This is a genomic window from Endozoicomonas sp. ALC020, assembly GCF_049275935.1.
Classification (GTDB): Bacteria; Pseudomonadota; Gammaproteobacteria; order Pseudomonadales; family Endozoicomonadaceae; genus Endozoicomonas_A.
This window is the reverse complement of the sequence record NZ_CP184830.1, coordinates 2,382,501-2,497,843: the sequence shown is the minus strand read 5'-3', so window position 1 is coordinate 2,497,843 and position 115,343 is coordinate 2,382,501. Positions and strand designations below refer to the sequence as shown.

The following is a 115,343-nucleotide window of genomic DNA, read 5'->3' as shown; positions in this document are numbered from 1 at the left end:
GAACTTAGAGACACTCCCTCCGATACCACCGTACTGGACTACCTCCGGGGTAATCACAGCCACAATCCGGATAGAAAATCCGGCACCAAGGAGGGCTGTTGTTCAGGCGACTGCGGTGCCTGCACTGTGGTGGTTGCGGAGCCGGAGAACGACCGTCTGAACTATCAGACCATCAACGCCTGTATTGCTTTGCTACCGGCACTTAACGGCAAGCAACTGATCACCGTTGAAGATCTTGCTGAAGGGGAAAAACTGCACCCTGTTCAACAGGCCATGGTGGATCACCACGGCTCTCAATGCGGTTTCTGTACGCCCGGCATTATCATGTCCCTGTTTGCCTTCCATCATGAAGCCCCCGAAAACAGACCTGACATTCCTGAAGCTCTGGGTGGCAACCTTTGCCGTTGTACCGGCTACCAATCTATCGTTGATGCTGCTGATGAAATCGCCAGCTTGACACCTTCTGACCGCTTCAAGCATCAGGAACAGGAGACCGTTGAGAAACTCAACGCACTGCAAGCCCGGCTCGATAACACCGCCAATGGTGTGTTCATGCCGGATTCCGAGCAGGCGCTGGCTGATTATCTGTTGCAACATCCACAAGCCAGATTACTGGCCGGTGGCACCGACCTTGGGCTGGAAGTGACTCAACAGATGAAGGATTTACCTTCGCTGGTCACTCTGACCTCAGTCAATGAGTTAAAAGAGATCAGCTGTAGCGACCGGGAAATGATCATTGGCTCTGCGGCCAGCTTCCGTCAGCTGGAACCTCTGCTGGCCAGACACTTTCCTGAGTTTGCAGAAATGCTTTCACGTCTGGGCTCACAACAGATTCGAAATGTGGGCACTCTGGGCGGCAATATCGGTAATGCCTCGCCCATAGGCGACACGCCTCCTGTGTTACTGGCACTGGATGCAGAGGTTGAACTGCGTAAAGGAAACACCATCAGATCCCTGCCTCTGGAAGATTTTTTCCTGGACTACAAAAAGACCCTGCTCGAAGAAAGTGAATTTATTGCCCGCATTCGCATTCCGCTCAAGCCGCATCAACTCAGAGTTTACAAGCTGAGCAAACGTTATGGTGATGATATATCTGCCGTTCTGGCCGCCATCAATCTGGAATTGAACGACAACGGAATCATTACTCGTGCCAGAGTCGCATTTGGAGGTATGGCAGCTATACCCAAACGGGCTTTGGCCTGCGAAAAAGCCCTGACAGGAAAAGAGGCCAGCGCCACTACTCTGCAAGAGGTGCAGAAAGCCATTCGTTCAGAATTCACACCACTGTCCGATGTCAGGGGCAGCAGCGACTATCGATTGCAGGCAGCATGCAACCTGCTGGAAAGATACTTTCTGGAAATGTCCGGACAAACTGCGAGGATCATTGCTCATGCGTAAGTTACCGGATATCAGCAAAACCCGGTCTTCCCCGAAGACAGCCAAACACGACAGTGCCCATCTGCATGTCAGCGGCAGAGCCACCTATATCGATGATCGACCCGAAATGGCCGGTCAGTTACACGCCGGATTTGGCCTGTCTACCCAGGCCCATGCTGAAATCATCAGCATGGATCTGGAGGCAGTCAAAAACAGTCCCGGTGTGGTCATGGTCGTCACCGCTGACGACATTCCCGGACACAAAGACATTGGCCCGGTTTACCCTGGTGATATGTTGCTGGCTGATGGCAAGGTCGACTATATCGGTCAGCCGGTCTTTGCGGTAGCGGCCACGTCTCACCTGGCCGCCAAAAAAGCGGCCAGAAAAGCAAACATTGAATACAAGGCGTTAGAGCCTGTGCTGGGCATCGATCAGGCCATGCAGGAAGAATCCTTTCTCAGACCTGAGCATGTGATGCGTAAAGGCGACGCCCATCGTGCCATTGCCGAAGCACCCAGACGACTCGAAGGTGCCATGAGCAACGGCGCCCAGGAACATTTTTATCTGGAAGGACAGATTGCCAGCGTCGTCCCTCTGGAAGACAACCAATACCATATTTACACCTCCAGCCAGCACCCTTCTGAAGTGCAGAAGCTGGTAGCAGAAGTTCTGGGCATTCCTTTGCACAAAGTCGTGGCGGATGTTCGACGCATGGGGGGAGGCTTTGGTGGCAAAGAAACACAGGCTGCTGGTCCGGCCTGTATTGCAGCACTTCTGGCCAGTAAAACAGGACAACCCGTAAAATTCCGGGTCGACCGCTCACAGGACATGATGTCCACCGGCAAGCGCCACCCTTTCAGACACCGTTATCGCGCAGGCTTTGACAGTAAAGGAGTTATCAAGGGGATAGATATAGAGGTCGCAGGTGATGGGGGTTATTCCCCTGACCTCACAGACGCTATTGTCGACAGGGCCATGTTTCATTCCGACAATGCTTACTACCTCGATAATGCCATAGTCACTGGTCACCGCTGCAAAACCAATATTGCTTCCAACACCGCATTCAGAGGCTTTGGCGGGCCTCAGGGCATGTTGGTAATAGAGCGGGCAATGGACGACATTGCTCGTGCTACCGGTCTTGACCCACTGGATGTTCGCCTTAATAACCTGTACGGCATTGGCGAACGAAATGTCACTCATTACCACCAGACCTTTGAACACAATGTTCTGCCGGAGCTGATGGCAAAACTGGAAGAGAGTTCTGAATACCGAAAGCGCAGGCAGGAGATTACAGCGTTCAACCGGAACAGCCCGGTATTAAAGAAAGGCTTGTCCATGACCCCGCTGAAGTTTGGTATCTCTTTCACGGCCAAACATCTCAATCAGGCTGGCGCTCTGGTCCATGTCTACACAGACGGCAGTATTCAGGTAAATCATGGCGGTACCGAGATGGGACAGGGGCTTTACGTTAAAGTGGCCCAGGTGGTTGCTCATGAATTTGGGGTTGGCCTGGATCAGGTACAAGTGACCTCCACCCGAACCGACAAGGTACCCAACACCTCTCCGACGGCGGCTTCCAGCGGCAGTGACCTGAACGGCAAGGCCGCACAGGATGCCTGTCAGAAAATTCGTGATCGCCTGATAACATTCGCTGCCGAACATTATCAGGAACAACCTGAGGCTATTCAGTTCGCTGATGGTCATGTCCACATGAAAGAGCGGACCATTCCTTTTGTTGAACTGATTCAGGCCGCTTACTTCAACCGGGTTTCACTCTCCAGCTCAGGCTTTTACAGCACTCCCGAGATTCACTATGACCGGGAAACAGCCAGTGGCCGCCCTTTTTATTATTTTGCCTGCGGTGCTTCAGTCTCTGAAGTGGTAGTGGATACCCTGACCGGTGAATACCGGGTGGAGCGGGTTGATATATTGCACGACGTTGGCAGATCACTGAACCCCGCCATTGACCGTGGCCAAATTGAAGGCGGGTTTATTCAGGGTATGGGCTGGATGACCACTGAAGAAGTGGTCTGGGATGAGCAGGGAAGATTGCTCAGTAACAACCCGGCGACTTACAAGATTCCTACGATTGAAGATCTACCGGCTATCTTTAACGTTGAGTTGTTCGAGCAGGATAATCCGGAGCATACGATTTATCATTCCAAGGCCACCGGCGAACCTCCCCTGATGCTCAGCATCTCGGTGTGGTCGGCAATACGTGATGCCGTTTCGAGCCTTTCAGACTACACCGTCAGCCCGGACATTGATGTTCCCGCGACTCCGGAAAGAGTGCTGAAAGCCATCTCGAAAATTAAAGAGCGGCCCCACACAGAACCTCTAAAAAAAGAGGAGGCCGCCTATGGAGTGGATTGACGCGCTGTCAAAGCTCAAGCGTTCTGGTCTGCCTGGCGTTCTGGTGACCATCTTGGGATCAGCCGGTTCTGCGCCCAGAAAATCAGGCAGTAAAATGCTGGTCACAGAAGAAAAAAGCTTTGACACTGTGGGTGGCGGGCATCTTGAGTTTCTGCTGATTGAGAGAGCCAGGGAGCTGATGGCTTCAGATCAGCAAGAGCCTGTTATGGAGCACTTCCCACTGGGTCCACGGTTAGGTCAGTGCTGCGGTGGCAGTGTCAGCGTGATGCTGGAGCCCATTGCAGGCTGTCACTTCCATATCGCTCTGTTTGGAGCCGGGCATATTGGCAAAGCGCTTATTCATGTTCTTACGCCTCTGAATTGCCGTATTACCTGGATTGATAATCGGGCAGAACTTTTCCCCCGGAATACCCCTGAAAATGTCACCTGTATTCTCAGTGAACAGCCTGATGAAGAAGTGGCAGATCTGCCCGAAAACGCCTTTATTCTGGTGGTCACCCACAATCACCAGCTGGATTATGCGATTGCTGAACAGGCATTAAAACGATCAGACACCGGCTGGTTGGGCGTCATAGGCTCCGAGACTAAAGCCAGCAGATTCCGTAAGCGTCTTGAGCATAAGGGCTTCAACCCGAAACGGATTGAGCAGATGAGATGTCCGGTCGGACTCAATGAAGTGGGAGGCAGAGAGCCCGCAGAGATCGCCATTGCCATTGCCGCAGAGATACTGGCTGTCAGAAATGGTTCTCGTGACAGCCTTGTCCGAAAAAGGGAGGGTATTCCCTGGCAGACACTCAAGGCATTAATAAACGACCACCACCAAGCCTGAAGGCTTGGAAGTGGGTTTATACCGGGCTTGAACCAGCCGCCCCAGAGGTCTGAGATTGGCTATCTGCACTAGCGGAAACACCTGCACGAGATGCCTCTCTATCTTCCTTTTTGGTCGTCATGCCCTCGCCCCGAGCCATAAAAATCCGTTGCTTGCTGACAAGAGCTTTAATAAATTCCATCTGTTTTTCTATCTGCCTTTCACCACCCCGATTGATATTTGCCTAAAATCTGTTGTCAAAGAAAAAAGGTCCGCCTCGATCAGACAAATCATGGCATCAGCATCCCGAGTGAGCTCTGTAGCGAGAAAACCATTGCCCTGACCTAGGCAGCTTCCAGGACATGCCTCATTGAACAACACCCCGCAGAACCCGTACTTGTACAGCTGCGAATGGTACTCAAAAACAATGGCCTCATCTTCAACAGTTGCCCCAAGCAAACACGATACCTATGACATCCTCACTTTCCTTTTTTAAGAGGCCAACAAGGTGTTCCAGAGTGAGCTTGCCCATCAACTCCATGTATGCGGGGCGTACCGTTTTATTAGGCCTGCGCAGGATGCCAGTCTCTAAACAGTCAGAAGATAAGATTGTCAGAGATATCAACACTGACTTATGAATCCGAGTCAGGAAAGCTATGTATTACCGTCTACAAGCCCTTGCTGACGGCAAAATGAGCATGGGCAAAGCAATTGAAAAAATGCTCGATGTCATGGATTCCTTGTCTTCGGGGGAAGAGGGTGATTCAGCTTCTTTCTGAGGGAATGCGCAAAAACCCCGAACTACCGGCAGCAGGGCGGTCAGATCAGAGTCCGCTTGTTCACCGACTCATCCTCAATCCTGATTTTGACACAACAATGCACTTGCATTACCATAATAAGTGATAGTTAACAATCTAAGGTTTCATCATGAAAAATGTGTCCGTAGATCGATCCACCCTGACGGATCGTTATCAGACGACTATTCCGGCCTCGGTCAGAAAGGCGTTGGAATTGAACAAGCAGGAAAAGCTTCAGTATGAGATTCGCTCCGATGGCAGCGTCCTACTTTCTAAGTGCCAGAGTGACAAAGAAGACCCTGTAATAGCAGGTTTCTTGGATTTTCTTGAGCGGGACATGAAAAATCATCCCCGAACACTGAAGCCGGTTTCCCCGGAGCTTGCCCAGAAGCTCACTGATCTGGTTGGGGAGATCGATATTGATCTCGATGAGCCTCTTGGTGGGGATTGATCGGCAATGCCTTCCAACCGTAATGATTTTCATGGCTGGACGATTCTGGCCCACCCAATGTTTGTCGCTCAACTCAAGAGCTTGGCTGTTGAAGTCAAAAAACTGAAACAACAACATCCTGATTCTTTTCAAAAGAAAAACGCCACAAAACGACTGGCGGCAATAAACCAGTTGGCGTTTGAACAGGTTCCGAGCAATCCCTCTGATCCAATATACCGTCAAGGTTTGACGCTTGGAAAAGCCAGAAAGCATTGGTTTCGAGCTAAGTTTTTTCAACAGTACCGGCTGTTTTTCCGCTACGACGAGGCAGCCAGAATCATCATATATGCTTGGGTAAATGACGAAAAAACCAAACGTGCCTACGGTAGCAAGACCGATGCATATTCGGTGTTTAGGAAACTGGTGAGTGCGGGAACGCCCCCTGACAGTTGGCAGGATCTAATGAATGAATCTCAAGGCATTGAGGATCTGGATGAATTTTTCAAAAACCTCTAGCAGGCACAATCCCACACAACCACTATGAGCCTGTTGCCCCGTACTGATACTCCCATGGCATTACCGGACAGCACAGTTTTCTCTGCCTGTTGGTAAAGGAAAATTGAGTCTGGTCAGTTTATACCGGGCTTGAACCAGCCGCCCCAGAGGTCTGAGATTGGCTATCTGCACTAGCGGAAACACCTGCACGAGATGCCTCTCTATCTTCCTTTTTGGTCGTCATGCCCTCGCCCCGAGCCATAAAAATCCGTTGCTTGCTGACAAGAGCTTTAATAAGTTCCACCTGTTTTTCTATAAAGTCATGCTGCAATTTACTGAAATTGCTCTCAGCTGCGAGGTATTTTTTTTGAGCTTCAAATGTCATCTGAAGCTTGGAATTCTCAGACAAACTATTTGCTAACTCATCCAACTGCCGGGCATGCCCAGCTAAATCCTGAACTACCGGGTTGGCCTTTGCGCTGTCCAGTAATGCCTGTACGCGTTTGAACGCTTCCTTTTCGGCGTCCAGATCAAGAGCTGTTCGCAGAAATTTCAGCTTAACATCCCTACCTTCGGTCATTTTCTCTTCTAAACTGTAAAGCTTTACTTCAAGAGCCTGAATGTCTGAGGCCTGTTTTTGCAGTACCTTCTCATAAAACTGGATATCCGTCGGCATCGTCAATTCAACACAATCATTCAATGTACGTTCGAAAAAATTACGCACATTTGCATCATTTATAAAAATCTTCAAAGGTGCCAGTCGACGACAATTATTCAACGCATTCAATCGCTCAAGCCGTGCTTCCAGCATTTGCTCCTTTAACTCGGAACACTCCTTCTCGAGGCGTTTTACTGTTTCTGTCAGATTATCTTCAGGTGTCTTCTGGTAGATTTCAGAAGCAGCCTTAAGCCTGCCGTAAAAGCCTCCGGCTGCGCCAATAGCAATATAGAGTGCCAAGGTTTTTTTCAGGCCCAGGTATTTGAAAGAAAGCAAAGGAAGAACAGGAAGACGCCGTGAGGTAAAGGGTATTGGGTTCAAAATCGCCTTACTCAGAGCGGATACACAACCATCCATGCTGCCAACAATGGAGGCCAGAGGGTGATGCATTGCATCTGCGGCGGTTACGCTGTGCTCTTCCAACGCTTTTTTAAACTGACTCAGGTTACCTTCTGTTAAGGGAATCTGCTTGGCAACTTCAGGTGTAGCGAGAGTTGCAATCTGTTTAGACAGATCATCCTGCTTTTGAGCAGGATCATTCGCTGAAGCCTCAATGTTAGCGAAATCAGTGAAACTCGGCGGCGGTGAAGGGATGGGCTTTATATTCATAAGAAACTCCTGTTCATTGATTGACTGACTTCCGTTGTCAGATGGTTGCCTTCTCTTAATTTGGACATTCAACTCAGGAAATGGTTCCCCTGACCCTTTAAAAGGTCAGCACAGAATGAGTAAGAAAATATGATTTTGTACGAACAGGTACTTATACTTTATGCCAATCTTGCTTTCTAACTCCAGTGATGGAGCGTGTCGCAAAACTTCAACAGCTCGTTCTCACGCTCTGAAGTCGTCATTCCCGCGAAGGCGGGAATCCAGCGCCAACGGTGGGTCTCTGCCTTCTCGGGGATGACAAGGCCAGGGGGACACCGGGCAGTATGGTTCTGGTGGAGAGTCAGTGTGGATTCCCGCCTTTGCGGGAATGACGAGAATGAAGTCGGCAATGACGGGAGTCAACGCGTTCCCACGCCGGAGAGAGTTTTGCGACAGCCTCAGAGCGTGGGAACGAGTTGTAAGTTCGATTGGTATTATCTGTTTCCCAATACGGTTATTAGAATGGAAAGAGTGGATCGTCTGCTGGTAGACAACGGCCTTGCTGCCTCCCGCACCCAGGCACAGAAGTTTATTGCTGAAGGAAAGGTGCAAGTGTTGCATTCCTGCAAATGGCAAACCGTAAAAAAGCCCAGCGAGAAACTGACCGGAGAGGCAGAACTGAAAGTCACTCTGGATGAGTCGGATAGATTTGTTTCCCGTGGCGGACTCAAGCTGGCAAGTGCTCTGGAGAAAGCCGGTCTGGATATTACGGGAATGACCGTGATTGATGTAGGTCAGTCAACGGGCGGTTTTACTGACTGTGCCCTGCAGTCAGGCGCGACGAAAGTGGTCGGTATTGAAGTAGGGCATGAGCAACTGGTAGAGAAACTGCGGCAAGATCAGCGGGTAGTTTGTCTGGAAGGCATTAATGCCCGTGAGCTTGGCCCGGAGCTGTTAGAGCATACTGAAAACGAAGCCGGGTTTGATCTGGCGGTAATGGATGTTTCTTTTATTTCCCAGACCAAAATTATACCTTCGCTGGCACCGCTGATTAAAAAGGGAGGTTTTCTGGTCAGCCTGGTCAAACCGCAATTTGAAGTGGGAAAAGCAGGTCTGGGCAAAGGAGGTATTGTTCGGGATGAGGGTCTCTATCCTGAAGTAGAATCATCCATTCGAAGCTGTCTCGAAGAGCAGGGTCTGAAAACCACCGATTATTTTGACAGTCCGATCAAAGGGGGTGATGGAAACCGGGAGTTTCTTGTTATTGCCAGAAAATATCAGGCGACAGACTCTAAGGAACTGTCTTGACATAACTTCCACACTTACGATGATGTTATCCAGTAAAAAAAACCCTTGCCACGGAGAAAAGAAAAATCTTTTCCTCTTGACCTGACAGGGACCTGCCAAGGTTAGTATTCCTGACCGAAACGCCAGCGTTTCTGCCTGTCATGTTTACAAAAAATACCCTACGATGTTTCATACTCAGACTTTATAGGATACCAACACTGAGTCAGCTTCCAGCAAAGTAAAAGGCAGGTATCGGCGAAAAAGCAAACTTCTGAGGGATTACCCGGTGATCTCTTGTGAGTAAGGCAACCATCTCATGTTTCGTCATCGGGGATGGTTGAAATTACCAGTTTATACGCTTTTTGCTGAACTATTTTGCTTTGGACACTCCAGAATCGTTGAATGATGTTTGGTTAGTCCTGTAATTGAATAATTAATAGATCAAAGGAGTGATAATGATGTTGTCTAATAATATTTCTTCCCGCCCAACGATGCAGGGTTTTTCAGATGCCGCCTCGGCATATTCTGTTGAAACGCAGGCCAAAGGCATAAAATTTGGCGATACATTCAGAAGAGTCTCCTCGGTGTTTTCTGAAAGTGTTTTAAAAGAGGCCAATCGGGTAATAGATGACGACAAAAGTTATTTCAATTCGGCTTTTGTCAAACATCTGCTGAATGAAAGAAGGGTAGGAAAAGTTATAGAATCAAGCACAATATTTGACGATCTGAAATTTGGGTTAAATCATGAAAATCCCGTTTTCTCGGCCGAATTATGCTACGAAGAGCGAATTCAGTTTGATAAAAATGGTCATTTGATTGAAGAGTCTTTCCGAAAGGACTGCTTTGCTACTTCATCGGATGAAATCCGGGCTCTATGCTCAGAGGCATTGGAAAAAATGGCCGATGAATTTCAATGGCGGGATCGTTCGGTAGAAGTTTCTAATCTTGTCCTGATTCGTTACCCATTAATTCCCTCAAGGGGAATTAAAGATTTGCCCTGGCATAAGGATCCCGGCAAAAAAAGCATGGTCGTCCAATTGAATGACAATACCAACGCAACTGGAACGGGTGTAAAGTATTCAGGAGGCGGGCTTGATATTGGCAAAAATTCATCGCGTATTAATTCAGCAGAAATATTCCTTGATAAAGGCACTGAGGAGTCATTTTCATATGATGGCCGAAATAACGGGCTTATATTTTCCAATGAACATTCCCTGATTCATCGGGCTGGGAATATCGTATACCTCAGCGAAAATGATGATGATCTGGAAGAAAAACGCATCATAGTGGTAGTAGTTGATGATTAATACCCATCGTGTTTTCTAACTCCCGTGATGAACATACAGAATGGAAAAAGCGGATCGTCTGCTGGTAGACAACGGCCTTGCTGCCTCCCGCACCCAGGCACAGAAGTTTATTGCTGAAGGAAAGGTGCAAGTGTTACATGCCCGCAACTGGCAGACTGTCTATCCTGTAGTAGAATCATCCATTCGAAGCTGTCTCGAAGAGCAGGGTCTGAAAACCACCGATTATTTTGACAGTCCGATCAAAGGGGGTGATGGAAACCGGGAGTTTCTCATTATTGCCAGAAAGGCGTCATCACCCTGAACGGCTAGCGCTTGCGAGCGATCATCAATCCGTCGCTTACCGGCATTAATACCATATCAACCCTGTCATCCTGTTGAATAAAGCGGTTGCATTCGTCAATGGCTCTGGTTTCTGCATCCTGAGGATTCACCACCGAGCCACCCCAGAGACTGTTGTCCACTAACACCAGTCCGCCAGACTTCAGTAGCTCAACACCGCGCCGGTAGTAATCCAGATAATTTTCTTTATCGGCATCGATAAACACCCAGTCGAACAAACCCTCCTGACCTTGCATTTGAGCCAGGCTGTCCAGAGCAGGCTGAATTTTCAGGGTTATTTTCTCCGACACCCCCGCTTTCTGCCAGTACTCTCTGGCAATGTTCGTCCATTCCTCAGAAACATCCAGGCAAGTCAGGTGTCCATCTTCTGGCATGGCCAATACGGTTGCCAAAGCACTGTAGCCAGTGAATGTGCCGATTTCTATTCCCTTTCTTGCACCACTCATCTTCACCAGCATTTGCATGAAAGCCCCCTGCTCCGGCGAGACCTGCATGTACCCTTCGGAAAAGTCTGCCATCCGCGCTCGCAGCTCACTCAGTACAGGATGATCGCGCATGCCTGCATAGGTGAGATAAGTGGCGATTGCAGGTGTTATGGTCAGAGTTGTTCTGGACATGACATTGCTCCTCAATTCAATCAGTTAGCAGGTATGGAAAGGGGTCGCATGTAATCATGGATGAAGAATAGAAAAATTTAAATGATAGAAATGAATTTTACCCACTATGAATGATCAGAAATCAACCAAAAAGTAGCACCCACAAATGCGTGGGCTGAATTTTAATCAAAAAATTTTGACTGTTGCCTGCTGAACCGGATTATTTATGGGTTTTCGGGCAGGCTCTATTTACCATACGGCTACTGTAAAGTTTTTATATTTGCAATCGCTAAACTCAAAGGAGTTTCATAATACTCCTGGTAATGACTTAATATATCTTCAACAGTATGAAAATAAATACCACTACCTCCCATTTTACCTACACAAACATTATCTCCAATATGAATGAATGTATGAACAAGTTTGTTATTGTTTAAAATTGCAAGAGCAATGAAATGATCCTCTATGTCTGAGTTTTCTAAAGCTGTAAGTTGAAGGTAAAGTTCGTCATGGTATGATTGTGAATTAACCTCCATTAAGTTAACAAACTGAAAGCAGGTTGTTGGCGTTTTTTCACCTTTATAAAAATCGCTAAAAGTTTTATTTCCTGGTAAACGATTTCCAAACTCTGGGGGGAAATCATCAAAAATATTTTGTAAGCCTTGACTTATACATTTTATGAATCGTTCCTGCCATGAATTTGAAGGCTTGTAGTTGCGATTGCCATCATCTGTTTTAATGTTAAAAGATATAACCTTTCCCAGCGTATTGTCACCAATTTTCTGTGCTAAATCATTATCCCTTTCATTCCCGTTGATGCAGTTAAAAAGGTCATATTCTATTTCAAATGGAAGGTACTTTAATACTGTTCTCTTCTCCAAACCGTCTTGAAGCAAACCAGTAAAAGTCTTGTCTCTTTTTTTAGATCTATCAATTTTTATACATACTAACGCCTCTTCAGTTTCGACGAACATCTGATGACACCTTGCCTCAGTTTTTTGTAAAGCTGAAGCGTTTTGTTCAAGACAGCCATCGGGTTGAGCAAAAATTTTAGAGGTAACCGCCAGAAGTAATAGAGCTGCAAGTTTAGTAATCATTTCAATATTCAGTTTTAAATGCTATGTGCTGGATCGATAGTATAGGCATGACGAATGCCTTCTGTTCGCTCCATAGCTTCGGCCCCATCCGGAGTGTTCTCGACGCAGTGTTGAAGCAGGTGTTGAGCCTGTAGAAAAAACTCAACGCACTGACAGAGCAGATAATTGACATCCTCCCCGCCCTAAAGAGGGTGTCGCAAAAGCCCAACAACTCGTTCCCACGCTGTGAGGGTGTCGCAAAACTTCAACAGCTCGTTCTCACGCTCTGAAGTCGTCATTCCCGCGAAGGCGGGAATCCAGCGCCAACGGTGGACCTCTGCCTTCTCGGGGATGACAAGGCCAGGGGGACACCGGGCAGTATGGTTCTGGTGGAGAGTCAGTGTGGATTCCCGCCTTCGCGGGAATGACGAGAATGAAGCTGGCAATGACGGGAGTCAACTCGTTCCCACGCTGGAGAGAGTTTTGCAACACGCTCTTAATGGCCTGGAAGAGGCAATGGGCCATCTTGCAGGATAACGAAGCACCTTACGAAATGAAAAGACATTGGCCCTCACAGCAGGAGGGTAATCTTTTTAGGTGATTATCTCCAAACAGTAACGCCTCACTGAATGTTTATTTATCGTAGAGCCTGTTTAATTCTTTCATGAGTTCGTCAGAACTTTGCTGCTTATCAGAGTGAACCATTCTCGCCATATTTCTATAGTCTTTAGCCCGATCTGTTGTCAGCTTGTAACCAATTTTTTCAGCAAAACTTTCAATTGTGTGCATTCCGTATTCTTTTTCAAAAACAAATGCACCATAAAGTGCTTTTATCTTTTGTGCCTGTTCAGTCTCTTCCCTGAGTATACATATTCTCAGTGCTGTGTTGACCAGGGCCGAGTTGATAATTTCATGGCGGAAAACAATATGTGTAAAGGCCATGATATCGCGGTATACGGGATCGGACATATTCTCAAACTCAGTCAGCGCGTTTTGCAGCAGCCCCGTCAGCATATCAAGGACAAAATTTTGAGCAGCTTCGTCAGGCATTACCAGACTCAATAGGATATCGATCCGGTTAGTCTCCCATTTCAAATCCATCTGCTGCAGAACTTTCTGGAAAGTAGTAACCCCTAGTTGTGCCCTGTGCTCAGTTTTGAATTTTAGTGCAGACTCAAGTTCACCTCTGAGAACACAGATCTCCAGGGCCATATTCGCCAGCTCAATATTACCCAAGTGATGACCAAGAATAAGATCGGTAAATTCCTTGATTCCGCTGTACTTGGTCCTGCTCATATTAACGGCCTGCGGCAGCGCGTTTTGCAGAAAATGCGTCAGGATATCCTGGGCAATGGTTTGAGTGGCTGCATCAGGCGTTACCAGATCCAATAGAATATCGGTTTTTCCTTTTTGTAGACAAATCCCCTCTTCCAATTCTTGGACTATTTGCCTCAGAACTGTCTGGAAATGGCTAGCCTCAAGTTGTGCCCGGTATTTTGCTTTGAATTCTTGTGCTGACACAAGATCATCTCTGAGAACACAGATATACAGGGCAATATTCGCCAGCTCATTGTTAACGATGTCATGGTTGAAAAAAAGCCGGGTAAATTCCACGGTATTGCGGTGCATGTAAAGACTTGTAGTAGCCTTGGCACTTGCTAGAGCTTTTTGCAGTACACCATCCAATACCGTTCGGGCAACCGCCTGAGTGGCCGGTTCGGACGATGAAAGTTCAAATAAGCTCCTGGCCTGTTGGACATTGAGGGTTTTTGCGGCACTTTCCAGGCCCACTTTCAGAATATCTGCGGTCAGAATAGCGCCATGGTCATTGACCAGACGTTGTGCAAGAGAGAAGTTCCCGTCGCGAATTGCTGCCTCCAGTTTCGCTTGGGTGGCAGAGGTAATTTTCCGAACTCCAATGCACTTATCACATTGACGCTGATCAGAATGAAATGCATGCCCGTAGCTATCTACAACGATTTTCTTATCGAATTCCACCTGACAGATGACGCATACGCTTTTATCGTCATTGCTTATGTCGGCCGTGTCAGACGATAAAGTCGTAGCCTTCCATGATGTACCGCTGATAGCCTGCATAATAATTCTCCTTAAATATTTACACTTTCCAGATCAGACAACAATGGGAGCGAAAAGTTTCAGAAACTGCCTGTTAAAGTGTCGTTACAGACTTTTTTGACGTGAAAGCGGTGTTGAGCCTGTAGAAAAAACTCAAAGCAATGACAGAGCAGATAAATAATATTCACTCCCTTGAATGGCGAAAGTGAGATTTTATACCAGACTGTTCGGTTTGCCTCTGAACAAATACTTTCAGGTTGTCAATTGATAATGTGCTGGATCCATAGTACTGGCATGACATCCTCCCCACCCTAAAGAGGGTGTCGCAAAACTCCATCGCAAAACTCCAACAGCTCATTCCCATGCTCTGAGGTCGTCATTCCCGCGAAGGAGGCTGTCGCAAAACTCTAACAACTCGTTCCCACGCTCTGAGGTTGTCGCGAAAGCCCAACAACTCGCTCCCATGCTCTGAGAGTGTCGCAAGACTCCAACAGCTCGTTCCCATGCTCTGAGGTCGTCATTCCCGCGAAGGCGGGAATCCAGCGCCAACGGTGGATCTCTGCCTTCTCGGGGATAACAAGGCCAGGGGGTCACCGGGCAGTACGGTTCTGGAGGTGAGTCAGTGTGGATTCCCGCCTTCGCGGGAATGACGAGAATGAAGTCGGGGATGACAAGGCCAGGGGGTCACCGGGCAGTATGGTTCTGGAGGTGAGTCAGTGTGGATTCCCGCCTTCGCGGGAATGACGAGAATGAAGTCGGGAATGACGAGAATGAAGTCGGGAATGACGAGAATGAAGTCGGGAATGACGAGAATGAAGCCGGGAATGACGAGAATGAAGCCGGGAATGACGAGAATGAAGTCGGGAATGACGAGAATGAAGTCGGGAATGACGGGAGTCAACTCGTTCTCACGCTGGAATCCAAAGAGCCTAAAAGCATGGGAACCAGAGTTTTGCGACACACTCGAATGGCGAACTGAGATTTTATACCAGACTGTTCGGCTTGCCTTTGAATAAAAACTTTCAGGTTGTCAATTGACAACCTGAATAGTCATCACTAAGTTTTTGAATTTTACCCATTATGAAATCCTATGAATTTACCCTTCGTTTCAGCATCAAAGAGTGCGCTCAGGACGTTGATGATATTATCGAAGCGCTGGGCGAGGCGGGTTGCAATGACATGTTGATTGGTATTGGTCAGGCAGGGCGAATGGCCATGATGTTCGACCGGGATGGCACCAGTGCTGCTGATGCCGTTGGCAGCGCAATACGGGACGTGAAAGCAGTGATTCCTGATATCAGGCTTCTTGAAGCTTCACCGGACCTCGTTGGGCTGACGGACACAGCGGAGCTACTGGGTTTCTCAAGACAGAATATGCGAAAACTGATGACCAGTAATCCAGAGAGTTTTCCCGCCCCGGTTCACGAGGGCAAACAGGCACTCTGGCCTCTTGAAACCTTGCTGACCTGGCCGAGATTGATGATTCGTTGCTGGAGTTGGCAAAGGCCAATCGGCATCTTAACCTGGCCTCAGCCACCAGAAGTTCAGACCCTGATCAGCTGAAAGCTTTTGGCCGCTGCTGGCAGGTGATTGACGAACTTCCCAAACGAGGGGCGCCGCCATAGATAGTTTAATGAATCTACGATTTCCCCAATGGCCACCATCTGCGCTGACCATTAATAGGGTTCAAACGGGCTCAGCGATATTAATCTATTGAGCACCGGTCTCGTTGCAGGGATGATGCTCATGCCAGTGGCGGGCAATCTGCTCACGGGTGCATAGCCATACTTTTTCCTTCGACTGCACATAATCCAGAAAACGCATCAGCGCAGCGGCACGGCCCGGCCTGCCTACCAGACGACAATGCAACCCTACTGACATCATCTTTGGATGATCGGCTCCCTCATCATAGAGCACATCAAACGCATCTTTCAGATAACTGAAAAACTGATCGCCAGAATTAAAACCCTGAGCGGTTGCAAAACGCATATCATTGCAGTCCAGTGTATAAGGCACGACTAACTGCGGCTGATCAAATCGGGTATCCCAATAAGGCAGATCGTCTGCATAACTGTCTGCGTGGTAGAGGAAGCTTCCCTCTTCTGCCACCAGCTGCTCTGTTTGGGGACTACAGCGACCTGTATACCAACCCGAAGGTTTCTGGCCGGTCATTTCTGTGTGAATTTGAATGGCCTTTTGCATATGCTCACGCTCTTCATCAGGATCATGAAACTGGTAATCAATCCAGCGATAGCCGTGGCTGGCTATCTCCCAGTCAGCCTTCAGCATGGCCTCAACCGCCTGAGGGTTCCGCTGCATGGCCATGGCTACGGCATACACCGTCACAGGAATGTTTCTCTGGGTGAAGATACGGTGCAGCCGCCAGAAACCAGCCCTGGCCCCATAATCGTAGATAGATTCCATACTGATATGGCGCATCCCCTCATACGACTGGGCACCAATAATTTCGGAAAGGAAAGCTTCTGAACCCCTGTCACCATGAAGTACAGAGTTTTCACCACCTTCCTCGTAATTTATGACAAACTGAACGGCAATCCGCGACTGCCCCGGCCATTGCGGATGAGGTGGGGTATTTCCATACCCTGTTAAGTCTCTGGGGTAGTGGTTATCACTGAGATTCATGGCAAACTCCGACTTATTTTTTTTGTTTAAATCAATATATTGATTGACCTGTAGTATCTATGGCATAAACTCCCAAAGTCTGACCATTTGGTCAACATTTTGCTTATAATTTACAACATCCATTTTGCCAGAACACAGAAAAATATGCCCTTTTAGCTGGGGACAATAATACTCCAATAAAAAACCAACAAAAATCAGGATATGCGATGAATACAATGACTGATGGCTCAACAACCACTGACGGCTCTGACGAAGCCCTGCTATGGCGACAGACAAAAGTCGATCTGGCCGCCCGTGCCCTGGGTGGAGACGTACTGTCTGCAAGCGATGACTTCTTTGCTGAAAAAGACAACCTTTTGCTGGACTCCGAGCCGGTTTTTCTTCCGGAAAAGTACACGGCTTACGGCAAATGGATGGACGGCTGGGAGTCCCGCCGACGCCGCAGCGGCGATCATGACTGGGTCATCGTCAGACTTGCGACCCCGGGAATGGTGGAAGGGGTAGAAGTCGATACCCGCCACTTCAAAGGTAATGCACCGGGCGCCGTTCAGCTGGAATACATCGCCAGCGAATCTGACCCCAGTGAACAAAGTCAATGGCAGCCTATGACTGCAAGAATGGCGGTTGATGCCGACCACCGAAATCTGATCTGTCTGGACCAACCTGTCGAAGCCACTCATATTCGTCTGACCATTTTCCCCGATGGCGGTGTTGCCCGCCTGAGAGTTTATGGAAAAATCCTCTTTAACACTCAACACCTTCTTCCCAACGAACCCGTTGATCTATCGGCTCTGATGAATGGAGCCCGCCCTGTCAGCTGTTCAGACGCTTTCTTCAGTCCGATGCAAAACCTGCTTCGTCCGGGTCGCGGTGCCGATATGCATGATGGCTGGGAAACCCGCAGAAGACGCAATGGCGGTCACGACTGGATGATCATCAGACTGGCAACACCCGGTAAGATTGGCCGGGTTGAGATTGATACTCTGCACTTCAAAGGAAACTATCCCGACAGAGGAAGCCTGGAAGGCTGTTATTTTGAGGGAGAAGTGCCTGATGACAAGGCACAATGGCGCCCGCTCCTGAGCGAACAGAAACTTCATGCTCACCGTAATCACTCTTTTGTAGAGATTCTGGAAAATACTCAGGAAATATACACCCATGTTCGCCTGAATATTTTCCCCGATGGTGGCGTATCAAGATTGAGAGTTGTCGGTCAGCCGGAGCCCACAAAATGACATTGAACGAACTGAATACCCTGAGCGAAGAGCAGGCATCAGAAACTTTTCGTCAGTGTTGTGCCAGCGGTCAGTGGGTTGAGTCCATGGTAGCAGCAAGACCCTTTGCTAATATTGAAAGCCTGCTGATTGCTGCTAATGCCGTTTGGTCTCACTGCCAGAAGCCCGACTACCTGGAAGCGTTTGATGCCCACCCGAAAATCGGTGACATCAACAGCCTGAAAGAAAAATACAGGAATACTCAAACCATGGCAGGCCATGAGCAGTCCGGCGTCGATGAGGCCAATGAAAAAACCCTCCAGGCACTGGCTGAAGGCAACGAACAGTACGAACGGCAGTTTGGCTATATCTTCATTGTCTGCGCTACCGGCAAAAGTGCCAGCGAGATGCTGACGCTGCTGGAGGAACGTTTGAGTAACGAGCCAGAGGAAGAACTCTCCATTGCAGCGGCTGAACAGCATAAAATAACCAGTATTCGCCTGTGCAAAATGCTCAAAAACACCTCTTTGGCCAAAGAAGGAGTAATTTAATGACCGGGATCAGTACTCATATCCTCGACACAGCTCGTGGCCATCCTGCCGACCAGGTTCCTGTCACTCTATACAAACAGGCTGAAGACAGCTGGGTAGAGGTTGGACGGGGCATAACGAACGCCGACGGAAGAGTAAACAGTCTGACTACGGACGAAGTAAACCTTCCGGAAGGCATTTATAAGCTGGACTTTGCGATTCAGGATTACTTTAACCGGCTGGAACAAAAATGCTTTTATCCGGAAGTCCCGGTCATTTTTGAAGTCAGCGACGATCGCCACCACCATGTGCCATTGCTGATATCTCCCTTTGGGTATTCGACTTACAGAGGTAGCTGATTTCCATTGTTCATAAGGTCTGTAAGTCAAACATGAACAGCGTTGCAAAGCGCTTAGCGAAAAGCCCTTAGCCCCAAAAAGCCCTGAGCTAACAGAAAATAAATATAAAGAGGCATTCCATGCCAACCACGTTAACCACCCGGGCTCTCCCTGTAGAGCCCTTGTCTGCCGAAGCTTTCAAACCCTTCGGCGATGTGATCGAAGCCTGTGGTGACGCCATGATCATCAATCAGGGCCGCTGTCGTAAGTTTAACGATCTCACCCGAATTCAAACCGATGCCGTGGGGGAAGTGGCTATTCATATTTACCACACGCAAGCCATCAAACAGCCCTACCAACTGGATTTGCTGGAACGCCACCCTCTGGGCAGCCAGACCTTTATGCCCCTGGAGCAGCAGCCGTTTTTGATTGTTGTTGCTCCTGATAACCACTCGGAGCCGGACTTTAATCATATTCGCTGTTTCATCACTGATGGTTCCCAGGGCATTAATTACCATCCGGGCACCTGGCATCATCCGCTACTCTCTGCCGGTGACGGAATCTCCTATCTGGTGATTGACCGGGCCGGGCCAGGACACAACTGTGACGAAGTTTTAATCCCTGCCCACCTTTCCCTGACCGTGGGAGCACCCTTATGACGAGCACTGCAACTACCCCTGTTTTCTGGCGTGCTTCTGTACTCCACTTTCTGGACGATCCCGATAAGGGAGAACAAAGCTGGGAATACTTTGACGACGGTGGACTATTGGTTGAGTCGGGTTGTATCAAAGCCTGCGGCCCTGCCAAGAACTTATTGCAAGAACTGCCGGAAGGCTGTGAAATCAGAGACCTTTCAGGCAGGCTGATCATACCGGGATTTATCGATACTCATGTGCACTATCCCCAGCTGGAAGTCATGGCAGGTTGCGGAGTGCAACTGCTGGACTGGCTGGAACAGTATACTTTTCCTGCTGAAGCCCGCTTTTCAGATCCTGAATATGCCCGGGACATTGCAGAGTTGTTTCTGGATCAGTGCCTGAACAGTGGAACGACTACCGCACTGGTTTTTGGCACAGTCTCTCCCCAATCAGTTGATGCTTTCTTTGAAGCTGCGCAAAAGCGCAAGATGCGTATGATTGCCGGCAAGGTCATGATGGATCGCAATGCGCCAGACTACCTGCTCGACACCCCGGAAAGCAGCTATGAAGAGTCAAAGCAACTGATTGATCGCTGGCACAACAAGGGTCGATTGTCTTATGCCGTCACTCCCCGCTTTGCTCCAACCTCTTCTTCCGAGCAGCTCACCCTGGCTGGAAGACTGCTCAGAGAACATAACGGTCTCTACCTGCATACCCACCTGTCTGAAAACCCCAAAGAAATAGAGTGGGTTCAGGAACTGTTTCCTGACAGTAAAAATTATCTGGATGTTTATGACCAGCATGGTCTGCTGGGTCCCCGCTCGATCTTTGCCCACTCCATCCATCTGTGCGACGAGAGTTGGGAGCGAATGGCTGAAAGTGATTCATCCATTGCCTGCTGTCCGGGTTCCAACCTGTTCCTGGGCAGCGGTTTATTCCGTTTTTCTAATGCTAAAAACAAAAATATTCGTGTCGGGCTGGGCACAGACGTGGGTGGTGGCACCAGTCTTTGTCTGTTGAACACGATGAAAGACGCTTATCAGGTATCTCAGTTGGGTGAGAATACGATATCTCCTCTTCAAGCTTTCTACCTGGCCACTCTGGGTGGGGCCAGAGCCCTGCATCTCGATGACCGCATTGGCAGTTTCCGGGTCGGCAACGAGGCAGACTTTCTGGTGCTTAATCCCGAAGCCACACCTTTGTTGAAATTCAGAACAGAGAAAACACAAACACTTGAAGAGTTGCTGGGTGTACTGATGGTAATGGGTGACGACCGGGTCATTGAAAAAGCCATTATCATGGGCCAGGAAACTCGAGGAAGAAGCTGAGTATGGAATCCTATATACAAGACTGGTTGAACCTGATTTTTCGATGGTTGCACGTCACAGCAGGTATTGCCTGGATTGGTGCCTCCTTTTACTTCAACTGGCTGGAAGGCCGGTTGGAAAAAGCGCCTCAGGCAAAACAGAAAAAAGGTATTAAAGGGGAATTATGGGCTGTGCACGGTGGTGGCTTCTATGAAGTAAACAAATACCATCTGGCACCGGAGAAAATGCCGGAAACCCTGCACTGGTTCAAATGGGAAGCTTATGTTACCTGGCTCAGTGGCTTTGGCCTGCTGGCCATCATCTACTACTGGGGAGCAGAAAGTTATCTGCTGTCGTCAGACTCTTCACTGTCCCCGGCCTCAGCTATTGCGGTCAGCCTATTCAGCCTGTTCGTGAGCTGGCTGGCTTATGACTTTCTTTGCCGAACGCCATTGTTTAAAAATGAAAGACTGTTCAGCGCGGTACTCTTTGGGCTGATTGTTTTTGCCGCCTGGGGATATGCGCAACTGTTCAGCGACAGAGCAGCTTATATCCACGTTGGTGCCCTGATCGGAACCCTGATGGTGGGTAATGTCTTCCGGATTATCATCCCGTCCCAGAGGAAGCTGGTTGACGCAGCACAAAGAGGTGATAACAGCTTTGATCCGGCCATTGCCCAACATGCACTGCTTCGCTCCAGGCACAACAACTACTTCACCCTGCCGCTGTTGTTTATCATGATCAGCGGCCATTACCCAATGACTTATGGTCATGACTGGAACTGGGCGATTCTTGCTGCCCTGTCGCTGGCTGCGATTCTGATCCGACACTTCTTTAACCGTCGTAACCAGGGTGCTGTATTAACCTGGCTCTGGCCTGCCGCTGCCGTTGTCATGTTGAGTCTGGCGTTTGTTATACGACCACAAATGGCTCCAATATCCGAGGTTGCAAAAGCACCCGCTTTTGACAAACAGGAAATTGTCGAGATTGTCACCAGCCGCTGTTCTACCTGTCATGGGGCCAAGCCAACTGACCCTCTCTTCCAGACAGCGCCAGGTGGCCTGATCTTTGACGATTATGAATCCATCGCCAGCAAAGCGGACAAAATCTACAGTCAGTCCGTTCAGACACAGATCATGCCACTGGCAAACCGTACAGAGATGACGGAAGAAGAACGCCAGCTTCTGGGGCAGTGGTATCAGCAGCTGAAATCTGAATAGGAGAACAAGGTCACAGTTTTCATCACCCCGGGCTCTGTCAAAAACAGAGCCCGGGGTGTTATTGTTATTCCAATGCTTTTTCCTTGCCCTTTTTTTCACCCCCGAGCAGCTTTCATTGTATAAGATTGAGACAGTCGTCACTGACTTTTAAATGGCCATTAATGGAGACAGACATGAAGAAATGGCAGTGTGTTGTTTGCGGTTTTATCTATGACGAAGAACAGGGCTGGCCTGATGAGGGGGTTGAGCCGGGTACTCGCTGGGAGGATGTTCCTGAAGACTGGCACTGTCCTGACTGTGGTGTCGGCAAAGAAGACTTTGAAATGGTCAAAATTGGCTAATTTGGTCGAAATAATCCGATTCCCGTGTTTTTCACGAGAAAGCCTATTGCTCTAACCTTTACAGTGTTTTAGTCTGTTCATGACTGCTTATCCATCGGAAGAAAGAAAAACAAGAAGGAGTGCATGACACCATGCGTAAACCAGAACTCGTTAACGCTATTGCCGATCAGGCAGATCTGACAAAAGAACAAGCCAATCAGGCACTCAACGCCATGATTGAAGTCATAACCTCCGCTCTGAAACAAGAAGACACTGTCAGCCTTGTAGGCTTTGGTACATTCCTGCAGCGCAGCAGAGCCGCACGCACAGGTAAAAACCCGCAAACAGGAGAGCCGATTCAGATTGCTGCCAGCAATACGGTCGCCTTCAAACCAGGTAAATCATTGAAAGACGCAGTTAACGGCTGATACCGGCTGAGCCCAATAATACCCGAGGTTGCTCTGCTTACAGAACAACCTCATTTATTGAAACCTTTCTTTTTCCAGACAGCCAGAGCCTCTCTGAGTATCTTCCCAGCAGCCAGAAACTGAGCGCCAGCAATGCAAAAAACAGTGCTGTATTTATCTCTTCCCAAGCGTACTCAAAGAACCGGGTATACAGATTCAGCAACAAAAAGGAGATTCCGCTGATTCTCAGAATAGAGTCATCTCTGCAAAAACCGATAAACATCGCCAAACCTGACGCTGCCGCCATGGCCAGTCGCCATAACCAAAGCTGCATTTCTGATGCCTCAAGGGCTTTAAGCCCGTAGTTGTAATTACTCGTCATGGATAAAATCCACAAGCACACGAAAAGCATCATTAAGGAAATAAACTGAGTCACATCAAAAAAGGCTCTGGTTCGTTTAAAAAAGGGCAGGCCATAGCCCAACAGAAGAACCACCAAACTGAAGAAAAGAAATCGCAAGGGATAGCTCATCCCGAAAAACGGCTGATAGTAACCACCAGCCCAGTAAGTCGTTTCAGCAAAAAACCAGAAAGCCAATGCTCCTAGACACAAAACCCAGAGCAACAGCGATTCCAGCAGTAACGCCAGCACCAGATAGATCACGGCACCAAGAAGTAATAGCAGCGAATAGTGGCCACTTCCTGTATAAACGGCCCGACCCAGGTAGTAAATGGAAGCCGCTGTGGATGCAGCGCCCAGAAAAAAAACAAGCTCCTGACTAAAGACACGGCCTGTCTGACGGGACTTGAACCAACCGCCAAACAGATAAAAACCAACTGACAACGCAGCAAAAAACAAACTTCGGGTGCCGTCCTGAAGAGTCAATAAACGCTCCAGCCATGCCATCAGAGCCTCATCCATAACCACCGCTAACAGGGATAGCACCATGGAAGACAATGCAGCCCAAAAAGCGTATTGAGCCAACATACGCCACTGAAAGGAGTGCACGTCCAGAGAGTCCAGCAGGGCTTCCTTTTTAACTTCATCCAGAAGACCATCCCGGTACCAGTTCTCCAGTGTTGCTTGCAGAAATCGGTGCTGTTTTTCATTCACTTTCATGATGTCCTCCTAAGATGTCTTCAGGAACCAGAGCCTGTCTTTTCACAAATCATAGTGAGTAGCCTCTATCAGTCCGGGTTTACATCAAAAGCCCGCCAGACCTTCATCGTCGTTCAAATGCTTATAGCGTACATTCCGAACCCCTATTTTTCGACCGGGGTGTTGACACTTTCGCTTTAAATCCCTAACATTCGCCGCACTTGTTGACCAGCCTACTGCTGATCACAGGGCCCAGGTGGCGGAATTGGTAGACGCGCTAGCTTCAGGTGCTAGTGTCCGAAAGGGCGTGGAAGTTCGAGTCTTCTCCTGGGCACCAATCATTAACAATGATTGGGCAGGACGCAAAGTCCGTACAATTTAAGTGACAGGCCCAGGTGGCGGAATTGGTAGACGCGCTAGCTTCAGGTGCTAGTGTCCGAAAGGGCGTGGAAGTTCGAGTCTTCTCCTGGGCACCAATCCTCAAGATCTTGTCGTGTGATTCATGGCAAGAAAACCGGTAAAATTCCCGGCTCTCTCATCTCTTTTCCTTTTTATTCTCTCGCATCACTTACTTGCTGGTTTTTCCGGATATGAGCCTTCTTCACTTCCAGTATTTTGTGGCCGGATACTAATCCTTCATGGTCAGGCAAGCATTTGGCTTTCAGATCGTGGAAGTACCATCTTTCTGTAAACAGTTCTGATGTATACCCGCACTACGCCAGTAAATCAGCGGCTGTCGTAGACAAGCCGCTGGATTTTGGTATTAGATGACGTGGTTATTTTTTGAGATGATTCACGATGATGGCGAGTGTTTCTTCAATCTTGTCAAAGCGCTTATCGTGCTCGTCGAAGCGTCCATCAATCCTGTCAAAGCGCTTATCGTGTTCGTCGAGTCGTTTATCAATCCTGTCAAAGCGCTTATCGTGTTCGTCAAAGCGCCTATCGTGTTCGTCGAGTCGTTTATCAATCTTGTCAAAACGCCTATCGTGTTCTTCAAAACGTTCATCGACTCTCTTGAAACCTGCAAGTGTCGCTTGTGTCAATGCCGAAAGATCAGATTTAACCCTGATAACCTCAGATTTGACCCCTGCAATATCCAACTTTAAGTCTGCAATGTCATGCTGGTTAGTCATTGTAATGCTCTGTGTGTCTGCGCAAACCTTCACCAGACTGTGCATGTTAGCGTCCATCTGTCTATGTTGCTCCTCAAGTCTTTCAACTCTTGCCTCAAGGCTCATACATTTACCTTTACAGTTTATTGTGTGAGCGATGAGCTTAGTAGACAATCGAGAATGTCACAAAGGCAGTTGGTAAAATTATTGACCGCCTGTTCACAGGCATCGGTTGATGTCCAGAGTAGGATGGCATTTATTGCTGTTAAAAAATTTTTGACCCGCCCAATGTGACTTGCATTACCATAAGCACCAATTCTTTCATGATTACTCAGAGAGACACAGGCCCGTCAGGATAAGCAGTTTAAACCAGCGACAAAGTATTTTTTTCAAAATAGTCAGTCTTATAGCTTAAAATATAAACTTCTTTGACATTCCTATCGGACAGCATAATACGACTTGAAATGGGTAACCACCTCTTGGTAATGCTTTGATCGCTATCAATACTTATAATCACCTGACCATTGCCCTATTTTTCAGCCCTTCCTGAGCCATCAACTGCTGTTCGCGACCAGACCTCATCGTTGCGGTCATCCAGAAGTTTGAGCACTTTCTCAGTCTCGGGAGCAAACAATATAGACCCTGTTGTCGTATAGCAGGTACAATCACTGATATTAAAAAATTTCTCTTTGAGTCAACGAAAAAGATGCTTCTCCTCAGTCATAAAAGACTGTGGTCAAATTTCATTAGCGGTAGTGTGCATTTTTTTGAAACAGTCTTGCCAACGGTGGCCCGACTTGTATTAATCCGACTCTTACAACTTAGTACCTGAATGATGAACTTCCGAACACTGCTGGATACTCTTTCCCGGTCTTCGGCCCAGGCCGTGAGTACATTAGGTAACTCAAGTGGCGATCCGGTCAAAGACTATCTGTATATTAAAACGGCGATAGAGAGCGCGTTTCAGTCTGCCATTGAGCGGGCAACTTCCCCTGAAAAAATCATCTTTCTCTGTGGTTCCAGTGGTGATGGTAAGTCAGAAATTCTAAACCGCAACCGTGAGCAATACTCCTCAACATTAAACTTCCATCCTGATGCCACCCACAGCTTCGAGCCAGGAATGACAGCTATTGAGACGCTAGATCAGGTTTTTGTTGATCATAAACATAGCAATAAACCATTGGTTGTGGGCATTAACATCGGTATGTTGGGGAACTATGCCGAGGAGGGCGCGGAAGAGCATGGGGCAATCATCCGTTCTATCAGGGCATTTCTTGATGATAAACATGATGAGATCCCATCAGAGCATGTCTTTCTGAACTTTGAAGATTTCCCGAAGTTTGAGCCGGAAAATGATCAGATTGTTGCACCGTTTATTCAGGATCTGCTGACTAAAATAACCCAGTCGACTCAGGATAATCCTTTCTATGCAGCCTGGCAGAGAGAATCGGCAACCATGTCAGGTACTTTGTACGCCAACTATCGTTTATTACAGTACCCGGAAATACAGCAGGTTATCATTCGCACGCTGCTGAAAGTGCGGCTGAAGTACGAACAGTTTTTAACCGCACGAACGTTGCTGGATTTTGTACACCAGCTACTGACCGAGCCAGGTCATCTGTTTGACAACCTGTTTACCAACAAAGCTACAGAACTGGCGAAGGCTCTGGCACACTTCGACCCTTGCACTATCCGGTCAAAGGATATCGACCTGTTTCTGGTTCAGAAGTCACTGAATATTGCCAATCCTGAGTTTAACGCTTTTCAGGCAGGGGTCTGTGATCTTGTTATTCGGGAAGAGATGAGCACCGGTTCCTGGGTTCGCTTTTTCTATCTGATTCAGGACCTGGATCTGTCGAATAACTACCATCATCGCTTCGTAGACGATTTCAGAAGCCAGCTGTATGAACAGTACATAAAAGTATGGTTGCTGCATCAACAATACACTGGCGCAAGTACTGAGAAGAAGTCCCTGCGAGAGTTTTATCGTAAGGGAATTCTGGAAGCGCTGTTCCGCTTTGCTAACCGTTTTGCACCTGAACTGACCAGCAGGAACCAATTGTTTCTGGCTGAATATAATGGCTATCAGCTATCAACCCGGGCAGATATAAAAGAGAGTTTGAAGCGTATTGGCGACTACAAGCCTAAACGCCTGGGATACTTTGAAGCGTTGTTAAAGCTGGATGATGAAGACCTGCCACCAGTTCCGGTCAGCTCAAACTTTCTGGATTTGATCCTGAAAATTAACAGTGGCTACCGGCCTAACAAGCACGACAAAAACAATATTGTCATCCTTGAAGAACTGATAGACGACATTACTCGCAGAGTAAGAGGCACCGATAAGCTGCATATTCATAAGAGTGATCAGCATTGGGTGTTAATAAATGATCAGGATGAAGAAGAGATTATCGTGGAGGGCCGAGAATGAGCTTAATCAGCAGGCTGATTGCACTTGGTCAAATTGAAAAAATCACTGACAATACTCTGAATAATTACCTTCCTATTCGAAGCAAGAATAACGCAATTGCATATAGCTCCGTTTCAGGCAATGTTCTGGGGATGTTGATTGGCAGGGAGCTTGACCCTAAACGCTATAGCTTTAACGAGTTTAAAGAGGAATGCCTTGATGAGCTGGGCGGTCTTTTAACCGATGAAGCTATGCTGGATCATATTGAACAGATGTATTTCAGGAATGATGCGCTTAACAGTGCGTCACCAGAGTTTCTGCTTTTAGGGTGTCTGGGTAGCGAAACTGCGGCCAGTAAAAACCTTAGCAGGATATTCCGGAGTTTTCTTGCCCAGGCAGGCCGACACAGTGAACTGAAAAGTAAGGCCAATTTTATTGAGCAAATTTTCATCAATGTGTTGCAGAACTACCTTACAAAACCGGGTGGTAAAGATGTCAGCAAAGAGAAAATAGAGCACCCCTATCTCCCTTTTATGACCGAAGCCTTTGTTAAGGACATACACTTCCTGAGCAGTAAAACGCAGTATCTGCTCAGCCACTTCGAAGACTTTCTGCAGCTGTACAATTTTTTATACTGCTCCCAGCTTGCCCTGAATATTCGTAACTGGGCTAATGGTGTACCAAAGAGTCAGCCTCTCTATTTTATTCTTGATACCGAAAAAGCGAACACAGAAAGAAGCCTGATACAAAACAATGGTTATAGTGCGCTATATCGTTCTTTTGGTGTTGTATTTCCAATACTTTCGATGCTGGATAATTTCAATAAACAGGGGGATGGTAATGTGTTCCCCCTCTGGTCTTATAGCGAAGCTCTTAATGCTGAGCAGTATGATGCTGATGAAGTATCAGCCATTCTTGAAGAGTATGCTGAAAAATTCCGGAGAAAAAGACTAATTAAGCAGCGGCTGGCAGAAGACGATAGTCCCATCAGTCAGATGCGCCTATTGATAGCATACTCGTTAGATCAATTTGAAAAATCCAGAAGCTTGGTCACATTGTCTAAACATAAAATTCGGGACGATTATCAAAAGCAGTTCGAGGAACATATTGCCAAACACTTTATGCAGGTTCGGGGCCGCTCTGGCCGGGTGTTGGTGATGAATCAGGATTACCTGCTGCTACTGACCAATATTGCCATTGGTTCAAAGCGACAGCTTCGTTTCCAGGAGCTACTGAAAGAGTTCCGCGCCCGTGGCGTTTACTTTGATAAACAGTCTGAACAAGTTCTGATTGCCTTTTTTGAACGGGTCGGTAACGTCGACCGTATGAGTGATAGTGGAGACGCCGTTTATGTCCGTAGCACGATTTGAGCACTTTCTGTTTCAGCGATTGAGCAGTTGGTTGCAAGACCGTATCCGTGCAGGCTCTCGCTATCAGTTTCAGTCACCGGATGCTGACAATACCAGCCGACTGTTTAATGAGCTGAAAGCTAATGTAACCAGCTCTATCACTTTCAGAGGTACCCCCTTACCCTACATTGAAATGGGTGGTGTCCGGGTAATTTGTGTGGCTCATGCAGAGAACAGGGTGCAACTGCAAGACGGTTTTAATGAGAACTATATTTCGACACTCCGTGACGAAGTGGCGGGTCAAAGTGGTGACTTTACCGGATGCGCATTGCTGATTATCCACAACAGTTTGCTGGATACCCTGATTAATAGCGCAGATAATCTGGCATCAGAAGGTATGCCATGGTCTACAGAGTGTATCAAGAATGATCTGGAAGCATTGATCAATGATCAGCCCAGGCCCAACAAAGTGCTTCTATGCCTACTGCGCTGGCAGACAGAAATTCTTGAAGAAGTCGGTGGTAGTATGTTTGGCTTCGAGCAATTGTTCGGCGCCATGACCACCGGCGATGAGCCCGATCTTACCACCATGGGTTTGCTGCCTGATGCTGGTATTGCTGACATGTCCAGCGAAAAACAGATTGAAAAGCGGCTAAAAGAAAACCGTAAACTACATGATGAAATCGACACAGTTGTTCATCATTTCCCGGAAGAACTGGACGAGCGACTGCCTGATTTTGGTGAAAAATTCATCAAAGAACAGTTTAAGGGCGATGTTGCTGAAAGCTGGAAGCAGACAGATGTACAAGTCTTTTGGGATGAAGCCGATGTTCAAAGGCAGCAGGGTTTGGATTTTGCAGCCTTGGCTTCGGAGGCCTGTGAGCTGATCGGACCCCGTAATAAAAAAGAGACAGCAGCAGGCAAGCGAGAGAAACATCTGATTCTGGTTGCCAGGCCGGAAGCCAACTATTTTGACCTCAAGCTGACCTTCCATGGCAAAGACTTGGAGAAAGGTCAGGTAGTCATCAGCAACAACAAACAACTGAAGGACATTCAGAGTGATATTCTGAAACTGACTGGCTCCAGCAAACGCCATGTCAGCATGTTGGCACCATTTACCGGCAAACCAAGCTATCTGACCCTGAAAACCAACCGCCCCAGAACCAAAGAGTGTTTTACCTTCCATATTCTGGTGGTGCGCAAAGGTGATTTTTATCTGCCCGCCTTTGAGAACACATTCCTGGTTAACCCGGGCAAAGAGTGCCTGACCCTTCAGACCGAGGATATGAGTTTATTGGTCAACGAAAGTCAGCCAGATACGTTATATCTGTCTGATAATGAGGAGGAAGCGGATCTCAGTATTTACGGTAGCGTTAATTATCAGAAGCTCTATGAAGAGTCCGATGAGGTTAACTTCAGCATCCGCAGCGGGCAGCACCGGCTTGCTTTTACCATCGAAGGGGCGGTCAATCAGGAATCGCTGAAGTTACCCTTACTGATGGATGAAGGGCGCTTTAACCTGCTCTTTAATGATGACTATTTTGGCCAGTTTATTGAGGCCAAATCGCTTGTTGTTATTGATAACAAGGAAGCCAAAATTATTGGCCGACGGCTGATACTGTTGCAGCGCGAAGTACTCTTCCTGCAGCTGGACTTGATTACCCAGGGAGGGCAGGGCAAAAAGGCTTCAGAACTGGAATACACGGCACCTGAAATTTACCGGGCCTGGCGTGATCTGACGCAGTATCTGAAAATCAGAAAAACGCTGTTATCACTGGCTTCCTGGGGGCCAACACTTACAGAACTAGTCAGAAACTATGTTAATACGATCCTGGATTATCTCAGGGCGATTCGATTGGGTCGTAATATCAGCGATACCGACCGGATGATTCTGAAGATTGGTGTAGCGGTGTTTGATGGCAAGGAGTACTTCACGCCTTTTCATCCTCTGGTGCTGTGCTACTACCTGAGTCTGGTTGATGCCATTCAGGCCGATAAAGCTCATCGTTCTTTTAAAAATCTGCCAGAGGTGACTCGTGACCGACTGAACCCTAAAGGTTTATTGCCGTATATCTTTTCACAATCCAGCAGTTTCAGTTACACCCAGGTGGTCAGTGAAAATTCCTTCTGGCTGGAAATTGTGCCCCAGCAGGAAACCAGTCACAGCTATGTGAGCAAACTGGTGAAAGAGAAAGCCGAAGAGTTTATTAAAACTTTCAGTGAGCTTTTCCGCCAGGTAGATGATGCGCCGTTAATCATTAACTCGGTCAACAATAGCGATAACCGGGAAATCTTCCTGGGCCTGCTCAGCTATTTCCAGACAGGGTTGCTGAACAGCCGACACATACACGTCAATCTTTATGATGATGCCTTGTGTGAAACGGAGTTTGATCGCTTTGCAGAAATGGGTGCCTACGATCAGATCAAGCAGGAATACCGGCTGGATAAAGGTAAGGTCCGGGAGAAGGCGGATACCATTATCGACCTGCTAAGAAGTCGACTGTCGTTTTCAAAATTCACCCATGATGAGAAAAAAAGCCAAAGCTACGCCCACCTCAGTTTTTTCAAAAACAACCAGAAAATCCAACGGGTCAGTAGCAATATTGATGAGCATATTTCTGGCGTGGCGGCTGATGGTTTGCTCAATGGTGAGTCGTCAATCAGTGAGCACGGCAGTTATCTGACGGCATTTGGCCTGAACAAAATCAATACGGAAGACAAACCACAACTTGAAATGGCGCGTCTTTATGGACGACTGTTGCAGCCATGCAAGGTGCTTAATGAACAGTACCATGAGCGTTCATCCATTGGCCTGGCGGTGAGTGATGAGTTCAAAACTCTGTTGGAGCGTTCTTACGACAGCTCTATCTGGACTACCATTGTTGACCCCAAGGTCACTCTGGAGTTTTTCCAGAATGAACAGAACCTGGTGTTGATCCATTACTCTGACCAATACACCAACTCTGCCGGTTACGATGCCATTACCGTAACCCGACAGACCGATCTCTATAAACAGATGCTCAGCCAGCAGGGCGATGAGCTGATTGGTGAGTTTAATGCCTTCAATGGTGAATGGTTACTGAAAATGGTCACCGGCCGGCCAACGGAGCAAAAAGCCAAGCTGGGTATTATTGCTGCCTGGAAGCTCATCAGCTCAATGATTTCCAGCTCTGATATCACCTGGGTGCCGATCTCGGTGGCCGAAATGGTGCGTGTCTCTGGCAATATCGGCCTGAAAATGGATAAAGGGGATTTTGCTCGTTATCACAAGAGTGGCAAATTCTCCGGCAATATGTCTGACGACATTTTGTTCGCGGGCTTTAAAGATGGTCAGCTTTATCTACTGCCCGTAGAAGTGAAGACCGGCGCCCACAGTAGTGCCTCCCTGGATAAAGCCCAGGAACAGTGTGAAGCTCTACAACGTTACCTGGTGGAAGGATTGTTCGGACCGGAAACGCTGGAAGGCAAAATCTACCGTAGCTTGTTTATCCGACAGGTGTTGATGCAGATTGAGAAGTATCAGCTCTATAACGTGTTTGAGAAAAACTACTTTGATGAGTTGCTGGCAGCTAGGGAGCAATGGCTCAGTGGTGACTATAAGCTGGCAAGCTTAAAGGGTTATCCGGAAGGGATGGTGGTGGCTCACCTCGAAGGTGAAGGCACCTATCAAACCAGTGCTGAGTTGCGAGATAACATCTTGCAGCTGATTGTGCCCATGGGCTATCTGGATATGCTGGTGGGCACGCCCCTAGCACAGCTGCAGCCAAAACTGGTTCAGGAAAATAAACTGGGGATTAATCAACAGTGGTTTCTGGGTGCTGGTCTGGCGGCGGTCACTTATGAGCCAGAAGCTGTAGAACCTGAGGTTGATGATGAGGATGAGGTCGTTACCTTCGAACAGCCGCCACAGCCTCCTGAGATTGCAGAAGAAGTTGCACCTGTAACGGAAGTTTTACCACCGCCGGAACCCGTGGCCGTTCAAAATGAAGCCTTGAAAGTGCAGTTTGGCAGCGACAGTATGTCCGGGCAACCAGTCTTTTGGGAGCCTACCAATACCGAGAAGGTCTTCAACCCGAATACTGCCATTATCGGTACCATGGGAACGGGGAAAACCCAGTTCACCAAAAGCCTGATTACCCAGCTGATTCGCAATCAGGACAATAATGTTGATAGTAAACCGCTGGGCATTTTGATCCTGGATTACAAGGCGGACTATATCAAAGAAGATTTTATTCAGGCCACCAATGCCAAAACCTATGATCTGGAAAACCTGCCGTTTAATCCCTTAGCCTTGTTTGGTACTAAACCTCGTTTGCCGGTTCATACCGCCAGTCTGTTCCGCTCAACCCTGACCACAGCGTTTGGCCTGGGTGCCAAACAGCAGACCAAGATTCGCAATGTGGTGATGGATGCCTATAAGCGTGCCGGTATCGACCCGAATAGCAAGGATACCTGGACAAAACCGGCACCGACCATTCAACAAGTGTGGGATGTGTTTGAAGAAGATGAAAAGGTTGAACAGGACAAGCTCTATGCCGTAATGGATGAGCTGATCAGCTTCCAGATCTTTGATCCGGACCCGACACACTCCCAGTCACTTTACGATATGGTGGATGGTGTAACGGTAATTAACCTTTCCGGCTATGACCCGAATATCCAGAACCTGGTGGCCGGTATTATTCTGGATATTTTCTATAACCAGATGCACCAGCAGGGCAGCTCGAAGATAGACGGCAAATATCGGCAGCTCACCAAGTTCGTGCTGGTGGATGAGGCCGACAACTTTATGCGTCAGGACTTCACCAGCCTACGTATGCTGATGAAAGAGGGTCGGGAGTTTGGCGTGGGGACGATCCTCTCTACTCAGGAGATGGATCACTTCAGGACCAGTGATAATGACTTCTCCAGTTATATCAACAGCTGGGTTATCCATAAGGTGGCCAAGCTGAAGAAGCAGGATATTCAGACCATATTCAATACACAGGGTAAGTCCGATGAAGAGCGGGTGATGAGACAGATTTTGCAGTTGGAGAAGCATTACTCGCTGTATATTGGTGGTTCGGATAAAGCTCGGAAGATTAAGGATTTGGCGTTTTGGGAGATTAAGGAGAAATAATGGAATTAAACTTTAACATATGGAAGCGTGGCAGTCAGCGAGCGGTTCATAAACCACTTTTACTGTTGTATGTGCTGTCACAATATCAGAAAGGGCATGAGCGGTTTTTTACTTATGCAGAAATTGAACAGCCGCTGAAGAAGCTTCTTATAGAGTTTAGTCCTCTTCAAGATGGTAGAAATACACCAGTGCCATTTTGGCGGCTTCAGAATGATGGTTTTTGGGAGCTGAAGAATCATGAACGAGTAGTGCCTAACAGTAGTGGTGATGCTAAGAAGTCTGAGCTTATTGAGTATAACGTTGCTGGAGGTTTTATAGAGAGTGTATACAATGCCCTAGTTCAGGATAAAGCTCAGATAGCTCATATTGTTTGCGATTTGCTTGATGAGTACTTTCTACCGAAGGTTCATGGGGTTATTGTTGACAGGTTGGATATCGTAAGCTGAGGTACAAGTTTACCGGGAATTTTGAGTGCTTGCTAATCATGGTGAATCCGTATAACGAGTTAAGGGTTAGAAATTAGTGTTATTAGCATTGTTTTATTTAGCTCTTTTCTAATTTTAGTTTTTTGACTTTTATATAAAGTAAGGTTCAGGACTTGTATAGGGTGGTAATAATGAGCAAGTATAGTGACTGGACAAAGCTCAGAGAAGAAATTTCAAAAAATATAAGTACTGGCTTCCATGCACCAGCACCGGTTTTGTATTTATTGTCAGTTGTAATTATTGCAGGCGGTGTAGGTGTTTGGTTACCTTTGTTTGATGGGATACAGGGGCTAAAATCCAATTTAATGACATATGTGTTTGCTTTGTTATCTGCAATTCTTGCTGATTTTCTCATGCAAAAAAATGTAGAAACTGAAGGGTATGTTGTTTTTGTGATAACTATCGTGGTACTAATCATTACAGGAACAATAGCTTCTCTTAATATTGAATCTTTAGTCTGGTCATTGCTCTGTATGGGTGTGGCAGTTTTACTTCTTTTTTTATTGTGGTGGTTGCTGATTATTCCAGGAAAGTTTGATATTACTGCTAGAGAAATAAAGCAGGCGACAGTTGGGTCTGATCATGCAAGTAAAACAGCCCAAGATAAATCATTGGATGCATTAATGAAGAATCGAGCAGAGGGTAGAAAATGAGTATTCCATTTCTTGAAACTCCTGCACTTAGTGTAACACAACCTTTAGGACAGTTTTATATCGCTAGCATCAGAGTTGAGCACTTACTTAAGGTAACATATTCTGCTCCGGCATCGATTCGTGATAATGGGTTGTCAATAGAGGGTACTCAACGCTTAGAGAGTGAAAAAAGGCTGAAGGAAATTGCTGACTATATTAGAACAAAAGAGGCTGCTTTCCCTAATGCAATTATTATAGGGGCTAACTACAAACCAAATGGAGAATATGTTGGTGATGATGATAATCTTTCATGGAAGATTGAGGATGGTAAGTTAATTATACCTACTGGAGAAAAGCTAGGTTCAATAATTGATGGTCAGCATAGGTTGCATGCTTTTGAATACTGTGAGAAAGAGTATTTAAATGTGGAATTGCTATGCGCAATTTATACTGATCTACCAGTGCCTTTTCATGCATATTTGTTTTCTACGATTAACTTTAATCAGAAAAAAGTTGATCGTAGCCTTGCTTATAATTTGTTTGGCTTTGATATAGAAAGCTCGGATGAGAATACTTGGGTACCAGAAACGTTGGCAGTCTCCATTGTTAGGCGATTAAATGTTGAAGATACACCGTTGAAATCAAAAATAACCCTTGGGATGCCATCAGGTAATTTGGATAAGCCTGTCTGGTCGGTATCCATGGCGACAATTGTAGATGGTGTTTTGAAATTGATTTCAAAAAACCCAAAAAAAGATAGGCATGATTTACTATCTTTACCAATATCGAAAAGATCAAGATCTGAATTGCTTAGTAATGATGGTACTCCTCTAAGATTTCTTTATATTGATGGCTATGATGAGGCTATTTATGAAATAGTTAGAAATTATTTTATGGCTTTAAATAGTGTGCTGTGGAATCAAAGTATTGAGAAAAGCTATATCGTAAAAACTGTTGGAATTCAGGCGTCTTTTGATTTTTTGAAAGAGCTGCTTTTTGATTTTCACAATACGTTGGATGGAAGTGAGACATATTTCTCTGAAATATTAAAAAAGGCTAGTGATGTAGATTTTACAAATATACAAGCTTCTGGAATAGGCAGAACGCAGATAAGGAATTTACTCTTGATTGCTTGTGGTGTTAAGAGTGCAGATGGTTTGGGAGTTGATTTAAGTGAAATTCCATACAATCAATTAAAAGTTACACTGTGACTTTGAAATAAAAAAGGTGGCCTATGCCACCTTCTCCTTACATTTTATGAAAAGATCATTTAGATTATTAACCCCGGTAAAAATACCAAGGCCGTTATCGATTAATTGAGTAACAGCCTTTGAAATATCTATGCCCTCGGATTGTTGCCTAATAAGCATGGCATACATCTCAGCATGCTCTCCGAATAAGGTTGAGGTATGTAAAACCTGATCTCCAGGTGTAGAAGTAATATCTTGACTTAATGAGTTCGATTCTAGTGCGTGTGCGATTGCCAAACGAGCTAGAATATTGGGTGTGATACCCGTACGGCCTTTCATCATAGCCAAAGTATCTGTTGCTTTTTTGGATATACGAAATTGATTAGGCAACATTCGGGGTAAACTCCCTTACAGACTCATCTTCCAGCTTTTGACCAAAGTAACGCTGGCGCTTCAGGAACTCAGATCGTCCTTCATCAGGGATATAGTCCACCTCGTACACATGGGAAATATGAGGTGACAGAGTGTTAAAGTACTCCTTATCAATCTCAGTGTCCGTAGACAAAATTACCACCTGATGGCTTGCCGTCGGGAAGTAACTTTCTACCAGCTTGCTGCGGTGCTTACTGTCGAGACGGCCTAATGGTGTGTCGATAATTACGGGCAGTTTACGGCCAGAGGTGCGAGCCAGGGCTTCCAACATGGCGATCGCAAAGATCTGTTTCTCACCGGCGGACAGTTGCTGCTTATTGATCTCATCACCATTTTTGTTCAACAAGCAAACGTCAAAGGTTTTTGGGTTGATCGTTGCTTTAATACTAATGTCATCTTTACGGGCCAGTTTTTTGAAGGAGCGTACAAACTCTGCTTCCAGCTGTTTGACCTTATTAATTGTTGCTTTTTCGGCAAACTCATTTAACAGTTCTCGGGAACGTTTTGCCAGCTCATAAGCCCGACCGCTGGAGAAATTAGCGCTAAACTCCGACTCCTTTTTCTGCATCTGGCGCATGATATCCATCGCCGTTCTCAGTGTTTTCTTTGCTTCTTTTTTGGCCAGCGTTGCTGCGCCAACCATCTCAGACCGCTTCTGGTTAAACGCCCTGATCTGTTCCAGCTCATCTTTCAGGAAAGCTTCGTCCGGTGCTCGCTCAAGGTTTTTGCTGGCATTGTCAAGCTCGGTCTGGATATCCGCCAGGCTTTGCCCTAGCTCCAGCATTTGCTTTCTGGCGTTGGGGAGTACTTCACGTATCAGGTGTGCAGTTCTTGCAAACTGTTTGTCAGAACAGTCATGAATCACTTCAACGGTATTCGCAGCTTCAAATACATCGGCAAACGCTTCTGACACAGCCTTCTCAACGAGCTGTTTGTTGTGCAGCGTTTTTTCCAGAGCCTTTTTCAGGGTAGTTATCTTTTGGTCCAGTGTGGCTTTTAGCAGTAGTTGCTTTTTGTAGTCCTGTTCGATTTCAAGCTGTTGCAGGAGCTCTTCCACCTTGTTCATGGCAATGACTAATGGGAATTCACCAGCCATGCAGTCACGTAACTGACCTTCGAGCATTTTCTTCTCAGCCAATAGCTGGTCAATGCGCCCCTGCTCTTCTGTGCGAGATCGAGCCCAGTCCCCCCCTTTACTGGAGATATAGGACTCAGATTTTTTTATCTCATCATCGACCAGCGCAATCTGTCGTATAGCTTCGCTTTGCTTATCCAGTGCTTCTTTATAACTGGCATAAGCAATACCGTATTTTTCTTTCAGCGCTGAAATGATGTGCTGATGCTCTTCTGGCATCGCCGCCGTGTTCTTCTCCCGCAGGTAAATAGCCAGGTCGTCCCGCATACGGTTGATAACATCCAGCCCTAGCAGCTTTCTGATGGCTGCTCCCAGTGCCTTGCCGGTATTGTCTTCAGCCAGTTCGGCAATTTTTTCCCCATCAAAGAAGAAAAGGTCAGACACACCGATAGGCACCAACTCATTGAGAAATCCCTGGCATTGTTCGTAGCTCAGTTCGTTGAGTGCTTCTCCATCTTTTTCAATTTTCAGGGTTTCTTTAACCTTGCCATTAACCGTCCATGCCCTTTTAACCGTGTACTGTGATACTTCACCACGGGTTGCATAACTGAAACTCAGGTGAATATAAGCGGCATTGGCCTGGACCAGAGAGTTTCTGCTTTTGTGCACAGACTCTTTCAGGTATTCCTCGTACTCCTTGTTGGAAACATTGTGGCCAAGGCTATGGCGGCCATAAAGTGCCAAACGGATTGCGGTCAGTGTGGTCGTTTTACCAGCGCCGTTCAAACCACCAAAGAGAATAATGGGGCGTTTACGTCCGTGTCGTATTTCTGGTGCTAATTTAACAGTCTCAACACCACTGATGACCCGGAAGTCACAAATTACCAGCTCTTCCAGGATCATGCAAGTTCCTCATATTTCTCACGCAACTCTTTCATCTCTTTTTCATAACTGTCGAGCTGTTCAACGCTTTTGATCCGGTATTCATGGCTGGAGTCGGCATCCCAGTCCTGTTCGAGCAGGGTTTCCATTTTCCGTAACAGACCACGGCGGACACTGAGTCCTTCCATGGAAAGTTCAAGCTCAATCAGCTTCATGATCAGCTCGGCTGGAACCTCATAATCTGTTTCAAGCTCTTTCAATAAATCTGCGTCCGGCTTGGTGAAAGCGCCCGCATCGTTTTCTACCCAGTCAAGGTCTTCGCCATACACTTCTTTGTAGATGGCTGGCAGACTATCAGTCCAGTCCGGATCCAGTGGGTCATGAAGCCATTCTTTTCGGATAGCGTGTAACTCTGGGCGAGTGATTAGTTCTATATCTTGCCCTTGGACCCGCAGATCCCTTTCGATGGTTAAGAGTTCTTTCAACCAGTCCTGACGAACACTCATTTTATAAGGGCCAAACGCTCTTTTGATATCCCGGGTGCCATCATCATTAACAGAGCGGCTGCGAACATAACTGATGCGGCCATCACGACGGCGGGTGTTACGGAGTTCGGCTTTATTTTCCGGTTTGGTGCTGTCCCAGAGCTTCTGACGGAATTTCAAGAGTGGCTCCATCCAGGTTGCCCCATTTTCAATTAACCCTTCAATGGCTTTATCTTTGGTGACGACGGTACAGGTCCAGCAGCCAAAACGTGAATTTCCGCAGGATGGCGTGCTTTTATCAATCACCAGAGGGCATTCACCGGCATTAGAACCTTTGTAAAGGTTAAATAATTCACGGTTTGTGCCACCCCAAGGCGCATAGGTGGCCAAGAGATACATCCAGACTTCATCATGGGTCCAGCTTTCGATAGGCATGTAAGTGAAAGCACCGGGCAGAGAAGTGTGGCGGGCAAGTATGCTGCCATCAATCTTGTGCTTGGCAATCACCTGAGCACGGGAAGAACTCTCCTGGCTTCTGGAACCAAGGATCACAATTACTTCGCCGAAGCGAGCCACCTTATCCATGATAAAGTCACTGACCGGATCGATTTTCATGCGCTCAGTGCACCAGCGGAAAGAGGTTGTTGGTGCTGGGTAGCCTTTACCTAATAGGTTTGCCCAAAAGGTTTCGTTGGTTTTTGGGAAAACTTGATGGGCGGTGATTGGCAAGTTGTGTTCCTGAGCACCTTTGTTCACCGCATCAATAACGTGCTTGATCTGATCGACCACAACCGGGGTTTCTACCAGCGTATCAGATGAAACCACATAGACATGTTTGTGCAGTTCTTCCGTTTTCAGGTTCAGTAGTGCGGTATAGACCAGAGACAAGATGGTAGTGGAGTCTTTACCGCCAGAGAAACCAATCACCCAGGGTTTGTCATCGTGCTGGTACAGCTGTTGAATTTCGAAAACTAGGTCTTTGAGAGGTCTACCTGCATAGGTGGTATCAATGTCTGCCAGCATCTCATCAATGCCAGGGTATAAAAGGGTTTCATCTGTCATTGCAAAAATGTCTCTTCAAGAGACTGGTCTTCCGGGTTAAGCCGAACACCTAGAGCCTTACGTATCACATTGGCAGTTAATGCGACATTGGTACGGGCTTTACTCAGCCGTCCATGCAGAAGGGCACGCCCTTCCCATAGTTCTGTATTTGATCGAGACCAATCAATGTTTTTCAAGTTGACCAACCGGCTTTTCCAATCATCTCTGTACTGGGTAAGCAGATCCGCACCAGCGCAACCCAAAGCGTGAAGAGTGACGCCGTGCGCATGTACAAAATGGTTCCTTAGCTCCGCTGAGGTAACCTTTCTCTCTTCCGTGTCTTTCCAGTCTGGCATCGCCTCTGTAACCGCTTGCCAGTACTCAGTGGCTAACTGCATCTCCTCTTGGGAAATTGCATCTTTTGGCCCTTTGCGTAGGAGACTGCGACTAGCTAGTTTAACACTGCTGAGGGCAAATAACTTGATGCTTCTGTTTGAGATGTTTGATTTCTCCATCTCGGTCAGCTTCTTAAAGCATGATACGCTGGCCACGATATATCTTGCCATAGCTGAACCAGGGTCCCGAAGGTCGTAGAGTGTACTGAGCGAATCATTGGGCCTTACTGCGTGTTTATTGAGATCTGCAAACATCTGCTGACTACGTTTAAGACCATCGTCGCTGAAAAACAGAACGGGAATATTATCATGTCCCAGTTCGCTATTCTGGTTGATTGCCTCTTCAATAGCAGCCCGACGATGTTGCCCATCATTGATAAGGATCTGAGCATCCATCGGTACCGAGAGTAGGCCAAGGTTTACCGCAACCCCTGTATCTGCCAGTGGTTCAAAATGAACCTGATTATTTATTGAAGCCGTGATTGCTGATAGTGTGTAATCTTCTCGGTTCTCAAGCAGATAAATAGCAATCTCCGGTATGCGCGAACGATTCAGTATGCGCTGGGCACGCAGCTCCGGAGGCACTTCTTCTTCATCAAAAATAAATATTTTTGGTATCAGACGCATCGGGCACATTGCTATGTAGCAAGGCCTGCCGGATTGTATACCTCGGACAGCTGGAAAAGTATGGCTGAATTCACTTAGGCGTTTGCCAATCATCTCTGTACCTGTTTGTAAAAAAGCACTGTAGAGGAAGAGAAAATAGTGCAAGAATTACGTACATGCGAATAGATCGGAAGTGATAAATTATGTACCAGGTAGATCATCAGTAATATATGAGATTACCCAACAACTCGACGCGACGGGACTTATGTGACCTGAACCGATTATGCTGTTATAAAGTATAATTCGTAAAATGACCGGTGGTGACGTGCTTGAAATGGAAGACACAGACCCATCCACTCAAAGAGATAACTCAAAACTCTGTACTTTTTAGAATCATGATTTGTTACAGAGCAAAGCTGAAGGTGGGCGATTTGTGCACCATCTGGGGAAGAGGGCGTCTGGTTAACTCTTGGGTATGGGTTTCCTTCGGTTGTCTTCGGTCAACACTGCTAAGAACATAGAAAAATATTCCATACAATAGACAAATACTGAATAGTTGACTTGAGTTAATGGTCTTGTGGGAAGGGATGTTATGTCGTGACTGCTATCTGAATCAGTCGTATTTTCCAGAGCTTTTATGCCTTGGGTGAATGAAGTGCAAAAGTAAAATTCATGGATCTTAAAACACAGCACCAGCAATCAATAAAACCTGAAAAAGAATATTCCGCTTTTTTTCTGACAACAACACAGCCTGGCTGGGGCTCCATTCTGGAAGCGCATCACAACCGACAAATGCCGTTCATTATGGATGGTGAAGGTTTTATGCTATTTGCCTCGGAGCTGGCCAAACAGACCTATGAGGGCTTGACTGATGGGATTAAGGTTGACATCCGTCGTCAACCGGATCTTTTGAAACTTCACTCACAGTCAGTTCAATCAGATGTGGATTCTGAAGCATCTTTGAATGGTGACAGTGCTTCTAAAGTTTTGCCCACGACTGTACGCCCACTATCCGATTTGAGCGATCAGGATCTGATTCGTGAGCATTTTAAAGACAATTTTGATGCCGAAGCTCTAAAGACCCTTTTGGAAGAACTCAGTTTCCGATCATCATCGGCTGCGCGAATATTTCAACTGCGAGTCCGTGAACGTTTAGAGACCTTGCCTTTAGGTGAAGCAGAGAAAGTCCCCCTCATTACAGGAGCAGGGCTGATAAGCCCTGAAGCTGTCGCAGAAGTGACTCAAGAAGAAGTGACAGCTGAAGGAAAAGTAGAGACAAAAGCATCTCGTCCATTTATTGGTAAAAGTGTTCAACAGTTGGAGACACTCTACTGGCAGGCTTACACCAACAGGCATTTGCTGGAGAAGCTTTACGAAGAATTACAACATCGGTCTGTGATCAAATGTAACCGACTACGTGATCGGGTTCGGGGCCGTTTGAGTGTGCTGGACAGAGAAGAGCCGCAGGGCATGGTCGAGGACTCTCTCAGTGAGGTTGTAAAGGATAGCGCCAAACCGGTGCTTAAGAACAGGAAATCAATAGCTCGACCTTATGTTGGCAAAACGATAGCACAGTTAAAAATACTGCATCTTAGCAGTGTTACCGATGCAACGGCTCAGCAGGCTATTTTAGCTGAGCTGAAATTCTTCTCGACAACGGAAGCGATAAAGCTGAGGGAGCTGGTTCAACATAAGCTGAATGAGCTTCGGAATAGTCCAGCCATTGAAACTACAGTTGAACAGGCTGACTTTGAAAAAAACGACGCTAACTCCGATGTTGCTTTTGCAGAGCCTATTGATGATAGCCAGAACACTATACCTATTGCTGCCGATCATGGCAGAACGGAGCAGCAAAAAAAGATCGATGCTGTCAGATTGGTTACTTATAAAAAGCGACTTCTGGAAGGTCGTGAACCAACCGCTGATCAGCTTGCAGTATTTGGCAGGTTTGATAAAGAGGCGCAAGCCGATTTCCTTACCAAAGTTGCATTGGAGAAGCAGCTCTTGGCTAACAGGGTGGCTTCTGAAGAGGTACCCTTCAATGAAGTAGTTGAGGAGGTAACAGCTTACTCAACATCAAGGCCAAAGATTGCTGAACTGCTCTCAAAACGGGCCAATGTATTTGAGCTGGCCAAGAAAGTTAAAGAGCGGGCCACAGCTCTGGAACCCTCTTTTTCTTCCTCAGCCCAAGTCGTTGAGAGAAAAACTTATGGGCGTGGTCAATCATTAGATAATGATTATGTAGCCGAGGGCTTTGCTGAGTACTGTCTGCGGCCAGTGTTGGAAGAACCTGCCAAACCCCTTGAGTCGCAAGCTGATTTCACCAAGCCTTATGCCAGGGTTCAGGCTATGATCCAGAAAGAACTGGATCGGCGAGATTTCCAGATTCTACTGAAGCTGAGTGTGCAAGACCGCAGACTCAATGATGTTGGCAATGAGCTGGGACTGAGTCGCCGGGACGTGAAGCGTCGTGTTAAAGAACTGGTAGAGCGAATTGGCGAACAATTTGCGGAGCCCTTAAAAGCCTTTGCGGAACCCATGGATGCACTGCTGGATGAAGAGGGTGGTGAAGTCCTGCTAAAGCAAGCCGCTGAGAAGTTAGGATTGACCCTGGCCCGCATGAAATTCCTGGTAATGGTTGCTGGTGCTCATTTCCGGCAGCCCTGTAAAATTCACCAGGACAGGGCCTATCGCCCGACGCGTTTGCTGGATTGAATGTTTCTAATAAGTGATTACCGCCGATAGACAAACTGCTACAACAATCGACTGGTCTTTTGAAACTGGCTCATAAAGATAAAGGTCATCATGGCCGCATTCTTTTTTACAAAGCTGATCGGTTCAATTCTCATCACTGACCTCCTGTTTGTGGACTAGATCTAGTCTATCTATGGACCTTTTGCAATCGGGGTGTAGCTATTTTCTCTTGCCCTGTTTTATGGTTTCGACCATCCGCATGAACTGTTCTTACTTTGCATTATTAGGGTGCGACGGCACCCTGTGCTTTGAAGAACCGGTAACCTTTAATCGTGAGTCCGTGCTTCCGAAGCAAGACAGACAGATTCTCTAGCGATGGGCCATACCCCTCAGCCAGCTCAGGTATGCTCAAGCTGGAAAGGCGTTTATCGAATGACCGTTGCTTATCATAATCGGGAAAGCTGGCGTCCATCAGTCGGGACTTCCAGTAAAGTGGTTGTGGATCATAGTCGCCATAGCCATAGTCAAAAAAATCAACAGTACGCTGGCGCAGGTTGATTTTGACCCGTTCACGAAGCATGGGAATCGGCTGGGTTTCAAAACCCACATAGGTCAACAGGGTCAGCTTGCCGGAACGGATATGAATTTTTATCAGATCCACTCCATCGGTTTCCGAAAAAAGCTGTGTGGCACAACCTGCGTAGATTCTTAGCGGGGGCGGCAGGTCTTTAATAAAACGACTATGGATAATCAATGAGTGGCCGCCGTTAAGGATACTGGCAGGTAATTGTTGGTGAGCCAGTTCGCACATCTGGTCGATAAGGTTGGGTTCTGCCAGGGAGAACAGCAGCTCACGAGACTCTGAAACCGCCGTTTTGTAGTCACCAAAGAAGGCTTTGATGTCTCTTTTTAGCTGGTCTGGCATGTGTTTGTAAATACGTTTTTTATAGAATTGCTGCAGTGCGAAATAGACCTGTAAATCTTCCGTTCTCTCTTTTGCTGCCTGATCCAGTGCCCGCATATCCGCCTCACCCTTTAGCAGATTAAAGGCCTGTTTGGGTGAGCCTATCTCTGCTGCTAAAAGCTTTGATTTTTCAAACTCGTCAGCGTTGGGCAATCGGCCCAGCTCAAGGCAGCGTTGCCAGAAATTTTCCAATAGTTGATGGTTTTCTTCTAATAGCCGTTTTTTGTTGGAGGTGGGCCTGCTCTTATGAACCAGCTGCTTCCATTGTGGCCTTCGGCGTTGCTTATTGGCCAGGTAGAGCTGTTCTTCGTCTTTATCTTTGAAAATATAAATGATCCCTGGCGCTACCGGGATGGGTTCTTCATCCAGAATCTGTTCGATAAAAATCTGGAGTTCAGTCTGGCTGAAGTATTTTTGAAACGTATTTCTGCTGGTGAGTACACCGTCTTTAAAGGGCTTGAATTTGCGGATGTGTTGTTCGCTGGCAATCATGGCGGATACCACCAGTAATTTGCCGGTCAGGCGCCAGGCTCCGAGTACTGCATCAACCCTTTCTTCCAGGTCTTCGATCACGTTAATGACATAGCCAAGGTTGACCAGGTCTCCTTCTGTTTTTTCACCCTCGGGTCGCCAGTTTGGATCCCAACCACTGGCGGTGATGCCATGGGCCTGTATTTCCGACAGGTCATCGCCATGGCCGCAGCCGTAGTCAAACACGGTGTATTGCCCCTTCAAGTAGCCATTATTGGCCAGTGTTTTCATGGGGCTTGAAAGGCTGTCTCGGCTCAGTGCAGTTTTGTGGCGGTCGACCTTGTGTTGTGTTTCTTCTGTGCTGATGGCGGCCCTCCGGAATAGACGTCCATCCAGTAGTTCGTAGCCTTTTTCTTTGATCAGGGTTTCCCAGCTGTTACGGAACCCAATGATGCGTGTGTTTTCATACAGCCCTGCCGCTTCGCCTTCCCGGGTAATCTCACAAAAGTCCGCGTGGTTAGGGTCTGAGGGGAGGATCATGTGCTCTTTGCGATGGAGGATTGGCGGGTTGGTGAAGCTGGTAAAGTCAGTGGCTTTTATTTTCTCGCTGGCGAAGTCTAAGCCATAACTGAAGTGCAGTGATGGATAGGCTTCGTCGTAGAAATCCGGATAGTAGAGCAGGGTGACTTTGAAAGAGTCTTTATGGAGGCGAAGGATATTCCAGTGTTGTTCCGGTATGCCTGAATTCGTTGCTTTCTGATAAATCCAAGAGAAAAAATCCGGTGCGGTTTCACTCAGTGCCGAACGGTGGAGATAGAGTGCTTTAGGCAGTTTTTTGCCGAGCTCCAGTTGTGCAACGGTTTCATACCATTCTTGTTCATTCATGGCCTTTATTTATAGCTGAAATTCTTCAAGAAAGCGCTCTGGGGAGAGATTCCGGGGAATATAACCCTGACCATTGGTTTTTGGTGTCATTATACATACGGCTGCATTTCGGGAGTCGCTGTTGTAACTAACGTGAATGGGCTTGTCATGCCCATAAAAGTAGAGCCTGTCAAAGGGGAGCTGTTTAACGATCCATGTGGTTATCTCCAATGATGAGGTGTCCGGCACATGAAAATCGCAGGCAGCTCCTCCCCGGGAGCAGATGATGTCTCCCTTCCTATTTTTTTCAAAGCAGCTGTGCTGATCCAGTGTGGGGTAGATAGAAGGCAGCACGCCCTGTTCTTTGGCCAGTTTTTTTCTTGCCGTCGCCAATGGGGGGGAGCAAAAGCCGTAGGTGATTTCCAGGGCACCAAACTGCTCATAAACCGGATCGAGTATATAGGTCGCCAAATCAGCAAGAGCCTGCCAGCTTTGGTCATTTAGCGGCAGGTTATCAATAGACGACGATTGCCAGGTTTCACCGCACTCAACCAGCTGCCGGTAGGTGAAGTGTTTGCTGCAAGGTTGGTTCAGCTGGGGCATGGTGAAACCTGCTATTGTTTCTTCTCTTGGGCACCATATCACAGACTTTAAAAAGCAGATCTTTGATTGGCTTTTTTAGTATTCAGATCTCGATTTTTTTCTCTTCTTTTAATTTGTGTTGCGCACACTCGATTCATCGATTAAAAAACAGTCTGATCTACAGTTAAAAGACTTGTTTTTCTGACCTGGAACCTCAATGGAACTTAATACCTGGCTGACTTTTCTGGCCGCAACCATCATTATCAGCTTAACGCCGGGAGCCGGTGCGGTTAATACCATGGCCAACGCCATTCGCTCAGGGCTGATCCGGACCCTGCCATCCATCATGGGACTCCAGGTCGCTCTGATTATATTTCTGATTGTCGTCGCTGCCGGTCTTGGGGCCATCCTTGCAGCCTCAGAGACACTGTTTACCCTGATCAAGTGGACAGGCGCTCTTTACCTGATTTTCCTGGGCATCATGAAATGGCGTGAAGCACCCAATGAGTTTTCGGTCGAAAGCCAAATCCGCACCAGCAAGAAAAAATCCTTTGCCAGTGCCATTCTGGTGAATCTGACTAACCCCAAGGCCATTGTTTTTCAGGCGGCTTTCCTGCCGCAGTTTATTGATCCTGCTCTGACACTCTGGCCCCAATACCTGATTATGGGAATCACTATGATCCTGGTTGATAGCCTGGTCATGCTGGGTTACGCCAGCTTCGCCCTAAAGCTGATGCCATTTCTGAAAAAATACGGGAAGCTGCAAAACCGACTGTTTGGCTCAATGTTTATAACCTGCGGCGGGCTTCTGGCTGCCAGTCAGCGATAACTGTTCCAACGCACTATGGTCAATGTCTCACAAAAGGAAGGGGAAACCTCCGGTTTCGGAAAATACCTAGCCATGGATAATAGGAATCGTCAGCAGGGAACAGGACGTTCGTAAAGTCAGGAAGACTTTAGCTGACAAGGATTACTTCAGGCAGGACGCCTCGGGATAGTCAGGAAGACTTGAATACCGCAGGAAGCGGACAAAGCAGGAAGCTTTGAAGTCAGCATTCAGATGGGAAGTAAATTGAGGCAGGACGCCTGAAGTGGTCAGGAAAGACCAGGATAGCAGGATGCTCGTTTCAGAGCAGGAAGAGGTTTCACAAGGATCGTACAAAAAGCAGACCGCAGGGTCTGTTTTTTGTACCCGGTGTTATTGACAAAGAACCTGCTCATACATATTATGCACCTCGTTCTTTGCCGGTATAGCTCAGTTGGTAGAGCAACTGACTTGTAATCAGTGGGTCCCGAGTTCGACTCTTGGTGCCGGCACCATATACAGCGAAGCCCGTAGTGTTAGTGAACACTGCGGGCTTTTTGCTATCTGTCGATTTGGTCCCCATATTGGTCCCCGTTTCTGTCGGACTGTAGCGGCATTACATGGGAATGAAACCGATATTTCTCAGCCTATCTTCGCTCTCTCCTGTCGGTATTCAGAAATATTAAAAACAGGCAGTCCACATCTGCAGTTACCCCAGACTGGTCCGGGTCCTTTCTGACCTAATTGCTGCGGATGTGAAAGACTGCTACCCGTTTCCGCTTCTGGATAGACAAGCAGGCTTGTAATTACGGGAATTTCCACATTTAACAAAGCGGAAACGGAACCGGCCTAAAGCAGAGCCACGCACACTGAAAACACCGCGACCTTTCGCACCCGCAGCAATCAGACCAGAAAGGACCCTGACGAATTCATAACCTAAGCGGGAATTCCCGCTCTGCATTACTCACAAATCACCAAATCGGATTTTTTAATTTTGTCCACATAAAAATCTACCTGGGGCGACGGTCACTATCCTATAAAGCTTTAGAGATTTTCTTACCCCCCCCTCTTCCCTGTCGTCAGCTTCGCCAGCTCTCAGGCCAGTGGAAGCAAGGGCTTGATAGAGCTGCTGCTGACGACCATAGAACACAGGAATTTTGCCAATTCCCGCGCATCCGTTCCCCCGTGGCTATGCCGATCTGGTCAGGGTCCCGTTGAAACTATGCGAATCTGCACAGTTTGGGGGTTGGTGGCCGTCTGGTTGTTCTATCAGTTCTTTTTTTATCTTCAGGCCCAATGGGTTATCAGTAACAACTAAACAACAACCACCCTCAGTAAATTCTCATAAGCTCCCAGGTGAGGCAGGATTGATAGCGGTACTTCCCGCTATCACCTGTGGTGGTTAGCGCCCTGTTTCTAACTCTGCAGATTTTTCTTGTTCGGCTGCTGACTATGTATCCGGGTCATTGGCTGGAAGGGCTCCCACTGCTGGCTATTCACCTTTCTGTATTGCCCTGTAATGAGCAACCCCAGTTCAGAGTTAAGTAGCCTGGTTATCTTCACGTGGGTTGTCGGCACACTCAGGTATTCAGCTACCCAATTTATTATCATCCACTGGTTAGCAACGAACCTGTTTTCAGCATTGATTAGCATGGTCGTTCTCCTGAAAAAAAACAGAAATCATGTAGGGTAGGGGTCAGTAAAAAGGGGTAAAAAGTCTTTTTACTGGTTTTTACTGATACCTACCCCTGCTATTTTTCGTTTTTTTCTTCTTCTACCAAGCAAGCCGGGTTTATATGAAAAGTGACTGAAGGACGGCCCCGGCCTTTTGACTCTTCCCGCACAATATAGCCATGTAGTTCTAACCACTTTACAGCCTGTTCTCGGTCCCGCTTCTCCTGCAGCCCTATCCACCTTCTACGCTCAAGGTCTGCCATTTTGAAGGGTTGCGGCAACTGCCCTATACGGTCCGCCAGTATCCGGGCCCCGGCTAATGGATCGTCGGCCAAGGCATAAACCCGTCTGGCGTGAGTCTCCAATACATCGCACCAGCGGATAGCCATTTCAACTGATGCCTTGCTGATCCGGCCTGTTGCCCCGTTGCTGATAACATGAAACACAAGGGCCAGTGCTGGCATTAAAGACGGATACTTACCGAGGTGGCTTTCCATCTGCAGGCTGACACCTTCGCCACTGATCCGGGTCATCAGATCAGAGTACCAGCGGTTAAACACTGCTTGTGCCTGATCATCAAATCGGATAGCGGGCCTGTCCTCTTCCTCTGGTTGGTATGGGATGTTATCCAGCCTTCGAAATACCTGATATGCCTGTTCCTTCAATGCCTTGTCCGGGCTCCTGTCGGTCAGCCTGAATGATCGTTTATCTGGATACACCAGCAGCTGAAAACGTTCTACAAGTCCATCGTCCCCGCTCCCGTCTCTCTGGGTCATCAACAGTGGCAGTAATCGCCCCGGTTGAATCCCTCCAAGCAATGACACTGTGTTAGAGGTTATGTAAACATCGTCACGGGTTACACGGTCATAGCTGTATGTTCCATCGCCGTTGAACGCTTCCAGCCAGAAAGCCCGGTCCTGTTGTTGGTCGTCCCGGTTGAGCCCTGCTATCCATCCGGCCAGCTCATCACGAAACAGTAGCAACCCCCATGGATTTTCAGACAGCAATATACCCAGTTTCTCTACAGTGGCGTCATTGACGATGTAACGGCGGCTGGCGGGCTTCTCCGGGTCGCTGCTGTCATCCATCAACAGGGCTTCAGCGGCCTGTAGATCCTTTTTCTTTACCAGTGCCTGTGCCTGTCGCTCTGCTTCCCTGGTTGCCATCTGGTTTATTTTCTCTTGCGCCTGGTAACGCTTCAGGTCTTCCTTGTGCTCTGCTCTGGCTTCAGCCTCCAGCCGGGTTAATGGCTTGGTAGTGTCTTTGATGACAGGTGTCTTTTTCTGGCTTGGCCTGCCAATACAGCAGCCCCACAGATTAGGAATGATTGCCCAGTCGTCATACTGCTTTGGTTTCACACTAACCTTTCGACCGATCAGACTCCCCAGGGCAGTTACAGCAGCAACAGCGGCATATTCAAAGGGGGCATTGTCCATTCGCTCTACCGTGTCCATCAGCCAGCCGGAAAGCTCCGGGGGGAGCATATCCGGTGTAATCTCCTGAACGGGTAGCAGTTCCGGCCAATCAATAGCGGGCCTGCTCCCACTGTCTAAACCACTCTGCCTGATTTCTTCCTGTATGGCTTCAGGCCGAACTACTTTAATGTTTGGGTGTGTCTGGTCACACAGCGCCATGCTGTAGTGAAGTGGTCTAATGACACCGGACACCTCGTTAAGCACAATAGTGCAACCAGTAACGAGGTTCATAATGGCAACGCGAAAACATTATTCTCAGGAATTCAAACTCAAAGCTGTAAAACTGGTTACTGAACATGCTCAGTCGCCTACAGCAGTCGCCAGAAGTCTAGGAATTTGTGCGACTAACCTCCGTCGTTGGGTTCGACTCAGTGAAGAGAAGAAAGAGCTGGCTTTCCCCGGCAAAGGCCATCAGGCCCTGACGACTGAACAGCAGAGAATCAAAGAGCTTGAAGCTGAAAACAAACAGCTGAAAATGGAACAGGAAATCTTAAAAAAAGCCATGGCCTTCTTTGCGAAAGACCAGCTGTAAGATACGCCTTCATACAGCGGGAGAGGAAGGCCTATCCTGTCGTAACGCTATGCAAAGCACTAAAAGTTAGTCGCAGTAGTTTCTACGAATGGAATAAACAACAGGCAAAAAATCAACAGATTGACCCGGAGATGTTTCGCCTGGAGGCAGATGCCCGAGAGATTTTTGCTCAATCAGGTGACTCTTATGGAAAAAGGTTACAGCATAGGGCGTTATCAGGCCAAAACCCTGATGCAACGGCTTGGCCTGCGGGTTCGGGTGGTCAAAAAATTCAAGGTGACAACCAACAGCAAACACAAACTGCCAGTGGCGGCAAACCTTTTGAATCGTGAGTTTTCAGTTTCAGCACCCGACAGAGTATACGTAGCTGATATCAGCTACCTCTGGACTCGTGAAGGCTGGGTTTATCTGGCGGCTGTCGTTGATCTGTTTTCGCGGAAAGTCGTCGGTTGGTCGATGAGTAACCGTATGACGACAGAGCTGCCCCTGGAAGCTTTGAGAATGGCTTACTGGGGCAGAAAGCCTGGAGATGGTGTGATGCACCATTCAGATCGTGGCAGCCAGTACGCGTCTCTGGAGTATCAGAATCAACTCAGGGAGTATGGGATGGTCTGTAGTATGAGTCGCAAGGGTAATTGCTGGGATAACTCTGTGATGGAGCGGTTCTTTGGCAGCCTGAAAAGGGAAAGAACGGATCATTATATTTATGATACTCGGGCAGAAGTAGAGGCACATGTTATTGATTACATTTTGTTCTACAACAATAACAGATTGCATTCCTATCTGGACTATATGATTCCAGTAGACTTCGAGAAGCAAAAATTGAAAAAAGCAGCTTAATCAGGTGTCCGTTTTTACTTGACCACTACACTGCCCCCAGCGATCCCCCACAGTTAAGTCAGCCAGTCAGGGCGGGTGGGTTATCCGCCTTTTCGGGAGCTACCCTAGACTGGCTATTCTGTTACAGGCTCGGGCCCGCGTCGTTCTTATCGGTAGACTTCTTTCCGGTGGCCTACCCTCACCACTTCAATGATTAGCTGAGCGTTATGTACTTGGTACACAATCCGATAATCACCAGACCTTACCCGGTAGGTGTGTTCTGTGCCTGACAGCTTGCGGCATCCGTCCGGGTGTGGATCATTCACCAGCGATTCAGCCAAGGCCACCAGCTTTATTACTGTTGCCTTGGGTAGCTTTCTGAGTTCCTTCTGTGCTGATTTCTTCCAGCTCAACACGAACCGGCTCATAGCTTGTCGGCTGCCTTCAGGGACTTGATAAGCTCCTCGTGTGATACGGTTTCCTCGTCTCGGCGCTCTGCCACTGTCGCAAGGTCTTCAAGGTCTTCTATCAGTTCCTGGTACTGATCCAAAGGCAGAACGACAGATACCCGGTTGCCCTGGTCATCGGTTATGTATTGTGGCTTTGGTTGTGCTGGCATGGTGTTATCTCCGGTAATTGATTAAATGGTACTTTTTGGATCTGTCCGTTTTACGTATTCCCTATTTTTTAACGCTGCTGGTGGACTGCCGGTACTGGTCAAGATCCACCAGCTTGCTAGCCTTTCCGTCGATGATCTTTGAGAGCCAAGCGTCATACTTGCGGATCGCTTCCCGCTTCTCTGGTAACTGGTCGTGTCGGTTGTAATGCCTGGTATCTATGCCTGTTTGGGCGTGATTCTGTAACAGATTTCTTTGCTCTCTGGTTAAACCGGCATCCACCATAAGATAGTGAGCCGTCCGTCGAATATCCTTGGCTGTGAATCGTTCAGGTGTTGGTGTGCCTGCTGCCTTGGCTTCAGCTTCCAGAGCATCACAGTAGCGGGTAAAGGCAGTAGACAGGCTATCAAGTCTTATGGGTGCGTTGTGGTTGGTAGCAAAAGGCCAAGGATAATCGGCGGTCAACTCTCGGACTTCTTCAATGATTGCCAATGCTCTATCTGTCAGTGGTATTAAATGCTCCCGATTACCTCCCCTGCCTTTAGTGTCATCAACTAACAGGGTTTTTCTGAAGGTGTCGTAACGATCCCAGCCAGAAGCCAGTAGCTGCTTTGGTCTCTGCCCTCCAGTAGCCAGCATGAAACGAATAAACAACCCGATAATTCTACCCAGCTTGTTGACGTTCATAACCTCATGCCACAGGGAATTAACTTCCTCAATGCTCAGAGTTCTATCTCTGGTCTTTTCAAAGTCTGCCTGTCTGGGAATCGCGGATACAGGGTTATGCTGCAGGTGGAAGCGGCTACCGTGTTCCAGCTGGTGCCGTGGATCATGGTCTGCCTTCAAGCCGAAAGCAAAGGCAGCATGTAAAAAGCTTCTGGTACGGTTAACGCTGGTGGTGAGTCCGTCCTTAATCATCTGTCGAAGAACTTCCGATATGTCCTCTATTACAACCTGGTGCACTTTCTTTTCTGCCAGTAGTGGGTAAGCCTTGGTAACGTACTTTTCAAGCATGTACCGGGCATCCTTAGCGGTAGGCTTACCCTGCCTATGAAGATTGGCTAGATAAGCTTCGATCAAATCAGACAGTGTGCCTTTTGCTGCGTCTAACTGATCCTGCCGGGCCTGCTCTGCTTTTGCTTGTTTGCGTCTGTTCGCCTGATCTTCAAGGTGGGCTTTAAGGTCACTGCCTTGCTCACGTCGAATGGTGGCGAACTCCTGTGCTCTGTCCCTACACTCTGCCAGTGTGTAACCGTGCCCGTCTCTGGTGAGTTTGTATTGACCTATCTTGATTAGTGATTCCTTCCCTTGATCCCTGTAACGGTAGTATGCCTCGATGGTGCCGCAATCTCTGCGCTTAAAGAAAAGAGTGCCATCACCACGACTGCCTATAGGCTCGCTTACTTTTCCCTAAAGCTTTTTCAATTGCAGGTCTGACAATCTAGCCATACTGACTTACTCCGTGTTTGGTCCCTGTAAAGCAAATGTGAATATTTGTATTTTTGGTCCCCACTTTGGTCCCCACTTTGGTCCCCGTTTCTGTCGGACTGTAGAGGAAAACTATAGTACAGTCTGAAATCGTACGGAAATAATAAACCCAGTAAACAAAGGGTTACAAGCAAGATAAGGAATTATGTGGAATGGTACGGAATTAGTACTAACGTACCTTGTAATCAGTGGGTCCCGAGTTCGACTCTTGGTGCCGGCACCATATATAGCAAAGCCCGTAGCGTTAGCGAACACTACGGGCTTTTTGCTTTCTGAGCTTTTGCGCCTGCTAATGCGCCCTCTTTCCGTCGGAATAGGTCAACACTAGATTAGGGGAAGGTTATCCAGTGCCTTCTATCACATATACCCAACCCACTCTATACGTCTTAAAATGCCTTAACTGCTCAAACACACCCTGATACACTTCATTAAAAACAACCGGAGGATAGCTATTTTTTTGAAGCAGCATGATCAGCTGAACCCCCAGAACTGATTTGAGATTATTCAGGTTGCTCCAGTCTGGAAAGCGAACCTGCATCCAGCCCGATCTCAACACTAGATGCCAGCACCAAACACCAAGAAGTCGACGTACATACAGTTCATTTTTTATCAAACTTTGCCACTCCCATTCTCTTTATTATCACTTGTACAATGATCCCACTATTCAAGCTTTTCGCTCATATTCAGGCTTATTTTCGTGGCGATTCATTGCAGTTTGGGAGGTCTTGACGTGACAGGATCTGAGAGATGAACAAAAAAGAACTATCCGAACGTGATATATGTACCAAATAAATCACCCCAGCCATCGAAAAGGCCGGATGGGATATCCAAACTCAAGTAAGAGAGGAAGTAACCTTTACCGCAGGCCGCATCATCGTTCGCGGTAAGCTCCATGCCCGAGGTAAAAAACGTCGGGCAGACTACATCCTCTATCATCAGAAAAACCAACCCATAGCGGTCATCGAGGCCAAAGATAACAAGCACAGCATGGGCTCCGGAATGCAGCAAGCCCTGAGCTATGCAGAAGCACTTGATATTCCCTTTGTGTTCTCCAGTAATGGAGATGGCTTCAAATTTTACGACCGCACGGGTAATGCAGATCAAACCCAAACAGAGTTGTCCCTTAATGAATTCCCTTCGCCTGGTGAGCTATGGAGTCGCTACTGCCAGGCAAAAGAATTAGACGAGCCAGCTCAAAAAACCGTCAATTACCCTTATTTCGATGATGGTTCCGGGCGCACTCCGCGCTACTACCAGGCAAACGCTATTAACCGCACTATTGAAGCCATTGCCAAAGGCCAGAATCGAGTTCTACTGGTCATGGCAACTGGAACCGGGAAGACCTATACCGCTTTCCAGATCATCTGGCGGCTCTGGAAATCTGAAAAGAAGAAGCGCATTCTGTTTCTTGCCGACCGCAATATTCTTGTGGACCAAACCAAGTCCAACGACTTCAAACCCTTTGGCCCAGCGATGACCAAAATTGAAAAGCGCCAGGTCAACAAAGCGTTTGAGATATATCTGTCGCTCTATCAGGCCGTTTCAGGCAATGAAGAAGAAAAAAACATCTATAAACAGTTTGATCCTGATTTCTTTGACCTGATTGTCATAGACGAATGCCATCGTGGTAGCGCCCGTGAAGACTCTGCATGGCGAGAAATTCTGGAATACTTTTCCTCTGCAACACACGTTGGTTTAACCGCCACCCCAAAAGAGACGAAGGAAGTCTCCAATATCCATTACTTTGGTGAACCTGTTTATACCTATTCTCTAAAACAAGGGATTGAAGATGGCTTCCTGGCACCATACAAAGTCATCCGATTTGATTTCGATATTGATCTTGAAGGCTGGCGACCACAAAAAGGACAGATCGATAAGTATGGCAACCTGATTGAAGACCGCATATTCAACCAGCGGGATATGGACAGAAACATTGTCTTTGACGAGCGAACCCAACTGGTAGCGCTGAAGGTTACTGAGTATTTGCAGAAAACCGATGAGTTTCAGAAGACCATCGTTTTCTGTGACGACATCGATCATGCTGAACGCATGCGGGAAGCACTGGTGAATTTGAACCCGGATCGGGTGAAAGAGAACCGCAAGTATGTGATGCGGATTACCGGTGATAACGAAGAAGGCAAGGATGAGCTGGATAACTTCATTGACCCCGAATCCACTTATCCGGTCATCACCACGACAAGCAAGTTGATGACGACCGGTGTGGATGCCAAAACATGCAAGCTGATTGTTCTCGATCAGAGCATCCAATCCATGACTGAATTCAAGCAAATCATTGGTCGTGGCACCCGTATTGATGAAGATCACGGCAAACACTGGTTCACTATCATGGACTTTAAAAAAGCCACTGAACGTTTTGCCGACAAAGACTTCGATGGCGAGCCGGTACAGATATTCAAGCCTAAGCCAGGTGAGCCCATTATCCCGCCAGAGGATGAACCTGAAAATCCCGAAGGAGAAGGTGGCGGAGGAGGAATAGAGGAAGATCCGCCGATCATCACTGATCCACCCAGCGAAATAACACCGGAACCTGAGCCAGAACCCATACCACCCGGAGGGAGCGATGAAGGCGACCCTGAACCACCGCCGGAGCCACCCCGCATCAAGTACCATGTCAAAGGGCAGGCCTTTAAAGTCACCAAATATCGAGTTCAGCATCTGGATGCCAGCGGCAAACTGGTCACCGAATCCATGCACGATTACACCAAACAGTGTGTCGTAAAGCAGTATGCCAGCATGGATGATTTCCTCCGCAAGTGGTCCGCTGCCGACAAGAAAAAAGCCATAATTGATGAACTGACAGAACTGGGTGTTTTCTGGCAGGAGTTACAAGATAATGTCGGCGAGAAACTGGGAACAGAATTGGACCCGTTTGACTTGATCTGTCACATTGCATTTGACCGGCCAGCCCTCACTCGACGGGAGCGTGCCAATAATGTGAAGAAGCGAAACTATTTCAGCCAATACGAAGGGGTAGCTCGTCAGGTGCTGGAAACATTACTCGACAAATACGCCGATGTCGGCATCGAGCCAGTGGAAGATATGACTATTCTGACGGATCAGGCATTTAGCCAGATAGGTGCGCCCATAGAATTAGTAAGAGCGTTTGGTGGCAAGTCTCAGTACCAGAAGGCGTTTAAAGAACTGGAAGAGCAACTGTATTATTTGGATAGGTAGTACCTTGACACAATGACAAATGTTAAACATCCATCGTTTAAAGCATTCCTTGATTCACTGCTTACCAGCGACGATATTGTCAGCAAACTACGATCCCAGCCTGCTGACAGCTTTACCGTGAGTCGAAGTGGCATACTATTGCCGACTTACTACAGCATTACCCTGACTTACTGGAAGCCCTTAATGGCTACGCTTTCAAGGGTTGGGATAGCTCTATCGCCTTCTCCGACAGTCAGCTCAAAGCCTGTTATTTGATTGATGAAGACTACATCAATGAAGGACGGGCGTTCGTTTTATTTAACCTGATTGCAACAAGCTGGTTTCACCTGTCCGAAGTTAGCCATCAGGCCGTTTACTGGGAAATTTCTGAAGACCAATGAGTATCACGAGTACGATCAAATCCATTCAGGATCTTATGCGCCAGGACGTAGGGGTAGACGGTGATGCCCAGCGTATTGGTCAGCTGGTCTGGTTGCTTTTTCTGAAAATCTTTGACGACCGGGAGCACGAGTGGGAGCTGTTCAAAGAACACTATGAATCACCTATTCCGGAAGAATTGCGCTGGCGGAACTGGGCCGCAGACCCTGCAGGCATTACCGGTGACAAGCTTAAAAAGTTTATCGACAATGAGCTGTTTCCGGAATTACAAACCCTTCAACCAAAGGGTGATGATCAACGAGCCTTCGTGATTCGCAGTGTATTTGAAGATGCCTACAACTACATGAAGTCAGGCCAGCTGATCCGACAGGTCATTAATAAAATTCAGGAAAGCATCGACTTTAACAAGGCACAGGAACGTCACGCCTTTGGGGATATCTATGAACAAATCCTCAAAGATCTGCAAAGTGCCGGTAACGCAGGGGAATTCTACACCCCCCGTGCCGTTACCGAGTTTATGGTGAGCCAGATCGATCCAAAACTGAATGAAAAAGTCATGGACCCCGCTTGTGGAACTGGCGGCTTTTTGACCTGCACGATTGAGCATAAGCGTAAGCATTACGTTAAAGTGCCCGCCGATGAACAGAAGCTACAGTGCAGCATATACGGTGTAGAGAAAAAGCCTCTTCCTCACCTGCTCGCTACCACCAATATGATACTGCACGGCATTGAAGTGCCCAGCCAGATACGTCACGACAACACCCTTTCCCGCCCATTAACTGACTGGAAAAAAGATGAACGGGTAGACGTGATTGTGGCCAATCCGCCTTTTGGGGGCACAGAAGAAGAAGGGATAGAAAAAAACTTCCCGGCCAATATCCGAACCAGAGAAACGGCTGATTTGTTCATGGCGTTATTTATTCGCCTGCTCAAAGAGAATGGTCGTGCTGCTGTGGTCTTGCCGGATGGCTTCCTGTTTGGCGAAGGCACCAAATCGAAGCTGAAAGAAAAGCTGCTGGAAGAGTGCAACCTGCACACCATTGTCCGTTTACCCAATGGTGTGTTTAATCCCTACACCGGCATTAAAACCAACCTGCTGTTTTTTACCAAGGGGCAACCAACAGAAACCATCTGGTTTTACCAACACCCTTATCCGGAAGGTTACAAGAACTACAGCAAAACCCGGCCCATGCGGGTGGAAGAGTTCAAAGCTGAGCAAGTATGGTGGGGCAACGAAGCGGATGGTTTTGCCCGCCGGGAACAGAGTGAGTTTGCCTGGAAAATAGACTTCAAAACCATCAAAGCTGAAGCCGAAAAAAAGGCACAGCCACACAGAGATAAAGAAGCCGACTACAAGCAACAGGCCAACCGGCCAACCGGCTGGAATCCAGCGTTAAGCAGCTAAAAGAAGATCTGAAAACCGTCTCTGTTGTCAGCAAAAAAGCAGCCCTGAACGAACAGATCAGGCAGCAAACCCAGGAAGCCAAAACACTCAAGGCAAAAGCCGACACGGAAAAGAAAGCAGCCGATGCCATCTACTGGCCAATCTACAACCTCGATATCGACAACCCTCATATCGGCGAACAAGTCAGTCATGACCCGGATGAGCTGTTGAGCCAGTACGCTGCTCAGCAGAAGGAAATGGCAGAAACCCGCCGTCAGCTGAAAGAAATTTTGGCACAAGCCCTAACTGGTAACACTGAGAAGGGAGTCAAATGATGTTAAACGCCGTTAGCGAAAACTTTGACCTCTGGGGCAGTGCTCACACAACCAAAAGTGCGTCCGGCCGAGGCAGTAGCAGCAAGCTGGATTTGCATGGCATTAAGAAATTGCGGGAGCTGATTCTGGAGCTGGCGGTTCGGGGGAAGCTGGTGCAACAGGATTCGGAGGATGAACCAGCTTCGGCTTTGCTGGAACGAGTTTCTGCCGAAAAGGCCCGATTGGTAAAAGAAGAAAAACTCAAGACGAATGCTGGCAGTGTTATCAACAGTGATGACAAATATATTGATGTTCCTGATTCTTGGGGTTATTGCCGACTTGGAAATCTTGCAAAGTTCATTGACTACAGAGGTAAAACACCCAAAAAAATATCATCTGGGGTAAAGCTGATAACTGCGAAAAATATCCGATTTGGATATATATCTTCTGAGCCAGAGGAGTTTATTTCTGAAGAAGAATATGATTCATGGATGACAAGGGGCTTTCCAAAAAAAGGGGATATACTATTCACGCCTGAAGCACCTTTGGGTAATGTTGCCATCATTGAGATGGATGAGAGATTTGCACTTGCTCAACGGGCTATCTGCTTTCAGCTTCATGAACCAAATGTTGCGCCCTTTCTGAAAATATTGATTATGTCTACTGCATTTCAGCTGCAGCTAAAGCTGAATTCTACAGGCATGACTGCTACAGGTATAAAAGCATCCAAACTCAAAGAAATACCGATACCTATTCCACCACAAGCAGAAATTGAGCGCATAGTCACCAAAGTCAACGAACTCATGGCGCTCTGTGACCAGCTAGAAAAGCAACAAACCAACAGCATCACCGCCCACCAAACCTTGATGGAAGAACTGCTAGCCACCTTAACCAACAGCACTTCCACCGATGAGGTAGCCGAAAACTGGGCCAGAATCGCCGAGCATTTCGATACCCTGTTCACTACCGAGCACAGCGTTGACCAACTTAAACAAACCATACTGCAACTGGCGGTAATGGGCAGGCTGGTGCCGCAGAGTCCGGAGGATGAACCGGCTTCAGTACTGTTGGAAAAAATTGCGGCTGAGAAAGCGCAGTTAGTGAAAGACAAGAAGATTAAGAAGCAGAAATCGTTGCCAGTGATTACTGAGGAAGAAAAGCCCTTTGCTCTGCCGCAGGGGTGGGTGTGGGTAAGGCTTGGCACAGTTTTAAAAAAAATTACTGATGGGACACATCATTCCCCTCCAAATGGTGAAAGTGGTGATTATTTGTACATATCCGCCAAAAATATAAAACCAACAGGCATTCAGCTCAGCAACGCAACCTATGTTAGCCAAGTTGTACATGATGAAATTTATAGCCGGTGTGATCCAGAGTTTGGAGATATCCTCTACATTAAAGATGGTGCAACGACAGGTATTGCAACAATAAACACGCTTGAAAAACCTTTTTCCATGCTCTCAAGTGTCGCTCTTTTGAAGTGCCCAGATGAGGTTATAAATTCATTTGTATTACTTTCACTCAGGTCTCCCTATTTCTACAAAGAAATGCGAGCTGGTATGACGGGAGTTGCTATTACCAGAGTTACATTAAAAAAACTGAATAATGCTTTTATTGCTTTACCTCCAAAGAATGAGCAACTTCGTATAGTCTCGCAAGTCAACGAGCTAATGACTTTATGCAACACCCTAAAATCCCAAATCCACCAAACCCAAACCACCCAGTTACAACTGGCCAATGCAATGGTCGAACAAGCAGTCGCCTGACAGTGAGGCAAGGAACTCAGTATGGCAATACAACAAGGCATCTGGAAAATGGGCAAAACCTGCCCACTGCTCCATTGGATAACGAAAACCAGCTTGAAGAGCAGGTATTTCAAGATATATCCATTCTGAACCCCGACTGCTTGCTGATCGTTCGTCAGGGTGCTCAAACGGGCTTGGGATATAAGGGATTAAAGTCACTTGATATTGATATTTTATGTTGGTGCAGGATCTAGCAGGTCACTATAGTATCCTGTTAGTGAATAACACGCTGGCAGGTTGCCAAATAAAAAATCAGGCATAAATACTGAGGTTCAATGGTTTACGAACGTCCCTGGAAAACTTTCCAGCAACAACTGGATTTGTTGGTCTCCCATAATCTGGTGGTTTCAGACAAAACTGCTGCACTTAATCATCTCCAGCGCATTGGTTATTACCGGCTGAGTGCCTACCTCTATCCATTCCGGGTCTTTCGCATTCAGCCAAATTTCCAAGTGGTTAAAGAAAACGAGTTTGTTGCAAACACACACTTTTCTGATGCCGTGAATCTCTATATTTTTGATAAGAACTTACGGCAATTGATGCTGGATGCACTTGAACGGATTGAAGTGGCTTTGAGGGTCGATATCGCTTATTTGCTCGGTGAGCGAGATACCTACGCTTACAAGAATATTGACCAGTTTCATCCGACGTTTGCAGGAAAAAATAAGCGACATGCTAACTGGCTGAAAAAATATGAAAATCTGCTGAAACGATCAAAGGAAGATTTCGTTAAGCATTATCGTCACAATCATGGTGCAGACTTACCCATTTGGGTTGCTATAGAGGTCTGGGACTTCGGGGCCATGTCGCAGCTGTTTTCGATGATGAAAGTGCCTGATCAAAGGAAAATTTCCTCAAAGTATGGGGTGACAGACTTCAAGGTATTTTCCAGTTGGTTACGCTCGTTGAACTACCTTCGTAATCTCTGCGCTCACCACAGCCGCCCTTGGAATCGCAATGTGATTGATCAGCCGAAATTACCCGCTCCGGGTGAGATTAGCTGGTGTGACCATTACCTTGGAAAGAATGAACTGATATCCAAACCCTTTCTGCTGATCAACATTGTTGCTCACCTGTTGAGTATTATTTGCCCTGCCACGAAATGGCACGACAGACTTATACAGCAGTTGGATGAATTCCCTGAAATCAAGTCCGACAGGAAGGTGTCAATAAACGATATCGGGCTACAGGACGGGTGGAAAGGACTTATAGGAAGGTAAAAATAAGAACCCCCGCGTAGGTTGCAAGCAACGAAGAGGCGGGGGCCGTGTTACCCGAAATACTAGCTCATCAGGTGGGTAAGTCAACTTAAAATCATTCAAAATGTTAAATTTCTTTCAATACTCATTCAAAGATACCAGATGTTGTACGTCAGCCCAATTACCATCAAAAGCAAGAGTTTTATTGGGTTGAAGGTGTGAAGCCCTGCCGGTATCTCTGGTGCTAATTGCCCCGTCACACCTCCGTTGGGACGTTGTAGCATTATAGCCTGCAACAGAGCGTGCAAATATTATAGACAAAGGATGGTTGAACCGGCTTGTGTCAAGTTAAGTGTACTTTCCGGACAGACCACAGCACGACGCTAAGTCACTGATCTATCGTGTCCAATTAACTTATTTCTGCTCAATTGGACTTAGTGTAAAACAAAGCCTAGCCTTTACTTTACTCAGAATAAGAAGTAGAGGAGTGAAGTGGTCTAATGATATCCTGATGACAGCCACGAGTATTTACACAATTTGAATTACAATGTCGCAGTAAATTCAATGGATTCAGACAAGGGCCCCAGTAAATAACCGAGCAGCGTGCGTTTGCCTGCCAGAATATTTAGTTCAACGGTCATGCCGGGAATCAACTGATTATTTTCACCAAACCCTGAGCTTTCCGTCTCAATCATCGCTTTATAGTAATGCTTGGCCGTTACACTATCTAAATAGGTGTCAGCACTCACCTCCAGAACCTTGCCCTTTAGAGAACCATAAGTCGTGTAATCGTAAGCAGAAACCCGAACATTTACCGACTGACCGGGCCAGACTCTGGCTCTGTCATGTGGGGCCACCATGGCTTCGACCATCAGGGGAACGCCATCCGGGACTATCTCCGCCAATATCGAACCCGGTGAGACGACCTCGCCGATAGTATTGACATGCAGGGTATGCAAGGTACCCGTAACCGGTGCTGCCACTTTTTTACGGATCTCCCGTTCACTGGAAGAACGAATCTGTGCCTGAATCTGGGTAATTTCTAATCGGACCTTGTTGTAATTGTGCTGTGCCTCTTCACGAAAATCCGTCATCAGCTTGGTTTTCTTTAAGCGCAGCTCAGACAGGTTGGCATTAATGACCGGAATCTGCTTCGTTGACTGGTTGATTCTGGTCTCGATTTTCAGCAACACCATCTTTTTTTCCAGTTGATTATGAATCGAACCAGCACCCTCTCTGAGAAGCGTCGTCAATATATCTAACTGCTTCTGAGCGACTGCCCGCTCGTTTTTCATATCCTTAATGACCTGGTCAAGCTCAGATAGCTGGGCTTCCTCTTTGCTAATCTGTTGCCGAACAATGGAGATTTGTTCGCTGAGCTTTCTGGCACGTTTTTTATACAACTCGTGTTCGTTAAGGTAGTGCTCGTTATTTCGAGCCGTTTTTTTACTGGCAGTGATCAGTTCTTTACCCGTCATTTCCGCATACAATCGTTGCGCTTTTGCGGTCAGCCCTATGAGTCTCTGGTTCAAAATGCTGATATTTTCGGTCAGAGAAGGATTCATCACCGAAAACAACACCATGTCTTTGTGAATCCGTTGCCCTTCTGTCACGTGCAATTCGGTGAGAATACCGCCTTCGAGATGCTCAACTACACGGTTATTGCTGAAAGTAGTCACCCGGCCATGACTTTTGACAACCACGTCTATTTCGACAATGGCTGACCAAACCAGAAAACACAGGACAATAAAAGTGATGGTGAAAATAACGCAATAGCGGGAAATCGAACGAAACCGCATACGGGTTAACAGCGGCTTCATCATTATTCGCTCTCCACCACCCTGATAACCACCTGGTTTCTTTGCTCTGTACCGGATTCGTCAAGTCTGATCTTGATAAATTCAGCGGACATACCTGCATCAAGAAGAATTTTTCGAACTTGAGAGATTCGATTGAAGGCAATTTCGTAAGAAACCGTTTTTGCCAGACTTCTGCTATTGAGCAAACTGATAACATGGACCGTTTTACTCTGAAAATCATCCATGTTTGCCTGAACCCAGTCTTGCAGCTCTTTGTTTGCGGCTTCAGAAAGCCGTGAATTGAAATCCTCGTACTTTATACGAATGAGTTTACTTTTTATCTCTGTGGATACCTGGCTCTCTAAATTAACACTCAGGGCTTCAGAAACGATTTCTTTCTCAATATCCGCTTCCACCGAAGCCTGCTGACCCGCTTCCTGCCCTTCGGTTGAACCGGCTGCCGCGTGTTCAGCTTCAATTGATGATTGCGCAATATCAAACCCCACCTGAACACTCAGCGCAGAAACGACCATAACCAACACAACAACCAGGAAAACAAAGACCAGCAGAGTGGTCGACAGAGCATCCACAAATCCGGGCCATGGGTTGCTTTCAACTTTTTTAGCCATGGTGCTCCAGTAGCAGGTGTGCGGGAAGGATATTGTCTGACTATCTATCGCCTGTCTGATCTGTTTCTTAATAACCGTCAACCCAAAGCTGAATGTAAAAAGGAACCATCCTTTGCAGTTTTCGTCTTGTGAGCCGAATAAGACTCTGAGACGTGTAGAGTCATTTTGAAAACGCGGGTAAGCAGCAAAAAAAAACAGGACAGGCAGGATCAAATTTTATGAAACTAAAAAGTCTGCTTGGAGTGAGTTCATTACTGTTTCTCTCCCCGGTGAGTGCTTTATCGTTACCTGAAGCGGTTAACAAAGCACTGGCGATTAACCCGACCCTGAAGTCTCTGGAGTCTACGGTTGAGGTTGGAAAGGCACAACTGGACAAGAGTTATGCCGACTACCACCCGAAGATTACCCTTCAGTTAGAAAGTGGCAAGAGCAACAATTCAGACAGTAACTGGCAGCAAAAACGCAAATCATCCGTAACACTTAATCAGGTTGTATACGACTTTGGCCGGATTTCCAACCAGATCAGCGCCAGAAAATACAAGCTGAATTCCTACCAACAGGATCTTGATAACGGGCGTGAGCAGCTCGTCCTGCTCACCTCAAACACCTTTCTGGAGATACTGAAACTCGAGGAGGTGATCGGCTATATCAAAGAGAATATTGCCTTTTACGACCGTTTTCTCGGCATCCTTGAAACTCGAAATCAGACAGGCGCGTCCAGCAAATCTGATGTTCAGCGTCTGACCAGTCTGAGCCAGAATGCCCAGCTTGAGTTGATCCAGTATCAGACGGACCTGACGTTTGCCCGTAAAACCTTTAAAAGCCTGACGAACATTGAGCCAGAAAACCTGACAATTCCTTCACTGGACGGACTGGTTATCAAGCAAACCCCGAAGGAACTGGTCGAATTTGCAACAACCCGGAGTTATCAGATCCAGTCTCTCAAAAAAAACATTGAGTTCGCCAAAGAAAATCGAGACAAAGCCCGTTCCGATCTTTATCCCAAATTTAACCTGAAAATTGAAACCAACAGGGAAAATTCTCTGGATACCAACGGGAAATGGTCAACCACACAGGCTGCCGGTATCACAATGAGTTATGACATCTGGGACGGCTTCAAGGCCCGAAGCAATGTTGATGAAAACAATGCCAAAGTGATGCGGGCTAATCATCAGTTACGAGAGGCTACACTGGCACTGGAAAAAGAGGCAGAGGAAGCTTACAGCGCGATGTTGAAGTTAAAAGATGAGAAGGCCGTCAATAAAGAAGCACTGGAAACCAACCGTGAAATTGTCGATCTCTATTACAAAGAATTTGAATTGGGTGAAAAGACCCTGCTGGACATCACCACAGCCCAGGGGGATTACCACAACAGCAGAGTCCAGAGTGCCGTGTTCCGGTTTGAGTATTACAAAAGCACGCTGAGAATCCGTTATTACCTGAACGATGTCATCAATACTGTGCGAAGTCTGGCAGACGAATCGGAATAATGCTTCAGAAGAAAAGCGAGAAAACGACGGGCAACACGGACAAAACAGGATAATAAGGACATGTCTGAGCTGCATATTGCCGACCCGAAAAGAATAGTGAGCTTCATAAGGCGAATGCAGTTTGTCGTCGTAGCCAGTCTGATTCTGGTGTATTTTTCCAGGGATTTTTTTATCACGGCACTTATGTCGAACCTGCCCCTGAACGGTACGATTTTATCGGTGTTCATAATCGGTTCGGTGCTCTGTTTCCTTTATGTGTTTCAACTCAAAGATGATGTTCTGGTGGTTGCCAAACTGGATGAGATCCTGTTTCAAAGCAAAGACGATCTGGACGATAAGAACGGCCAAAGAGATAACAACAAGCAAGAGCAGGATGAACCCGTACCCTTGAAGATGCATCTGATGGGGCCAACCGTCACCCTGCTCAAAAACAACGTGGCATCTCTGGGTGTTATCCGACTCTCGGCCCCTGCAACACGGGCCCTGATAGACTCCCTGCAAGACAGTATGAGTGAAAAGTCCGCCTTCATTCGCTACTTCACCGATCTACTGGTTTTTATCGGACTACTTGGAACTTTCCTCGGTCTGACCATCACCATTGGCTCCATCGGGGGCATCCTGTCTGATCTGGCGGGTGGGCTAGATGGCGGAGATATTATGGAAACCCTGATCAAGCTGATCAGGGGTCTGGAAGGACCTCTTGGCGGAATGAGCACCGCCTTCGGTTCTTCCCTTATGGGACTGAGCACTTCGTTGGTATTGGGTATTTTTCTGCTCAGTCTCGACAAGGCTGGCCATTACTTCACCTCTGCCATGGAAAACTGGCTGGCTGAGCACACAGTTGAGAGAAATTCTAATGGTGGAGCGGCTGCAACCACCGCCACTCCAGTCCTGGGAAACGGGCAACTGGAGCAGATTACCACCCAGCTCGGCACCATCGCCAATACTCTGAAGAAAATCAGCATTCAGTCTGCAAATGACAGACAGTGGCAAAGCCTGATCGCTTTACTCAAAAATAACCACCTTGAGCTGAAGACTGAGACCTCTCAGCTGTCTGAATCCTTACTGCGAGCAGAACAACATATTGAAACTTCTGCCGAGCTTCAATCGAATCAGTTAGCCCAGACGCAATTGCAACTACAGGAATCAGAAAAACTACGACAGTTGTTCACGACTCAGACCGATGCCAGCACAGAAGCACTGGGGGCCGTCCAGGAGAGCAAGCATCGGCTGGTTCAGATTGTCAACGCCCTGCTGGATGAGCAGAGAGCGCTGGGGCGTAGTCATGTGAAAACCACTGAGCAGGTCTCCGAGCTAAAAGCGTTCATCTCGCAGAAAACAGACGCCTCTGCTACCGAACTTAAAGGCGTCTCTCAGCAGTTACAGGCACTTTCCGATAAGGTTCAGGAAGATAATCAGGACAGCCAAATCAGACAATCACGAATGGAAAAGATGTTCATCTCCATGTCCAGAGCAATTAAGGATGTAAGAGCCAGAATTAAAGGCAAATGAGCAATGAGAGCTCATCGGCATATCATTGCTCTGGTCTGGAGTCTGGCCGCTTCGGCTGACGAGAGTCCGGATTTTATTTTCCCGGTGGCTTGTCGATATGGTGTTGATTGCTTTATCCAGAACTATGTTGATCATGACCCCACTGCTGGCTTCAGCGACTACCAGTGCCGTCAGCAAACCTATGACGGCCACTCTGGTACCGACATCAGGCTGGTCAACCTGCCTCAAATGGATAAGGGCGTTCCTGTGCTGGCAGCAGCCAATGGCAAGGTTGTCGCGACACGAGATGGCATTACAGATACTTATCTGGACCCGGCAAGACGTGAGGAAATAAAACAGATCGGTCTGGGTAATGCCGTTGTTATCCAGCATCGGGACGGCTGGCGCACAATTTATGGCCACCTGAAAAAAGACAGTCTGACCATCAAAAAAGGTGACCGGGTTATCCAGGGACAGCCACTGGGTGAAATCGGCCTGTCCGGATTAACCGAATTTCCCCATGTTCATTTTCAGGTGACACATCACAATAAGACGATCGACCCGTTCATAGGAAAACCGGACAGAGGCAAATGTGGGGATACCCTCAACAGTCAGTGGCTCGGGATCGCAGGCAACAAGGTAGCCTACTTCCCGGGTCGGCTGTTGGATCATGGTTTCAGTCATACCCCCCCGGACAACTACCAGGCGATTGAAACCGGAAATTTTAATGACGGTTCGGGTGACAAAAACCCGCGCCTGTTTTTTTGGGTTCGATTCATCGGGCTGTCAATGGGTGATCAGGTAACATTGAGTTTCGTTGCACCCAATGGCGAACTGATCAGGCAGCATACCTTCCCGAAGCTGAAATCAGGCAAGGCACAGCAATTTTATTACATCGGCATTAATAATCCGGCTATCCAACCGGGTCAAGCGGGTCGCTGGCAGGGAAAAGTCAGACTGAAACGCACCTCGCTCCCTCCCATTAAAAGGGCTTTTGATTATGCAGTCGGTGCTGATGATGTTGCTGACCGCTGATAATTCAGCTCTTTCAGCACTCGACTGCGACTGTCGTCACCGATAATACGACCTTCGGATATCACGATAATCCGGTCCACCAATTGCAGCAGGTTTTGCCGGTGCGTGATAAGAATCAGTGTCTGGTCGTCCTTCAGGATGCCCGGAAGACGCTGACAGAATAGTGTTTCGTTATAATTGTCATAGGCACTGGTTGGTTCATCAAGGATCAGTAAACGACTCTGACGCACTAGCGCACGAGCCAGGCAAAGCGCCTGTCGTTGACCACCGGAGAGATTCTCGCCCCGTTCCATGATTTCATGGGCGTAGCCCCGGGAGCACTTCTGAACAAATCCATCCAGACAAGCCCCATGACAGGCTTCGTCCAGCTTTTTAGTAGATGCTGCACGCTGTCCGAGCATCAGGTTACTTTTCAGTGTTCCGGCGAACACACTAGGCTTCTGCGGTGCCACAGCATAATGGCTGCGGTAATGATCCAGGTTAAGATGCTGCAGATTGCGACCGTCGATCATAACATTACCTTCAGTCGGCTCCACCAGTCCCTGAATCATGCGGATGAGCGTACTCTTCCCTGAGCCGGAAGCCCCCAGTATCGCGACTCGTTCCCCCGGCTCGATCTTCAGACTGATATTTTTCAAAATCTCTGGTTCTGTGGCTTTATATCGATAGGACACTTTATCGAATTCAATCAGTCCTTTCAGGGTTGGAACATTGAGTTTATCGTTGAGGTCATCCTCTCCTGCCAGACCTAACAGTTCGTTAATCTCTTTTAGCGCCTTGATGGAGAAGCTCAGGCGATTCACTGCCATGGCCAGACTCATCAATGGCGCAACAGCCCTGCTTCCAAGAATAATGCAGGCAAACAGGGAGCCAGAAGAAAGGTTACCGCTATGTATCTGGAATACACCCACAATAAGCATACCGATGACCACACTCTGGCTGGCACTTGCCACCAGCGTGTTTAGCAAAACATTAGACTGTTTACTGGCCTGCGATGCCCAGGCAGAAAGGGTTACCAGACTTCGCCAGCGCGCCTGAGTCTTGCGTGTTGCACCGAGTGTTTTAATCGCTTCCAGCTCTGAGCTGACTTCATAGAGAAAAGCACTTTTGGCATTATTGGCCCGGGTCAGCTGACTGGCACGATGTCGTGTACTTCGATAACTGTATATCGCAATCGGTATCAGACAGGCCGCAATGCCAAGAGGAATGAGTGCCATGACGCCACTGATCAATCCTATTACCAGTGTAAACAGAATAAAAAATGGCGCATCCAGTAGTGATAACACTATCGTTCCGGACAGAAATTCCTTAACCCGGGCAAAATTTTCCACGGCATGGGTAATGCGACCCGCAGAGTCCGGCAGTTCACTTTGTTTCAACTGAAGAAGACGCCCCATGATGAACTGTTCGCTGCGTTTTTCAATAATCCGGCAGGCGTCATCGACAAAATAAGTGCGAAGCCAGCGCAAGACAAAATCAAAGATAACCACTACCAGCATACCCATCCCCAGAACCAGGAGCGTATCTGTAGCAAAGGTTGGGATGAGTTTATCGAACACCATGTTGGTGAATAACGGTAGCGCCAGAGTCAGCAGATTGACCATCACGGTCGCCAGCAATACCTGGGCGTAGTGAGGTCGGAGTTCGTTCATCTGTGTGCGAAACCAGGAAGGCATCAATAGCTTGCTGGCAGTGGCTTTTTCCTTGTGTTCACTGAAACAGAAAATCGTGCCGGTATAAACCGATGACAATCGCGACAAAGACAGCCATAACCCCAGAGGGTACTTTCGTGACGCCACAAAATACTCACCGTTGCGAATTTCGGTGATAGTCATGAATTTTTTTTTCTTTAACTGAATGATGCAGGGTAAGTCATCTTCTGTAATATCAATGAGTTCGCTGTGTTTTTTCCTCATGTCCAGGCCACAGTAGGCGGCGGCCTGTTTAAGACGCCAATGATCAAACTCCTGACCTTCCCGTGTGAGCGCCTCTAAATCCTCACTGACAACATCGGCACCCATATAATGGCAAACGCTGAGGAAACAATCTTTGAGGTGAAATTTAAGCATACGAGGCGCTCTTTTATTTATCCTGGCGCCCTCTGAACCTACTGGCCTGAATCCATCAGAGGAAGTTGACTGTTATGGTATTGCTACTGTTGTCATGGTAAATGTGCTGACTGGCATCACTGGTATCACTGCTGGTCGAATCATTCACAGTAATACCATCACTGCTATCAACATCAATGGTCAGGCTGTTACTTCCGGAAAGTGCACCGACATCATCCATTGAGATAGTGATGGTATCGGCACTTCCTCCGTTGAAATCAATTTTTTCAAAATTATCGATAAGGCTGGTGTAATTACCCAGATCCCAACTGCCACCGTTATTAAGACTGAGCGTGTCGCTGTCAGCTCCACCATCTACCTGTGTGGCGCTGTTTTGCAGGGCTGCCAGATCAATATTGAGAGTGTCGTCACCAGCTCCGCCAATAAGCTGATCAGCAGCAAAGCCCGTTAGGGTGTCGTTACCCGCATTACCTTCCAGTACGTTAGCTATCGTGCTGGAGGCGGTGAGATTATCTCCACTGCTGGAGCCCAGCACCTTCTCGATACTGGTCAGGGTGTCGTTACTGCCGCCACCGTCGGTGGCCACGCCAGTGTCCAGGTTAACCGTGACGCCGCTGGATTCACTGCTGTAATCAACAGTATCCTCATCGTCCCCGCCGTTCAGTATGTCGGCCCCGGCACCACCCTCCAGAATATCGTTGCCGGAACCGGCAATGAGAGTATCGCTTCCGTTTCCACCCCGGAGTGTGTCATTACCGCTACCACTGTTCAGAATATTGTTGGCGCTGTCACCAATCAGGGTATCGTTGCCGTGGTCGGTAGTGACATTCTCAAAACCCTTGACCTTGTCATTACCGGTAGAGGCTCCGCCACCATAACTTTTGTTGACTGTGATGTAACCATCAGCATCTGCAGTGGCAGAGAGGTCGACAGTAATATCATCCGGTGTGTCACCAGGTCCGGTGACGTTACCCACCATATCCAGCGTATCGCCCGCCGCAGTATTAGCTCCGCCATCTAATTTATCGTTTCCGAAGCCACCGTGGATGATGTCATCGCCAGCGCCACCCGTAATGGTGTCATCGTCCTGATTACCGTTAATGTTGTCGTCGCCGTCTCCCCCGTTAATGGTGTCAGCACCCGCACCACCGAAAATAGTATCTCCTCCATCTCCCCCGTTGATGGTGTTGGCTGACGCATCACCATACAGCTGGTCGCCTAATGCATTGTCGGAGCCAGTAATGTTTTCGATATCTGTCAACGTATCGATGCCACCGCTACCATCTGTGGCATTTCCTCCTGTTAAATTAACAAAAACTGCACCTGAATCCTGACTGTAATCAACAGTATCAATGTCATCACCGCCATCAAGCATATCAGCACCGGCACCACCGCGAAGCGTGTCATCACCGGCACCACCATCAAGGTCGTTGCTGGCAGTGTTACCGATGAGCAAATCGTCCCCGCTACCGCCAATAATATTTTCGATCTCACGAAGGGTGTCCGTGCCCGCAGAAGTGGTGGCTGTACCGTCGTTGCCGGTTTCGGCCAGAGTGACAATGACACCGCCAGTATCCGCCGAGTAATCCACGGTGTCAGTATCTGTCCCGCCATCCAGAATATCGTTGCCACCGCTGCCATAGAATATATCGTTGCCACCAGCACCACTGAGACTATTGCTGTTGCTGTCACCGGTCATGGTATCGATAAAAGCAGTACCAACGACATTTTCCACATTACGGACAGTATCGGTATTACCACCCTTGGCTACTGAGCCATCAGATGCGCCAGCCAGAGTGACGGTCACACCACTGCTGTTAGTACTGTAGTTGATAGTATCCGTGCCGCTGCCACCATCCAGAATGTCGGTACCATTACTTGAGTGGATCGTGTCATTCTGATCACCGGCGTTAATGGTATTGTCCTCATCATCACCCGTGATGGTATCGGCGCCATCTGTGGCAATAATATTTTCGATGTTGCGAAGAGTGTCTGTATCAGTGCCATCATTGACGGTACCGTTAGCGCTGCCATTGAGCACAACCGTGATACCGGAATTAGCATGACGACTGTAATCCGCAGTATCAGAACCTGTGCCACCATCGAGAGTGTCTGTCCCGGTGCCTGCTTCCAGAATATCGTCGCCAGCCATACCATTGAGGGTATTATTGCCACTGTCTCCGATCAGGGTATCGGCGTTACCGGAGCCAGTGGCATTTTCAATATTTTTGAGCGTGTCAGTATCACTACCATGAACAGAAGTGCCGTTGGCAGAACCGTTAAGAGTGATGGTTAAACCACTACCAGAGTTGTTGAAGTGGGATGTGTTGTAATCCACCGTGTCACTGTCGCCACCACCATCAAGAGTATCGTTACCATCACTGCCATAAATGGTGTCTGCGCCGGTACCCGCATTGATCGAATTGCTGACACTGCTGCCGGTCAGTGCGTCGTTTTGACTACTGCCAATAATATTTTCAATATTCTTCAAGGTATCGGTGCCCTGATCAACGCTACTGCCTGTCTCACTGGTCAGATTAGCGGTCACGCCACTGGTAGCGCCACTGTAATCAACCGTATCACCCAGACTGCTGTGAGTTCCTCCCTCCAGCACATCATTACCGGCACCACCGATCAGTATGTCGTCTCCCGAGCTGCCATCGAGGGTATTATCGCCACTGTCACCTGTCAGCGTATCGTCGGAGAAACTGCCGGTAATATTTTCGATCTCGTAAAGGTTATCGGTGCCATTGCCGGTGGCTATGCCAGTGCTCAGATTGACATTAACCGCACCACCGTCAGCGTAGCTGACCGTATCATTACCGGTACCCCCATATATGTCATCGTCACCGGCGTTGCCTTGCAGCGTGTCTGCACCACTGTCACCATAGAGAGTATCGTTGCCAAAACCACCTTTCAGAAGATCAGCATCCCCCCCTCCACGCAGAATATTGGCCAAAGCATTGCCGGTAATATCATCGGCCTGACCACCTCCGGTAACGTCTTCAATCCCGGTGATACTGCTATCGGATGAGCCATAACCATCCTGAGTGGCGCTTCCATTACCTAGGTTAAGGTTAATGGTGTGGGTTGCCATGCTCAGGTCAAGCAGGTCATTATTACCACTGCCACCGTCAATAGTGTCATCGCCCAGACCACCATTGATGGTGTCATTATCAGCACCACCTTGCAGCGTATCATCACCGGCACCACCCTCAATCGTGTCCTGACCCATATTGCCTTGCAATACATTGGTGTCGCCGTTACCGGTGAGAATGTCGTCACCACTGCCTCCGACCACACTTTCAATACCGGACAGGGTGTCTGTCACCGCGCTGACGGTTGCCGTCTGTAAAACACTGGACAGATCTACGGTGACTGCCGAGCTTTCACTGGCATAGTCAACGGTATCATTGTCTCCGACCTCTTCACCGCCATCCAGCGTATCGGCACCGGCACCGCCCGTCAGATAATCATTGCCGTCACCGCCTTCCAGATGATCCGCACCATCACTACCGGACAAGGTATCATTATCGCCATTACCCACCAGGTGATTGGCGTTGGCGTCCCCTGTCAGGTCGTCAGAATGGGCACCACCACGGATATTTTCAATATTTACGAGAGTATCGCTGAAACCCTGGCCATCTTCGGCATTGGTGCCAACCAGGTCGCTGAGATCAGCGGTAACATCACCGATAGCGTCGCTGTAATCGGCCCAGTCCGCTGTGCCGACACCACCGTCGAGACTGTCATTACCAGCTCCGCCAACCAGGGTGTCATCACCGGAATCCCCGTTCAGCGTGTCGCCTCCCGCTCCTCCTCGCAGGGTATCGTCATTATCACCGCCGTTAAGGGTATCAATGCCATCCCCTCCTTCAAGCACATCATCACCAGCGTCACCGTTGAGCTGATCAGCACCGGCCTCTCCACGCAGCGTGTCATTGTTGTCACCACCGTGGAGGGTATCGTCATCGGCGCCACCTTCGAGGGTATCGTCGTCATTCCCCCCCTCCAGGGTATCATTGCCGACACCGCCAAAGAGCTGATCCTGACCGGCATCGCCACGCAACGTATCATTGCCTGCCTCGCCATAGAGGGTGTCATTTTCCGTACCCCCTTCAAGGGTATCTGCTCCGGCACCACCATACAGCGTGTCCTGACCGGCATCTCCGTAGAGCAGGTCATCGTTGTCATGGCCCTCCAGCCTGTCATTGCCGCTACCGCCATGGAACTGATCGACTCCAGTGCTTCCGGTCAGCACATTATCATCGGCACTACCCGTGACGACGCCACCGTTAGCGCCAAGCGTAACATTCTCAATATTGGTAATACTGGAGTCGCTGGTACCATAGCCATCGTTGGTTGCCGTACCGGCCTGAAGATCAATATTGACCGCTTGTGTTGCCCCGGTTAATAACAGGGTATCGGTTCCTGCCCCACCGTTGATGGAGTCATCACCGCCGCCCCCATCAAGAGTGTCATCACCGTCTTCACCCCAGAGCGTGTCATTCTCGGTTCCACCTGAAAGAGTATCCTGACCTGTGCCACCCTTGAGGAAATCTTCACCCTGACCCCCTGTCAGGATGTCGTTATCGGCATTACCCTCGATATCATCGTTATCCGCATCACCGTCAATGGTATCGTTGCCATCACCGCCAACCAGCTCATCATCGCCACCGCCACCTGAGAGGCTGTCATCGCCGCCGCCCCCTTCAAACCGGTGGCTGTCAGCATTGCCGGTCATGCTGTCGTTGTTGGAAGTACCGATAATAGTTTCAATATTAAGCAGCGTGTCCTGACCACCTTCACCGTCATTACTGACCTGGTTACTGCCCAGGTTCATATCAACAGTGATTGCCGACTTGCCGCTGTAATCGGCGGTATCACCATTGCTGGAATGACTGCCTCCATCCAAGGTATCGTCACCGGTTCCACCATAAAGAGTGTCATCCCCGGCATCGCCATTAAGAGTGTCATTGCCAGCATCGCCGAAGAGGGTATCGTTGTCATCGCCACCACTGACAGTGTCACCATCAGCGTCCCCATGAAGTGTGTCCGCACCGGCACCACCATCAATTATGTCCGCACCATCACCACCATTGACTGTATCTGCTGCACCACCGGCATTAATGGTATCAATACCAGCATTACCATTGAGGGTATTGGCATTGTTATCACCGGTCAGGGTATCGCCATAAGCACTGCCGCTGATGTTCTCTATACCTTCCAGATTGTCGGTATCGGTACCATCGTTAGCTGTTCCGTTACCGTTGGCAGTCAGCGTAGCCGTGACTGCGCTGCCATGGGTACTGTAATCAGCGGTATCACCGTTACTGCTGTGGTTTCCGCCCCTCAGGGTATCGGCACCGGCCTTGCCATAAAGAATGTCATCACCGTCCTGACCATCCAGAATATTGACTTCTGCGGTACCTGTCAGGATGTCATCACCGGAACCACCCAGCACAGATTCAAAATTGGCAATGGTGTCAGTATCGGCCCCGTCCACCACCGAAGACGAACCCAGGTCAACCGTCAGGCCTGTGGTATTGTCAGAATAATCCAGGGTATCGTTATCGCTGGCGCTTTCACCGCCATCGAGAGTGTCACTGCCACTGCCTCCGCTGATGGTGTCATCGCCTTCATCGCCGTTGAGGGTATCGTTTCCACCCCTGCCTTCCAGTTTGTCATTACCTATTCCACCGTCATAACGGTTGTCTCCACTATCACCGATGATATGGTCATCACCCGCACCCAGCACCAGGTCTTCAATGCTGGTCAGGGTATCAACATTGCCACCACCGAGATCGACCTGAAAACTATTTCCGCCTCCTGAGCGGTCAATAGTCAGTGCTCCGGCGAAGGCGCTGTAATCCACCCGGTCATTACCCAGCCCACCATCAAGTGTGTCAGCACCAAGGCCCCCTTCAAGAATGTCGTCACCGTCCTGACCCAGCAACACGTCATCGCCATCACCACCGGTCAGAGTATCGGCGCCATCGCCACCTTCCAGTTGGTTCGCCTGAGTATCACCCTCTATGGTGTCAGCGTTGGCAGAGCCAATAACATTCTCAATGCCTGTGAGTACGTCATTGGCACCATCGCCATCGTCGGTAGCTACTCCATTAAGCAGGTTCACATTGACAGCACTACCGGCATCGCTGTAATCGGCAGTATCAGTGCCAGCGTCGCCGATAAACGTATCAACCCCTCCAGCACCATAAAACGTATCGTTGCCGTTACCGCCGGTGAGTTGGTTACTTTCAGCATCCCCCCGAATCGAATCATCATAAGCAGTGCCAACTACTCTTTCGATATCGATCACTGCATCACGGTTGCCGTAGCCATCATCGGTGGCTTCTTCATTGGCCAGGTCAATGGTCAGGGCTCCGGAGGCGCCGCTGTAATCGGCAGTATCATTCAGGCTGTTATCGGTTGTCTCATCGCCGCCACGCAGGGTATCTGCGCCGTCTCCACCGATCAAGGTATCCGCACCGTCACCGCCATGAAGAGTGTTGGCAAGGTCATTACCGGTTAATGTGTCATCATTACTGCTGCCGGTGAGGTTTTCGATACCCGCCAGAGTATCGATGTCACTGGTGGCGGCATCAGTGGCTGTACCGCTGCCGGCACCGCCACTGGTCAGTGTTACCGTGACAGCACTGCCATGCCCTGTGTAATCTGCCGTATCTCCGGCACCCTGACCACCATCAAGGGTGTCGTTGCCAGCACCGCCTCGCAGGGTATCATCACCCGCATCACCTATGAGCTGATCAGCACCGCCACTGCCACTGAGGGTATCGTTACCGGCATTGCCACGAATCGTATTGTCGGCATTATCACCGGTCAGCGTGTCGTCGTTACTGCCGCCAGAAAGGTTTTCAATATTAGAGAGGGTGTCCTGGCCACTTTGGCCATCGTTGTTTTGTGACTGATCAAGAAGGTTGATGGTGACAGACTGAGTCTGAGCACTGTAATCTGCGGTATCAGTCCCGGCATCACCCTGCAGATTGTCATTACCTGAACCACCGATCAGCGTATCGTCGCCATTACCGCCTCTGAGGGTGTCGTCAAGATCTCCCCCATCGAGGGTATCATTACCCTCCTGCCCTTCCAGAGTATCGGCGCCTCCCAGTCCATTCAGGGTATCGTTATCATCTCCCCCCCAGAGAACATTACTGATGCTGTCGCCGGTCAGCGAATCGGCATGGTCACCGCCCATCAGGTTTTCAATGGACTGGAGAGTATCCTGACCGCCCAGAGTATCATTGATCGGAGCGCCAGCAGAAAGATCAATCGTCAGGCTGGATACAGCGTCCCGATAATCCGCCGTGTCACTGCCAAGATTACCGGTAAGGGTGTCGTTGCCAGAGCCGCCAGACAGAGTATCATCGCCTGCCCCGCCATCAAGCGTATTGTTGGCAGAATCACCGGTCAGAGTGTCGTTACCGGAGCCACTGACGATATTCTCAACATCAACAAGACTGTCCCGATCACCATGACCATCATTATTATTGGTATCGTCTGCCAGATTAATCAGGACGTTATTGGTCTGGTAGCTGTAGTCGGCGGTATCCGTGCCACCACCGCCTCTGAGGGTATCATTGCCAGCTTCACCCACCAGCCAGTCATCACCATCGCCACCATCCAGTTCATTAACTTCGCTGCTTCCGGTAATGGTATCGTTATTGTCAGTTCCGACGATATTTTCAATATCAACCAGGGTATCAACATCTGAATTGCCGCCACTGAATACGGCAGACCCCGAACCTGAGCCACCATCAAGATCAACCGTCAGCTCAACACCTGATACCGAGCTGTAATCCACCGTATCAATACCCAAGCCACCATCGATGGTATCGCTGCCTGCACCTTCGTAGAAGGTATCTGCGCCGTCATCACCAAACAGCTGGTCATTACCGGCATTGCCAGTAATACTGTCATCACCCGCTCCACCTTCTATGCGGTTGACGTCGCCATCGCCGATAAGAGTGTCATTGTGATCACCGGACAAGATATTTTCGATATCATTAAACGTGTCTGTGAGGATACCCTGCTCTTTGGCTCGGTTTGCGGAGAGGTCCACTTCAACGGCTGCGGTGGCATCAGTGTAATCCACTGTGTCAGTACCCAAACCGCCATCCAGTAAGTCGGTTCCTGCACCACCCCGCAAGATGTCATCCTTATTACCACCGTAGAGCTGGTCATCACCATCGGCCCCACTGAGGGTATCGGTGCCGTCGTTGCCGTAAAATTCATTGTTATGACTATCGCCTGTGGCGACATCATTTCCTGCACCAAGCTGGATAATCTCGATATTGCTCAGGGTATCACTGCCTCCCAGACCATCATCGTTAATAGCCTGGTTGGCCAGATCAATAACAACGGCCTGGGCATTGGTATTTGCGGAATAATCAACGGTGTCGGTATCATCACCGCCATCAAGTGTGTCATCGCCCGCAGCACCGGTCAGCGTATCGTTCCCCGAACCACCGGATAGCTGGTTATCTGCGCTACTCCCTGTAAGGGTATCCGCCGCATCAGAACCAATGATGTTCTCAATATTACGAAGCGTATCGGTGTCAGATCCCGACACAGCCGAGCCGTCCCCTCCCAGAACCAGTGTTGCCTGAACTGACTGACCTGAACCCAGCAAGCTGTAATCCACAGTATCAATATCATCGCCGCCATCGATAATGTCGCTGCCACCCCCCTCAATAAACACGTCATTGCCGGTTCCGCCTTCGAGAGAATCGGCACCATCGCCACCGGTCAAAGTATCATTGCCGACATTCCCCCTGAGGGTATTGGCATCCGCTGTCCCGGTCAGTGTATCGTCACCGCTGCCAGTAATGACCGCTTCAAAATTGCTGATGGTATCGGTATTGTTGGAGCCGGCGTTAACCGTGGAGTTGTTCAGGTCTACGGTCAGGTTATTGGTGTGGTCAGTGTAATCCAGAGTGTCAAAATCAGCGCCACCATCCAGATCATCGTTTCCGGCACCTCCGCTGATCGTGTCATTGTCATCCTCGCCACGAATGGTGTCGCTACCGTCACCGCCGAAAATAGTGTCGTTCTGGTTACCACCATAGAGCGTATCGTCTGCACCTTCACCATAGAGGATGTCGATGCCGTCCAGCCCCTCCAGAACATTAGCTGCACTGTCTCCGGTCAGTGTGTCATCGTGGTTGCTGCCCTTGATATCCTCAATGCCATTCAGAGTGTCATTACCATTGGCGCCCGATGCATTGCCTGTGGTCAGGTTAACGGTGACACCAGCCGAGGCATCATCATAATCTGCCCGGTCAGTCGTACCAGCATCATCGCCACCAATCAATACATCATCACCCAGGCCGCCCCTGAGAACATCGCTTCCTTCACGACCTTCCAGCCGATTATTCTGGTTATCACCCGCCAGGTTATCGCCGAGCGTACCACCAATAAGGTTCTCAATACTGTCCAGAGTATCCTGACCACCATCGCCATCGTCGGAGACCTGCTTATTTAACAGACTGGCAGTGACGCTGCCGGTGACTCCGCTGTAATCAGCGGTATCGCTCCCGTTGCCCCCTTTCAGCGCGTCGTTACCGCTATCACCACGCAGGGTATCGTCGTTATTGCCGCCTTCGAGAGTATCCGCCCCGCCTCCGCCAGACAGGATGTCGCTGCCATCCAGCCCGCTCAGAATATTATTCTGGTTATCTCCCGTCAGTGTGTCGTTATTCAGGCTGCCTGTAACATTCTCAACGCTGTCCAGGGTATCGCTGGAAGAATCACCGTCGTCAGAAGTCTGGTTCGAGGCTGCGGAAAGATCAACCGTCACTCCGGACTGGGCATCACTGTAATCTGCCGTATCGGTACCTATACCACCTATGAGATTGTCAGTGCCAGCCCCACCACTGAGGGTGTCGTTATCCGCCCCCCCTTCCAGAACATCGTTGCCACCCATACCCTTCAGCGTGTCGTCACCGGCACCCCCTTCAAGCTTGTTGGCCTCAGCATCACCGGTCAGGGAGTCTCCGTTGTTACTACCGATCAGGTTCTCAATATCAATCAAATCATCAGAACTGCCATCACCATCATCACTAGCTTGCGAGTTGGACAGGTCAGCTACCACGGCACCAGCAGCACCAATGTAATCCACCGTATCCACATCAGAACCGCCGCTGCCTACCAGCCGATCCTGACCGCCACCGCCTACCAGAATGTCATCGCCGCCGCCCCCGGTCAGCACATTGTCTGCGGCATCCCCCGTGAGCGTATCGTCGGCACTGCCACCGGTGACGTTCTCTATATCCACCAGAGTGTCCTGAGCACCACTACCGTCATCGTTCAGGGACTGGTTCTGAAGATTGATGGTCACCGCCGTATTTCGGGCGCTGTAATCTGCCGTATCCCCTGCCGATTCACCACCACTACCACCATCGAGAGTATCCGCACCATCGCCACCGACCAAGGTGTCATCACCACTTTCACCATAGAGCCGATCAACGCCACCGTTGCCAGTCAGGGTATCGTTGTCCTGACCGCCATGAAGATCATTGGCGTTGTTATCGCCGGTTAAGGTATCGGCCTGATTACTGCCTCGCAGATTTTCAATGCTAATCAGTGTGTCCGTGGCGTCGCCACTCACTGACGCCTGAGGAGTGCCGGAAGACAGGTTGGCATTGACCGAACCAATAGCCGCGCTGAAGTCCGCCGTGTCCGTTTCGGTGCCACCATCAAGGGTATCGCTGCCGAGGCCACCAATGAGAACGTCATTGCCACTGCCCCCCTGAAGGTAGTCATCACCGCTATTGCCGTCGATGGTATCGCTACCACCGCTGCCTGCTATGAGGTTGTCGTGAATATCGCCGGTCAGGGTATCACCCAGCCCGCTGCCTGTGATGTTTTCAATATCGACAAGGGTGTCAGTATCGGCAGTTCCATCGGTGGCAGTACCGCTGTCAAGATCAACCGTTACTGCACGACTATGACTGCTGTAGTCAACCGTATCACCGTTGGTTTCCCCGTTAGCACCGCCATTGAGAGTATCACTGCCACTGCCGCCTTGCAGGGTGTCATCACCCTCGTTACCGAATAGCTGGTCGGCACCGTCATTGCCGCTCAGGGTATCGTTACCATCATTGCCCTGCAGGATATTGACACCGCCGTCACCCGTCAGCGTATCGTAGTGATCACTGCCGTTAATATTCTCAATACTGGTCAGGGTATCGGTGTCGCTGCCAATGGTGACCGTATCGACACTACCGGAAATATCCGCCACCACACTGGCGGACATCAGACTGTAATCAACAGTGTCATTACCGCTACCGCCGTCGAGGCTGTCACTGCCGAGGCCGCCATCAAGGGTATCGTCGCCACCACCGCCTTCCAGAGTGTCATCGCCCGCATCACCAAAGAGCGTGTCGGCATCATTTTCCCCCTGAAGGGTATCGTCGCCATCGCCACCACGCAGCGTATCGTCACCACTGCCCCCCTGAAGCAGGTTGACCTGGCTGTCACCGGTAATACTGTCAGCACTGGCACTGCCGACAATATTCTCGATGCTGTCCAGGGTATCCGTAGCTCCTGAACCGTCGGTGGCATTGGGCGCGGCATCAGCAAGGTTCACAGTAATACCGCTGGCATCATTGCTGTATACGGCGGTATCAATGCCAGCGCCGCCTCGCAACTGGTCGGCACCTGTGCCGCCTTCAAGGCGGTCTGCATCGTCACCGCCTTCCAGGATATCGTCACCCTCATTACCGACCAGGGTATCCTCGCCCGCTTCTCCCCTGAGGGTGTCAGCATCCAATCCCCCGTCCAGTGTGTCGTTGTCGGCACCACCGGCCAGTATGTCCTCTCCCTGCCCCCCCATCAGGGTGTCATCACCACCATTGCCCAGCAGAGTATTGGCATTGTTATCACCGGTCAGCGTGTCGGCAAACTGGCTGCCGGTGATATTTTCAATACTGATCAGGGTATCAGTGGCATCGCCATCAACAATGGCCGTATCGTTTGCGCCTGACAGGTCTGCTGTAACAACCCCCAATGCATCGGTGTAATCCGCTGTATCGCCGTCGCTACCCTCAGTTCCGCCATCCAGTGTATCTGCTCCGGCACCACCGGCCAGAGTATCATCGCCAAGGCCGCCAGCCAGGGTATTAGCATTGGCATCACCGGTCAGGGTGTCCTTAAAGTCACTGCCGGTGACATTTTCAATATTAGTGACGCTATCAGTAGCACCACTGCCATCGGTGGCTTGGTCAGCAGAGAGATCGACTACCACACCCATACCGTCGCTGTTGGTGTCCTGATCAGAAGCGTAACTGAGCGTGTCCACACCCGTGCCACCGTCGATGGTGTCAACTCCCTCTCCTCCTACCAGCGTATCGGAGCCGTCACCGCCCTCAAGGGAATCATCACCCTGTCCGCCTTTCAGACTGTCGTCACCTTCGCCACCCTGCAGCCTGTTGGCAGCCGTGTCACCTGTCAGCACATCATTACCGTCGCTGCCGGTAACATTCTCTATCCCGATCAGGTCATCCTGACCACCACCATCACCGTCATCCGTCGCCTTGCCGATAGACAAATCGACAGTGACTGCACTGGCCGCCAGAGAGTAGTCGGCGGTATCGCCCACCGCCGTGTTGCCCCCACCTTCCAGACGGTCATTGCCTGCCCGTCCTGTCAGGGTGTCATCCCCTGCTCCCCCATAAAGATCATTGACGTTAGCGTCGCCGATGATCACATCGTCGTGGCTGCTACCCCGAATATTATCGATATCGTGGAAGGTATCCTGGCCACCATCACCATCGTCTGTCGCTGTACCGTCCGTCAGGCTCGCGGTTACAGCGGCTGCCGCATCGGTATAATCAACAGTGTTCTCACTGGCACCGTCACTGCCGCCACGGAAGATATCATTGCCGCCCCCACCCACGAGGCTGTCACTGCCCAGACCACCAGACAGCTCATTATCATCGTTATTTCCGGTCAGGCTATCGTCATGGTCGCTGCCAATAACTTTTTCAATGCCACTCAATGTATCCGAGGAACCAAAGCCATCAGACGCAGTGCCAAGGTTCAGGTTCACGGTGACAGCCTGATTACTGGTACCGTAGTCCACCGTGTCAATACCATCACCGCCGACCAGCTCATCGTCATCACGGCCACCCACCAGCAGGTCGTCACCGTCCCCGCCGGTCAAGACATTGGCATCATCATCACCTCTCAGGGTGTCATTGTTGGAGCCGCCGGTAACATTTTCGATGTCGTTCAGGATATCGGTAATGAACCCGCCTTCAGTCACCTTGTTACTCGCCTGTGACAGGTCAACCGTAACAATGCTGGTGTTGTCACTGTAATCCGCCGTGTCACTGCCCGCTCCGCCATTGAGGGTATCTGCACCGGCCCCACCCACCAGGATATCGTTGTCATTACCACCATTGAGGGTGTCATCACCGCCATTACCGAGCAATGTATCTGTACCGGCATTACCACTAAGCACGTTGTCTAATGCGTCACCGGTCAGACTGTCATCGCTGCTGGTACCGGTTAAATTTTCAATGTTCTGCAGAACGTCCTGGCCGCCCTCGCTATCAGTGGCCTGGCCATCAACCAGACTGGCCGTGACACCACTACTGCCATCACTGAAGACAACCGTGTCGCCGGCTACACCATGACTGCCACCATCCAGAATGTCGTTACCCGCACCGCCAGTCAGAGCGTCGTCACCGGCTCCGCCAGAGAGTTCGTTGCCCTGGGAGGAGCTGTCAGTTCCGGTCAGGGTATCGTCACTGCTGCCCCCGATCAGGTTCTCGATATTGCTGTAGGTTTCACTACTACCGCTACCGTCGTTACCGAGGCCAGTCCGAAGGTTAGCAGTGACGCCAACGGAGACTCCGGCATAAGTGACCGTATCCACGTCCGCACCACCATCGAAATTATCCGCCCCGATACCACCAGAAAGCGTGTCATTGCCGTCATCGCCCTTTAGCGTGTCGGCACCTGCACCGCCACTGAGAATGTCATCGCCACCATTGCCGGACAGAACATTGTCACTGCTGTTACCGGTCAGCGTATCGCCATAACTGCTGCTACCTGTTATGTTTTCGATGTTGCGGAGGGTATCGGTTTCCGTTCCACCGGCATCCGTTGCCTGGCCATCACCAGCATCTGCAAGCGTTGCGATAACCGAACGACCGTAGTCGTCATAGGTCACGGTATCAGCGCCGCTTTCTCCATCAAGAACGTCATTACCGGCACCACCGAAGAGCAGGTCGTCACCATCCCCCCCGCTCAGGGTATTGGCATCTGAAGAGCCCCGGATATCGTCATTTTGATCACTGCCAGTGACATTTTCGATGGCGATCAGGGTATCGGTACCGCTATCCCCATCATCCAGAGCCTGGCCAGCAGCCAGATCTACACTGATGCTATTGGCTGCATTGCTGTAATTCGCTTGGTCAGCCGTTCCACTGCCGCCATCAAGAACGTCATCACCGCCACCACCGGCAAGGATATCATCGCCTCCTTCACCTTTAAGCTCATTGTCCCCGGCATCACCACTGATATTATCCTGAGCATTACTGCCCGTTATATTCTCAATGCCATACAACTGATCGCTGCCACCGTCGCCATCATCGCTGGCTGAATTGGCAGCGAGATCAACACTGACCCCTGCCGCTGCCAGTGAATAGCTGACGGTATCCGTGTCCTGACTGCCAGGATTAACTCCCGCAGCTTCTGTCTCTCCATAGAAAGTGTCATTACCGGCACCACCACGGAGCAGGTCGTCACCGGCATTGCCGCTAAGCAGGTTGTTATCGCTATTGCCCACCAGCCTGTCGTTGTTGCTGCCGCCAGTAACATTCTCAATATCAATCAGGGTATCCGTGCTAGCATCAATGCCGTTGGTATTGGTTAATGAGCCATCCAGAGCAACAGTAACAATGCCGGTGCTTGCAGAATAGTCAGCGGTATCACTCCCGGTGCCACCATCCAGTGTGTCGCTGCCTCCCCTGCCAGTGAGCACATCGTCCCCGGCACCGCCCGACAGCTGGTTATCGGAACTGTCCCCCAGCAGGCGGTCATCACTGCTGCCGCCAGTGATATTTTCAATACCTACCAATGTGTCACTGCCACTGAGCGTGCTGCTGGCAATACCGGTATCCAGATCCGCATTCAGATCGGTTGAGTCAGCACTGTAATCGGCTGTATCACCATTGGCTGTCTGGATGCCACCATTGAGAGTGTCATTGCCACTGCCGCCGGTCAGCCGGTCGTCACCATCCCCTCCCAGCAGGGTGTCTTCGCCCCCGCCGCCATTGAGGACATCATCACCGGCATTGCCAGTCAGCGTATTAGCATCACTGTTGCCGGTTAGCTGGTCATCACCGGAACCGCCTATGACATTTTCTATGCCTGAAATAGTGTCCTGGCTGCCAGTACCATCATCAGCCACCACCCCGCTGGCCAGATCAACCTGAAGGCCAATGGCAGCGGCACTGTAATCAACTGTATCGCCATGGGTTTCATTGTCATCCCCACCGATCAGCTGATCTGCTCCGGAGCCACCAATCAGTCTGTCATCACCATCACCGCCGTCGAGTATATCTGTGCCTGCTCCGCCAGACAGTTGATCCTCGCCAGCATTGCCCCGGAGCACATTACTTTCATTACTCGTACCGGCGCTAATAACATCATCACCAGAGCCTCCCAGCACATTCTCAATACTGGTCAGGGTATCAGTGTTATTGAAACCATCATTGCTGGCCGTATCATTTTCCAGGTCAACAACAATATTTCCGGTGACTGTCGTATAGTCAGCCGTATCGCTCTCCGAACCACTGCCACCATCGAAGATATCGCTACCATTTCCGCCCACGAAGGTATCGTTACCGTCGCCACCCTGCAGGTGGTTATTCAGCTCATCGCCGATCAGAACATCATTTCCTGCAGAGCCTGTGACATTTTCAATGTTTTTCAGGGCATCGGTTCCGCCGTCACCGTCGATAGCAGCATTGGCACCAATGCCGTATGAAGCCGTGTGATCTGTGCCGGAAAGGTTCACTATCACCGCTGACGAAGCTTCACTGTAATCGACCCAGTCACCCGTCTGGCCATTAATACCACCATCCAGCGTATCATTACCCCCCCGGCCCATCAGCGTGTCGTCACCACTGCCGCCACTGAGGGTATTTTCAGTTGAAGTTCCTTTCAAAAAATCGTTTCCGGAACCACCGGAAAGGTTCTCAATGGAAATCAACGTGTCCTGTCCCGACGCTGTTACAACGGGGTTCAGGGTGTCATCCAGGTCTACGGTAACGCCGCTGGTCTCGTTGCCATAACTGACGGTATCACTCCCGGCACCACCATCCAGCCTGTTGGTACCCCCACCACCTCCCAGAGTATCATCCCCGTCCAGACCGAATATTTCATTATCCCTGGTATCACCGAGCAGTGTGTCGCCCTGCCCCGTCAGATTGGTACCTTCAATATTTTCAATAGATTGAATAGTATCTGTGCCACCTAGGCCATCATCGGAAATTCGGCCATCGCCGAGGTCAACACTGACGGCACTGGAAAGAGCAGCAAAACTGACCGTATCAACGCCATCACCTCCTCGAAGATCATCGTTTCCGGAACCACCATCCAGGACATCGTTCCCGTCACCGCCTTCAAGAATGTCATTACCGGCGCCCCCGATTAGCGTGTCATCATCAGCACCGCCCTGAAGGGTATCCCGACCATTCCCTCCATCAAGCCTGTCAATGCCGCGACCACTGCTCAGCACATTATCGAGATCATTCCCCGTGAGAGTGTCATTACCATGGTCCGTGGTGATGTTCTCAAACCCAGTGATGGTATCAACACCAGTGAACAGGCCACTCCCATAACTCTTGTTGACCGTAACGGAACCGGTTCCATCCGGTGAGGTACTCAGGTCAATCGTGATATCATCCGGTGTATCGAAAAGGCTGGTTACCGTCCCCACCATATCCAGCGTATCAATGCCTTCACCACCATTGAGGGTATCGTTACCAAAACCACCATGGATGATGTCATCATTGGCACCGCCATCAATAAGGTCGTCACCCTGATTACCGTTTATGTAGTCGTTACCGCTACCACCATTTATGGTGTCCGTTCCGTCACCACCAGAGACAGTGTCGTTGCCATCCATTCCGTTGAGAACGTTTGCCCCAAAATCACCAAAAATCTGGTCATCCCCGGAACTACCGGTAATGTTCTCAATATTGGTCAGGGTGTCTGTATCACCATTGCCGTCGGTGGCGGTCGACCCTGCCAGATCAACCGTGACAGAACCGGTTTCATCACTGTAATCCACCGTATCCGAACCTGCGCCACCGTCCAGGCTGTCTGCGCCGGCGCCACCTTTCAGGATATCGGTACCCGCACCGCCCGATAGATTGTCATCATCAGCCCCACCGTCCAGTACGTCACTTCCGGCACCGCCGAAGAGAGTATCTGTGCCGACACCACCTACCAGAAAGTCATCGCCACTCAAACCGCTAATAACATCATCGCCGGCAAGGCCGCCAAGCGTATTATCACCACTGTTGTCGGCGTCAATGTATTCGCTACCGGTGATGGTATCGTCATGGATTGTGCCGATGACATTCTCAAAATTACTAATGGCATCAGAAGTGCCATAGCCGTCATCAGTCACCGACCCGGAGCCCAGGTCTATTTTGACACCGCTTTCAGGCCCTATCGTATTGGCACCATATTCATAGCTGAACTGAATAGTGTCAGAACCCGCCCCGCCATCGAGCTGATCATCACCCATACCGCCGGAAACAAAATCATCACCACCTGCCGCATCAACAATGTCATCACCAACGCCTGCGTGAATGATGTCATCATTGTCGCCTGTTGTTATATTGTCGCTGGTTGGGCTGGTATCCAGTACCAGGGGGGAAAGTTCCGATGAGGAAAGAGTGAGTTCACCCGGATCGGAGGCATCTCGGCGGATAACAGGGATGACGTATTCATTTTCTGAACCGTCTTTGAGAACCAGTTTAAAGGAAAGATCCACCACCTGACTGTCAGTTTCAGTAGGGTAGGTCAGAATAAAATTGGTCAGACTCGGCAGCAGCCAGCTTCCGTCACCCTCAGTCGCGCCACCGGCAACTCCCCAGCCATCGGGCATATTTTCAACATAAATAGCTGCAATATCATTAATATTTGCATCATTCTGCAGAACCAGATTCTTACTGTTTAATGAGTCAGTAAAAAGTAAGGGATCTTCACCGTAAATTTCCAGGCCACTGTTGTAATTGAGCTGAACATCAGAGTCTCCGTCCAGGCTGCTACCAAAGCGCTCAATCTCAAGATGCTGCTCAGGATCGCTTTGGCTGGTCGAAGAGTTGTTGCCGCCACCACCAATAATGAGCTGACCTGCAGAACTTGAACCGACATTGGTCACCGAAACCGAGAATGTAAGATTACTGGTACCTTCCGTTGTTGAAGCAGCTTCTGTTGGAGTAACTTCTTCAACCGGAGGCGAAGAAGACGAGCTGGTGCTGGTTGCCTGCGCCGTGTCGGTAAAATCATCATCCCGGGGTTCTACCTCTTCTACAGGTTTTTTCTTAAACGCCTCATCATTCTTTTTTATTTCCTTGCTGGCTTTTGATTGAGTCTTTGAATCAGTCGTTTCACTGTATGATGTTTCTTCCGTTTCCTTGCCTGATGGCGTTTCTTCCTCTTCAGATTCACTCTCCTGTCCCTTCAGAGTAGAAACAGGTACATCTTCCGATTCAACAAAACTGGATTTGGAAATGAATTCATCACCACTGATAACTGAGCCATCGGCGAATTTAAATTGAAGTGTTTGCTCTGTTGCAGCCATCACCCCCGCAAGTAACAAGGTGATTTCAACACCATCTGGGAAGACAAGAACAAAGTCAGGCCCCCTGACTTCCAGTTTTACGTCGTCGGAATTAAAGTCTAAAAGATACTGGGTATCAGCTGACACTGATTTGACAACTGATTTTGATGGTTTATCAAATCGAACTTTTTCAAGATTTGTGTCGACGTCTGAATTTAATTCGGAATCACTAGAGGTCTGCGACTGCTGCTCACTACTGGCACTGCTATCATCAGCCATGATTACACCCTTGTGTAATGATGTTAAAAATTATAAATCTTGATAAATATTTATCGTCACAAACAAACAAGCGATCTATCTAAAATACAACCCCTATTAAGTAGGTATAGATAGCTAACTTTATTAATTCAAAAAATAAAAGACAGTCTATTTAACCAATACTTTGAACAGTTTTTTTGACGACTTAAGTACCTGGCCAGTTGGTTTCGCATATTCTGGCGAGTGGATTTTTTCATCCTTCAAGGCGCAACGACGGGCGCGTAGCCATAGCTACGCAACCAGAGTTGGAACGCAGAAGGATGGAAAAAGCCGCCGTCCAGAATATGCGAAACCAACTGGTTAGGTACTTAACATTGATGTGCCGATGCTTGTGACAAGGGTTCGGATGTCATCGCAAATCTGCCGTCTCTCCGAGCTGCCTGAAAGCGCCCTGATCACCAATCCCCAGGCACCACTGAGTTAAAAATCGTCCGAATCATTGACTCTCTGATGTTGCCATTTAAGAGCAGGTGCAGTGGTCTAAAAAAACGACATGGAAGAAGCTGCACTATTGTGCATGCAATTCTCTGATCTGAAGAATTCAGTATGATACTCTCGTTCCTTTTTATTAACCGAGGTGATAAAAGAGTTAAACAAAACGCCTATGGTCCAATCAGATTTATAGCCAATACTGGAAGCCATTTTAATAGGAGTATTTCTGGTGTTTAACCTATACCCAAATGTTAACAAGTCCTTCTCATAGGCTGCATCGAAACAATAATGCCATAAGAAAGAATTGACCGGATAAGGAGTTTTTCCACTCTTCAGGTCATTCCAGGCACTATCGCAAAACGTCTTACCCTTCTCATCCAGACTGGCAATGGAAAAATCCTTACTAATACCTAACTCTGCTGCGGTATAGTCAAATCCTGCAATAGCAAGAAAACTGTGCGTATTTCGGGGAGGGTGAAATCCAATATAGTTGTTGATTTCTTGTACTCTTGTAATCAACGGCTTAACTTTCGCAGTGCAGGTAATAAAATCACCAGTTCCGTTTCTGCCATCTGGCAAAGGGTAGCCCATAGGGAAACATGACGCCCGGTTCAAATATTGGCTTATTGCCTGATCCAGCCCTAAACCCAAAAAACTTTCTGACTTAAGCTTGTAAGTATTGTCGTTTATCTTAACGGTGAAATCCTCATCCTTATCTACCTCATAAGCAATCTGTGTAGAAGCACCGCCCAGGTCAAGAACACCTACTGTGTCTCCCTGTAATTTTATGCGCGAGTTGTCATAATTCAGCGCCAGCCAGGCATAGAGTCCCTCTTTTCTGCCTGTTATTGTCGCCACTTCAATAGTGGCTGAAGGAAAGTTTTCTTTTAACCATTTTTCAATTCTATCATTCAGAGCTGCTCTTTTCTGAGGTCTGATTACCCGCATTCCGGCGGTTGAATAAAAGTAAATATTATTAATATTTTCTTTGCTGACTGAATCGAATAGCCGATCAAGATAGCCACTCACACTATCTACACTTTCTTCATGAACGCCTCCTTTTATTTTGCTTGGCGTTTTGTTCTTGATAACAGGAATTCCGTTGGCAGGGTCTGAGGAATGTTCATAGATATAGAGTCTTGAACCGGTACTGCCCGCATTGACTACTGCAGTTTTCTTTTCCGGATCAGAACCATAAACTGCCGTTACCACTGAGCACAAAATTGCAAAAATACTCGCTAACTTACCTGACGACATTACAGTCACACCCTGTTTTTCGGGGTCGAAACACCCGCCACTGAAACCTGATAAAGCGCTCGTTTTTCTGATCAATATTGACCCAGTGATAGTAGCAGAAGTTTGGGAGGATGAAGGTTTTGTATTTTAATTTTTTGCCTCGTCAGCAACAATGCTTCGGACAGTTTTAACCCATTGATATCAATCGGTTGGGCTCTCATGGCAATTTAAGGCAACTCGCTGGGACACCAGAATTGCCATTAAATTCGAGCCCTTGTGGCACAAGCCCCAGTACATCCATGTTAAGTCCTCAAAAAGCTGTGCAAAGTATTTTTTAACAGAAACTGGTCGATAGTTAATAAGGTTTGAAATAAAAAAATTATCAATAAATTAGAACGCATATATAAATGAACAATAAATCACCTTCATGGGGAGAACCTGCCCCCTGGTTCCACGCTCACACAACCAACAACCCTCAATTTGCTTTTTCCAGTCTCGGCGGACGTTTTGTCGGACTGGTCTTTCTCGGAGACTGCTCCGCAAAACCGGTCATCAAGTTTCTGGAAGCAGTCAGTCAATCAAACTTAATGACTCGTGACGACAAAAGCGTCCGTTTCGCAGTCACCCTGAATCAAAGAGACCTGCACAACCCCCAGGCACTGAAAGCATTCCCAAATCAACGTATTTTTTACGATGAAGGAGGAACTGTTTGCAGGCAATATGGAGCCATGGACAAACGCTCAGAACAGCAAGAAATTTTCTATCCTTATTGGTTAATTCTGGACCCAACGCTTCGTGTCTATGCCAAAGGCAATCTTGACGAGCCTGATATTTTTATAACAACTATGCAGAAGCTGCCTGACCCAGTGTATCACTCATCTCCAGATATAGAACCCTGGGCTCCGGTTTTGCTGGTGCCCAGGGTGCTGGAAAGCGACTTTTGCGAAACCCTTGTTCGTTATTATCAGAAAGGGCAGCCGGAGCCTTCGGGCTTTATGCGAACCGTTGGCGGCAAGACACTGGAACTTCAGGATAACCATGTCAAACGTCGAACCGACCTCAGTATTGACGATAAAAACCTGCAGGCAGCGTTGAAACATCGAATAAGAACCCGCCTCACTCCCGAAATAGCCAAAGCTTTTCAGTTTCAGGCCACACGCATTGAGCGCTATATTGTTGCCTGCTACGACAGCAGCAATGCGGGCTTCTTCAAAGAACACCGGGATAACACTACGAAGGGCACCGCACACCGGCGATTCGCTATCAGCATCAACCTGAATAGTGACGAATACGAAGGGGGAGAATTGTGGTTTCCAGAATACGGCAACCGTCGCTATAAGCCCCCCACAGGTGGTGCCATTGTCTTTTCCTGTTCTCTTATGCATGCAGCAACACCGGTAACCAGTGGCACCCGCTATGTCACCCTGCCATTTCTTTACGATGATGCGGCAGCCAGAATACGTGAAGAAAATAATCGCTACCTGGGCGACGGTGTTGAGCCTTATCAGTCAAACTAATCTCTGCCGGTGCTACCATGGTTTGGCAGCGAGCTTACCTGCTACGCCCAACTCGCTCAAACTGGCATATAACTCGCTGAACTTCATGCAAAAGTTCTCTACAGTCTCAATCTCTGGCAATCTTATCCGCGCCAATAACTTTCACTTCAATATCTTTCGCTTCGATATTTTGCACCTCAACATCTCGTTCATAAATGTTGAAGGATGTTAAGGAGTGTTTGAAAAGACAGCCAGCTATTAAGCCAAGAATGCAACCATCACAAGGGCGCCCCAAAAAGGCACCAACAGTGAAGCCAAAGGCTGCCATGTAACATTGCGGTTTTTTGCTTTCAAGTCGGTATATGTGTCTTACCGTTTGTTGTGAAGCCGGTTGACTCTGTTGAGTCGGTTGAGTCGATTTGATCTCGATTGGTGCCATAGTTATCTCCGAGTTTGAAGGGTTCATCAATACAACATATAGAGTCAGATGACATTTCCTCTTAAATGTTCCAGAAAAAAACTAACATGGAGGATAGTATTGCTAACATTTCAGACTATTCATGAACTCAACCCACCCAACACCTGGTTTCGTCCGGAAAAGAAACATCCTCTCGTGCTGAATGAATTGAGATCTGATTTTGGCTCGTCTGGCTTGCGGCTGATAGGCACCCCGGGATCACCCGAGGATGTAAACAGAATCTGAAAGAGTGTCACGCACTGTAAAAGTGATCTAATATATTTCAATAGATTCTAATAGGTACAAAATTATGAGGATCGTACGAACTAATCAGCATGGTCAGGTTACCATTCCCGCAGATATTCGAGCCAAGCTGGGCATTAATCAGGAAACTGAAATAAGCGTTAATCTCAATGATCATGGAGAAATCATTCTGACACCCGCCAAAAACCAGAAAGTGGATATTCGTAATTTACACAATAAATATTCAATGGATATGAGCCGGGAAGAATTCAATCAACTTATAGACGATAGCCGGTCGGATATCTGATATGTCGGTAGTCTATTTAGACTCATGCGTCGTTGTAGATGTGCTTGATACAAAAGCACCTCACTACGAGTGGGCTGTATCAGCACTGGAACAATACGAGGAGCTATCTATATCCCCAATAGCCTTTTCTGAAATATGTGCGCCTCTACGTACAGTTGAAGAGGCTTTGTCTTTACTTAAGGATCTTAATCTTACTCTCAGGGCTCCATGCCATAGAACTTTATTTCTGGCATCAAAAAAGCACCTTGAATATCGTCGCAGGGGCGGTAAGAAAAGTGGCGTATTGTCTGATTTTTTTATTGGTGCACAGGCAGCCGTTGAAAAAGGACGATTGATCACAAGAAATAAAGGGCGTTTCTCAACCTACTTCCCCACGTTGGATATTTTGTGCCCCTGAATTAATACAAAAAGCCCTTCTGCTTCAGATCAACTTCTGTTGAACCCTGCCTCTGCCATCAATAAGACTGACTTCTGCCAGGGTCCCATTAATCAGGGTCAGATTAGGTGGTAGATGCCCGATATCAACATCGTAGATAATAGGTATCTCAAGACCTTCCAGGACATAACTTAGTGCCTGATGATAAGTCAGGGATTGACCATGATGCTCATCAGGTGGATTTCGACCCATCAACAGCCCATTCAGAAGGTTAAAGATACCTCTGTACTTCAGACCCAACAACGCTCTGATCAGAGCAGTGGGAGAAAACTCTGCATTCTCCAGAAACAGTATAATTCCGTCCTCAGGGTATCTCTGCTGGAAAGCTTTTAAATCCAGATAGTTTGACCCTAAGAGATGACACAGGGTATCCAGACAGCCTCCCAACAAACGACCGGAAAACTCTACAACCTGCTGGTTCCCGCCCATAGATTTCCAGCACGTGGACTCAGTCAGGTTGAATAATGCATTGGGGTTTTCAGCGTAGGATGCTCCCCAGATTTGATACTTTTCTGATGAATATTGAGTGAATGCTTCAGTAGTTCCCAGATAAGCCAGAGTGTTGGTCGTTAAAGGCTCCTGCTGCGAACGATGGAGTTGCATCAGATTAGTACAATGAGCCGTCGCCCAACCGCATTGACTGGTGATTACAGACGTCAGCGTACTAATATCAGAGAAGCCCACCAGCCATTTGGGTTTTGCTTTGGCTATCTGGTCAAAGTCCAGCACTGAAAGCAGATCCATGGCAATCTCTCCTCCCCAGGGCGGCATAACTGCATCAATAGCGTCGTCCAGCAGAAAATCAGTTAGTTCCCTTGCCCTTTTCTTCAGTGGCGCACTGACATAATGATGGTTCGACCTGAGACACTGACCTTCAACCACAATGAAGCCCTGAGCGCGCAGATCATCAAGGCATCGATCAAGACGAGGGTGACAGGGTTCTGAAACACCCGAAGAAAATGCTGTGATTGCGATTCGACTGCCGGGTCTCAAAGGTGCAGGGTACTTCATTATCCGATTTCATCTTTTATCAGTTCTTTACGACTAAGCCATGAGCGTTTAGGCTTTTTTTCATTTTACTTTCCTGCTATTCACTGCCGCAACAAGGCAAAACATGATATCACCGCACGATCCTTTTCTTCAGCAACAAGGCCTGCTGATGGCCAGCAGTTACTTTACCCTGACGGGTCAGTTGCTTTTCGGACTGCCTCTGAAAGACCCCGAACTGGGTTTAAAGCTGTATGAACACTCGTCAGTGTTGTTGTCTCATGGCACACAAAGTGATCCGATTTTCTGTTATGGCAACCTGAGTGCCCAGTCTCTCTTTGAAATGGACTGGAACATCCTGACTCAAATGCCCTCCAGGCACTCTGCAGGGCAGCCCAACAGGGAAGAGCGGGCCAGATTGCTCAAAGAAGTCAGTGAACGCGGCTACATCAAAAACTATTCAGGTATCCGGGTTTCCAGTACCGGACGACGGTTTCTGATTGAGCAGGCGCTGGTCTGGAATCTCTACGATGAGGAAGATGAATACCGGGGTCAGGCTGCTGCATTCAGTGACTGGACTTTTCTTTGAGATCTCCCCGTATCTTCAAGGGCGACAGGTATAGATAGCCATTCAACTGAGCTATTCTGAACAATAGACGATCAAAGGATAATTTTTATGAAAGGACTCATTTTCAGCGGCCTCTGCTTGTTGTCCTTGCCCGCCTTTTCAGAAAACGACTTGCCTCTGCCATCACCGCCCGCTTCCGCAGAAGCTCATGATTATAAAAAGCAGAGCATCGAACAGTTGATCGACAGCGGAGACGATGAGGAGCTAGTGAGACTTTCCGGTCAAATCATCAAGAAGCTTAGATGTTCAATTTACCTGTTTCGAGATAAAACCGGAGAAATCCAGATTCAGATTAAGAATGACGACATACCCAAAAAGGGTCTGCTCTTCCGCTCCCCTACCATCATCAAAGGTGAGGTCACGAAAGACCCAAACAAACCCATTGTAGTGGAAGCCGACAAGATTCTTTATGTTTTCTAAAGACTAATCCGCCCCCGTGCATTCCAGATCTCCGATCATTACTGAGTGCGGTCACCGACCACCAGGAAGTCGGAGTTGAGCAGTAAATCTCCGGCACCCTCCAGCGTTATATTTTGGATAGGCAAAATATGACCAATATTTATTTTTCAGGCATTTTTTCCGGGTAAATTTAGTTTTTTATGGCAGTATTTAGTTTTTACCGCTACTAAAAATCTAACATAATCTGTAATTATGTAGACTTAATCTACGCCGTCGACATGGATGCACGACGAATCGTGTCTAACTCCACTCTTGCGTAGGGTTTAGGGTCTGGGCGACCCCGTCGAGCTGTAACCTGTCTCGACCGTAATTATCAAGGTTCAAACTCGCACTGTAATCCCTATCATGCAGAGTTTTACATTTTGGACACCGCCACTCACGATCAGACAGAGTAAGATTGTCATTTACGTAGTCGCAAGTATGAACCGCACACTTCTTCGAGCTGGGAAAGAACCGATCTGCAATCACAACCTGGCATCCTCTCAGCTCTGCCTTGTATTCAACAAGTTCTCTCAGCTTACCGAAACCTGCGTCACTGATTGCTCTTGCCAGTTTGCGGTTTTTTACCATGCCTTTGACATTCAGATTTTCGAGGGTGATTATTTTGAATCTTGACGTCAGATAATCACTTACCTCATGTAGTACGGCTGATCGCTGGTTAATTATCCGGTAATGCAGTTTGGCAACCGCTCGCTTGGCTTTCACATAGCGGTTGCTTCCCTTTGTTTTGCGGCTTAACGCCCTCTGTTTCCTGTTAAGGCGTTTCAGAGAGCCTTTCAGTTTCTGATTAGCAGTAAAGGTTTTGCCATTCGAACAAATAGCTAAACCTTTGATGCCAAAATCAACGCCTACAGACTCATGGCTTTGTGCTTTTGGGTGGTAATCCTGAGTGTCTACCAAAATAGAAGCGAAATACTTTCCGGCTCGCTTACTGATCGTCACCTGACAAGGTGTTCCGGTGAATCTCAGTTCCTGGCGCATCTTGATGCGGGTTTTCAGTTTCTCAATGCGAAGTGTTCTGCCATCAACATCGAACTTGGGTTTTTCTCTGAGAGAAAAACTGTCGTGTAGTCCTCGCTTCTTGAATCTTGGATAACCTGCTTTTTCTCCCTTCTTCACCCGACGGAAGAAGTGAGTAAAGGCGTCATGAAGATCGTCGATTGTATTCCTGGTGACACGTTGGCTGACTTCGGCATACCAGGGAAACTCAAGCCTGAGTTCTTGGTATTTTTCATTCGCAGCCTTCTTTGACCATTTAACGCCTTCTTGATTGAAATGTGCCAACAGTTGATTGAACGCATGACGACGAGAACCACAAGCCCTATCAAGATAATCGGCTTGTTGTTTTGTCGGTCAGAGTTCAATCTTGTGAGCTAACAACATCTTGCAAAGTCTCAAGCATTTTTTCGTATAACCTGAGTTCGCCAACCTTTTGCAGAACAGCAGGCTTCCAGTAACTCTTGCTGCCTGTCTAAGTCTGGCTTTTGGTCGTGACCGGATACTCTGCAATAGCAAAGCGTTGGCGCAGCTTCGTTACTGTAGCCCATCAATTCAGACACGTCGTAGTAACAAGTTCCAACTTTGGTCTTTCTGGCAGGAAGCAGCTCACCTGCACTTTCCGATTTTCAAAGTGTTATTGGGTCTGTACCATGTAAACGAGCTGCCCCACCTAATCTTCACTAATCACTTATCCATGCTTGAGATCTTATAAGATAGTTTTAGATTATAATAGATTTCTGCGAACTGTTTTTAACCCTCACAGATATGGAGCAGTTCCGGGAATACATAAATTGCAGGTCGGCGGCCAGATCCTTCCCTGAGCGTCACAATGGGACCATCCGGCACATGCAACTTGCGCAAAAGACCGTGCAGAGTAGGCTTACTGATACCAGACCGTTTAGCAAAATCGTTCACTTGAAAGATAGGTCTGTCAAAGAGTGTATCTATCAGTTGCATAGTGAACTTTGAGCCTGTCGTTTGCTGAACACTGACTTTAGTCTTCTCATATAACGACATGATCGTTTTTACTTTCTGAACGTTCTCTTTAGCCTGAATCAGTATGGCTTTGAGAAAAAATTCAATCCATCCTGTCCAGTCGCCTTCCTGGTAAATCCTCTTCAGCCGTTCGTAATATTCATCCCGGTGTGCTTCCAGATAACCTGAAAGATAAAACATAGGACTGGAGAGTCTCTGTTTACTGTATAAAAACAGCGGTATAACCAAACGACCAATACGACCATTGCCATCCTTGAATGGGTGTATCAGTTCAAATTGAGCATGAACAATGGCGGTCTGAGCCAATACATCAAAATCATTCTCGCCCAGATAATGATTCCAGGCTTCAAGATGATCCATCAGCTTTATGGGGTCCGGGGGAACAAAGGTTGCGGTCTCCAGGGTACATCCAGCTCGACCAATCCAATTCTGATCCTTTCGAAAAGCACCCGGTGCTTTGCCTTGCCCTCTTACACTGTCCAGTAGTAGCTGATGTAACTGTAACAAGAGGCTTAAAGAGATGGTTCGCCCTTCAGCCAGGTACTCCTGAGCCAGCATCAATGCTTTTCGATAGTTCAGTATTTCCTGAATGTCTGTATTTTTTCTCTCGTCAAATTGAGCACCTGCTTCATGCTCAAGCACCTCTTCAACCGTGGCCTGGGTCCCTTCAATCCTCGATGATAACACCGCTTCCTGATTCATCAAGGGCGATAGCATGACCGCAAGATTAATGATTCCCTGCAGCAAACCACTGTATTCAGCAAGTGCCGCATTAGCTTCACCAACCAGCGTGATGAGACAGCTGAAATCAAGACCTTGAAGGGGAAGCGTATCAGGTATATACGGGGTCATGCCAAAACCTTGTGTATTAAAAAAAAGAATATTTAATATATAAATCCTTTTGTGTCTGTCGTATCCAACACAAAATTTTTTATTAAAAATTGCAATATTTAATACACAATAACGGTAGCGTACTGAACCTGATACACAAATCAGATTTTGTATTAAATTAATTGATTTTTAATACAAAAAATACAAATCACTCGGCCACTTTATCTTTCCTAACAGATTAAGAGTGTCAACCAGCAAAATCCGCGAAGTTTCCAGACGGGGCTTCCATTACATTATCCAAACCTGCCTTCCAGTAGCATGCTCCTCCTGGGAATATTGCTCTGGCAGGCAGGTTTGACTTATTCAGACTCCTAAAGACCAATTAATAACCGAGCATTCCAGATCTTCGACCAGTCCTGAGTTCGATCACCCACCACCAGAAAATCGGAATTCAGCAGACTCTCTTTGAAGTTGTAGGAAAAGCGCTTGCCGTGAGGGTCCAGCAGTAAGCCTCCGGCACCTTCCAGTATCGCCTGAGCTGCTGCGGTATCCCACTCGGATGTCGGCCCCAGCCTTGGGTAGATGTCTGCCAGCCCTTCTGCGACATGGCAACTCTTGAGGGCACTGCCGACAGGCCTTACCTCCAGATTGGGATAGAGCGCTCTGAGTTTTTCAATAAATACAGCAGCTCTTTCGGTGCCATAACTGCGACTGCCCAGTGCCACAGTTTCCTTTCCTGGCTGAAAACTTCTTGGAGTAATACTGACCGCAGGCTGGTCCTCAGTTTGCTTGAAAGCCCCCAGGTCACTGCCACCCCAATAAATAGTATTCTCATCAGGGACGTGAACCACACCCAATACCGGGTAGCTTCGACCATCTTCTGACTTTTCCATCAAGGCGATATTCACAGTGAACTGGCCATTTCCATTGATAAACTCCTGGGTGCCATCCAGGGGGTCCACCAGCCAATAGCGTTCCCACTGGCAGCGTTCGGTAAAAGCGGTATGCTCCGACTCTTCTGATAAAATCGGGTATTGAACGTCCAGAGCCTTCAGGCCCCGCTCAATCACTTCGTTGGCTTTGAGATCTGCCACAGTAACCGGCGTTTTGTCAGATTTATGCTGAACACCCAGATCTTGCTGATGGTAAAGGGTCAGGATGGCCTCTCCGGCCTCTCGGGCAATCTGCTTTACGGACTCAATCAGCTTGTTGTCAAACATCAGGATTCTCCAGCCATCCGGCCTGAATTTTCTCTCTGACCAGAAACAGGGCAGCCAACGCCCTTGCTTCGGAAAAGTCCGGCCTTTCGTTCAGTTCCAGCAAGCGGTCAAAGGACCACTCAACCACTTCCAGGGGCTCTGGCTCATCCCCTTCGAGCTTTTCTTCATAAAGATCCCAGGCCACCATTGAGTGTATTCTGCTTTTCATGTAGTTGGGTGACTGGGTAAATGAACTCAGGTACTTCCATTGCCGGGCTCCATAACCGACTTCTTCCTTTAGCTCGCGGTTACCGCCTTGTTGCAGACTTTCTTCCGGCTCAACCAACCCCTTGGGCAGAGTCAACTGATAGTCTTCGGTACCACCGGCATACTCGCGGATCATCAGAAAACGATGATTATCCAGCAGCGGCACCACCATGACCGCCTGATGCCCTGTTCCAAAAGAACCCAATCGTTCATAGGTTCTTTCAACACCATTGGAGAATTTGAGATCCAGTTCTTCTATTCTGAACAGACGAGTGCGTGCAATTTCACGACACGCTTTGATGACCGGTTTTTCTGACATGATTCCCTGCCTCTTGTTCAGCCGTTATTATATGTGTCTAAGCCATTGCTTACATACGTCGATGGACACTTAATTCACTTAGCCTTGCGCCAATAATACAGCAAGATTGCCGTTCAGGGTCTGGATACGCCATTATGACAACAGAAGAATATCGAGGTGATTATGATTAACTGGAATACCATAGATACGGTTCTCCTCGATATGGATGGCACACTGTTGGATCTCCATTTTGATAACTACTTCTGGATGGAATATGTGCCTCATAAATATGCCGAAAAACACAGCATTACTCTGCAGCAGTCGAAAGAAGAGTTGCATCCGAGGGTAGCCCAGACATACGGCAAGTTGGAATGGTACTGCCTGGATTACTGGGCCAGAGAGCTGGACCTGGATATCATCGCTCTGAAGCAGGAGCTGGTTCATTTGATCAGCTTCAGACCCGGTGCCGACCGTTTCCTGCAAAATATCCGCGACCGGGGCAAGAAAGTGATCATGATCACCAATGCTCATCGGGACAGCCTGTCGCTGAAGCTGGAAAGACTCTCCATGGCCCACTACTTTGACAGACTGATCAGCTCCCATGATTACGGCTACCCGAAGGAAACCCAGGCATTCTGGCACAACCTTGAAGCCGATATAGGAACGGACAAGGAACGAGCCCTGTTCATTGATGACAGCCTGCCGGTTCTGGATTCTGCCAAAACCTATGGCATCGCCCATTTACTGGCTATCCGTTACCCAGACAGCAAACAGGGTGCTAAAGATACTGGTGAATATCAGGCTGTTGAAGATTTTCACGAGCTTATTCATCTTTGATTAGGCTTTGAAAACCAGTTTAATGACTTTTGAGAGTAATGAATGGCCAAGCAAAGTAGTGTTCACAACAAACAGTCGGACAAAGTACGCCTGGACAAGTGGCTCTGGGCTGCCCGCTTTTACAAGACCCGAAATATCGCCAAAGAAGCTATTGAAGGTGGCAAGGTGCACCTGAATGGCCAGCGCTGCAAACCCGGTAAAGAGCCCAAAGTAGGTGACCAGCTGAAACTGCGTACCGGTTGGGATGAAAGAGTAGTGATTGTTCGGGAACTCTCTGACAAACGTCAGAAAGCCGAGTTGGCACAACAACTCTACAAAGAGACTGCGGCCAGCATCCAGTCTCGTGAGGTGGCAGCAGAACAACGCAAGGCAATGCGCGGTGCCATGGCGCCGAGGCCGGATCGCCGTCCGGATAAAAAACAGAGAAGGGATATTCTCAGGCAGAAATCCAACCTGGCCGATTAATGTCAGATCAGATAAACAACACCTTTTTCCACCTTTGAGAGAATTAGGGTCAGTTTGTCACCAAGGCATGGGCCTGCCACACACTCTCCTGACTCAATGAGAAACAGAGCCCCATGAGTAGCGCACTGGATCAGTCGCTTTTCGCTGTCCAGAAAGCGGTCTTGCTGCCATTCCAGATTAATACCGAGGTGTGGGCAACTGTTTTCGTAGACGAAGACCTCTTCATCTCGACGGACAACGAAAATAGAGCCTTTTTCGGTTTCGAAACCTTTACTTCCCGGGTTTTCAAGATCATCAACAGCGCAGAGTTCCAACAAGTTTCCAGTTCCTGAGTTTGATGGCTGCTCAGAAAATAGATTCTTCAAACAGCCATGAGCCGACAATGGCGCTCACTGCGCATCATCAAGGGAGATACGAAGCCTGAAAGAACAGTATCGACCCATAATAATCGAGCTGATTTAAAACTCATAGCGCACTCTGGCTGAAAAACTGTCGGTGGTGTAGTGCTGACTCCAGTTATGGTCATATCCTGCTCTGAGTGTCCAGTGATGACCACTTTTGACGGCAAAAGCAAGACCTGCAGTGAGACGATAGGGGTCCCTGTCCTGCCCAGTCACTTTGAGAGTTGAGCCGTCAGCCAGGTAGGTCGCTTTGAATTCGCTTCCGGATGAAATAAAGTCGTAATAGCCCATCAGTGTCAGCTCAGGTTTAAAGACGGTCTGACGTCCCCAAATGGCTCCGTTAAACTTGAATCCAGCACCCAGCTCAGCTGTGAGGTAGTCATCATTTTCAATTTTTCGCTCGAACCCGGAGTTTCCCTTTTCAGAATAATCCTGGATCCGAAGCTGACCATAACTGAACAAAGCCCGAGGCACCAGACTCCAGCTACCCAGCTGCCAGGCGGTGCTACCAGTGACTCTGAGGCCCCACTGGTCAGCCTTGAAGTCGCCTTTCACTCTTTGGCCATTAACTGTTTTTTTACTGTCGTTGGAACCACTTCCCACAGATGCCATGGCGTTCATGGACAGTCTTCGGTAATTCCAGCTGCCATAGAGCGAGGTCAGATAACTTTGTTGACGGGTACTGGCGCCATCATCCATATCAATAGAGGCTTTGGATAAGGTCATGGCAAACCCGAATCTGATATTACCTTCCAGCTCACCGTCCACTCCCAGCGTCATGCCTCCCACCTGATTCTTGAAGCCCATTTCCTGAGCAACAGCCTCCTGTTCACCCTCGGTATAAAGAAGCTGACCCCAGGCTGCACCATCGACAAACTGGTCGCCATAACTAAAACCACGACGAATGCCTTGATTACGACTGAAAATGATATTGTGAACGTTATTGGTCAGAGTCAGCCCTGTTTTTTGAACTGCGGCCGAAGCCTCCGGTTGAATTTCATTAGCCTGGGCAGAAGCCACTACCGTGGCTAAAGCCGCAACGGGTAAAAAATAATTGCGCGAAATTTTCACAATCCTTGTGCCTTCCTTGTTCTCAGTGCTGATTCAAGTCATTAATGTAGGCAGGAGGTTGCCTGTTCTCGGTCAACCTCCGGACTTTTTCTGATATCTGCTATTGTCATCGGATCATTCAGACAATGTCTTAGTAAGAATCACTGAAGCCCATTCCATGCAGTGGTTATATTCTTCCGCTTTCTACATCTTTCAAAAAATCCACGAGCGCTTGCCGGTAATTTTCCGGATCATCCCACATAGAGCAATGACTGCCGTTATCACAGAGCACCAGCCTGCTGTGAGGCAGAATGGAAGCCATCTGCTTCTGATCGTCCGGCGCCGTAGTGTCGTAGCGTCCAGCCAGTACCAGTGTTGCAACACGGATCCCGGCCAGATCATTCCAACGATCCCAGCCCAGCAGATTGCCGGTAAAAACAAACTCATTATTACCCTGCATAGTGTTGTAAACACTCAGATTCCTGTGATCAAAGGCCCTGTTCAGGGCTTCAGGCCAGCTCGGCAATCTGCAAATGTACTTGCGATAGAGATGTTCCATCAAAAGAGAAGGGTGCTCTTCATTGTCCAGATCGTTCGCTGCTTCGAATGGTTGTATTTGATCGACCACTTCCGGTGGCAACTGCTCCCGAAGGTGCTTGGTATGAGCCATATAGGAATGAATACTGCCGGTGATGCTGCCGAGAATCAGTCCTTTCAGATATTTTTGGTACCTAAGTGCATATTCAATTGCCCACAAGCCACCACAGCCGTGGCCAAAGAGGTAAAAATCCTCCAGGCCCAACGCCGTCCGAACCTGTTCGATCTCATCAATGAATCGTTCCAATTGCCAAAGTGATCCATCTTCAGGCTGATCTGAGCACCATGAACCCAGTTGATCATAAAAAATGACCTCCACTCCTTGAGGAGCAAGAAAATCTTCCAGACATTCCAGGTACTCATGGGAACACCCCGGCCCACCGTGCAGTGTCAGTAACCTTAATGGCCCAGAGCCCACCCGCTGAGTCCAGACCCGATAACCGTTATCCAGTGTCACCCACTGAACTCCCGGTGCGTTGTGCTTCTCTTGTTTGGTCATCATGCCAGTACACTGTTTAGACTTCGCAACGGATTCAGTGTAGGCAGTTTCTGTGGAAAAAGAGGCAATGCACTCATTTACCTACTACTATTTCCGAGCCATCGTTTAGCTAAATTATTTATCTTTCAACGGTTTGTCGATTTTATTGAAGACTCATGCCCTGATCCTGGTTCTCACCTTGCTGGCTTGCTCAAACCAAACCAGTGCATCCACAGCCTGCCAGAAAACTTTTGGGCCTGCTGGAGGCAATATATTGCTATCAGGAATAAGTGTTTCATCGGGAGACAACCTGTAGATCACAATCCCTTACAGCAGCCATCGTATTACTTTGCTAAATGACTCACAGGGGGTCGGTCCCAAACCAACTCAGCAGAGCATCTGAAAGAGAAACGGCTCAGTCGCTTTTCCCGTTAAAGTTCCCAATAGGCAGAAAGAGTCTGACAAGAGGGAGACTCAACGGGGTTCTGTGGAAAACTCTCTATGGAAGCTGTGGATAAATACAGTTGTCAGCAGCGATCAGTTTAAATAGATAAATTCCATAGTCGTCCAGAGGCCTTTATTTATGTGATGTTTTTTTTGTCGCTTTCTTTAAGCTCACGGGAAAAAACCTGTGCATAAAAAGTGTATAACAGATTGTGCACCCTTCTTGAGCAAGTTCATCTCCTTTGCTGACTCGAAAAAGGCTGGCCTTTTTTTCAGAGTTCCGAGACACTTGAGTGACGACTTCTGTCTGCACCGGCGAACAGACATAGGCCATGGCAAACCCATTACCGCAGTAAGAAAGCATTAAATCCGACAGCCCCCAGACCCGGATGGAATCATGAACCCCGGAAAAATATTCAAATGATTATCGAGGCGTTCACATGGGCCTTCTCAAGGGCAGTAAAAGGCGCACGTCAGGCAGGACTTGTGCAGGAGGTTGCTGCGATTGCAGGGAAGTACCAGCGAAACAAAAAAGCCTGGCAACCCCATCTGGAGCAAACCCGCGCTGCCATCAATGCCGCCATAAAGGAAGCAGATCCTGCTGAACCCATTCTGATTCTGGGCTCAGGACTGGGCCTTGATCTTCCACTGCAAACACTCAACGATCATCCAACCGGTGCCCTATTGTTCGACGCCGTAAAGCCGCCGCAGCTTGCTGCCAAGCTGAAACAGTATCCAAATATTAAATTTGAACTAAGGGATGTCACCGGCCTTCTCGAGGAACTTTGTAGCAACTTCAGCAGCAAGAAGATTAGCCTGCCCACTTCTGCACCGCTGCCGCTCAAGGGTTTCAGCCTGGCAATTAGTGTGAATATGCTTTCACAGATTCCGTTATCATTCTCCAACAGCCCACCGGAAGGCGACGCGGAAATACGCATGATGACGGCTATCCAGAAAGCCCACATCATGACTTTAAAAGCGATGGGCTTTACCATTCTCTTAATTTCTGATTACGAACGCCACGAGTACAAAGACGATGGCATTGAGGTTATCACGACCGTTGCGTACCCCCTTTGGCCCGGTAAACCTGTAAATGAATGGGACTGGCATATTACACCATCAGGCGAAAGCAGAAATGGTCAGACCACAATCCTTAAGGTGGGTGTCTGGAAAATCCCTGCTGAGTTAGCGATGGCCTTGAATGAATCAACGACTCAAGGCAGCCAGTCTTCTTCCATAATCTGATCAAATGTCCATGGGCAAATCTCAGGAAAGCTGTGTTCATCAAGCTGCTGATGCTTCATCACATATCGATTCATTTCTTTAATCGCAAGCAGTTTTCCGTCTGGGTAGGCTTCATCCATACTGATGTTCAACATACCCTTGAGATGAGGTCGCTTCTTCAGGAGCTTCCTAATTGCAATTCTTGTTCGGTCTATAGTTGCCATCCAATCTCTGCAGTTATAAGGCTCAGGCAGCACAGGATTCAGAACTCGAATCTGATACTCATATTTCAGTAAATGGAGCAGGAGTGTCGTCAAACGAGATTCCAAGGTATCCAACTCACTGCTCATATCATGGATTTCCCCAATCAGGTTATCTACATCAAGCTGGTCAAATTGACGGTTGGTCAGATACTCTTTCTGCTGCTCAACCCAGCGATAAAAATCGCTCTCATACAGGTTTTTCACGAATAGCCTCCTATCCGGCTCAAACTCAGAGGTATAGTCTACATTTTCTTCTCATCAGGTATTACTGCATCAAACGGCAACCAATCTTCTTCCATAATCTGATCAAATGTCCATGGGCAAATCTCAGGAAAGCTATGTTCATTCAGTTGCTGATGGGGCTGAACATAGTCATTCATTGCCTTGATAGCCAAGACCTTTCCATCAACATAAGCTTCATCGAAAAGGCTTTTCACCTCACTCTGAAGATGAGGCCGTCTCTTTATAAGCTTGTTAATTGCCAGCCTTGTTCTATTAATTGTTCCTTTCCAATCTCTGCAGTTATAAGGCTCGGGCAGCACAGGATTCAAAACTCGAATCTGATAATCATATTTCAGTAAATGGAGCAGGAGTGTCGTCAAACGAGATTCCAGGGTATCCAACTCACTGCTCATATCATCGATTTCCCCAATCAGGTTATCTATATCAAGTTGGTCAAATTGACGATTGGTCAGATACTCTTTCTGTTGCTCAACCCAGCGATAATAATCAGTCTCGTATAGATTTTTCATGAATTGTCTCCTGTCCGGCTTAGGCCCGAGAGTATAGTTTATGTTTTCTTTTTGTCAGGAATCACCACATCAAACGGCAGCCCCTTTCTCAGGACAATCTGGCTGAAATAGAGATTAATAGCCTGGGAGGTCGTTAGTCCCAGTTTACGAAGCACTTGTTCCGCTTCTTCCTTTAACGCTTCGTCGATACGCGCTCTGACGGTGGTTTCTTTAGCCATAGTGGTATCTCCCGTGACATATTTCTGACTGGAATTCATGATTTCCTGTATGGTACATGAAACAGACGACCAACGGATGCGTTGTTCCTGCTACGCTTTTCCCGATAAGTGTTAAACTATCTAGATTGTTTGGCTGCCTGCACATTCGTTGTGAGCACTTTTACCTCACCTAGGGCACTTGCCAGTTTTTTTGTCGAAGCAACTCGATAACCTATTCCGGAGGAATCAATTTAATGGGCCGACGCCATAAAACCCACGCTGTTCAGGTTGGACACATTACCATCGGTGGCGATGCGCCTGTGGTCGTCCAATCCATGACGGATACGGATACTGCTGATGTCGAGCGTACGGTTGAGCAAATAAAGCTTCTGGCGGACGCTGGCTCTGAGATTGTCCGGGTGACGGTCAATACCGAAGAAGCGGCTGCTGCAGTTCCGGCCATCTATGAGAAGCTGGCCCAACAGGGCTACAACGTCCCTATTGTCGGCGACTTTCACTACAATGGTCATATTTTGCTGACCAAGTACGATGATACCGCCCGCCTGCTGCACAAATATCGCATTAATCCGGGCAATGTTGGCTTTGGCAACAAGAAAGACGATCGCTTCAACGCCATGATTGACGTAGCCATAAAGTACGACAAACCGATTCGTATCGGGGTGAACTGGGGCAGTCTGGATAAAGAGCTGTCGACTCGTTTAATGGATGAAAACGCACGTTCTGAAAACCCTAAATCCTCTCAGGAAGTTCTGCACGAAGCTCTGGTACTCTCCGCGTTGACCAGTGCCGATGCAGCCGTAGCAAGAGGGCTGGGGGCCAACAAAATTGTTATCTCCTGCAAGGTCTCCCGGGTACAGGACCTGATCAGTGTCTACGAAATGCTCTCAGAGCGTTGTGAATATGCACTCCACCTGGGTCTGACCGAAGCGGGTATGGGCAGCAAGGGGATTGTTTCGTCCAGTGTTGCCATGGGCGTATTGCTTCAGCAGGGCATTGGCAACACCATTCGTACCTCCCTGACTCCAGAGCCCAATGGCAGCCGTGATCGAGAGGTGATTGTTTCCCAACAGATATTACAGGCACTGGATGTCCGTAGCTTTTCTCCTGAGGTGACCGCCTGCCCCGGCTGCGGTCGAACCACCAGTACTTTCTTCAGGGTTCTGACGGATGAAGTCGACGCCTTTCTGCGTACCAAAATGGTGACCTGGCGTCACAAATTTGTGGGTGTGGAAGAAATGAAAGTAGCGGTTATGGGTTGTGTTGTTAACGGTCCCGGTGAGAGTAAACATGCCAACATCGGCATCAGTCTGCCCGGAACCGGTGAAGCACCTTCGGCACCTGTGTTTATCGACGGTCAAAAAGTAACTACGCTCAAGGGTGACAATATCACTGAAGAGTACAAGGAAATGATTGAAGAGTACGTCCACAAAACTTACTCACCCAGGGAATCACTAATTGCCACCCAGTAATCGCTCAATCAAATTCCTTAGAAGCCCGCTCAGCGGGCTTTTTTATGCTCCGGTACTTGATTACTCTGCTTCTTTTGGCTCAGGTTTTTCCTGATCAACCATCTCCGGTGTTTCCAGACTGATCCGTCCGAGGCCACCGCTGCGGAATTCATTCAGGAGAATCTCAGAGACCTTATGAAGATCAGCTATACCGCCTCTTCTCATGCAGTTTCTGCGGGCAGCAATCACATCCATCAGTTCGATATCACTGGAAGGCAACTCATTGATCTGAAAACGCTGCCTGAGAGCTTCCGGGTATGCTTTCAGAAAATATTCAGCGGCAAACAGGGCGATGTCTTCGTATTCCAGAACCGCATCTTTAATCGCTCCGGAAATGGCCAGTCGATATCCACAGGCTTCCGGCTCCAGCTTGGGCCAGAGGAATCCGGGCGTATCCAAAAGCATCATGCCATTAGGTAACTTGATGCGCTGCTGCTGCTTGGTAACTGCGGGGACATTTCCGGTTTTGGCAATAATACGGTTGGCAAGCGTGTTGATCATGGTGGACTTGCCGACATTGGGAATCCCCAGGATCATGGCTCTCATGCCTTTGATATCGAGTTTGCGTTCTACCATGCTCTCGGACAGCTTCAGAACACCACGCACTTTTTCCGGCTGACTTTGGGTCAGGGCAATGGCCTTAACCCCTTCTTCCTTTTCCATCTCCCTGATCCACCGCTCTGTGACAGCAGGATCAGCCAGATCACTCTTGTTCAAGACCTTAATGTAGGGCGTTTTACCACGCAGAGAAGGCACCAGAGGGTTTCCGCTACTGAAAGGAAGACGGGCATCCAGAACTTCGATGATCAGATCGACTTCCGGAACCACTTTCTTGATCTCCTTTCGAGCCTTGTGCATATGCCCGGGAAACCAGTTAATTGCCATAACAACACCTTTGTATACTGAAGGCCGGTATTCTATATGCTCCGGAGCAATCTAGTAACCCAGGCTTTTATCTATTGCTGGCGGCATTTCTCCCTGCTCAATAAGCGCTACGTCTGCAACAATCTGTTCCATCGCCCGCTCAATCGGAGTAGGAGCTGCAACATGAGGCGTAACAATAACCCGTCTGTTCTGCCAAAGGGGATGCTTGTTGTCCAGTGGCTCAACTTCAAACACATCCAGCACGGCGCCCCTCATGCGGCCTGTTTCCAGAAGATTTTGCAAAGCCTCTATCTCGATAACATCGCCCCGTCCTCCATTAATAAGAACACTGTCTTCAGGCAGCTTTTCCAAAGCCTTCTGATTCAACAACTTTTGGGTAGAAGGTGTTGAGGGCAAGAGATTGACCAGCACTCTGGAGTGTTTCAGAAGGTAGTCCAATCCTGCATCGCCTGATACAGCATTAACACCGTCGACCTGCTTTTCAGTTCGACTCCAGCCAATGACCGGGAATCCTGAATCGCTGACTGCCTTTGCCACTGCTTTACCAATAACACCAAGACCGAGAATGCCTACCGTCCATTCTGACTTTTTGCTTATTTTATGGGGCTGCCAATGACTATCTAGCTGTTGCTGCCTGTAATAATCAAAATCTCGATAGAAATGCAGCAGACCATATATCACATAATCCGACATGTATTCCTCCATGCCGACTCCTCTTAACTTGAAGACTGGAAGATCAGCAGGAAGGCTCTCAAGATTTACCAGTCCATCAACACCGACACCTTGGTTAAATACTGCTTTTAATTGGGTCTGTTGTTGAAAGAATTCGGCCGGAGGTTGCCAGATCACTGCATAATCCGCCAGCCAGTCGTGACACGCTTCTTCAACCCAATGACGTACGTCTGCATCAGGAAAAGCGTTCCTGACGGCTGAAGTCCAAAGTTCACTATTTTTCTTGTTATACACAATGATTTTCATCAACCTTAACTCCTTGGTAGATCATGAACTAATAATTAAAAATAACGCCCTGAGTCGCGACCAGAAAAAGCCTGACCACTGGGATGGATAATGCGGCCTTATTAACAGATATTGATTAAGAACAGTTAATGTCCTGCACTGCAATAATTTGAATACAGCTTTTCTATCATTGTGATAGTCATTGCCAATTTCCAATTTCATCTGCTTGCCTCTAACTTTTATTTTATACAACAAGAGGACAATTCCATGAATGTATCCAAACAGTTAGAAAATAAACAAGATAGTTTCGATGTTTCAGTTAAGCAATCCAAAAAGCAAAACGATTGCAATTTCAACGATGACTATTACGGAGACAGAGTCTGTCTTGCACCTTCTAACCAAAAGAAATAACAATTTGCAGATTCGAGCATTAATAAATTCTTGATAGAATGCTGCAACTCTACAAAGTCGTTCTGGATGATCCTGTCAATTGCGAGTTCGGTTACCAAAATACAAAAACCCCAGCTGATCTCTCAACTGGGGTTTTGCTTTATTCAATGCCTGGCGATAATCAACTCTCACATGTGGAAGCCCCACACTACCAGAGGCTGTCGCAAAACTCTAACAACTCGTTCCCACGCTCTGCGTGGGAATGCATACCTCCCCTGAAAAGCGGACTCTGCAGCGCGAGATGGCTATGGGTTCTCACGCTGGAGCATGGGAACCAGAGTTTTGCGACAGCCTCACCATCGGTGGGGGCCGCCCAGGTGGGGCCGCCCAGGTGGGGGCCGCCCAGGCATGTGTCGTTTCACTTCTGTTCTGCCACATTCCTTTGCCCACAAAACAAAAACCCCAGTCAATCTCTCAACCGGGGTTTTGCTTTATTCAATGCCTGGCGATGACCTACTCTCACATGGGGAAACCCCACACTACCATCGGCGATGCGTCGTTTCACTACCGAGTTCGGGATGGGATCGGGTGGTTCCAACGCTCTATGGTCACCAGGCAAAACTGGTCGAGCCGTTGGCTCTCGAGCTGGAAGCTTTAAGCTGGAGGCTTGAAGCTGTTTCTCGAAAACTAAGGCTCTGGAATCCAAATCTCTTTTAAGCTGTGTCGTCTATTCTTGCTCAACACTCTCGTTCACTGTGTACGGCTTCAAGCTTCCAGCTTCCAGCTTTTGCTGGCAGCTTCGCTGCGCAAATCGCTTTGGCGTTATATGGTCAAGCCTCTCGAGTCATTAGTACGGGTTAGCTCAACGCCTCACAACGCTTACACACCCCGCCTATCAACGTCATAGTCTTTAACGTCTCTTATGGGCCTTACGGCCAGGGAAGTCTCATCTTGAAGGGGGCTTCCCGCTTAGATGCTTTCAGCGGTTATCCCGTCCGAACTTAGCTACCGGGCAATGCGTCTGGCGACACAACCCGAACACCAGTGGTTCGTCCACTCCGGTCCTCTCGTACTAGGAGCAGCTCTCCTCAAACTTCCAACGTCCACGGCAGATAGGGACCGAACTGTCTCACGACGTTCTAAACCCAGCTCGCGTACCACTTTAAATGGCGAACAGCCATACCCTTGGGACCGGCTTCAGCCCCAGGATGTGATGAGCCGACATCGAGGTGCCAAACACCGCCGTCGATGTGAACTCTTGGGCGGTATCAGCCTGTTATCCCCGGAGTACCTTTTATCCGTTGAGCGATGGCCCTTCCATTCAGAACCACCGGATCACTATGACCTACTTTCGTACCTGCTCGAGATGTTCCTCTCGCAGTCAAGCTGGCTTGTACCATTACACTAACCGCACGATGTCCGACCGTGCTTAGCCAACCTTCGTGCTCCTCCGTTACTCTTTGGGAGGAGACCGCCCCAGTCAAACTACCCACCACACAATGTCCCCGATCCTGCTAAAGGACCTGGGTTAGAACCTCAATATTGCCAGGGTGGTATTTCAAGGTTGGCTCCATGCAGACTGGCGTCCACACTTCAAAGCCTCCCACCTATCCTACACAAGCAACATCAAGATCCACTGTGAAGCTGTAGTAAAGGTTCACGGGGTCTTTCCGTCTAGCCGCGGATACACTGCATCTTAACAGCGATTTCAATTTCACTGAGTCCTGGGTGGAGACAGCGTGGCCATCGTTACGCCATTCGTGCAGGTCGGAACTTACCCGACAAGGAATTTCGCTACCTTAGGACCGTTATAGTTACGGCCGCCGTTTACTCGGGCTTCGATCAAGAGCTTCTCCGAAGATAACCCCATCAATTAACCTTCGAGCACCGGGCAGGCGTCACACCGTATACGTCCACTTACGTGTTAGCACAGTGCTGTGTTTTTAATAAACAGTCGCAGCCACCTGGTATCTTCGACCAGCCTCAGCTTACGGGGCAAGCCCGATCACCAAAGCCGGCGCACCTTCTCCCGAAGTTACGGTGCCATTTTGCCTAGTTCCTTCACCCAGGTTCTCTCAAGCGCCTTGGTATTCTCTACCTGACCACCTGTGTCGGTTTCGGGTACGGTCCCTCTTGACCTGAAGCTTAGAAGTTTTTCCTGGAAGCCTGGCATCAACCACTTCCCCACCTTGGTGGGTTCGTCATCAGTTCTCGGCTTTGTGAACCCGGATTTGCCTGAGTCCACAGCCTACGACCTTAAACAGGGACAACCATCGCCCTGCTGGCCTAGCCTTCTCCGTCACTCCATCGCAGTCAAAAGGGGTACAGGAATATTAACCTGTTTCCCATCGATTACGTCTTTCGACCTCACCTTAGGGGCCGACTCACCCTGCGCCGATTAGCGTTGCGCAGGAACCCTTGGTCTTCCGGCGAGGGAGCCTCTCACTCCCTTTATCGTTACTCATGTCAGCATTCGCACTTCTGATACCTCCAGCCCACCTTCCGGTGAACCTTCAACGGCTTACAGAACGCTCCTCTACCGGTTCAGTTGTCAGTTTGCAGTTGTCGGTTGTCAGTTTGAACTGAGTTATTTAAAACTCTTGTGCAAACTAACCAACATCTTACTGACTTGGTTGTATTCGGTTTTGAGGTCTTGCCATTGCTGATCGTCAATGTAATTGAGATCAAGGCAGTACCTTAACCAAACTCTCATTTCGTCAGATGATCCGATAGCCATCAATATGAACCTTCGAAACTCTGCTTTTGAGATGATCAGTTTCCCATGTCCTTCAGCAATATTTGCACAGATTCCTTTACTGGCTCTGCGCATCTGATCAGCAAGTCCATGCATTTGTTCAATTCTCGGAAATTCCAGCGAGAGCTTGTGAACTTTCAAAGAAAGCTTATAGGCCCGTTGAAATACTTCTAAATCTTCAAATCGCTGCATACTTACTTCTCATACTGCCAACTGACAACTGTAAACTGACAACTGAACCCCGTAGCTTCGGTGAATAGTTTGAGCCCCGTTACATCTTCCGCGCGAGCCGACTCGACCAGTGAGCTATTACGCTTTCTTTAAAGGGTGGCTGCTTCTAAGCCAACCTCCTGGCTGTCTGGGCCTTCTCACATCGTTTCCCACTTAACTATTACTTTGGGACCTTAGCTGACGGTCTGGGTTGTTTCCCTTTCCACGACGGACGTTAGCACCCGCCGTGTGTCTCCCGTGATTGCACTCATCGGTATTCGGAGTTTGCATGGGGTTGGTAAGCCGGGATGGCCCCCTAGCCCAAACAGTGCTCTACCCCCGATGGTGAGACACGAGGCGCTACCTAAATAGCTTTCGAGGAGAACCAGCTATCTCCGGGCTTGATTAGCCTTTCACTCCTATCCACAAGTCATCCCCTGGCTTTTCAACGACAGTGGGTTCGGTCCTCCAATCAGTGTTACCTGATCTTCAACCTGCTCATGGATAGATCGCCCGGTTTCGGG

Annotated in this window: 84 protein-coding genes, 3 tRNA genes, 2 rRNA genes and 2 pseudogenes (2 of these 91 cut by a window edge); 47 read left to right on the top strand and 44 right to left on the bottom strand. The window is 48.3% G+C overall.

Annotated elements, in window-relative coordinates:
* The 6 genes from xdhA to ACOJUO_RS08840 form a co-directional block, all read left to right on the top strand.
* Positions 1 to 1,398, top strand: the 3' portion of a protein-coding gene (gene xdhA / locus ACOJUO_RS08865) for a xanthine dehydrogenase small subunit (protein WP_422139563.1). The gene continues 33 nt to the left of window position 1, outside the view; 1,398 of the gene's 1,431 nt are visible here — the last part of the coding sequence; its start codon lies beyond the left edge, outside the window; its stop codon occupies positions 1,396 to 1,398.
* Positions 1,391 to 3,751 (top strand): xanthine dehydrogenase molybdopterin binding subunit, encoded by a 2,361-nt coding sequence (gene xdhB, locus ACOJUO_RS08860; RefSeq protein ID WP_422136371.1) that lies wholly within the window; start codon positions 1,391 to 1,393, stop codon positions 3,749 to 3,751. Before xdhA ends, xdhB begins: the two co-directional genes overlap by 8 nt.
* Positions 3,738 to 4,580, top strand: a complete 843-nt coding sequence (xdhC, locus tag ACOJUO_RS08855) for a xanthine dehydrogenase accessory protein XdhC (protein WP_422139562.1) — start codon at positions 3,738 to 3,740, stop codon at positions 4,578 to 4,580. Before xdhB ends, xdhC begins: the two co-directional genes overlap by 14 nt.
* A 635-nt stretch (positions 4,581 to 5,215) precedes the next feature.
* Positions 5,216 to 5,338, top strand: a complete 123-nt coding sequence (locus ACOJUO_RS08850; protein WP_422136369.1) for a hypothetical protein — start codon at positions 5,216 to 5,218, stop codon at positions 5,336 to 5,338.
* A gap of 148 nt (positions 5,339 to 5,486) precedes the next feature.
* On the top strand, positions 5,487 to 5,807 hold the full coding sequence (locus ACOJUO_RS08845; RefSeq protein ID WP_422136368.1) for a type II toxin-antitoxin system PrlF family antitoxin: 321 nt from the start codon (positions 5,487 to 5,489) through the stop codon (positions 5,805 to 5,807).
* A 6-nt stretch (positions 5,808 to 5,813) separates the two neighbouring features.
* On the top strand, positions 5,814 to 6,302 hold the full coding sequence (locus ACOJUO_RS08840; protein WP_422136367.1) for a type II toxin-antitoxin system YhaV family toxin: 489 nt from the start codon (positions 5,814 to 5,816) through the stop codon (positions 6,300 to 6,302).
* A 118-nt stretch (positions 6,303 to 6,420) separates the two neighbouring features.
* Here the strand turns inward: ACOJUO_RS08840 and ACOJUO_RS08835 are convergent, their stop codons facing one another.
* Both ACOJUO_RS08835 and ACOJUO_RS08830 read right to left on the bottom strand, forming a co-directional pair.
* Positions 6,421 to 7,608 (bottom strand): hypothetical protein, encoded by a 1,188-nt coding sequence (locus tag ACOJUO_RS08835; RefSeq protein WP_422136366.1) that lies wholly within the window; start codon positions 7,606 to 7,608, stop codon positions 6,421 to 6,423.
* Positions 7,609 to 7,830: 222 nt separating this feature from the next.
* Positions 7,831 to 8,010: a hypothetical protein gene (locus tag ACOJUO_RS08830; protein WP_422139561.1), complete on the bottom strand. Its 180-nt coding sequence runs from the start codon at positions 8,008 to 8,010 to the stop codon at positions 7,831 to 7,833.
* Between the two features lie 99 nt (positions 8,011 to 8,109).
* Between ACOJUO_RS08830 and ACOJUO_RS08825 the strand changes: the two genes are divergently transcribed.
* From ACOJUO_RS08825 to ACOJUO_RS08815, 3 genes are all read left to right on the top strand, one after another.
* Positions 8,110 to 8,895, top strand: a complete 786-nt coding sequence (locus ACOJUO_RS08825) for a TlyA family RNA methyltransferase (protein ID WP_422139560.1) — start codon at positions 8,110 to 8,112, stop codon at positions 8,893 to 8,895.
* Between the two features lie 434 nt (positions 8,896 to 9,329).
* Positions 9,330 to 10,181, top strand: coding sequence for a hypothetical protein (locus ACOJUO_RS08820; RefSeq protein WP_422139559.1), 852 nt, complete (start codon positions 9,330 to 9,332; stop codon positions 10,179 to 10,181).
* Between the two features lie 40 nt (positions 10,182 to 10,221).
* Entirely contained in the window at positions 10,222 to 10,482 is a 261-nt protein-coding gene (locus ACOJUO_RS08815) for a hypothetical protein (protein WP_422139558.1), read from the top strand.
* A 4-nt stretch (positions 10,483 to 10,486) separates the two neighbouring features.
* On the opposite strand, the gene ACOJUO_RS08810 is transcribed toward ACOJUO_RS08815, so the two are convergent.
* From ACOJUO_RS08810 to ACOJUO_RS08785, 6 genes are all read right to left on the bottom strand, one after another.
* Positions 10,487 to 11,137, bottom strand: a complete 651-nt coding sequence (locus ACOJUO_RS08810; protein ID WP_422139557.1) for an O-methyltransferase — start codon at positions 11,135 to 11,137, stop codon at positions 10,487 to 10,489.
* Between the two features lie 239 nt (positions 11,138 to 11,376).
* Entirely contained in the window at positions 11,377 to 12,213 is an 837-nt protein-coding gene (locus ACOJUO_RS08805; RefSeq protein WP_422136360.1) for a hypothetical protein, read from the bottom strand.
* 258 nt (positions 12,214 to 12,471) lie between these two features.
* Complete coding sequence (locus tag ACOJUO_RS08800) at positions 12,472 to 12,651, bottom strand: hypothetical protein (protein WP_422139556.1); 180 nt, start codon at positions 12,649 to 12,651, stop codon at positions 12,472 to 12,474.
* Positions 12,652 to 12,825: 174 nt separating this feature from the next.
* Positions 12,826 to 14,289, bottom strand: coding sequence for a hypothetical protein (locus ACOJUO_RS08795; protein ID WP_422139555.1), 1,464 nt, complete (start codon positions 14,287 to 14,289; stop codon positions 12,826 to 12,828).
* Between the two features lie 333 nt (positions 14,290 to 14,622).
* Entirely contained in the window at positions 14,623 to 14,862 is a 240-nt protein-coding gene (locus ACOJUO_RS08790) for a hypothetical protein (protein ID WP_422136357.1), read from the bottom strand.
* 25 nt (positions 14,863 to 14,887) lie between these two features.
* Positions 14,888 to 15,169, bottom strand: coding sequence for a hypothetical protein (locus ACOJUO_RS08785; protein WP_422136356.1), 282 nt, complete (start codon positions 15,167 to 15,169; stop codon positions 14,888 to 14,890).
* A gap of 179 nt (positions 15,170 to 15,348) precedes the next feature.
* Here ACOJUO_RS08785 and ACOJUO_RS08780 point away from each other — a divergent pair, with 179 nt between their 5' ends.
* Positions 15,349 to 15,831, top strand: a complete 483-nt coding sequence (locus tag ACOJUO_RS08780) for a helix-turn-helix transcriptional regulator (RefSeq protein ID WP_422139554.1) — start codon at positions 15,349 to 15,351, stop codon at positions 15,829 to 15,831.
* A gap of 147 nt (positions 15,832 to 15,978) precedes the next feature.
* Here ACOJUO_RS08780 and puuE read toward each other — a convergent pair whose 3' ends face one another.
* Entirely contained in the window at positions 15,979 to 16,911 is a 933-nt protein-coding gene (gene puuE, locus ACOJUO_RS08775) for an allantoinase PuuE (protein ID WP_422139553.1), read from the bottom strand.
* A gap of 206 nt (positions 16,912 to 17,117) precedes the next feature.
* Between puuE and alc the strand changes: the two genes are divergently transcribed.
* The 8 genes from alc to ACOJUO_RS08735 all read left to right on the top strand — a co-directional run bounded on the left by alc (position 17,118) and on the right by ACOJUO_RS08735 (position 22,906).
* Positions 17,118 to 18,146: an allantoicase gene (gene alc, locus ACOJUO_RS08770; protein ID WP_422139552.1), complete on the top strand. Its 1,029-nt coding sequence runs from the start codon at positions 17,118 to 17,120 to the stop codon at positions 18,144 to 18,146.
* Positions 18,143 to 18,676 carry a 2-oxo-4-hydroxy-4-carboxy-5-ureidoimidazoline decarboxylase gene (gene uraD, locus ACOJUO_RS08765; RefSeq protein ID WP_422136352.1) on the top strand — a complete coding sequence of 178 codons (534 nt, stop codon included), beginning with the start codon at positions 18,143 to 18,145 and terminating at the stop codon, positions 18,674 to 18,676. Before alc ends, uraD begins: the two co-directional genes overlap by 4 nt.
* Positions 18,676 to 19,014, top strand: coding sequence for a hydroxyisourate hydrolase (uraH, locus tag ACOJUO_RS08760; RefSeq protein WP_422139551.1), 339 nt, complete (start codon positions 18,676 to 18,678; stop codon positions 19,012 to 19,014). The genes uraD and uraH overlap by 1 nt, the downstream gene beginning before the upstream one ends.
* A 119-nt stretch (positions 19,015 to 19,133) precedes the next feature.
* The gene (locus tag ACOJUO_RS08755) at positions 19,134 to 19,652 is read left to right on the top strand and encodes an ureidoglycolate lyase (protein ID WP_422136350.1); all 519 of its coding nucleotides are present in this window, start codon (positions 19,134 to 19,136) and stop codon (positions 19,650 to 19,652) included.
* Positions 19,649 to 20,959, top strand: coding sequence for a guanine deaminase (gene guaD / locus ACOJUO_RS08750; RefSeq protein WP_422139550.1), 1,311 nt, complete (start codon positions 19,649 to 19,651; stop codon positions 20,957 to 20,959). The genes ACOJUO_RS08755 and guaD overlap by 4 nt, the downstream gene beginning before the upstream one ends.
* 2 nt (positions 20,960 to 20,961) lie before the next feature.
* A complete protein-coding gene (locus ACOJUO_RS08745) occupies positions 20,962 to 22,158 on the top strand; it encodes a urate hydroxylase PuuD (RefSeq protein WP_422136348.1) in 1,197 nt (398 codons plus the stop codon).
* A gap of 173 nt (positions 22,159 to 22,331) precedes the next feature.
* Entirely contained in the window at positions 22,332 to 22,499 is a 168-nt protein-coding gene (locus ACOJUO_RS08740; RefSeq protein ID WP_422136347.1) for a rubredoxin, read from the top strand.
* A gap of 131 nt (positions 22,500 to 22,630) precedes the next feature.
* The gene (locus ACOJUO_RS08735; protein ID WP_422136346.1) at positions 22,631 to 22,906 is read left to right on the top strand and encodes an HU family DNA-binding protein; all 276 of its coding nucleotides are present in this window, start codon (positions 22,631 to 22,633) and stop codon (positions 22,904 to 22,906) included.
* Between the two features lie 37 nt (positions 22,907 to 22,943).
* Here the strand turns inward: ACOJUO_RS08735 and ACOJUO_RS08730 are convergent, their stop codons facing one another.
* On the bottom strand, positions 22,944 to 24,005 hold the full coding sequence (locus ACOJUO_RS08730; RefSeq protein WP_422136345.1) for a hypothetical protein: 1,062 nt from the start codon (positions 24,003 to 24,005) through the stop codon (positions 22,944 to 22,946).
* Between the two features lie 229 nt (positions 24,006 to 24,234).
* On the opposite strand from ACOJUO_RS08730, the gene ACOJUO_RS08725 reads away from it, so the two are divergent.
* Positions 24,235 to 24,321, top strand: a tRNA-Leu gene (locus ACOJUO_RS08725).
* 52 nt (positions 24,322 to 24,373) lie between these two features.
* Positions 24,374 to 24,460, top strand: a tRNA-Leu gene (locus ACOJUO_RS08720).
* A 300-nt stretch (positions 24,461 to 24,760) separates the two neighbouring features.
* On the opposite strand, the gene ACOJUO_RS08715 is transcribed toward ACOJUO_RS08720, so the two are convergent.
* Positions 24,761 to 25,222, bottom strand: coding sequence for a hypothetical protein (locus ACOJUO_RS08715; RefSeq protein WP_422139549.1), 462 nt, complete (start codon positions 25,220 to 25,222; stop codon positions 24,761 to 24,763).
* A 706-nt stretch (positions 25,223 to 25,928) separates the two neighbouring features.
* On the opposite strand from ACOJUO_RS08715, the gene dptF reads away from it, so the two are divergent.
* From dptF to ACOJUO_RS08685, 6 genes are all read left to right on the top strand, one after another.
* Positions 25,929 to 27,524 carry a DNA phosphorothioation-dependent restriction protein DptF gene (gene dptF / locus ACOJUO_RS08710; protein ID WP_422139548.1) on the top strand — a complete coding sequence of 532 codons (1,596 nt, stop codon included), beginning with the start codon at positions 25,929 to 25,931 and terminating at the stop codon, positions 27,522 to 27,524.
* Positions 27,521 to 28,873, top strand: a complete 1,353-nt coding sequence (gene dptG / locus ACOJUO_RS08705) for a DNA phosphorothioation-dependent restriction protein DptG (RefSeq protein WP_422139547.1) — start codon at positions 27,521 to 27,523, stop codon at positions 28,871 to 28,873. The genes dptF and dptG overlap by 4 nt, the downstream gene beginning before the upstream one ends.
* Positions 28,854 to 33,968, top strand: a complete 5,115-nt coding sequence (dptH, locus tag ACOJUO_RS08700; protein WP_422139546.1) for a DNA phosphorothioation-dependent restriction protein DptH — start codon at positions 28,854 to 28,856, stop codon at positions 33,966 to 33,968. Before dptG ends, dptH begins: the two co-directional genes overlap by 20 nt.
* Positions 33,968 to 34,414, top strand: a complete 447-nt coding sequence (locus ACOJUO_RS08695; protein WP_422139545.1) for a hypothetical protein — start codon at positions 33,968 to 33,970, stop codon at positions 34,412 to 34,414. The genes dptH and ACOJUO_RS08695 overlap by 1 nt, the downstream gene beginning before the upstream one ends.
* A gap of 170 nt (positions 34,415 to 34,584) precedes the next feature.
* Positions 34,585 to 35,106 (top strand): hypothetical protein, encoded by a 522-nt coding sequence (locus ACOJUO_RS08690; protein ID WP_422139544.1) that lies wholly within the window; start codon positions 34,585 to 34,587, stop codon positions 35,104 to 35,106.
* On the top strand, positions 35,103 to 36,296 hold the full coding sequence (locus ACOJUO_RS08685) for a DGQHR domain-containing protein (RefSeq protein WP_422139543.1): 1,194 nt from the start codon (positions 35,103 to 35,105) through the stop codon (positions 36,294 to 36,296). The genes ACOJUO_RS08690 and ACOJUO_RS08685 overlap by 4 nt, the downstream gene beginning before the upstream one ends.
* A 21-nt stretch (positions 36,297 to 36,317) precedes the next feature.
* On the opposite strand, the gene ACOJUO_RS08680 is transcribed toward ACOJUO_RS08685, so the two are convergent.
* The 4 genes from ACOJUO_RS08680 to dndB are packed head-to-tail and all read right to left on the bottom strand — an operon-like array spanning position 36,318 to position 41,305.
* On the bottom strand, positions 36,318 to 36,668 hold the full coding sequence (locus ACOJUO_RS08680) for a DndE family protein (protein WP_422139542.1): 351 nt from the start codon (positions 36,666 to 36,668) through the stop codon (positions 36,318 to 36,320).
* Entirely contained in the window at positions 36,658 to 38,685 is a 2,028-nt protein-coding gene (gene dndD / locus ACOJUO_RS08675; protein WP_422139541.1) for a DNA sulfur modification protein DndD, read from the bottom strand. Before dndD ends, ACOJUO_RS08680 begins: the two co-directional genes overlap by 11 nt.
* A complete protein-coding gene (gene dndC / locus ACOJUO_RS08670) occupies positions 38,682 to 40,211 on the bottom strand; it encodes a DNA phosphorothioation system sulfurtransferase DndC (protein WP_422139540.1) in 1,530 nt (509 codons plus the stop codon). Before dndC ends, dndD begins: the two co-directional genes overlap by 4 nt.
* Positions 40,208 to 41,305 carry a DNA sulfur modification protein DndB gene (gene dndB, locus ACOJUO_RS08665; protein WP_422139539.1) on the bottom strand — a complete coding sequence of 366 codons (1,098 nt, stop codon included), beginning with the start codon at positions 41,303 to 41,305 and terminating at the stop codon, positions 40,208 to 40,210. Before dndB ends, dndC begins: the two co-directional genes overlap by 4 nt.
* Before the next feature lie 558 nt (positions 41,306 to 41,863).
* Here dndB and ACOJUO_RS08660 point away from each other — a divergent pair.
* Positions 41,864 to 43,906 (top strand): hypothetical protein, encoded by a 2,043-nt coding sequence (locus tag ACOJUO_RS08660; protein ID WP_422139538.1) that lies wholly within the window; start codon positions 41,864 to 41,866, stop codon positions 43,904 to 43,906.
* A gap of 262 nt (positions 43,907 to 44,168) precedes the next feature.
* On the opposite strand, the gene ACOJUO_RS08655 is transcribed toward ACOJUO_RS08660, so the two are convergent.
* The gene (locus ACOJUO_RS08655; RefSeq protein ID WP_422139537.1) at positions 44,169 to 46,205 is read right to left on the bottom strand and encodes a DNA phosphorothioation-associated putative methyltransferase; all 2,037 of its coding nucleotides are present in this window, start codon (positions 46,203 to 46,205) and stop codon (positions 44,169 to 44,171) included.
* A gap of 9 nt (positions 46,206 to 46,214) precedes the next feature.
* Positions 46,215 to 46,787, bottom strand: coding sequence for a hypothetical protein (locus tag ACOJUO_RS08650; protein WP_422139536.1), 573 nt, complete (start codon positions 46,785 to 46,787; stop codon positions 46,215 to 46,217).
* Between the two features lie 196 nt (positions 46,788 to 46,983).
* On the opposite strand from ACOJUO_RS08650, the gene rhtB reads away from it, so the two are divergent.
* Positions 46,984 to 47,595 (top strand): homoserine/homoserine lactone efflux protein, encoded by a 612-nt coding sequence (gene rhtB, locus ACOJUO_RS08645; RefSeq protein ID WP_422136325.1) that lies wholly within the window; start codon positions 46,984 to 46,986, stop codon positions 47,593 to 47,595.
* Between the two features lie 415 nt (positions 47,596 to 48,010).
* Positions 48,011 to 48,086, top strand: a tRNA-Thr gene (locus ACOJUO_RS08640).
* 901 nt (positions 48,087 to 48,987) lie between these two features.
* On the opposite strand, the gene ACOJUO_RS08635 is transcribed toward ACOJUO_RS08640, so the two are convergent.
* Both ACOJUO_RS08635 and ACOJUO_RS08630 read right to left on the bottom strand, forming a co-directional pair.
* Positions 48,988 to 49,224, bottom strand: a complete 237-nt coding sequence (locus ACOJUO_RS08635; protein ID WP_422136324.1) for a hypothetical protein — start codon at positions 49,222 to 49,224, stop codon at positions 48,988 to 48,990.
* 98 nt (positions 49,225 to 49,322) lie between these two features.
* Entirely contained in the window at positions 49,323 to 50,951 is a 1,629-nt protein-coding gene (locus ACOJUO_RS08630) for a YfjI family protein (protein ID WP_422139535.1), read from the bottom strand.
* A 1-nt stretch (position 50,952) separates the two neighbouring features.
* On the opposite strand from ACOJUO_RS08630, the pseudogene ACOJUO_RS08625 reads away from it, so the two are divergent.
* Positions 50,953 to 52,092, top strand: a pseudogene (locus ACOJUO_RS08625) (IS3 family transposase).
* Positions 52,093 to 52,238: 146 nt separating this feature from the next.
* Here the strand turns inward: ACOJUO_RS08625 and ACOJUO_RS08620 are convergent.
* From ACOJUO_RS08620 to ACOJUO_RS08605, 4 genes are all read right to left on the bottom strand, one after another.
* Positions 52,239 to 52,487 carry a type II toxin-antitoxin system RelE family toxin gene (locus ACOJUO_RS08620; protein WP_422136322.1) on the bottom strand — a complete coding sequence of 83 codons (249 nt, stop codon included), beginning with the start codon at positions 52,485 to 52,487 and terminating at the stop codon, positions 52,239 to 52,241.
* Between the two features lie 8 nt (positions 52,488 to 52,495).
* On the bottom strand, positions 52,496 to 52,690 hold the full coding sequence (locus tag ACOJUO_RS08615) for a hypothetical protein (protein ID WP_422136321.1): 195 nt from the start codon (positions 52,688 to 52,690) through the stop codon (positions 52,496 to 52,498).
* A gap of 61 nt (positions 52,691 to 52,751) precedes the next feature.
* Entirely contained in the window at positions 52,752 to 53,768 is a 1,017-nt protein-coding gene (locus tag ACOJUO_RS08610) for a tyrosine-type recombinase/integrase (RefSeq protein WP_422136320.1), read from the bottom strand.
* A gap of 748 nt (positions 53,769 to 54,516) precedes the next feature.
* A complete protein-coding gene (locus tag ACOJUO_RS08605) occupies positions 54,517 to 54,714 on the bottom strand; it encodes a type I restriction enzyme endonuclease domain-containing protein (protein WP_422137057.1) in 198 nt (65 codons plus the stop codon).
* A 254-nt stretch (positions 54,715 to 54,968) separates the two neighbouring features.
* On the opposite strand from ACOJUO_RS08605, the gene hsdR reads away from it, so the two are divergent.
* The 5 genes from hsdR (at position 54,969) to ACOJUO_RS08580 (ending at position 62,472) form a co-directional block, all read left to right on the top strand.
* Complete coding sequence (hsdR, locus tag ACOJUO_RS08600) at positions 54,969 to 57,371, top strand: EcoAI/FtnUII family type I restriction enzme subunit R (protein ID WP_422140062.1); 2,403 nt, start codon at positions 54,969 to 54,971, stop codon at positions 57,369 to 57,371.
* Between the two features lie 12 nt (positions 57,372 to 57,383).
* Entirely contained in the window at positions 57,384 to 57,626 is a 243-nt protein-coding gene (locus ACOJUO_RS08595) for a hypothetical protein (protein ID WP_422139534.1), read from the top strand.
* A gap of 121 nt (positions 57,627 to 57,747) precedes the next feature.
* A complete protein-coding gene (locus ACOJUO_RS08590) occupies positions 57,748 to 59,154 on the top strand; it encodes a type I restriction-modification system subunit M (protein ID WP_422139533.1) in 1,407 nt (468 codons plus the stop codon).
* Between the two features lie 310 nt (positions 59,155 to 59,464).
* Entirely contained in the window at positions 59,465 to 61,213 is a 1,749-nt protein-coding gene (locus ACOJUO_RS08585) for a restriction endonuclease subunit S (protein WP_422139532.1), read from the top strand.
* Positions 61,214 to 61,527: 314 nt separating this feature from the next.
* Entirely contained in the window at positions 61,528 to 62,472 is a 945-nt protein-coding gene (locus tag ACOJUO_RS08580) for an Abi family protein (protein ID WP_422139531.1), read from the top strand.
* 521 nt (positions 62,473 to 62,993) lie between these two features.
* Here the strand turns inward: ACOJUO_RS08580 and ACOJUO_RS08575 are convergent.
* Both ACOJUO_RS08575 and ACOJUO_RS08570 read right to left on the bottom strand, forming a co-directional pair.
* Positions 62,994 to 64,274 carry an HlyD family type I secretion periplasmic adaptor subunit gene (locus tag ACOJUO_RS08575; protein ID WP_422139530.1) on the bottom strand — a complete coding sequence of 427 codons (1,281 nt, stop codon included), beginning with the start codon at positions 64,272 to 64,274 and terminating at the stop codon, positions 62,994 to 62,996.
* Positions 64,274 to 64,879, bottom strand: a complete 606-nt coding sequence (locus tag ACOJUO_RS08570) for a hypothetical protein (protein ID WP_422139529.1) — start codon at positions 64,877 to 64,879, stop codon at positions 64,274 to 64,276. The genes ACOJUO_RS08575 and ACOJUO_RS08570 overlap by 1 nt, the downstream gene beginning before the upstream one ends.
* A gap of 218 nt (positions 64,880 to 65,097) precedes the next feature.
* Between ACOJUO_RS08570 and ACOJUO_RS08565 the strand changes: the two genes are divergently transcribed.
* The 3 genes from ACOJUO_RS08565 to ACOJUO_RS08555 are packed head-to-tail and all read left to right on the top strand — an operon-like array spanning position 65,098 to position 68,895.
* Entirely contained in the window at positions 65,098 to 66,369 is a 1,272-nt protein-coding gene (locus ACOJUO_RS08565) for a TolC family protein (RefSeq protein WP_422139528.1), read from the top strand.
* Between the two features lie 60 nt (positions 66,370 to 66,429).
* The gene (locus ACOJUO_RS08560) at positions 66,430 to 67,881 is read left to right on the top strand and encodes a hypothetical protein (protein ID WP_422139527.1); all 1,452 of its coding nucleotides are present in this window, start codon (positions 66,430 to 66,432) and stop codon (positions 67,879 to 67,881) included.
* Positions 67,882 to 67,884: 3 nt separating this feature from the next.
* On the top strand, positions 67,885 to 68,895 hold the full coding sequence (locus ACOJUO_RS08555) for a M23 family metallopeptidase (RefSeq protein ID WP_422139526.1): 1,011 nt from the start codon (positions 67,885 to 67,887) through the stop codon (positions 68,893 to 68,895).
* On the opposite strand, the gene ACOJUO_RS08550 is transcribed toward ACOJUO_RS08555, so the two are convergent.
* The 3 genes from ACOJUO_RS08550 to ACOJUO_RS08540 all read right to left on the bottom strand — a co-directional run bounded on the left by ACOJUO_RS08550 (position 68,859) and on the right by ACOJUO_RS08540 (position 91,803).
* Positions 68,859 to 70,964 carry a peptidase domain-containing ABC transporter gene (locus ACOJUO_RS08550; protein ID WP_422139525.1) on the bottom strand — a complete coding sequence of 702 codons (2,106 nt, stop codon included), beginning with the start codon at positions 70,962 to 70,964 and terminating at the stop codon, positions 68,859 to 68,861. The two genes, ACOJUO_RS08555 and ACOJUO_RS08550, sit on opposite strands and share 37 nt — an antisense overlap.
* Before the next feature lie 55 nt (positions 70,965 to 71,019).
* Positions 71,020 to 90,075, bottom strand: a complete 19,056-nt coding sequence (locus ACOJUO_RS08545; RefSeq protein ID WP_422139524.1) for a hypothetical protein — start codon at positions 90,073 to 90,075, stop codon at positions 71,020 to 71,022.
* Positions 90,076 to 90,594: 519 nt separating this feature from the next.
* Positions 90,595 to 91,803: a hypothetical protein gene (locus tag ACOJUO_RS08540; protein ID WP_422136306.1), complete on the bottom strand. Its 1,209-nt coding sequence runs from the start codon at positions 91,801 to 91,803 to the stop codon at positions 90,595 to 90,597.
* 386 nt (positions 91,804 to 92,189) lie between these two features.
* Here ACOJUO_RS08540 and ACOJUO_RS08535 point away from each other — a divergent pair, with 386 nt between their 5' ends.
* Complete coding sequence (locus tag ACOJUO_RS08535) at positions 92,190 to 93,299, top strand: 2OG-Fe(II) oxygenase (RefSeq protein WP_422136305.1); 1,110 nt, start codon at positions 92,190 to 92,192, stop codon at positions 93,297 to 93,299.
* A gap of 106 nt (positions 93,300 to 93,405) precedes the next feature.
* On the opposite strand, the gene ACOJUO_RS08530 is transcribed toward ACOJUO_RS08535, so the two are convergent.
* Positions 93,406 to 93,717 carry a hypothetical protein gene (locus ACOJUO_RS08530; protein WP_422136304.1) on the bottom strand — a complete coding sequence of 104 codons (312 nt, stop codon included), beginning with the start codon at positions 93,715 to 93,717 and terminating at the stop codon, positions 93,406 to 93,408.
* 328 nt (positions 93,718 to 94,045) lie between these two features.
* On the opposite strand from ACOJUO_RS08530, the gene ACOJUO_RS08525 reads away from it, so the two are divergent.
* Together ACOJUO_RS08525 and ACOJUO_RS08520 are read left to right on the top strand one after the other, a co-directional pair.
* Positions 94,046 to 94,285, top strand: a complete 240-nt coding sequence (locus ACOJUO_RS08525; protein ID WP_422136303.1) for an AbrB/MazE/SpoVT family DNA-binding domain-containing protein — start codon at positions 94,046 to 94,048, stop codon at positions 94,283 to 94,285.
* A 1-nt stretch (position 94,286) separates the two neighbouring features.
* Positions 94,287 to 94,682, top strand: a complete 396-nt coding sequence (locus ACOJUO_RS08520; protein ID WP_422139523.1) for a type II toxin-antitoxin system VapC family toxin — start codon at positions 94,287 to 94,289, stop codon at positions 94,680 to 94,682.
* 24 nt (positions 94,683 to 94,706) lie between these two features.
* On the opposite strand, the gene ACOJUO_RS08515 is transcribed toward ACOJUO_RS08520, so the two are convergent.
* Complete coding sequence (locus ACOJUO_RS08515; RefSeq protein WP_422139522.1) at positions 94,707 to 95,732, bottom strand: S66 family peptidase; 1,026 nt, start codon at positions 95,730 to 95,732, stop codon at positions 94,707 to 94,709.
* Between the two features lie 103 nt (positions 95,733 to 95,835).
* Between ACOJUO_RS08515 and ACOJUO_RS08510 the strand changes: the two genes are divergently transcribed.
* Entirely contained in the window at positions 95,836 to 96,297 is a 462-nt protein-coding gene (locus tag ACOJUO_RS08510; protein WP_422136300.1) for an MEKHLA domain-containing protein, read from the top strand.
* An 87-nt stretch (positions 96,298 to 96,384) separates the two neighbouring features.
* On the top strand, positions 96,385 to 96,756 hold the full coding sequence (locus ACOJUO_RS08505; RefSeq protein WP_422136299.1) for a NirD/YgiW/YdeI family stress tolerance protein: 372 nt from the start codon (positions 96,385 to 96,387) through the stop codon (positions 96,754 to 96,756).
* Between the two features lie 279 nt (positions 96,757 to 97,035).
* On the opposite strand, the pseudogene ACOJUO_RS08500 reads toward ACOJUO_RS08505, so the two are convergent.
* The 4 genes and pseudogenes from ACOJUO_RS08500 to nudE form a co-directional block, all read right to left on the bottom strand.
* Positions 97,036 to 98,136, bottom strand: a pseudogene (locus ACOJUO_RS08500) (RNA-guided endonuclease InsQ/TnpB family protein); the annotation flags it as partial.
* A gap of 408 nt (positions 98,137 to 98,544) precedes the next feature.
* Entirely contained in the window at positions 98,545 to 99,642 is a 1,098-nt protein-coding gene (locus ACOJUO_RS08495; RefSeq protein WP_422139521.1) for a Fic family protein, read from the bottom strand.
* 350 nt (positions 99,643 to 99,992) lie between these two features.
* Positions 99,993 to 100,841 (bottom strand): 3'(2'),5'-bisphosphate nucleotidase CysQ, encoded by an 849-nt coding sequence (cysQ, locus tag ACOJUO_RS08490; protein WP_422139520.1) that lies wholly within the window; start codon positions 100,839 to 100,841, stop codon positions 99,993 to 99,995.
* On the bottom strand, positions 100,834 to 101,406 hold the full coding sequence (gene nudE / locus ACOJUO_RS08485; protein WP_422136295.1) for an ADP compounds hydrolase NudE: 573 nt from the start codon (positions 101,404 to 101,406) through the stop codon (positions 100,834 to 100,836). The genes cysQ and nudE overlap by 8 nt, the downstream gene beginning before the upstream one ends.
* A gap of 162 nt (positions 101,407 to 101,568) precedes the next feature.
* Here nudE and yrfG point away from each other — a divergent pair, with 162 nt between their 5' ends.
* Positions 101,569 to 102,222 carry a GMP/IMP nucleotidase gene (gene yrfG, locus ACOJUO_RS08480; protein WP_422139519.1) on the top strand — a complete coding sequence of 218 codons (654 nt, stop codon included), beginning with the start codon at positions 101,569 to 101,571 and terminating at the stop codon, positions 102,220 to 102,222.
* A gap of 42 nt (positions 102,223 to 102,264) precedes the next feature.
* Entirely contained in the window at positions 102,265 to 102,687 is a 423-nt protein-coding gene (gene hslR, locus ACOJUO_RS08475; RefSeq protein WP_422136293.1) for a ribosome-associated heat shock protein Hsp15, read from the top strand.
* Positions 102,688 to 102,689: 2 nt separating this feature from the next.
* On the opposite strand, the gene ACOJUO_RS08470 is transcribed toward hslR, so the two are convergent.
* The 3 genes from ACOJUO_RS08470 to ACOJUO_RS08460 all read right to left on the bottom strand — a co-directional run bounded on the left by ACOJUO_RS08470 (position 102,690) and on the right by ACOJUO_RS08460 (position 105,237).
* A complete protein-coding gene (locus ACOJUO_RS08470) occupies positions 102,690 to 103,004 on the bottom strand; it encodes a Rieske (2Fe-2S) protein (RefSeq protein ID WP_422139518.1) in 315 nt (104 codons plus the stop codon).
* 141 nt (positions 103,005 to 103,145) lie between these two features.
* Complete coding sequence (locus ACOJUO_RS08465; protein ID WP_422139517.1) at positions 103,146 to 104,159, bottom strand: autotransporter outer membrane beta-barrel domain-containing protein; 1,014 nt, start codon at positions 104,157 to 104,159, stop codon at positions 103,146 to 103,148.
* Between the two features lie 166 nt (positions 104,160 to 104,325).
* Positions 104,326 to 105,237: a proline iminopeptidase-family hydrolase gene (locus ACOJUO_RS08460; protein ID WP_422136290.1), complete on the bottom strand. Its 912-nt coding sequence runs from the start codon at positions 105,235 to 105,237 to the stop codon at positions 104,326 to 104,328.
* 840 nt (positions 105,238 to 106,077) lie between these two features.
* Between ACOJUO_RS08460 and ACOJUO_RS08455 the strand changes: the two genes are divergently transcribed.
* On the top strand, positions 106,078 to 106,902 hold the full coding sequence (locus ACOJUO_RS08455) for a hypothetical protein (RefSeq protein ID WP_422139516.1): 825 nt from the start codon (positions 106,078 to 106,080) through the stop codon (positions 106,900 to 106,902).
* Here ACOJUO_RS08455 and ACOJUO_RS08450 read toward each other — a convergent pair.
* The 3 genes from ACOJUO_RS08450 to ACOJUO_RS08440 are packed head-to-tail and all read right to left on the bottom strand — an operon-like array spanning position 106,872 to position 108,114.
* Positions 106,872 to 107,348 (bottom strand): DUF29 domain-containing protein, encoded by a 477-nt coding sequence (locus ACOJUO_RS08450; protein WP_422136288.1) that lies wholly within the window; start codon positions 107,346 to 107,348, stop codon positions 106,872 to 106,874. The genes ACOJUO_RS08455 and ACOJUO_RS08450 overlap by 31 nt on opposite strands.
* 38 nt (positions 107,349 to 107,386) lie before the next feature.
* A complete protein-coding gene (locus ACOJUO_RS08445) occupies positions 107,387 to 107,896 on the bottom strand; it encodes a DUF29 domain-containing protein (protein WP_422136287.1) in 510 nt (169 codons plus the stop codon).
* Between the two features lie 38 nt (positions 107,897 to 107,934).
* Entirely contained in the window at positions 107,935 to 108,114 is a 180-nt protein-coding gene (locus tag ACOJUO_RS08440) for a type II toxin-antitoxin system RelB/DinJ family antitoxin (protein WP_422139515.1), read from the bottom strand.
* 233 nt (positions 108,115 to 108,347) lie between these two features.
* Here ACOJUO_RS08440 and ispG point away from each other — a divergent pair, with 233 nt between their 5' ends.
* Complete coding sequence (ispG, locus tag ACOJUO_RS08435; RefSeq protein WP_422139514.1) at positions 108,348 to 109,583, top strand: flavodoxin-dependent (E)-4-hydroxy-3-methylbut-2-enyl-diphosphate synthase; 1,236 nt, start codon at positions 108,348 to 108,350, stop codon at positions 109,581 to 109,583.
* A gap of 60 nt (positions 109,584 to 109,643) precedes the next feature.
* Here the strand turns inward: ispG and ylqF are convergent, their stop codons facing one another.
* The 4 genes from ylqF to ACOJUO_RS08415 all read right to left on the bottom strand — a co-directional run.
* Positions 109,644 to 110,507: a ribosome biogenesis GTPase YlqF gene (gene ylqF, locus ACOJUO_RS08430; RefSeq protein WP_422139513.1), complete on the bottom strand. Its 864-nt coding sequence runs from the start codon at positions 110,505 to 110,507 to the stop codon at positions 109,644 to 109,646.
* A gap of 51 nt (positions 110,508 to 110,558) precedes the next feature.
* Positions 110,559 to 111,485 (bottom strand): 2-hydroxyacid dehydrogenase, encoded by a 927-nt coding sequence (locus tag ACOJUO_RS08425; protein WP_422136283.1) that lies wholly within the window; start codon positions 111,483 to 111,485, stop codon positions 110,559 to 110,561.
* Between the two features lie 869 nt (positions 111,486 to 112,354).
* Positions 112,355 to 112,470: ribosomal RNA gene (gene rrf / locus ACOJUO_RS08420) — 5S ribosomal RNA — on the bottom strand.
* Positions 112,471 to 112,680: 210 nt separating this feature from the next.
* A 23S ribosomal RNA gene (locus tag ACOJUO_RS08415) occupies positions 112,681 to 115,343 on the bottom strand (it continues 819 nt past the right edge of the window).

Bases quoted from the DNA above. Each gene is read 5' to 3' on its own strand.
- ACOJUO_RS08820 (WP_422139559.1), top strand. From the start codon at position 9,330: ATGATGTTGTCTAATAATATTTCTTCCCGCCCAACGATGCAGGGTTTT.
- ACOJUO_RS08510 (WP_422136300.1), top strand. From the start codon at position 95,836: ATGATATCACCGCACGATCCTTTTCTTCAGCAACAAGGCCTGCTGATG.
- ACOJUO_RS08745 (WP_422136348.1), top strand. From the start codon at position 20,962: ATGGAATCCTATATACAAGACTGGTTGAACCTGATTTTTCGATGGTTG.
- ACOJUO_RS08570 (WP_422139529.1), bottom strand. From the start codon at position 64,879: ATGGCTAAAAAAGTTGAAAGCAACCCATGGCCCGGATTTGTGGATGCT.
- ACOJUO_RS08495 (WP_422139521.1), bottom strand. From the start codon at position 99,642: ATGACCCCGTATATACCTGATACGCTTCCCCTTCAAGGTCTTGATTTC.
- ACOJUO_RS08425 (WP_422136283.1), bottom strand. From the start codon at position 111,485: ATGAAAATCATTGTGTATAACAAGAAAAATAGTGAACTTTGGACTTCA.
- yrfG (WP_422139519.1), top strand. From the start codon at position 101,569: ATGATTAACTGGAATACCATAGATACGGTTCTCCTCGATATGGATGGC.
- rhtB (WP_422136325.1), top strand. From the start codon at position 46,984: ATGGAACTTAATACCTGGCTGACTTTTCTGGCCGCAACCATCATTATC.
- dndC (WP_422139540.1), bottom strand. From the start codon at position 40,211: ATGACAGATGAAACCCTTTTATACCCTGGCATTGATGAGATGCTGGCA.
- ACOJUO_RS08755 (WP_422136350.1), top strand. From the start codon at position 19,134: ATGCCAACCACGTTAACCACCCGGGCTCTCCCTGTAGAGCCCTTGTCT.
- xdhB (WP_422136371.1), top strand. From the start codon at position 1,391: ATGCGTAAGTTACCGGATATCAGCAAAACCCGGTCTTCCCCGAAGACA.
- ACOJUO_RS08545 (WP_422139524.1), bottom strand. From the start codon at position 90,075: ATGGCTGATGATAGCAGTGCCAGTAGTGAGCAGCAGTCGCAGACCTCT.
- hslR (WP_422136293.1), top strand. From the start codon at position 102,265: ATGGCCAAGCAAAGTAGTGTTCACAACAAACAGTCGGACAAAGTACGC.
- ACOJUO_RS08520 (WP_422139523.1), top strand. From the start codon at position 94,287: ATGTCGGTAGTCTATTTAGACTCATGCGTCGTTGTAGATGTGCTTGAT.
- dndB (WP_422139539.1), bottom strand. From the start codon at position 41,305: ATGATTGGCAAACGCCTAAGTGAATTCAGCCATACTTTTCCAGCTGTC.
- ACOJUO_RS08825 (WP_422139560.1), top strand. From the start codon at position 8,110: ATGGAAAGAGTGGATCGTCTGCTGGTAGACAACGGCCTTGCTGCCTCC.
- nudE (WP_422136295.1), bottom strand. From the start codon at position 101,406: ATGTCAGAAAAACCGGTCATCAAAGCGTGTCGTGAAATTGCACGCACT.
- ACOJUO_RS08455 (WP_422139516.1), top strand. From the start codon at position 106,078: ATGATTATCGAGGCGTTCACATGGGCCTTCTCAAGGGCAGTAAAAGGC.
- ACOJUO_RS08540 (WP_422136306.1), bottom strand. From the start codon at position 91,803: ATGTCGTCAGGTAAGTTAGCGAGTATTTTTGCAATTTTGTGCTCAGTG.
- ACOJUO_RS08660 (WP_422139538.1), top strand. From the start codon at position 41,864: ATGGATCTTAAAACACAGCACCAGCAATCAATAAAACCTGAAAAAGAA.
- ACOJUO_RS08590 (WP_422139533.1), top strand. From the start codon at position 57,748: ATGAGTATCACGAGTACGATCAAATCCATTCAGGATCTTATGCGCCAG.
- ACOJUO_RS08735 (WP_422136346.1), top strand. From the start codon at position 22,631: ATGCGTAAACCAGAACTCGTTAACGCTATTGCCGATCAGGCAGATCTG.
- xdhC (WP_422139562.1), top strand. From the start codon at position 3,738: ATGGAGTGGATTGACGCGCTGTCAAAGCTCAAGCGTTCTGGTCTGCCT.
- ACOJUO_RS08695 (WP_422139545.1), top strand. From the start codon at position 33,968: ATGGAATTAAACTTTAACATATGGAAGCGTGGCAGTCAGCGAGCGGTT.
- ACOJUO_RS08650 (WP_422139536.1), bottom strand. From the start codon at position 46,787: ATGCCCCAGCTGAACCAACCTTGCAGCAAACACTTCACCTACCGGCAG.
- ACOJUO_RS08560 (WP_422139527.1), top strand. From the start codon at position 66,430: ATGTCTGAGCTGCATATTGCCGACCCGAAAAGAATAGTGAGCTTCATA.
- ACOJUO_RS08605 (WP_422137057.1), bottom strand. From the start codon at position 54,714: ATGCAGGTTCGCTTTCCAGACTGGAGCAACCTGAATAATCTCAAATCA.
- ACOJUO_RS08840 (WP_422136367.1), top strand. From the start codon at position 5,814: ATGCCTTCCAACCGTAATGATTTTCATGGCTGGACGATTCTGGCCCAC.
- ACOJUO_RS08525 (WP_422136303.1), top strand. From the start codon at position 94,046: ATGAGGATCGTACGAACTAATCAGCATGGTCAGGTTACCATTCCCGCA.
- ACOJUO_RS08575 (WP_422139530.1), bottom strand. From the start codon at position 64,274: ATGATGAAGCCGCTGTTAACCCGTATGCGGTTTCGTTCGATTTCCCGC.
- ACOJUO_RS08850 (WP_422136369.1), top strand. From the start codon at position 5,216: ATGTATTACCGTCTACAAGCCCTTGCTGACGGCAAAATGAGCATGGGC.
- dptH (WP_422139546.1), top strand. From the start codon at position 28,854: ATGTCCGTAGCACGATTTGAGCACTTTCTGTTTCAGCGATTGAGCAGT.
- ylqF (WP_422139513.1), bottom strand. From the start codon at position 110,507: ATGGCAATTAACTGGTTTCCCGGGCATATGCACAAGGCTCGAAAGGAG.
- cysQ (WP_422139520.1), bottom strand. From the start codon at position 100,841: ATGTTTGACAACAAGCTGATTGAGTCCGTAAAGCAGATTGCCCGAGAG.
- ACOJUO_RS08715 (WP_422139549.1), bottom strand. From the start codon at position 25,222: ATGAGCCTTGAGGCAAGAGTTGAAAGACTTGAGGAGCAACATAGACAG.
- dndD (WP_422139541.1), bottom strand. From the start codon at position 38,685: ATGATCCTGGAAGAGCTGGTAATTTGTGACTTCCGGGTCATCAGTGGT.
- puuE (WP_422139553.1), bottom strand. From the start codon at position 16,911: ATGAATCTCAGTGATAACCACTACCCCAGAGACTTAACAGGGTATGGA.
- ACOJUO_RS08690 (WP_422139544.1), top strand. From the start codon at position 34,585: ATGAGCAAGTATAGTGACTGGACAAAGCTCAGAGAAGAAATTTCAAAA.
- ACOJUO_RS08835 (WP_422136366.1), bottom strand. From the start codon at position 7,608: ATGAATATAAAGCCCATCCCTTCACCGCCGCCGAGTTTCACTGATTTC.
- ACOJUO_RS08550 (WP_422139525.1), bottom strand. From the start codon at position 70,964: ATGCTTAAATTTCACCTCAAAGATTGTTTCCTCAGCGTTTGCCATTAT.
- uraD (WP_422136352.1), top strand. From the start codon at position 18,143: ATGACATTGAACGAACTGAATACCCTGAGCGAAGAGCAGGCATCAGAA.
- ACOJUO_RS08440 (WP_422139515.1), bottom strand. From the start codon at position 108,114: ATGGCTAAAGAAACCACCGTCAGAGCGCGTATCGACGAAGCGTTAAAG.
- ACOJUO_RS08780 (WP_422139554.1), top strand. From the start codon at position 15,349: ATGAAATCCTATGAATTTACCCTTCGTTTCAGCATCAAAGAGTGCGCT.
- ACOJUO_RS08630 (WP_422139535.1), bottom strand. From the start codon at position 50,951: ATGAACCTCGTTACTGGTTGCACTATTGTGCTTAACGAGGTGTCCGGT.
- ACOJUO_RS08815 (WP_422139558.1), top strand. From the start codon at position 10,222: ATGGAAAAAGCGGATCGTCTGCTGGTAGACAACGGCCTTGCTGCCTCC.
- dptF (WP_422139548.1), top strand. From the start codon at position 25,929: ATGATGAACTTCCGAACACTGCTGGATACTCTTTCCCGGTCTTCGGCC.
- ACOJUO_RS08515 (WP_422139522.1), bottom strand. From the start codon at position 95,732: ATGAAGTACCCTGCACCTTTGAGACCCGGCAGTCGAATCGCAATCACA.
- ACOJUO_RS08845 (WP_422136368.1), top strand. From the start codon at position 5,487: ATGAAAAATGTGTCCGTAGATCGATCCACCCTGACGGATCGTTATCAG.
- ACOJUO_RS08580 (WP_422139531.1), top strand. From the start codon at position 61,528: ATGGTTTACGAACGTCCCTGGAAAACTTTCCAGCAACAACTGGATTTG.
- alc (WP_422139552.1), top strand. From the start codon at position 17,118: ATGAATACAATGACTGATGGCTCAACAACCACTGACGGCTCTGACGAA.
- ACOJUO_RS08445 (WP_422136287.1), bottom strand. From the start codon at position 107,896: ATGAAAAATCTATACGAGACTGATTATTATCGCTGGGTTGAGCAACAG.
- ACOJUO_RS08685 (WP_422139543.1), top strand. From the start codon at position 35,103: ATGAGTATTCCATTTCTTGAAACTCCTGCACTTAGTGTAACACAACCT.
- ACOJUO_RS08565 (WP_422139528.1), top strand. From the start codon at position 65,098: ATGAAACTAAAAAGTCTGCTTGGAGTGAGTTCATTACTGTTTCTCTCC.
- ACOJUO_RS08680 (WP_422139542.1), bottom strand. From the start codon at position 36,668: ATGTTGCCTAATCAATTTCGTATATCCAAAAAAGCAACAGATACTTTG.
- ACOJUO_RS08595 (WP_422139534.1), top strand. From the start codon at position 57,384: ATGACAAATGTTAAACATCCATCGTTTAAAGCATTCCTTGATTCACTG.
- ACOJUO_RS08795 (WP_422139555.1), bottom strand. From the start codon at position 14,289: ATGCAGGCTATCAGCGGTACATCATGGAAGGCTACGACTTTATCGTCT.
- ACOJUO_RS08555 (WP_422139526.1), top strand. From the start codon at position 67,885: ATGAGAGCTCATCGGCATATCATTGCTCTGGTCTGGAGTCTGGCCGCT.
- ACOJUO_RS08740 (WP_422136347.1), top strand. From the start codon at position 22,332: ATGAAGAAATGGCAGTGTGTTGTTTGCGGTTTTATCTATGACGAAGAA.
- ACOJUO_RS08730 (WP_422136345.1), bottom strand. From the start codon at position 24,005: ATGAAAGTGAATGAAAAACAGCACCGATTTCTGCAAGCAACACTGGAG.
- uraH (WP_422139551.1), top strand. From the start codon at position 18,676: ATGACCGGGATCAGTACTCATATCCTCGACACAGCTCGTGGCCATCCT.
- ACOJUO_RS08505 (WP_422136299.1), top strand. From the start codon at position 96,385: ATGAAAGGACTCATTTTCAGCGGCCTCTGCTTGTTGTCCTTGCCCGCC.
- ACOJUO_RS08460 (WP_422136290.1), bottom strand. From the start codon at position 105,237: ATGATGACCAAACAAGAGAAGCACAACGCACCGGGAGTTCAGTGGGTG.
- ACOJUO_RS08655 (WP_422139537.1), bottom strand. From the start codon at position 46,205: ATGAATGAACAAGAATGGTATGAAACCGTTGCACAACTGGAGCTCGGC.
- ispG (WP_422139514.1), top strand. From the start codon at position 108,348: ATGGGCCGACGCCATAAAACCCACGCTGTTCAGGTTGGACACATTACC.
- ACOJUO_RS08615 (WP_422136321.1), bottom strand. From the start codon at position 52,690: ATGCCAGCACAACCAAAGCCACAATACATAACCGATGACCAGGGCAAC.
- guaD (WP_422139550.1), top strand. From the start codon at position 19,649: ATGACGAGCACTGCAACTACCCCTGTTTTCTGGCGTGCTTCTGTACTC.
- ACOJUO_RS08530 (WP_422136304.1), bottom strand. From the start codon at position 93,717: ATGGCACCAATCGAGATCAAATCGACTCAACCGACTCAACAGAGTCAA.
- ACOJUO_RS08585 (WP_422139532.1), top strand. From the start codon at position 59,465: ATGATGTTAAACGCCGTTAGCGAAAACTTTGACCTCTGGGGCAGTGCT.
- ACOJUO_RS08635 (WP_422136324.1), bottom strand. From the start codon at position 49,224: ATGCTAATCAATGCTGAAAACAGGTTCGTTGCTAACCAGTGGATGATA.
- ACOJUO_RS08810 (WP_422139557.1), bottom strand. From the start codon at position 11,137: ATGTCCAGAACAACTCTGACCATAACACCTGCAATCGCCACTTATCTC.
- dptG (WP_422139547.1), top strand. From the start codon at position 27,521: ATGAGCTTAATCAGCAGGCTGATTGCACTTGGTCAAATTGAAAAAATC.
- ACOJUO_RS08805 (WP_422136360.1), bottom strand. From the start codon at position 12,213: ATGATTACTAAACTTGCAGCTCTATTACTTCTGGCGGTTACCTCTAAA.
- ACOJUO_RS08535 (WP_422136305.1), top strand. From the start codon at position 92,190: ATGAACAATAAATCACCTTCATGGGGAGAACCTGCCCCCTGGTTCCAC.